Source organism: Actinocatenispora comari, assembly GCF_017312725.1.
Lineage (GTDB): Bacteria > Actinomycetota > Actinomycetes > Mycobacteriales > Micromonosporaceae > Actinocatenispora > Actinocatenispora comari.
Genome location: NZ_BOPO01000128.1, coordinates 1 through 115,343, shown reverse-complemented (window position 1 = coordinate 115,343; position 115,343 = coordinate 1). Strand labels below are relative to the sequence as shown.

102 protein-coding genes, 1 tRNA gene and 3 pseudogenes (1 of these 106 running past the window's edge) are annotated in these 115,343 nt (G+C 71.5%); 56 read left to right on the top strand and 50 right to left on the bottom strand.

What is annotated here, in order from left to right:
• The 8 genes and pseudogenes from NUM_RS31490 to NUM_RS31455 all read right to left on the bottom strand — a co-directional run.
• Positions 1–1,029, bottom strand: the 5' portion of a protein-coding gene (locus tag NUM_RS31490; protein WP_225918980.1) for an NADH-quinone oxidoreductase subunit N. The gene continues 372 nt to the left of window position 1, outside the view; the window shows 1,029 of its 1,401 coding nt (coding positions 1–1,029); its start codon is at positions 1,027–1,029; its stop codon lies off the left edge, out of view.
• A 37-nt stretch (positions 1,030–1,066) separates the two neighbouring features.
• Entirely contained in the window at positions 1,067–2,545 is a 1,479-nt protein-coding gene (locus tag NUM_RS31485; protein ID WP_207128667.1) for a complex I subunit 4 family protein, read from the bottom strand.
• Positions 2,546–3,101: 556 nt separating this feature from the next.
• Positions 3,102–4,547 (bottom strand): annotated as a pseudogene (locus NUM_RS31480) (proton-conducting transporter transmembrane domain-containing protein); the annotation flags it as partial.
• Positions 4,544–4,849, bottom strand: coding sequence for an NADH-quinone oxidoreductase subunit NuoK (gene nuoK, locus NUM_RS31475; RefSeq protein WP_207128554.1), 306 nt, complete (start codon positions 4,847–4,849; stop codon positions 4,544–4,546). The gene nuoK and the pseudogene NUM_RS31480, both read right to left, overlap by 4 nt.
• Positions 4,846–5,406 carry an NADH-quinone oxidoreductase subunit J gene (locus tag NUM_RS31470; protein WP_207128553.1) on the bottom strand — a complete coding sequence of 187 codons (561 nt, stop codon included), beginning with the start codon at positions 5,404–5,406 and terminating at the stop codon, positions 4,846–4,848. The genes nuoK and NUM_RS31470 overlap by 4 nt, the downstream gene beginning before the upstream one ends.
• A 34-nt stretch (positions 5,407–5,440) precedes the next feature.
• Positions 5,441–6,352, bottom strand: a complete 912-nt coding sequence (locus NUM_RS31465; protein ID WP_207128552.1) for a complex I subunit 1 family protein — start codon at positions 6,350–6,352, stop codon at positions 5,441–5,443.
• Complete coding sequence (locus tag NUM_RS31460) at positions 6,352–7,638, bottom strand: hypothetical protein (protein WP_207128551.1); 1,287 nt, start codon at positions 7,636–7,638, stop codon at positions 6,352–6,354. Before NUM_RS31460 ends, NUM_RS31465 begins: the two co-directional genes overlap by 1 nt.
• A complete protein-coding gene (locus tag NUM_RS31455; protein WP_207128550.1) occupies positions 7,629–7,970 on the bottom strand; it encodes an NADH-quinone oxidoreductase subunit A in 342 nt (113 codons plus the stop codon). The genes NUM_RS31460 and NUM_RS31455 overlap by 10 nt, the downstream gene beginning before the upstream one ends.
• A gap of 158 nt (positions 7,971–8,128) precedes the next feature.
• Between NUM_RS31455 and NUM_RS31450 the strand changes: the two genes are divergently transcribed.
• The 4 genes from NUM_RS31450 (at position 8,129) to NUM_RS31435 (ending at position 12,032) form a co-directional block, all read left to right on the top strand.
• Entirely contained in the window at positions 8,129–8,698 is a 570-nt protein-coding gene (locus NUM_RS31450; protein ID WP_207128549.1) for a hypothetical protein, read from the top strand.
• Between the two features lie 71 nt (positions 8,699–8,769).
• A complete protein-coding gene (locus NUM_RS31445; RefSeq protein WP_207128548.1) occupies positions 8,770–9,387 on the top strand; it encodes a DUF305 domain-containing protein in 618 nt (205 codons plus the stop codon).
• Between the two features lie 197 nt (positions 9,388–9,584).
• Positions 9,585–11,015, top strand: a complete 1,431-nt coding sequence (locus tag NUM_RS31440) for an MFS transporter (protein WP_225918979.1) — start codon at positions 9,585–9,587, stop codon at positions 11,013–11,015.
• A gap of 210 nt (positions 11,016–11,225) precedes the next feature.
• Positions 11,226–12,032, top strand: a complete 807-nt coding sequence (locus NUM_RS31435) for an SAM-dependent methyltransferase (RefSeq protein WP_207128547.1) — start codon at positions 11,226–11,228, stop codon at positions 12,030–12,032.
• A gap of 24 nt (positions 12,033–12,056) precedes the next feature.
• Here NUM_RS31435 and NUM_RS31430 read toward each other — a convergent pair whose 3' ends face one another.
• Positions 12,057–12,719 (bottom strand): response regulator, encoded by a 663-nt coding sequence (locus NUM_RS31430; RefSeq protein ID WP_207128546.1) that lies wholly within the window; start codon positions 12,717–12,719, stop codon positions 12,057–12,059.
• Entirely contained in the window at positions 12,716–13,885 is a 1,170-nt protein-coding gene (locus NUM_RS31425) for a sensor histidine kinase (RefSeq protein ID WP_207128545.1), read from the bottom strand. The genes NUM_RS31430 and NUM_RS31425 overlap by 4 nt, the downstream gene beginning before the upstream one ends.
• Positions 13,886–14,047: 162 nt before the next feature.
• On the opposite strand from NUM_RS31425, the gene NUM_RS31420 reads away from it, so the two are divergent.
• Positions 14,048–14,341, top strand: a complete 294-nt coding sequence (locus tag NUM_RS31420) for a hypothetical protein (protein ID WP_207128544.1) — start codon at positions 14,048–14,050, stop codon at positions 14,339–14,341.
• Positions 14,338–15,042, top strand: a complete 705-nt coding sequence (locus NUM_RS31415) for a hypothetical protein (protein ID WP_207128543.1) — start codon at positions 14,338–14,340, stop codon at positions 15,040–15,042. The genes NUM_RS31420 and NUM_RS31415 overlap by 4 nt, the downstream gene beginning before the upstream one ends.
• Positions 15,043–15,065: 23 nt before the next feature.
• On the opposite strand, the gene NUM_RS31410 is transcribed toward NUM_RS31415, so the two are convergent.
• Positions 15,066–15,707 carry a carbonic anhydrase gene (locus NUM_RS31410; protein WP_207128542.1) on the bottom strand — a complete coding sequence of 214 codons (642 nt, stop codon included), beginning with the start codon at positions 15,705–15,707 and terminating at the stop codon, positions 15,066–15,068.
• A 223-nt stretch (positions 15,708–15,930) separates the two neighbouring features.
• On the opposite strand from NUM_RS31410, the gene NUM_RS31405 reads away from it, so the two are divergent.
• Complete coding sequence (locus NUM_RS31405; RefSeq protein WP_207128541.1) at positions 15,931–16,872, top strand: hypothetical protein; 942 nt, start codon at positions 15,931–15,933, stop codon at positions 16,870–16,872.
• A gap of 17 nt (positions 16,873–16,889) precedes the next feature.
• On the opposite strand, the gene NUM_RS31400 is transcribed toward NUM_RS31405, so the two are convergent.
• Both NUM_RS31400 and NUM_RS31395 read right to left on the bottom strand, forming a co-directional pair.
• The gene (locus NUM_RS31400) at positions 16,890–17,942 is read right to left on the bottom strand and encodes an LCP family protein (RefSeq protein ID WP_207128540.1); all 1,053 of its coding nucleotides are present in this window, start codon (positions 17,940–17,942) and stop codon (positions 16,890–16,892) included.
• Positions 17,943–18,160: 218 nt separating this feature from the next.
• Positions 18,161–18,961: a COG4705 family protein gene (locus NUM_RS31395; protein ID WP_225918978.1), complete on the bottom strand. Its 801-nt coding sequence runs from the start codon at positions 18,959–18,961 to the stop codon at positions 18,161–18,163.
• Between the two features lie 296 nt (positions 18,962–19,257).
• Between NUM_RS31395 and NUM_RS31390 the strand changes: the two genes are divergently transcribed.
• Positions 19,258–20,142, top strand: coding sequence for an endonuclease/exonuclease/phosphatase family protein (locus tag NUM_RS31390; RefSeq protein WP_207128664.1), 885 nt, complete (start codon positions 19,258–19,260; stop codon positions 20,140–20,142).
• Positions 20,143–20,204: 62 nt separating this feature from the next.
• Here NUM_RS31390 and NUM_RS31385 read toward each other — a convergent pair whose 3' ends face one another.
• Both NUM_RS31385 and NUM_RS31380 read right to left on the bottom strand, forming a co-directional pair.
• Positions 20,205–21,092, bottom strand: a complete 888-nt coding sequence (locus NUM_RS31385; protein ID WP_207128539.1) for an aminoglycoside phosphotransferase family protein — start codon at positions 21,090–21,092, stop codon at positions 20,205–20,207.
• 120 nt (positions 21,093–21,212) lie between these two features.
• Positions 21,213–21,785: an ArsR/SmtB family transcription factor gene (locus NUM_RS31380; RefSeq protein ID WP_207128538.1), complete on the bottom strand. Its 573-nt coding sequence runs from the start codon at positions 21,783–21,785 to the stop codon at positions 21,213–21,215.
• A 60-nt stretch (positions 21,786–21,845) separates the two neighbouring features.
• On the opposite strand from NUM_RS31380, the gene NUM_RS31375 reads away from it, so the two are divergent.
• Positions 21,846–22,424, top strand: a complete 579-nt coding sequence (locus tag NUM_RS31375; protein ID WP_207128537.1) for a dienelactone hydrolase family protein — start codon at positions 21,846–21,848, stop codon at positions 22,422–22,424.
• Positions 22,425–22,515: 91 nt separating this feature from the next.
• Here the strand turns inward: NUM_RS31375 and NUM_RS31370 are convergent, their stop codons facing one another.
• Positions 22,516–24,381, bottom strand: a complete 1,866-nt coding sequence (locus NUM_RS31370; RefSeq protein ID WP_225918976.1) for a potassium transporter Kup — start codon at positions 24,379–24,381, stop codon at positions 22,516–22,518.
• Between the two features lie 511 nt (positions 24,382–24,892).
• Here NUM_RS31370 and NUM_RS31365 point away from each other — a divergent pair.
• The 3 genes from NUM_RS31365 to NUM_RS31355 all read left to right on the top strand — a co-directional run bounded on the left by NUM_RS31365 (position 24,893) and on the right by NUM_RS31355 (position 27,386).
• A tRNA-Lys gene (locus NUM_RS31365) sits at positions 24,893–24,965 on the top strand.
• A gap of 771 nt (positions 24,966–25,736) precedes the next feature.
• Positions 25,737–25,988, top strand: a complete 252-nt coding sequence (locus tag NUM_RS31360) for a hypothetical protein (RefSeq protein WP_207128535.1) — start codon at positions 25,737–25,739, stop codon at positions 25,986–25,988.
• 207 nt (positions 25,989–26,195) lie between these two features.
• Entirely contained in the window at positions 26,196–27,386 is a 1,191-nt protein-coding gene (locus NUM_RS31355; RefSeq protein ID WP_207128534.1) for a tyrosine-type recombinase/integrase, read from the top strand.
• Between the two features lie 444 nt (positions 27,387–27,830).
• Here NUM_RS31355 and NUM_RS31350 read toward each other — a convergent pair whose 3' ends face one another.
• On the bottom strand, positions 27,831–28,712 hold the full coding sequence (locus NUM_RS31350) for a MerR family transcriptional regulator (RefSeq protein ID WP_207128533.1): 882 nt from the start codon (positions 28,710–28,712) through the stop codon (positions 27,831–27,833).
• A 173-nt stretch (positions 28,713–28,885) separates the two neighbouring features.
• Between NUM_RS31350 and NUM_RS31345 the strand changes: the two genes are divergently transcribed.
• The 7 genes from NUM_RS31345 to NUM_RS31315 are packed head-to-tail and all read left to right on the top strand — an operon-like array spanning position 28,886 to position 34,712.
• Positions 28,886–29,782: a phytoene/squalene synthase family protein gene (locus tag NUM_RS31345; protein WP_207128532.1), complete on the top strand. Its 897-nt coding sequence runs from the start codon at positions 28,886–28,888 to the stop codon at positions 29,780–29,782.
• Positions 29,779–31,110: a cryptochrome/photolyase family protein gene (locus tag NUM_RS31340; RefSeq protein ID WP_225918975.1), complete on the top strand. Its 1,332-nt coding sequence runs from the start codon at positions 29,779–29,781 to the stop codon at positions 31,108–31,110. Before NUM_RS31345 ends, NUM_RS31340 begins: the two co-directional genes overlap by 4 nt.
• A 40-nt stretch (positions 31,111–31,150) precedes the next feature.
• Positions 31,151–31,468, top strand: coding sequence for a lycopene cyclase domain-containing protein (locus NUM_RS31335; protein ID WP_207128531.1), 318 nt, complete (start codon positions 31,151–31,153; stop codon positions 31,466–31,468).
• A complete protein-coding gene (locus tag NUM_RS31330) occupies positions 31,458–31,817 on the top strand; it encodes a lycopene cyclase domain-containing protein (protein WP_207128530.1) in 360 nt (119 codons plus the stop codon). The genes NUM_RS31335 and NUM_RS31330 overlap by 11 nt, the downstream gene beginning before the upstream one ends.
• The gene (locus tag NUM_RS31325) at positions 31,814–32,464 is read left to right on the top strand and encodes a 1-acyl-sn-glycerol-3-phosphate acyltransferase (protein ID WP_207128529.1); all 651 of its coding nucleotides are present in this window, start codon (positions 31,814–31,816) and stop codon (positions 32,462–32,464) included. Before NUM_RS31330 ends, NUM_RS31325 begins: the two co-directional genes overlap by 4 nt.
• Positions 32,458–33,543: a glycosyltransferase gene (locus NUM_RS31320; protein WP_207128528.1), complete on the top strand. Its 1,086-nt coding sequence runs from the start codon at positions 32,458–32,460 to the stop codon at positions 33,541–33,543. Before NUM_RS31325 ends, NUM_RS31320 begins: the two co-directional genes overlap by 7 nt.
• Positions 33,540–34,712, top strand: a complete 1,173-nt coding sequence (locus NUM_RS31315) for a cytochrome P450 (RefSeq protein ID WP_207128527.1) — start codon at positions 33,540–33,542, stop codon at positions 34,710–34,712. Before NUM_RS31320 ends, NUM_RS31315 begins: the two co-directional genes overlap by 4 nt.
• Here NUM_RS31315 and crtI read toward each other — a convergent pair.
• Positions 34,693–36,183, bottom strand: coding sequence for a phytoene desaturase family protein (gene crtI / locus NUM_RS31310; RefSeq protein WP_207128662.1), 1,491 nt, complete (start codon positions 36,181–36,183; stop codon positions 34,693–34,695). The two genes, NUM_RS31315 and crtI, sit on opposite strands and share 20 nt — an antisense overlap.
• A gap of 139 nt (positions 36,184–36,322) precedes the next feature.
• On the opposite strand from crtI, the gene NUM_RS31305 reads away from it, so the two are divergent.
• From NUM_RS31305 to NUM_RS31295, 3 genes are all read left to right on the top strand, one after another.
• Positions 36,323–37,426 (top strand): polyprenyl synthetase family protein, encoded by a 1,104-nt coding sequence (locus NUM_RS31305; RefSeq protein ID WP_207128526.1) that lies wholly within the window; start codon positions 36,323–36,325, stop codon positions 37,424–37,426.
• Between the two features lie 25 nt (positions 37,427–37,451).
• Positions 37,452–38,702, top strand: coding sequence for an NAD(P)/FAD-dependent oxidoreductase (locus tag NUM_RS31300; protein ID WP_207128525.1), 1,251 nt, complete (start codon positions 37,452–37,454; stop codon positions 38,700–38,702).
• Between the two features lie 116 nt (positions 38,703–38,818).
• Positions 38,819–40,276, top strand: coding sequence for an SDR family oxidoreductase (locus NUM_RS31295; RefSeq protein WP_207128524.1), 1,458 nt, complete (start codon positions 38,819–38,821; stop codon positions 40,274–40,276).
• On the opposite strand, the gene NUM_RS31290 is transcribed toward NUM_RS31295, so the two are convergent.
• Complete coding sequence (locus tag NUM_RS31290) at positions 40,248–41,828, bottom strand: FAD-dependent oxidoreductase (protein WP_207128523.1); 1,581 nt, start codon at positions 41,826–41,828, stop codon at positions 40,248–40,250. The genes NUM_RS31295 and NUM_RS31290 overlap by 29 nt on opposite strands.
• 115 nt (positions 41,829–41,943) lie before the next feature.
• On the opposite strand from NUM_RS31290, the gene NUM_RS31285 reads away from it, so the two are divergent.
• Both NUM_RS31285 and NUM_RS31280 read left to right on the top strand, forming a co-directional pair.
• Positions 41,944–42,411, top strand: a complete 468-nt coding sequence (locus NUM_RS31285) for a nitroreductase/quinone reductase family protein (RefSeq protein WP_207128522.1) — start codon at positions 41,944–41,946, stop codon at positions 42,409–42,411.
• Positions 42,408–43,670 carry an FAD-dependent oxidoreductase gene (locus NUM_RS31280; protein ID WP_207128521.1) on the top strand — a complete coding sequence of 421 codons (1,263 nt, stop codon included), beginning with the start codon at positions 42,408–42,410 and terminating at the stop codon, positions 43,668–43,670. Before NUM_RS31285 ends, NUM_RS31280 begins: the two co-directional genes overlap by 4 nt.
• 11 nt (positions 43,671–43,681) lie before the next feature.
• On the opposite strand, the gene NUM_RS31275 is transcribed toward NUM_RS31280, so the two are convergent.
• Complete coding sequence (locus tag NUM_RS31275) at positions 43,682–44,155, bottom strand: MarR family winged helix-turn-helix transcriptional regulator (RefSeq protein WP_225918974.1); 474 nt, start codon at positions 44,153–44,155, stop codon at positions 43,682–43,684.
• 174 nt (positions 44,156–44,329) lie between these two features.
• On the opposite strand from NUM_RS31275, the gene NUM_RS31270 reads away from it, so the two are divergent.
• A complete protein-coding gene (locus NUM_RS31270; protein WP_225918973.1) occupies positions 44,330–46,432 on the top strand; it encodes an MMPL family transporter in 2,103 nt (700 codons plus the stop codon).
• 53 nt (positions 46,433–46,485) lie between these two features.
• Here NUM_RS31270 and NUM_RS31265 read toward each other — a convergent pair whose 3' ends face one another.
• Both NUM_RS31265 and NUM_RS31260 read right to left on the bottom strand, forming a co-directional pair.
• Positions 46,486–47,217 (bottom strand): anti-sigma factor, encoded by a 732-nt coding sequence (locus tag NUM_RS31265; protein ID WP_207128519.1) that lies wholly within the window; start codon positions 47,215–47,217, stop codon positions 46,486–46,488.
• Positions 47,171–47,773: an RNA polymerase sigma factor gene (locus NUM_RS31260; RefSeq protein ID WP_207128518.1), complete on the bottom strand. Its 603-nt coding sequence runs from the start codon at positions 47,771–47,773 to the stop codon at positions 47,171–47,173. Before NUM_RS31260 ends, NUM_RS31265 begins: the two co-directional genes overlap by 47 nt.
• A gap of 167 nt (positions 47,774–47,940) precedes the next feature.
• Here NUM_RS31260 and NUM_RS31255 point away from each other — a divergent pair, with 167 nt between their 5' ends.
• From NUM_RS31255 to NUM_RS31245, 3 genes are all read left to right on the top strand, one after another.
• Complete coding sequence (locus NUM_RS31255; RefSeq protein WP_207128517.1) at positions 47,941–48,780, top strand: DUF4397 domain-containing protein; 840 nt, start codon at positions 47,941–47,943, stop codon at positions 48,778–48,780.
• 7 nt (positions 48,781–48,787) lie between these two features.
• On the top strand, positions 48,788–49,489 hold the full coding sequence (locus NUM_RS31250) for a class F sortase (protein WP_225918972.1): 702 nt from the start codon (positions 48,788–48,790) through the stop codon (positions 49,487–49,489).
• A gap of 592 nt (positions 49,490–50,081) precedes the next feature.
• Positions 50,082–51,407: a TIGR01777 family oxidoreductase gene (locus NUM_RS31245; RefSeq protein WP_207128516.1), complete on the top strand. Its 1,326-nt coding sequence runs from the start codon at positions 50,082–50,084 to the stop codon at positions 51,405–51,407.
• 556 nt (positions 51,408–51,963) lie between these two features.
• Here the strand turns inward: NUM_RS31245 and NUM_RS31240 are convergent.
• From NUM_RS31240 to NUM_RS31220, 5 genes are all read right to left on the bottom strand, one after another.
• Positions 51,964–52,122 (bottom strand): hypothetical protein, encoded by a 159-nt coding sequence (locus tag NUM_RS31240; RefSeq protein ID WP_207128515.1) that lies wholly within the window; start codon positions 52,120–52,122, stop codon positions 51,964–51,966.
• An 80-nt stretch (positions 52,123–52,202) separates the two neighbouring features.
• Positions 52,203–52,706, bottom strand: a complete 504-nt coding sequence (locus NUM_RS31235) for a hypothetical protein (protein ID WP_207128514.1) — start codon at positions 52,704–52,706, stop codon at positions 52,203–52,205.
• Positions 52,703–53,470 (bottom strand): cation transporter, encoded by a 768-nt coding sequence (locus NUM_RS31230; RefSeq protein ID WP_207128513.1) that lies wholly within the window; start codon positions 53,468–53,470, stop codon positions 52,703–52,705. Before NUM_RS31230 ends, NUM_RS31235 begins: the two co-directional genes overlap by 4 nt.
• Positions 53,470–53,814, bottom strand: coding sequence for an ArsR/SmtB family transcription factor (locus NUM_RS31225; protein WP_207128512.1), 345 nt, complete (start codon positions 53,812–53,814; stop codon positions 53,470–53,472). Before NUM_RS31225 ends, NUM_RS31230 begins: the two co-directional genes overlap by 1 nt.
• 57 nt (positions 53,815–53,871) lie before the next feature.
• Positions 53,872–55,047: a cation diffusion facilitator family transporter gene (locus NUM_RS31220; RefSeq protein WP_225918971.1), complete on the bottom strand. Its 1,176-nt coding sequence runs from the start codon at positions 55,045–55,047 to the stop codon at positions 53,872–53,874.
• Positions 55,048–55,099: 52 nt separating this feature from the next.
• Here NUM_RS31220 and NUM_RS31215 point away from each other — a divergent pair, with 52 nt between their 5' ends.
• Together NUM_RS31215 and NUM_RS31210 are read left to right on the top strand one after the other, a co-directional pair.
• Positions 55,100–55,459 carry an ArsR/SmtB family transcription factor gene (locus NUM_RS31215; protein WP_207128510.1) on the top strand — a complete coding sequence of 120 codons (360 nt, stop codon included), beginning with the start codon at positions 55,100–55,102 and terminating at the stop codon, positions 55,457–55,459.
• A gap of 154 nt (positions 55,460–55,613) precedes the next feature.
• Positions 55,614–56,156, top strand: coding sequence for a DinB family protein (locus NUM_RS31210; protein ID WP_207128509.1), 543 nt, complete (start codon positions 55,614–55,616; stop codon positions 56,154–56,156).
• A 186-nt stretch (positions 56,157–56,342) separates the two neighbouring features.
• Here the strand turns inward: NUM_RS31210 and NUM_RS31205 are convergent, their stop codons facing one another.
• From NUM_RS31205 to NUM_RS31180, 6 genes are all read right to left on the bottom strand, one after another.
• Entirely contained in the window at positions 56,343–57,419 is a 1,077-nt protein-coding gene (locus tag NUM_RS31205; RefSeq protein WP_207128508.1) for an MFS transporter, read from the bottom strand.
• Positions 57,308–57,577, bottom strand: a complete 270-nt coding sequence (locus tag NUM_RS31200) for a hypothetical protein (protein ID WP_207128676.1) — start codon at positions 57,575–57,577, stop codon at positions 57,308–57,310. Before NUM_RS31200 ends, NUM_RS31205 begins: the two co-directional genes overlap by 112 nt.
• Positions 57,578–57,661: 84 nt before the next feature.
• Positions 57,662–58,999, bottom strand: coding sequence for an NAD(P)-binding domain-containing protein (locus tag NUM_RS31195; RefSeq protein WP_207128507.1), 1,338 nt, complete (start codon positions 58,997–58,999; stop codon positions 57,662–57,664).
• Positions 59,000–59,073: 74 nt separating this feature from the next.
• A complete protein-coding gene (locus NUM_RS31190; protein WP_207128506.1) occupies positions 59,074–59,580 on the bottom strand; it encodes a GNAT family N-acetyltransferase in 507 nt (168 codons plus the stop codon).
• Positions 59,574–59,924, bottom strand: coding sequence for an ArsR/SmtB family transcription factor (locus NUM_RS31185; RefSeq protein ID WP_207128505.1), 351 nt, complete (start codon positions 59,922–59,924; stop codon positions 59,574–59,576). The genes NUM_RS31190 and NUM_RS31185 overlap by 7 nt, the downstream gene beginning before the upstream one ends.
• Positions 59,925–59,968: 44 nt before the next feature.
• A complete protein-coding gene (locus tag NUM_RS31180) occupies positions 59,969–61,171 on the bottom strand; it encodes a M28 family metallopeptidase (RefSeq protein ID WP_207128504.1) in 1,203 nt (400 codons plus the stop codon).
• A gap of 553 nt (positions 61,172–61,724) precedes the next feature.
• Between NUM_RS31180 and NUM_RS31175 the strand changes: the two genes are divergently transcribed.
• Positions 61,725–62,096 (top strand): ArsR/SmtB family transcription factor, encoded by a 372-nt coding sequence (locus tag NUM_RS31175; protein ID WP_207128503.1) that lies wholly within the window; start codon positions 61,725–61,727, stop codon positions 62,094–62,096.
• Positions 62,097–62,790: 694 nt separating this feature from the next.
• Here the strand turns inward: NUM_RS31175 and NUM_RS38030 are convergent.
• A pseudogene (locus NUM_RS38030) lies at positions 62,791–63,204 on the bottom strand (NAD(P)-binding domain-containing protein); the annotation flags it as partial.
• Positions 63,205–63,296: 92 nt separating this feature from the next.
• On the opposite strand from NUM_RS38030, the gene NUM_RS31165 reads away from it, so the two are divergent.
• Entirely contained in the window at positions 63,297–63,623 is a 327-nt protein-coding gene (locus tag NUM_RS31165; RefSeq protein WP_207128501.1) for an ArsR/SmtB family transcription factor, read from the top strand.
• Between the two features lie 12 nt (positions 63,624–63,635).
• Here the strand turns inward: NUM_RS31165 and NUM_RS37505 are convergent, their stop codons facing one another.
• Together NUM_RS37505 and NUM_RS38025 are read right to left on the bottom strand one after the other, a co-directional pair.
• Positions 63,636–64,187: a hypothetical protein gene (locus NUM_RS37505; RefSeq protein ID WP_225918992.1), complete on the bottom strand. Its 552-nt coding sequence runs from the start codon at positions 64,185–64,187 to the stop codon at positions 63,636–63,638.
• Between the two features lie 82 nt (positions 64,188–64,269).
• A pseudogene (locus NUM_RS38025) lies at positions 64,270–64,494 on the bottom strand (pyridine nucleotide-disulfide oxidoreductase); the annotation flags it as partial.
• Between NUM_RS38025 and NUM_RS37860 the strand changes: the two are divergent.
• From NUM_RS37860 to NUM_RS31135, 4 genes are all read left to right on the top strand, one after another.
• Positions 64,453–65,163, top strand: a complete 711-nt coding sequence (locus NUM_RS37860) for an arsenate reductase ArsC (protein ID WP_308440603.1) — start codon at positions 64,453–64,455, stop codon at positions 65,161–65,163. The pseudogene NUM_RS38025 and the gene NUM_RS37860 overlap by 42 nt on opposite strands.
• Positions 65,164–65,813: 650 nt before the next feature.
• Positions 65,814–67,271 (top strand): tyrosine-type recombinase/integrase, encoded by a 1,458-nt coding sequence (locus tag NUM_RS31145; protein ID WP_207128498.1) that lies wholly within the window; start codon positions 65,814–65,816, stop codon positions 67,269–67,271.
• Positions 67,272–68,039: 768 nt separating this feature from the next.
• Positions 68,040–69,677 carry a DUF4041 domain-containing protein gene (locus NUM_RS31140; RefSeq protein WP_207128497.1) on the top strand — a complete coding sequence of 546 codons (1,638 nt, stop codon included), beginning with the start codon at positions 68,040–68,042 and terminating at the stop codon, positions 69,675–69,677.
• 792 nt (positions 69,678–70,469) lie between these two features.
• Positions 70,470–71,084: a hypothetical protein gene (locus NUM_RS31135; protein WP_207128496.1), complete on the top strand. Its 615-nt coding sequence runs from the start codon at positions 70,470–70,472 to the stop codon at positions 71,082–71,084.
• A gap of 754 nt (positions 71,085–71,838) precedes the next feature.
• Here the strand turns inward: NUM_RS31135 and NUM_RS31130 are convergent.
• Positions 71,839–72,537 carry a hypothetical protein gene (locus NUM_RS31130; protein WP_207128495.1) on the bottom strand — a complete coding sequence of 233 codons (699 nt, stop codon included), beginning with the start codon at positions 72,535–72,537 and terminating at the stop codon, positions 71,839–71,841.
• A 695-nt stretch (positions 72,538–73,232) separates the two neighbouring features.
• Between NUM_RS31130 and NUM_RS31125 the strand changes: the two genes are divergently transcribed.
• On the top strand, positions 73,233–78,698 hold the full coding sequence (locus NUM_RS31125; RefSeq protein ID WP_207128494.1) for an ATP-binding protein: 5,466 nt from the start codon (positions 73,233–73,235) through the stop codon (positions 78,696–78,698).
• 177 nt (positions 78,699–78,875) lie between these two features.
• On the opposite strand, the gene NUM_RS31120 is transcribed toward NUM_RS31125, so the two are convergent.
• Together NUM_RS31120 and NUM_RS31115 are read right to left on the bottom strand one after the other, a co-directional pair.
• A complete protein-coding gene (locus NUM_RS31120; protein WP_207128493.1) occupies positions 78,876–79,538 on the bottom strand; it encodes a DUF5994 family protein in 663 nt (220 codons plus the stop codon).
• Positions 79,539–79,751: 213 nt separating this feature from the next.
• Positions 79,752–80,762: a fatty acid desaturase family protein gene (locus NUM_RS31115; protein WP_225918969.1), complete on the bottom strand. Its 1,011-nt coding sequence runs from the start codon at positions 80,760–80,762 to the stop codon at positions 79,752–79,754.
• Between the two features lie 442 nt (positions 80,763–81,204).
• Between NUM_RS31115 and NUM_RS31110 the strand changes: the two genes are divergently transcribed.
• The 4 genes from NUM_RS31110 (at position 81,205) to NUM_RS31095 (ending at position 84,409) form a co-directional block, all read left to right on the top strand.
• Positions 81,205–81,849 (top strand): GAF and ANTAR domain-containing protein, encoded by a 645-nt coding sequence (locus NUM_RS31110; protein WP_207128491.1) that lies wholly within the window; start codon positions 81,205–81,207, stop codon positions 81,847–81,849.
• A gap of 65 nt (positions 81,850–81,914) precedes the next feature.
• Complete coding sequence (locus NUM_RS31105; protein ID WP_225918968.1) at positions 81,915–82,625, top strand: GAF and ANTAR domain-containing protein; 711 nt, start codon at positions 81,915–81,917, stop codon at positions 82,623–82,625.
• Positions 82,626–82,649: 24 nt separating this feature from the next.
• The gene (locus tag NUM_RS31100; protein ID WP_207128489.1) at positions 82,650–83,408 is read left to right on the top strand and encodes a GAF and ANTAR domain-containing protein; all 759 of its coding nucleotides are present in this window, start codon (positions 82,650–82,652) and stop codon (positions 83,406–83,408) included.
• A 629-nt stretch (positions 83,409–84,037) separates the two neighbouring features.
• Positions 84,038–84,409, top strand: coding sequence for a PRC-barrel domain-containing protein (locus tag NUM_RS31095; protein WP_207128488.1), 372 nt, complete (start codon positions 84,038–84,040; stop codon positions 84,407–84,409).
• Positions 84,410–84,433: 24 nt separating this feature from the next.
• Here the strand turns inward: NUM_RS31095 and NUM_RS31090 are convergent, their stop codons facing one another.
• From NUM_RS31090 to coaA, 4 genes are all read right to left on the bottom strand, one after another.
• A complete protein-coding gene (locus tag NUM_RS31090) occupies positions 84,434–86,239 on the bottom strand; it encodes a glycoside hydrolase family 15 protein (protein ID WP_207128487.1) in 1,806 nt (601 codons plus the stop codon).
• Between the two features lie 150 nt (positions 86,240–86,389).
• Complete coding sequence (locus NUM_RS31085; protein WP_207128486.1) at positions 86,390–87,346, bottom strand: D-2-hydroxyacid dehydrogenase family protein; 957 nt, start codon at positions 87,344–87,346, stop codon at positions 86,390–86,392.
• A 162-nt stretch (positions 87,347–87,508) separates the two neighbouring features.
• On the bottom strand, positions 87,509–87,718 hold the full coding sequence (locus tag NUM_RS31080; RefSeq protein WP_207128485.1) for a hypothetical protein: 210 nt from the start codon (positions 87,716–87,718) through the stop codon (positions 87,509–87,511).
• A gap of 50 nt (positions 87,719–87,768) precedes the next feature.
• Positions 87,769–88,686, bottom strand: coding sequence for a type I pantothenate kinase (gene coaA / locus NUM_RS31075; protein ID WP_207128484.1), 918 nt, complete (start codon positions 88,684–88,686; stop codon positions 87,769–87,771).
• Positions 88,687–88,841: 155 nt separating this feature from the next.
• Between coaA and murJ the strand changes: the two genes are divergently transcribed.
• From murJ to NUM_RS31055, 4 genes are all read left to right on the top strand, one after another.
• Positions 88,842–90,479 (top strand): murein biosynthesis integral membrane protein MurJ, encoded by a 1,638-nt coding sequence (gene murJ / locus NUM_RS31070; protein ID WP_207128483.1) that lies wholly within the window; start codon positions 88,842–88,844, stop codon positions 90,477–90,479.
• Positions 90,480–90,613: 134 nt separating this feature from the next.
• Positions 90,614–91,549 carry a DUF5715 family protein gene (locus NUM_RS31065; RefSeq protein ID WP_207128482.1) on the top strand — a complete coding sequence of 312 codons (936 nt, stop codon included), beginning with the start codon at positions 90,614–90,616 and terminating at the stop codon, positions 91,547–91,549.
• A gap of 1 nt (position 91,550) precedes the next feature.
• Complete coding sequence (locus NUM_RS31060; RefSeq protein WP_207128481.1) at positions 91,551–93,122, top strand: asparagine synthetase B family protein; 1,572 nt, start codon at positions 91,551–91,553, stop codon at positions 93,120–93,122.
• Between the two features lie 121 nt (positions 93,123–93,243).
• Positions 93,244–95,646 (top strand): glycoside hydrolase family 3 C-terminal domain-containing protein, encoded by a 2,403-nt coding sequence (locus NUM_RS31055; protein WP_207128480.1) that lies wholly within the window; start codon positions 93,244–93,246, stop codon positions 95,644–95,646.
• A 34-nt stretch (positions 95,647–95,680) separates the two neighbouring features.
• Here the strand turns inward: NUM_RS31055 and NUM_RS31050 are convergent, their stop codons facing one another.
• On the bottom strand, positions 95,681–96,826 hold the full coding sequence (locus NUM_RS31050) for a serine hydrolase domain-containing protein (RefSeq protein WP_207128479.1): 1,146 nt from the start codon (positions 96,824–96,826) through the stop codon (positions 95,681–95,683).
• 93 nt (positions 96,827–96,919) lie between these two features.
• Positions 96,920–98,068: an FAD-dependent oxidoreductase gene (locus NUM_RS31045; RefSeq protein WP_207128478.1), complete on the bottom strand. Its 1,149-nt coding sequence runs from the start codon at positions 98,066–98,068 to the stop codon at positions 96,920–96,922.
• Positions 98,069–98,124: 56 nt separating this feature from the next.
• Between NUM_RS31045 and NUM_RS31040 the strand changes: the two genes are divergently transcribed.
• On the top strand, positions 98,125–98,715 hold the full coding sequence (locus tag NUM_RS31040) for a TetR/AcrR family transcriptional regulator (RefSeq protein WP_207128477.1): 591 nt from the start codon (positions 98,125–98,127) through the stop codon (positions 98,713–98,715).
• Between the two features lie 207 nt (positions 98,716–98,922).
• On the opposite strand, the gene NUM_RS31035 is transcribed toward NUM_RS31040, so the two are convergent.
• Positions 98,923–100,188, bottom strand: coding sequence for an MFS transporter (locus tag NUM_RS31035; protein ID WP_207128476.1), 1,266 nt, complete (start codon positions 100,186–100,188; stop codon positions 98,923–98,925).
• A gap of 630 nt (positions 100,189–100,818) precedes the next feature.
• Here NUM_RS31035 and NUM_RS31030 point away from each other — a divergent pair.
• From NUM_RS31030 to NUM_RS31015, 4 genes are read left to right on the top strand one after another with little or no spacing between them, the layout of a single operon-like run.
• Complete coding sequence (locus tag NUM_RS31030; RefSeq protein ID WP_207128475.1) at positions 100,819–103,680, top strand: sensor histidine kinase; 2,862 nt, start codon at positions 100,819–100,821, stop codon at positions 103,678–103,680.
• Complete coding sequence (locus NUM_RS31025; protein WP_207128474.1) at positions 103,673–104,095, top strand: roadblock/LC7 domain-containing protein; 423 nt, start codon at positions 103,673–103,675, stop codon at positions 104,093–104,095. The genes NUM_RS31030 and NUM_RS31025 overlap by 8 nt, the downstream gene beginning before the upstream one ends.
• Before the next feature lie 16 nt (positions 104,096–104,111).
• Positions 104,112–104,480 carry a DUF742 domain-containing protein gene (locus NUM_RS31020; RefSeq protein ID WP_225918991.1) on the top strand — a complete coding sequence of 123 codons (369 nt, stop codon included), beginning with the start codon at positions 104,112–104,114 and terminating at the stop codon, positions 104,478–104,480.
• An 11-nt stretch (positions 104,481–104,491) separates the two neighbouring features.
• Complete coding sequence (locus NUM_RS31015; RefSeq protein ID WP_207128472.1) at positions 104,492–105,061, top strand: GTP-binding protein; 570 nt, start codon at positions 104,492–104,494, stop codon at positions 105,059–105,061.
• Positions 105,062–105,145: 84 nt separating this feature from the next.
• On the opposite strand, the gene NUM_RS31010 is transcribed toward NUM_RS31015, so the two are convergent.
• A complete protein-coding gene (locus NUM_RS31010; RefSeq protein WP_207128471.1) occupies positions 105,146–106,447 on the bottom strand; it encodes a helix-turn-helix domain-containing protein in 1,302 nt (433 codons plus the stop codon).
• 203 nt (positions 106,448–106,650) lie between these two features.
• Between NUM_RS31010 and NUM_RS31005 the strand changes: the two genes are divergently transcribed.
• The 3 genes from NUM_RS31005 to NUM_RS30995 are packed head-to-tail and all read left to right on the top strand — an operon-like array spanning position 106,651 to position 110,601.
• The gene (locus NUM_RS31005) at positions 106,651–107,508 is read left to right on the top strand and encodes an SGNH/GDSL hydrolase family protein (protein ID WP_225918967.1); all 858 of its coding nucleotides are present in this window, start codon (positions 106,651–106,653) and stop codon (positions 107,506–107,508) included.
• Positions 107,501–109,525, top strand: coding sequence for a hypothetical protein (locus NUM_RS31000; protein WP_207128469.1), 2,025 nt, complete (start codon positions 107,501–107,503; stop codon positions 109,523–109,525). Before NUM_RS31005 ends, NUM_RS31000 begins: the two co-directional genes overlap by 8 nt.
• A gap of 17 nt (positions 109,526–109,542) precedes the next feature.
• Complete coding sequence (locus NUM_RS30995; RefSeq protein ID WP_207128468.1) at positions 109,543–110,601, top strand: tyrosine-protein phosphatase; 1,059 nt, start codon at positions 109,543–109,545, stop codon at positions 110,599–110,601.
• 145 nt (positions 110,602–110,746) lie between these two features.
• Here the strand turns inward: NUM_RS30995 and NUM_RS30990 are convergent, their stop codons facing one another.
• Genes NUM_RS30990 through ligD (NUM_RS30980) form a run of 3 tightly spaced genes read right to left on the bottom strand, consistent with a single transcriptional unit; the run spans position 110,747 to position 112,749 of the window.
• Positions 110,747–110,890, bottom strand: coding sequence for a GPGG-motif small membrane protein (locus NUM_RS30990; RefSeq protein WP_225918990.1), 144 nt, complete (start codon positions 110,888–110,890; stop codon positions 110,747–110,749).
• 42 nt (positions 110,891–110,932) lie between these two features.
• Positions 110,933–111,838 carry a non-homologous end-joining DNA ligase gene (ligD, locus tag NUM_RS30985; RefSeq protein WP_207128467.1) on the bottom strand — a complete coding sequence of 302 codons (906 nt, stop codon included), beginning with the start codon at positions 111,836–111,838 and terminating at the stop codon, positions 110,933–110,935.
• Positions 111,820–112,749 (bottom strand): non-homologous end-joining DNA ligase, encoded by a 930-nt coding sequence (ligD, locus tag NUM_RS30980; protein ID WP_225918966.1) that lies wholly within the window; start codon positions 112,747–112,749, stop codon positions 111,820–111,822. The genes ligD (NUM_RS30985) and ligD (NUM_RS30980) overlap by 19 nt, the downstream gene beginning before the upstream one ends.
• A gap of 169 nt (positions 112,750–112,918) precedes the next feature.
• Between ligD (NUM_RS30980) and ku the strand changes: the two genes are divergently transcribed.
• From ku to NUM_RS30965, 3 genes are all read left to right on the top strand, one after another.
• On the top strand, positions 112,919–113,821 hold the full coding sequence (gene ku, locus NUM_RS30975) for a non-homologous end joining protein Ku (protein WP_207128466.1): 903 nt from the start codon (positions 112,919–112,921) through the stop codon (positions 113,819–113,821).
• A 132-nt stretch (positions 113,822–113,953) separates the two neighbouring features.
• The gene (locus NUM_RS30970; RefSeq protein ID WP_207128465.1) at positions 113,954–114,769 is read left to right on the top strand and encodes a mechanosensitive ion channel family protein; all 816 of its coding nucleotides are present in this window, start codon (positions 113,954–113,956) and stop codon (positions 114,767–114,769) included.
• Between the two features lie 165 nt (positions 114,770–114,934).
• Positions 114,935–115,258: an STAS domain-containing protein gene (locus NUM_RS30965; RefSeq protein ID WP_203965210.1), complete on the top strand. Its 324-nt coding sequence runs from the start codon at positions 114,935–114,937 to the stop codon at positions 115,256–115,258.
• Positions 115,259–115,343: the final 85 nt, after the last annotated feature.

The window sequence follows — 115,343 nt, the reverse complement described above, 5'->3', positions numbered from 1 at the left end:
CGGCAGCGCGGCGAGGACGGCGAAGGCGCCGATGTTGGTGATCGCGTACCCGGCGAGGTAGTAGCCGAGGCCGGGCAGCGCGAGCGCGGCGTGCCCGGCCGCGGCGACCGCGAGCAGCAGGTACCCGACCTGGCTGATGGTGGAGTACCCGAGCAGCCGCCGCGGGTTGGTCTGCGCGAACGCGGCCAGGTTGCCCAGCGTCATCGTGCCGGCGGCGACGACCGCGACCAGCAGCCGGGCACCGGCGACCCCGGGCAGCGCCACGTCGAGCAGCCGGTACGCGGCGATCAGCGCACCGATCTTCGGGATCGTGGTGACGAACGCGGCGACCGGCGTGCTCGCGCCTTCGGTGACGTCCGGTACCCAGAACTGGGCCGGGGCGCCGCCGGCCTTGAACAGCAGCCCGCCGAGCACACCGACGAACCCGGCGGCGACCAGGACCGGCGGCGCGTCCGGCAGGGTGCGGGCCAGCGTCGGGTAGTCGGTGCCGCCGCCGGCGGCCAGCAGCGCCGCGACACCGAGCATCAGCACCACCCCGAACAGCGCCCCGATCAGGTAGTACTTGAGGGCCGCCTCGGTGCCGGCCGGGTCGGCGTCGAACGCGGTCAGCGCGTACAGCGGCACGCTGGCGAGCAGGTAACCCGCGATCAGCAGCAGCAGGTCGGTGGCGCCGGCCAGCACGACCGCGCCGAGCGCGGCCAGCACCAGCAGCACGACGAACTCGGTCTCCCGTCGGTGCCCGGACACCGCGGTGCCGGCCAGCGCGATCACCAGCAGGGTGGCGGCGAGGACGACGATCCGGCCGGCGGCCAGCCCGGTGTCGATCGCGTAGCTGCCGCCGAACACGGTACGGGCGGGTCCGGCGGCCGCGACGGCGGCGGCGACGATGCCGACGGCGCAGGCGATCGTCGCGAGCAACCGGACGATCCACTGCCGCCGCCGGGGCAGCCACGAACCCGCGAGCAGGCCGACGACGGCCGCCACGGCCAGGGCGATCTCCGGCAGCAGCGCCGCCGGATCCTCGTTCATCCCGGTCATCGCGCGACCGGCCGCTCGTTCGGGGCGGTCATCGCGCGACCAGCTCCGCCGCGGTACGGGCGGCCGGTTCGATCAGGTCCAGCAGGAACCGGGGCAGTACCCCGATCAGCAGCGCCAGCAGCATCAGCGGCGCGATCGCCACCGCCTCCACGACGGTCAGGTCGCTGACGGTGGCACCGCCCGGCGCCCGGTAGCCGCCGAGGAAGATCCGGCGCAGCGCGGCGAGGAACAGCGCGGCGGTCAGCAGGATGCCCAGCACGGCGATCGCGGTGGCGACCGGTACCGGCCCGAGGCTGCCGGCGAACACCTGGAACTCGGCGACGAAGCCGGAGAAGCCGGGCAGGCCGAGCGAGGCGAACGCGGCGGCCGCGGTCAGCAGCGCGAACCGGGGCGTACGGCTGGCGAGGCCACCGTAGGCGTCCATGGTGTAGGTGCCGCCACGCTCGTACAGCACACCGGAGAGCAGGAACAGCGCGCCGGTGATCAGCCCGTGGCTGACCATCTGGGTGACCGCGCCGGTGACGGCGAGCGAGCGCGCCGCGGCACCGGAGCCGAGCAGCCCGGCGGCGCCGATCGCGAGCAGCACGTAGCCCATGTGGTTGACCGAGGTGTAGGCGATCATCCGCTTGAAGTCGCGCTGCGCCAGCGCGACCAGCGCCCCGTAGACGACCGACACCACGCCGACCACCACCGCGACGAGGGCGTACCGGCGCCAGGTGTCCGGCAGCATCGGCATCGCGATGCGGACGAACCCGTACGTGCCCATCTTCAGCAGCACACCGGCCAGGATCGCCGAGCCGGCCGCCGGGGCGTCGGTGTGCGCGGGTGGCAGCCAGGTGTGGAACGGCACCGTCGGTGTCTTGATCGCCAGCCCGAGCCCGATCGCCAGCAGCGCCAACGTACCGCCGAGTCCGGTCAGCGGGTGGGCATGGGTCAGCGCGACCATGTCGAACGTGTGCGGGGTACCGGACAGGTACAGCCCGATGAAGCCCAGCAGCAGCGCCAGCGAGCCGAGGAAGGTGTACAGGAAGAACTTCAGCGCCGAGCGCTGCCGGTCGCCGTGACCCCAGCCGGCGATCACGAAGTACATGCCGACGATCGACAGGTCGAAGAACACGAAGAACAGGATCAGGTCCAGCGAGACGAACAGGCCCAGGCTGACCGTCTCCAGGAACAGGAACAGCGCGGCGAACCCGCGTACCCGGGTGCGCTGGCGCAGCGAGTAGATCGCGCAGGCGAGGAACAGTACGGCGGTCATCGCCAGCAGCGGCAGCGACAGCCCGTCGACGCCGACGTGGTAACCGACGCCGACCGACGGGATCCACCGCAGGTTCGTCTCGTACCCGATGCCCCGGCCCGGGTAGCCGATCCAGATCCCCACCACGAGCGCGAGATCCACCGCGCTGGCCGCGACCCACAGCCAGCGGACCGCGCGGTCCGGCAGTCGCGGCACCGCCAACACCCCGAGACCGACCAGCAACGGCCAGAACACCACCAGGCTCAGCAGCACGAGCTCACCTCGACCCGAAGACGATCAGCAGCACGATCAGCACCGCCAGCCCGACCAGCGCCTGCGCGTAGTACTGGTGCAGCTGCCCGGTCTGTGGCAGCCGCGCCCACGCGCCGAGCCGCCGCACTCCGGCCGCGAGCGAGCGCACCGCGGTGTCGACCCGCAACTCCACCACCGCACCGGCCACTGTGGACAGTACGGCGGCCGACCGGGCGGCGGCCCGGACGCCCCCGTCGACGAGCCGGTCGTCCACGGTGGCCAGCGCCCGGGCGAGCCGCAGCACGGGCCGGGCGACGAGCAGCACGGCCGCTCGCTCCAGCCACAGCCAGTCGACCAGCATCCGGTTCGCTGCGGCCACCGAACCGCCCGGTCGCGCGCCCGACGTCACCGCGCCGCGCGGCTGTCCGCGTCCTCCCGCCGCGGCCGGCGCAGGGCGGGTTGGTGGTCCGCCCGGGAACGAGCGCGCTCGGCGGGTTGGTGGTCCGGCGGGGGACGAGCGCGCACGGCGCGACGAAACCCCTTGCAGGGCGACGACCCCGGCGAACGCGGCCGCCGCGATCGCGCCGGAGAGGACCAGTTCGGCCGCCGTCGGGCCGGCCTCCCCCGGTACGCCGAGCAGCCGGCGCCAGGCGGCGGCCACCGGCGGCAGCGACAGCGTGGCGAGGCCGGCCGCACCGGCCGCGAGCGGTACCAGCGCCGCCCGCATCGACCGGGTGACCGGCGCGGCCGGCTGCTCCCGGTACGCGCGGTCGCCCGGCCCGCGCCGCCACACCGCGGCGACCGCCTTCCCCGCGTACGCCGCACCGAGCAGCGTGGCCGCCAACCCGACCGCGTACAACGGTGTCGACGCGCCGGTGACGATCTCGTCCTTGGCCGCCCAGATCGACAGCGGCGGCACCCCGGCCAGGCTCACCGCGCCGACCGTGAACACCACCCCGACCAGCGGGTACCGCCGAGCGGCGCCGGCCAGCCCGGGCAGCTGCTTGGTGCCGAGGCCGGTCAGCCAGGCGCCCGCGCACAGGAACAGCAGGCTCTTGGTCGCGGCGTGCGCGACGAACTGCTGCGCGCCACCGGCCACCGTGGACACGCCGGCCGCGAGCACCAGGTACCCGAGCTGCGCGCAGGTGGAGGCGGCCAGCAACTGCTTGAGGTCGCGCTGCGCCACCGCGACCGCGCCCAGTACCAGGGCGGTCGCGGCACCGAGCCAGGCGACCAGCGGCGCGGCCCAGGACGTCGCCGCGAGCAGCGGGTGCAGTCGCAGCAGCAGGTACCCGCCGGCGGCGACCATGGAGGCCGAGTGCAGCAACGCGGACACCGGGCTGGGGCTCGCCATCGCTCGGGACAACCAGAAGCTGAACGGCAGCTGCGCCGACTTGCCCAGTGCCGCGAGCACCACGCCGGCGGCGACCAGGTCGCGCCAGCCACCGGGAGCCGCCGCCAGCCCGGCCAGCCGCAACCCCGGTACGCCCGCCGCGACCGCGCCGCCGGCCGCCAGGTACAGGCCGACGTCCGCGGTGCGGGTGGTCAGGAACGCCACCTCGCCGCCGCGTACCCGGTCGAGGTCGGCGTGCCAGAAGCCGATCAGCGCGTAGGAGGTGGCGCCCATGACCTCCCACGCCGCCAGCAGCGCCGGCAGCGTCGTCGCGGTGACGGTCACCAGCATCGCGCCGGCGAACACCAGCAGCAGGCCGAAGAACCGCCACCGGCCCGGATCCGCGGACAGTTCACCGGCCGCGTAGACCAGTACCGCCAGGGTCACCGCCGCCACGGTGAGCGCCAGCACGGCGGACAGCCCGTCGATCCGCAGCCCGGCCGGGGAGCCGGCGAACAGCGGCACGGAGACCGCCGGCCGGGTCGCCGCGCCGATCGCCGCCAGCACGACCGACCCCACCGCGGCGGCTACCGCCACCGGTGCGGCGATCCGGTTCACCGCCCGGCCGGCGCCGAGCAACCCCACCCCGGCGGCGAGCGGCAGCACGACCAGCAGCAGGGCGATCATCGGCGCAGGTCCGCGGCCGCGTCGGTGGTGTCGACGTCGCGGGCCCGGAAGATCGCCGTGGTGACCGCGAACCCCATCGCCATCTCGACCGCCATCACGGTGATCGCCACGACCACGAGTACCTGGCCGTCCGGCCGGTGCGGAGCCAGGAACCACCACGCCGCCGCGCCGGCCACGATGACCGCGTTGACCATCAGCTCCAGACCCATCATGATCATCACGATCGACTGCTGGGACAGCGCGCCGTACAGCCCGATCGCCAGCAGCGCCGCGGCGAGCAACAGGAACAGCTGCAGCATCATCGGCCCACCCCGCCGCGGATCGGGTCGTCCGGGACCCGGCGCTCCAGCTCGTCCCCGTACCGGTCGTAGCGGCCCCGGTGCTGTGCCAGCACCACGGTGGCGACCATGGTCGCGAACAGCGCCAGCCCGAGCACCATCATCACCAGCATCTTCGAGCCCATCAGCGCCTCGCCCAGCTGCCGGGTGGGCTCCGCCGGCGGTGCGCCGCGCCGGGCCGGCCACCGGACCAGCAGGATGCCCGCCGCCAGCAGCACGAAGGTACCGGCCGAGATCGCCAGCGCGCCTCTCCTGTTGTGCATCATGCTCATCGGCATCAACCCGGCCGGGTTCATCATGTACATGATCATGAAGACGGCCATCACCACCATCTCCATGATCATCATCAGGATGACCAGCACCCCCAGGTACGCCAGGTGCAGGAGCAGCACGTCGACCGCGACGAACACGAACGAGGCGAGCAACGCGAACGTCGCCCGGGCCATCGAGTCGACCCGGAACACCGCCGCGCCGGCCGCGACCGCACCGACCGCGCAGACCACGAAGACCACCAGCTGCATCCCGTTCACCTCACCAACGTCGACCGCATCCCGTTCACCGCAGCAACACCACGATCGCCACCAGCAGTGCCTGCACCAGCGTCGCCGGCAGTAGCACCAGCCAGGACAGCTCGGTGTACCGCTCCATCCGTACCGTCGGCAACCGATCCCGCAGCCACACCAGGAACCCGAGCACCGCAACGGTCTTCAGCAACGACCACAGCCACGCCGGCAGCAGCGGGCCGGCGCCGCCGCCGAGGAACGCCGGTACCGCGAACGCCGCCGCGGCGGTCAGCATCAGGTACCGGCCGGCACGCAGCAGCAGAGCGTCCACACCGGACAGTTCGGCGCCGAGCCCGCCGGCCAGGTCCGCCTGCGCGGGCGCGTCGAACGGCCCCCAGAACGCCATCGCCAGCGCCGCGACCAGGTAGGCGACGAACGCCACCGGCATCCACACCACGAACCACAGTCCGGACTGCGCGGCGACCACGTCGCCGACCCGCAGCGAACCGGCGCCCAGCGCCACCGTGGTCAACGCGAACATGTGCGGCAGCTCGTACGCCAGCCCCTGCGCCAGGAACCGGTAGCCGGCGACCACTCCCCACACCGAGTTCGCGCCCCAGCCGACCAGCCACAGCCCGGCCCACACCACGACCTCCATCGCGTTGAACCACACGACGCCGACCGGCGAGTCCCACGCCGTCCACCGCCCCAGCGGTACGACGAGGGCGGCGAGCGCCGCGGCCACGCACACCGCGGCCGGCCCCGACCGCCACAACAGCCGGTCCGCGGCGAGCGTCGACCGGCGCTGCTGCGCCAGCAACCGGGCCACCTCGGCCACCGGGGTACCGGCACCGGCGGCGCGACGGGCGACCGCCACCCCGCGACCGACCGCCGCGATCGTCGCCAGCGCGAGCAGCACCGCACCGGCCAGCAGCGCCGTCCACAGTGGAGCTTGCCGGACCATCAGGCACGCTCCGGTACAGGCTCGTGGACCGGAGCCGCGCCGAGGCTGGCGACGACCAACCGGGCGGCCGCGAGATCACCGCCGGCCAGCGCCGCCGGCAGCAGCCCGGGATCCGGCTCGACGAGCTCGATCGCGCGCCCGGCGAACACCGCGTCCAGCCCGTCGAGCCACGCCGACAGCCGCCCGTACACGTCGTTGGCCGGCCCGGCTCCGGTTGGCGGCACCGCACCGGCCCGTGCCCGGGCTCCGGCGCTCGATCCCGCGCCCGTCGGTGTCCCGGGCCCGCCGCCCGGGAGCGGCCCCAGCCCGGACAACGACCAGCGCAGCATCCGCGAGCGTCGCACCCGCGTCGCCCAGCGCCGGTACCCGGTGGGCGCCGCCCCGGCCCGCACCGCGTCGCGGAGCCGGCGGGCGTCCCGCGCCGCACCCGGCCAGCCGGCCAGTACCAGCAGGCAATGCGCCTGGTCGAGCAGCCGCACGGCCGGCACGACCGAGTGCCGCGGCCCGGCCGGCAGCAGCTCGGCCGCTGCCTCCTGGACGACGTCGCCCTGCAGCACCAGCCGGACCGTCAGACCGGCCGGCCACGGGTACAGCGCCGGACCGAGCGTGACGTGCAGCCGATCCAGCATCAGCCCGTCCCGGTCGGCGCCGCGATCGGCCATCGCCACCCCACCCGGCAGCACCATCCCCCCGTGCCCGTGCCCGTGCCCGTGCCCGCCGTCCTCGTGCCCGCTGTGCTCGTGCCCGCCCTCGTGTGCGCTGTGCTCGTGTGCGCGATCGTCGTGCCCACCGTGCTCGTGACCGTGCACGTCGTATCCACTCGGCTCGCCGTGCTCCCGGTGCCCACCCGGCTCGCCGGGACCGTCGTGCCCACCGGGTCCTCCCTGCGCGGGGAGGTCGGGCGCCGGCTGATCGGGCTCGGGGTACCGGGGCCCGCCGGTGCCGTGGCCGTCGGGCTCGGCGGCGTCGTCCGGCCGGTACGAGGGGGAGCGCAGGGCGGCGAGCGCGTGCCGCAGGGCCGCGTCGGCGTCGTCGGCGGCGCGTACCGTGACTCGCCGGCGGGGCAGCGGCAGCTGGTGCCAGACCTCGGCGACCACGGCGTCGAGCGCGGCGGACCCGGGGCCGCAGACCACCAGCGCGTTGGCCTGCGCCGGGGCATACGCGGGCGACCAGGCGTGCCGGTCGCACCAGCGTTCCACCGCCATCCGGGCCGGCTCGCCGCCCGGTGCGGTGACGATGAGCGGCCGCAGCGGGGTCCGGCGGCGCAGCGCCGTGGTCAGACCCATCGCAGCGCGCCCTCCCGCCAGGCGTAGAGCACCCCGGCGAAGAGCACGGCCAGGAACGCGAACATCTCGATCACGGCGCTGGCACCGACGGTGGCGACGACCAGTGTCCACGGGTACATGAAGACCATTTCCATGTCGAACGCCAGGAACAGCATCGTCACCGTGTACCAGCGCACGTGGTAGCGGGAGAGGGCGTGCTCGACCGGCGGGTTCCCGGACAGGAACGGGGCGCGCGGGGCGCCCTGCGCGGCGACCCGCACGAGCCGGCCCACCCCGTACAGGGCGAGGACGGCGAGCGACGCCACGCCGGCCACCAGCAGTACCGCCGTCATCCTGCCGCCCTCGCCGTCACCATCGGCGTACGATACCCCGAGCGGGTATGGAGGGCAGCCGGTTTCCCGCAAACGGCCCGCCGCGGTCGGTGGCGTCCCGCCCGGTACCCTGGCGAACCGGAACACACCCCCGGGGGGTACGGGAGGAGGTGGCGGTGATGCCGGCACGGGTGACGCGGTGGTCGCTGCTCGCCGTGCTGCTGGTCTGCGGCATCGCGCTGATGCACACCCTCGGCCATCCCGCGATCGGCGCCGGCGACGCGGGGATGCACAGTCGTGCGGCCCCGGCCGGCCAGCACGGCTCGGCACTGCGGCACCAGCCATCGCCGCAGCGCGACCTGCTTCAGCACGCCGCCCCCGTTCCGCACGGCGCCCCGGCTTCGCACGTCGCCCTGGCTTCGCACGGTGTTCCGGCTTCGCACGGTGCTCCGGTTCCGCGGCGTGACCCGTTGTTCGCCGCGTCGTACCCGGTTGCGATCTCGATCGTGGCGCTGGCCCCGGTGCTGCACCTGCCGACGCCCGGCCCGCACGGCATGGACCCGAGCCTGATGTGCCTGGCGGTGCTCACCGCCCTGCTGTCGGCCGGTGCCGTGATCGCCCTGCTCCGGTACCGCGATCGAACCGCCCGCCCGGGCCCGGCTCCGGCACCGTCCGGGCGGGCGGTCCGTGGCCCGCCACCACCCCGGTCCGGCCCCGCTCTCGTCCGGTTGTCGGTGTTGCGCATCTAGATGCCCGCCGCGGTGCCCTCGCGGCGCCGCACGCGCATCTCGTTCACCGACAACGAAAGCGAGCACAGATCATGTTCCGACACACGTACCTTCGGCGTGCCCTGCTGGGCGTCGCGGCCGGTGCGGCGGTGCTCGCCGTCGCCGCCGGTTGCGGCGGTGGCGGTACCGGCGCCGACCACTCGACGATGAACCGGCGGGACGGTTCGGCCAGCCCCGGCGCGGCCGGCCACAACGACGCGGACGTGATGTTCGCGCAGATGATGATCCCGCACCACCGGCAGGCGATCGCGATGACCGATCTCGTCCTGTCCCGCGCGTCGAGCGAGCGGGTCAGGAGCATCGCCACGCAGATCGCCGGTGCACAGAACCCGGAGATCCGCACGATGTCCGGGTGGCTGCGGTCCTGGGGTGAGAAGGTTCCGGCGGCGGGCGCCAAGGCGGGCGGGATGGACATGGCCGACGGCATGATGTCCGACGCGGACCTGGCCAAGCTGAAGGCCGCTCGGGGTGAGCGGTTCGACGCCCTGTTCGCCCGGATGATGATCGCGCATCACGACGGTGCCATCGCGATGGCCCGCGACGAGCAGTCCGACGGGAGGGACCCGGACGCGAAGCGGCTGGCCGGGCAGATCGTCAGGTCGCAGACCGCCGAGGTCAGGACGCTGCGCGGCATCGCCGGCGGCAGGTAGTTCGATGCCCGGGTGTGCCGTCGGCGCACCCGGGTTCTCGCCTGCCCGCTGCCGGCCCTCGAAGACCGAGGTCCGCGGCTCGGGCCGAGCTCGCTTCGATATACCCCCAGGGGGTACTTGCGTCGGATCGCGGAGCGCGTTACCGTGACGATCCTCGATACCCCCTAGGGGTACATGGGAGCGTTCGGGAGGACGTCATGTCGGACCTGGCAACGGGCTCGCGCCGGTGGTGGGCGCTGGGATTCATCGCGCTGGCGCAGTTCATGGTGATCATGGACACCTCGATCATCGGGGTGGCACTACCGAGAATGCGCGTCGACCTCGGGTTCTCACCGGGCGGCCTGTCGTGGGTGTTCAACGCGTACGTGATCGCGCTGGCGGGGCTGCTGCTGCTCGGCGGCCGGCTGTCCGACCTGCTGGGCGCGCGACGCGTGTTCGCCGCCGGTTGGGTGATCCTCGCGGTCGGCTCGGTGGTCGCCGCGCTCGCCGGTACGGCCGGCGTGGAACTCGTCGGTCGGGTGGTGCAGGGGGCCGGCTCGGCGCTCATCGCGCCGTCGGCGTTGACGCTGCTGATGACGGTGTTCGGGCCACGGCCCGGCGAGCTGGGCAAGGCGCTGGCGATCTACGGTGCCGCGGCGCCGGCCGGCGGCACCGCCGGGGTGTTCCTCGGTGGCGTCATCACCCAGTGGCTGTCCTGGCCGTGGGTCTTCTGGCTGTACGTGCCGATCGCCGCGGTGGCGATCGTCGCCACGCCGCTGCTGATGCCGGTGGCCGGCCGAAGCCGGGGCTCGGTGGACGTCACCGGCGCCGCCGCGGTCACCGGCGGCCTCGCCCTGGCCGTACTCGCCATCGTTCGCGCACCGCAGGTCGGCTGGGCCGCGCCGTCGACGCTGGCGATCCTGGCCGGCGCGGTCGTGCTGCTCGCCGGATTCGTCGCCCTGCAACGCATCCGGCGCGAGCCGCTGGTGCGCCTGGGCATCTTCCGCACGCCGTTGCTGGGTGCGGCGAACCTCGCGCAGGCGTTGCTCGGCGCGGCGTGGATCCCGATGTGGTACTTCCTGAACCTGTACCTGCAGCAGGTGCTCGGCTACGGTGCCTTCGCCAGCGGCGCCGCGCTGCTGCCGATGACCCTGCTGATCGTGCTCCTGATGGTCGCCGTCGCGCCCCGGCTGATCGCCCGGCTCGGCGCCAAACCGCTGATCGTGGGCGGGCTCGTGGCGCTGGCCGCCGGGCTGGTCTGGCTGTCGTTCGCCCGCCCGACCGGCAACTTCCTGGTCGACGTGCTGCCCGCGTCGCTGCTCGCCGCGCTGGGCCAGGCGCTCGCGTTCATCCCGTCGTTGGGCACCGCGATCGGCAGCGCCCGGCCCGAGGAGGGCGGGTTGGCCGCGGGGCTGGTCAACACCTCGTACCAGGTCGGCTCGGCGCTGGGGTTGGCCGCGATGACGGCGGTCGGTGTCTCCTTCGGCGCCGGTCGGATCGGCCACCCGGCCGAGCTGACCGCCGGCTTCTCCGCCGCGTTCCTCGGCGCCGCCGGTATCGCCGTTCTCGGCGCGATCCTGGTCCTGCTGGTGTTCCGTACCCGCCGGCTGGCGAACGCGCCGGACCGCGAACCGGCCCGGGTCGGCTGACCGGCCACCGCTCGTGGGCGTCGACGGCGGTCGACGCCCACGAGCGCGTTCGCCGCCGTCAGCCGGCGCGGGTGCCGCCGAGGAACGGGGCGCGGACGATCTGCTGGATCGACCCGGGCGACGGGGGGTACGGACGGCCGGTGGCAGACTCGCGTCCCGACGGGGGACACTGCGGGGTGAATCCGATCGACGACGAGGCGGTGCGGTGAGATGGAGCGACCCGAAACCGGTCCGGAGCTGGACAGCGCCGACCTCGACCGGCCGAGTCCGGCCCGCATCTACGACTACCTGCTCGGCGGCGCCCACAACTTCGCCTCCGACCGCGCCGCCGGCGAGCGCGCCGCGGCGACCATGCCGACGCTGACCGCCGCGATCCGGGCCAACCGCGGCTTCCTCCGCCGGGTCGTGGTCCGGCTGGCGGGCACCCTCGGCATCACCCAGTTCCTGGACCTCGGGTCGGGCATCCCGACCGTGGGCAACGTGCACGAGATCGCGCAACACCAGAGCCCGGGCAGCCGGGTGCTCTACGTCGACATCGACCCGGTGGCGGTGGCGCACGCCCGGCACATCCTGTCCGGCAACCCGCTGGCCGAGACCATCCAGTGCGATTTCCGGGACCCCGCGGCGGTTCTGGACCACCCGGCCCTGACCGACCTGCTCGACCTGAATCGGCCGGTCGCGGTCCTGATGAACGCCGTCCTGCACTTCGTCCCGGACGAGCAGGATCCGGGCGGGATCATCGACGGCTACGTCGAGCACCTCGTACCGGGCAGCTACCTGGCCGTCTCGCACGCGGCGCCCGACCCGGACCACCCGCGCGAGCAGGAAGCCATGGTCGAGGACTACCGGCGCACCACGGGGGCCGAGTTCATCAACCGGTCCGCCGACACCATCGCCGGGTGGCTGCACGGGCTCGACATCGAGCCGCCCGGCATCGTCCCGGTCAACGAGTGGTACCCGGACACCGCGGCCGAACCCATCCTGCGCACCTACGGCGTCCTCGCCCGCAAACCCTGATCCGCGGGAACCCGCCCGTCCAGGTCAGGAACCCTGCTGCGCCCGGAACACCAGCAGCGCCAGCTGGACCCGGTTGTCCAGGCCCAGCTTGGTCAGGGCCCGCGAGACGTGCGTCTTGACCGTGCCCTCGCTCATGAACAGCGCCGTGGCGATCGTGGCGTTGGACGCACCCTCGGCGACGGCGTCGGCCACCGCGCGTTCCCGCTCGGTGAGGACGGCCAGGGCCCGTACGGCTTCCGTACCGCCGTCACCGTTGGCGGACCGGGCCTGCCGAGCCACCAGCTGCCGGGTGATCGTCGCGGAGAACGCCGACTCGCCGGAGGCGGCAAGGTGGATCGCATGGCAGAGTTCCTGCGGCGCAACGTCTTTCAGCAGGTAGCCGCTCGCACCGGCCTGCAGCGCCTCGAGCACGTGGGTGTCCAGGTGGAACGTGGTGAGCATCAGCACCGCGCACGACGGCACCGCGTCGTGGATCCGCCGGGTCGCCTCCACGCCGTTCATCTCGGGCATCTGCAGGTCCATCAGGACGACGTCGGGCCGGTGCCGGGTCGCCGCGACGACGGCGTCGGCGCCGCTCGGTGCCTCGGCGACGATCGTGATCGTGGGGTCGGCCGACAGGACCATGGACAGCCCGGCGCGGACCATCGCGTCGTCGTCGACGACGAGGACCGAAGTGGTGGTGTTCATCGGTAGGGCACTCTGCCATGCATCCGGAACTCGGCGGCGCCGCCGTCGCCGTGTCCGATGATCTCGTGCTCCACCGCGCCGCCGAGAGCGGTGAGACGCTCGGCGAGTCCGACCAGCCCGGCGCCGCTGCCGGGCAGCGCCGGTGCGCTCCGGTCGACCGGGTTGGTGACGGTCACCAGGAGGTTCGGACCGTCCCGCCGGACCCGGACGGTCACCAGCGAACCGGCCGCGTGCTTGCGTGCGTTGGTCAGCCCTTCCTGGACGAGCCGGTACGCCTCCTCGGTGGCCGGGTTCGCCGCGCGCAGGGCCTCGTCGTCCAGGTGCGCGACGACGAGCTGACCCGCCTGTCGGGCCTCGTCGACGAGCCCCTGCACGGTCCGCTCGTGCCGGGTCTGCTGCGGTACGGCCAGCGTGCCGTCCCGGAGCACGCCGATCACGGTACGCAACTCGTCGAGCGCCTTGGTCGCGGTGGTGCGGATCGTCGTGGCGGTGGGGCCCACGTCCTTCCCGTCCGCACCGGCGACCTCGAGCCCGCCGGCGTACAGCGCGATCAGCGACATGTAGTGCGCGACGGAGTCGTGCATGTCCCGGGCGATCCGGGCGCGTTCGGCCAGCTGGATCTGCTCGGCGCGCAGCTCGCGCTCGCGCTCGATGCGGGCCGCCCGGTCCCGGTAGACGGCCACCAGATCCTGCTGCTTCTGTTGCAGCGCACCCCAGGCCACGACCGCGAGCGCGATCGCCGTGTTGACCACGACGGTCAGGCTGAGTTCGGAGTTGGCCGGGTAGATCAGCCAGAACCCGAGCGCACCGACCACATCGGCGAACGCCACCGCGAAGGCGAGCTCGATCCGCCGGGTGCGGGCGACGGCGAACAGCGCCACGTAGTTGGCGATGCCGGCGGTCGCGCAGAACGCCGCCAGGACGGCGAGTGTCAGGCCGACGGCGACCGGGGCCCGGCGGCGCAGCAGCAGGGCGAGGCTCGCCAGCGCGCCCACCGTGATGTCGAGGGCACGCCAGCCACCGCCCGGCCGCTGTTCGAGAACGAGGAACAGCAGCCCGAGGCCGCCGGCGAACGAGGCGAGGACCAGCAGCGCCGACCGCCCACGCGATTCCCAGCGCTTCCGGCTGCTGGGCGATTCGGTCGTCACGGTCGGAGAGGGCGGCACCGGGCCAGCCTAGGAGGTACCGGCAAGCGCCGGCCAGCGCGGCCACGCACCGGCGGCGGTGCCGGGGTCAACGAAAGTGGCAGCCGGTGCTGGCCGTTGGCTGACCCGTTCGTCCCGAACGGCAGACGACGCGGGCAGGCGCCGACCGGCATCGTTGACGGCATGAACACGACACGGCACCGCCTGGCCATGTTGCTCGGGACGAATCCCGCCGAGCAGCGCTCCACCTCCCGGATGCGCTTCACCGTCACCGCCGTTGCCGCCTTCGGCACCGCGATCCAGGTCATCGTCTGGCTGCTGATGGCCATCTTCGGTACCCACCTGGACGGCCCGTGGTGGCTCTGGACGCCGGCCAGCGCGCTGGCGATCAACGCTGCGCTGCTGGGCCTCGACCACGTCCGCCGGCACTGGGCGAGCACCTCCGTCCGGACCGAAACCGCTCAGGAGTCACTGTGACGACCTCGTCGATCGCCCCCGGCTCGTCCGCCGCCCGTACCGCGGCCGGCGGCTCCGACGCCCGGCTCGCCGGCCGGGCCGGCCTCACCGTCGGCGCGCTCTCCGTGCTGCTGGTCGCCCTGTACTTCGTCTACTCCGGTCCGCCACCCGCGTGGAACGTGCTGAGCCGCAGCCTGCTGACGCTGGTCATCGTCGCCGCGCTGACGGTGTTCGGCGTGGGGCTGGCCCGGCTGCTGCCCGTCGACGGCAGGGGCCGGCGCACCGTCGCGGGGCAGCTGTCGATCGTGTCGCTGTTCACGTACGGCGCGGTCATCCTCTTCGCGACCTCGCTGGAGGCGGGCACCCCGCTCGCCTACCCGGACAAGGCGATGGACCCGACCACCGACGGACCGCTGGCTGCCGCGATGGCGCTGGCACACGGCCCGATCGCGCACCTGTGGATCGCGATGTTCTTTCTCGGGCTCGTGGTCGCGGTGAGCCGATCGGCCGCCGCGCGCATCGTGCCCGGCTGGACCCTGCGGGGCAGCGTCGTCGTCGCGGTGATCAACCTGCTCGCGGTGCCGTCGCTCTACTTCGGCATGGACGCCAGCAACTTCTACGCCGTCAACGGGTGGGGCGCGGACGCTCTCGTCGGGCTGATCACCCTGGTGTGGGTGGGTTTCGTCGGGCTCGGCATCGGGCGGGCCCGCCGGAGGTCCTGACCGGTCACCGGCCGGGAACGTGGTCAGGAAGCCGTGGTACTCGGCACGTCGAGGCCACGGGCGGCGACCACGTCCACCCGGCCGTCGGCCAGCCGGTAGCACAGCCCGACGACGCCGGCCCGGCCGGCCGCCACCCGCTCGGCGAGCAGCCGGGACCGGTCGAGGAGCAGATCGACGGTGCGGCTGACGTGCTCGGCGAGGATCTCGTCGGCCCCGGTGCGCCCGGCGGCCCGGGCCGCCAGCACGCTGGGAGTCACCTGCTCGACGACGTCGCGGATGTACCCCGGGGCCACCCCGCCGTCCTCGAGCGTGGCGCGGGCGGCGCCGACCGCGCCGCACGCGTCGTGGCCCAGCACCACGACCAGCGGGCAGTCGAGCAGCTCCACCCCGTACTCGATGCTGCCCAGCACCTCGGGGCTGATGACCTGGCCCGCCGTGCGGACCACGAACAGGTCGCCCAGGCCGCGGTCGAAGATGATCTCGGCGGCCAGCCGGGAGTCCGAACAGCCGAACACCACGGCGCACGGGTGCTGACCCTGGGCGGTCTGGGCACGGCGGGCGGCATCCTGATTGGGATGTTCCGGCGTACCCACCACGAACCGTTGGTTACCGGCCAGCAACAACTCGAACGCTTCGGCAGGGGTCAGGGCCCGGGTCTCGGTCATGACCGCAGGTTACGTCGTCCGGCCGGCCGCCAGCCGGCCGAGGGTGGCCGTCCCGGACGCGACGGGCTCCGCGTCGCCCGGACGTGACGGGATCCCGGGCCGGGGCCGCGGCGGGGCCGCATCGACCGTTCGGACGGGTACCGGCGGGGCCGCGGAGCACGATGATGGGTGGGGGCCACGGTGCCCGCCGCGGCCCGGTGGCGTGCGGCGAGGCGGTGGCACGATGCCGTGGCACTCAGGTACCGGAAGAATCGGACGATGGGCGCGGGTCGGCGCCGCGGCGGTGCTGGGCGGTGTCGCGGTGCTGACGGTGGCGGCGCCGGCGGCGGCCGGTGACGCGCCGGCCGGCTTCTGGTACGGCACCGACAGCAGCACGATGTCGCCCACCGGCACCGGCCCGTACCACGAACCGGTGATCGGCGGCTCGTACGGCGGCTACCTCGGCATGACGGCGAACTGGGCCAACCTCACCGGCTGCCACAAGGTCGTGGTCTGGTCGGCGACCAACGCCGCGCAGGCCAGCCGCAACCACACCACCTACCACCTCGGCATCGGCACCGGTGCGTACTACTTCATGGGTGGGCCGGGCGTCGACCCGCACTACACCGGCGGCACCGGCGAGGCGTACGCGTGGGGCGAGCGGCAGGCCGCCGACGCGCTGAGTCACCTGGCGCACCAGACGATCGACTACCCGGTGGTGTTCGCCGACATCGAGCTGCCCGGGCACTCGCCGAGCTACACCCCGGCCGACGACAACGGCTGGAACAGCGTCTACACCTCGCCGTGCAGCGGCGTGGTCAGGAAGTCGTCCGTACCGATCTCGGTGGACCGGGCCGACCTGAACGGCTTCGCCGCGTACCTGACCACGCACTCCCCGGACAAGCTCGGCGTGTACTCGGCGCCGGACATCTGGTCGTCGATCTTCGGCACCGGCACCGACGCGTCGATCCCGAACACCTACGAATGGACCTACGAGTCGTTCACCTCCAGCCTGTCGCACCACCCGTACGGCTGGTGCCTGTCCGGCACGTCGACCTGCGCGCGCTTCTTCGGTGGGCAGTCCAGCAGTTCGAGGTACGCGCTGATGTGGCAGTGGTCCGGCGGTGGCGGAAGCCGCAACGGCTACGGCGACTTCGACCAGATCGACGCCGCCCGCACCCCCTGACCCGACCGGTACGGATCTCAGTCGCCGGTGCCCGGGCCGTGCGAGACCAGGCTGGGGTGCCGCGCGAGGTACTGGCCGGCGGTGTCGTCGCGCATCGCGGCGAACAGCTCGTCGTCGACCGGCTGGACGAGGCCCTCGTTGCCGTCCGGCAGGGTACGGTGCGCAATCTGCAGGCCGACCAGCCTGGCCGGCGTGAGCCGGCGCAGCGCCAGCGCGAGGTCGGACAGCCGGTAACCGTTGAGGTCCATGGTCAGGGCGCGGTTGGTGGCGTCGAGCAGCCGGTTGAGCTTCACCGGGTTGGTCAGCACGCCGGTACTGGTGGCGCGGGTCAGGATCTGCTTGAGGTACTGCTGCTGCATGCGTTGCCGGCCGTAGTCGGAGTCGGCGTAGACGTAGCGTTGCCGGACCAGTTCCAGCGCCCGGGTCGCGTCGTAGTGGTGGCAGCCGGCGGTGAACTTCTCGCCGCGCAGGCCGGGTTGCCGGGACACGAACGTCTTGTCCACGCAGAGGCGGACGCCGCCCAGTTCGCTGGTGATCGCCGTGAACCCGTCCCAGTCCGCCAGCGCGGCCAGCTCGAAGCGCGCGCCGGTGAGCTGCTGCACGGTCGTGTTCAACAGCTGCATCCCGCCGGCGGTGTCGGCGATGTCGCGCATCCCGTACGGGAACGCCGCGTTGATCTTCGTCGTGCTGTCGCCCTGGCCGGTACGGGCGTCGGCCGGGATGTGCACCTCCAGGTCGCGCGGGATCGACAGCAGGTACGCACGGTCCAGCGACGCGGTGACGTGCAGCCACATGATGGTGTCGGCGCGCGGCAGCTCGCCGGTCGCCTTCCAGCTGCTGCGCAGGTCCGAGCCGGCCAGCAGGATGTCCAGCGGCCCGGTCACGGTACGGGAGTGGCGCGAGCTGCCGTCGCCGAGGAGGTCCTGTTGCCGGACGGCGTGATCGAACCGGTCGGCGACGAGCACGGTGCCGGCATAGGCGCTGCCGCTGCCGAGAGTGAGGACGATCCCGATGATCAGGCACAGCCTGGTCCAGAGCGGACTCCGGCGCTTCCGGCTCCGATTTCGCATGGCCACCGCGACCTTCCGCGCCGCCCGGCCACCGCCGGTCCGGCGCACCCCCGTGCCCGACACGGTCCACCCGGGGCGCGGGGTTGCGGGTTCTGCAGGGCCGTACCGGTGCCATCGTCCCACCGCGGCGACGCCCCGGCCGGCGGATGGCCCGAAACGGTGCGCCGATCGGGGACGGGCCGCGCGGTTCCGGGACCGGCCGTCGGGCGCCGGCCGGCTCAGACCGGGTCGGTACGGCCCGGCGGCTGGGCATCGGTGCGCGTGACCGCCAGGTAGCCGACCAGCACGAGGATCAGCACGCCCAGCACCAGCGCGACCGGGCCGTCGCCGAAGCCGAGGCCGCCGGCACCGGCCGGTTTGCCCAGGCCGTCGGCGATCGAGGCGCCGAGCGGCCGGGTGAGCACGTAGGCGAACCAGAAGGACAGGATCGGGCTCCAGCGCAGCCACCGGTAGCCGATCGCCGGAAGCACGATGAGTGCCGCGAACACGGCCGCGGAGGCGAAGTACCCCAGCCGCAGCGTGGCGGCCGTGAAGTCGCCCAGCGCGGTACCCATCGCGAACGTCGCCACCACGGCGGCCCAGTAGAACGCCTCCCGCCGGGGGGTGTCGATGCTGTGGATCGACAGCGTCTTCTCGGTCGCGCGCCAGGTGCCGAACACGGCGGCCAGCGCGACCGCGTACAGCACGCTGGAGTACAGGTACGGCACGCCCAGCCCCACGTGCAGGACGTCCGCCGCCATGGTCCCGAAGGTCCCGACCATCACGACCGCCAGCCAGTACGCCCAGGCCACGTAGCGCGCCAGCGCGAACTGGACGATCAGGGCCACCGTGAAGCCGGCGAAGCCCAGCAGGACCGCGAGTACCGGTGGCAGCACGTGCACCAGGTAGTCCGAGGCGGACTCGCCCATCGCGGTCGACAGCCCCTTGATGATCCAGAACACGACCGTGATCTGCGGTACCCGCCGGGCGCCCCGGACCGTCAGCCAGGAACGGGAACGCCGTTCCGCCAAGGTATGCACCGCCGGATGATATGTGGCTTCCCGACCGGTGTACGCCGTCGAGATCCCCTCGCGCCAACGTTTTGCCGAGCCGTTGCGCTGCCCTCGCACAGCCGCGCGACCGGCTCCGGGCGACCGGCTCCGGGCGTTCCGGCCGGGACCTATCGTCGGCGTATCGACAATCGCGTACGTCGTGGCAACATCGCGCCGGCTGCACTGGGCACATGTCCACGACCGTGCCCCGCCTGACACCGTCCGCGCCGCCCCGGCAGTACCCGCGTACCGGTACCCGGCGGCGCGGCCTGGTGCTCGCCGCGATGGCGCTGCTGCTCGGCCTGCTGCTGTGCGGGCACGGCTGGATCCCGAACGCGGGCGGGCATCTCGGCAGCCTGGTCGAGACGTTCCTGCCCTGGTACGGCCTGGCCGTCCCGGTGCTGCTCGTCGGGGCCCTGTGCCGTCGGTCCGTCGTGGCGACGGTGGCCTTGCTGGTGCCGGTGGTGGCGTGGCTGAGCCTGTTCGGCGGGCTGCTTCCCGACAAGTCCGGACCGGGCGCGCAGCTCACCGTGGTCAGCCACAACGTCGGCGCCGCGAATCCGGACCCGGCCGGCACGGCGCGCGACCTGGCCGGCTCCGGCGCCGACCTGGTGGCGCTGGAGGAACTGACCCCGCAGGCCACCGGCACGTACCAGGCCGGCCTGGCGCGGGCGTACCCGTACCACGTGGTGCGGGGCACCGTCGGGCTGTGGAGCCGGCTGCCGCTGTCGGACGGCGGGCCGGCCGGGGCGATGGATCCGTCCCGGGCGCTGCGCGCGACCGTGCGCACCGACCGCGGCCCGCTCGCGGTGTACGTGGTCCACCTGTGGTCGGTCCGCGTCGGCCCGAGCGAGGGCTTCTCGGCCGGCGTACGGGACTCCGGCGCGGCCACGCTGGCCGAGGCGGTCGCCGCCGACCGGGCCGAGCGCGTGGTGGTGCTCGGCGACCTGAACGGCACCCCGGACGACCGTGCGTTCGCCGGCCTCACCGCTCGGCTGCGTTCGGCCCAGGCCGTTGCCGGGCACGGCTTCGGCTTCAGCTGGCCGGCCACGTTCCCGGTGGCCCGGATCGACCAGATCCTGGTACGCGGCGTGCAGCCGACCCGCGCGTGGGTGCTCCCCGGTACCGGCAGCGATCACCTCCCGGTGGCGGCCGGCCTGCGCTGGTGACCCGTCCGGCGAGGATCCGGGTACGGAGCGGCGGAAGCTCGGGCCGCCACGGGCTCCGGTGGCTACGCGGTGCGGCGGTCCGCCTCGGCCAGCAGCAGCTCACCGAAGGGCTGAAAGCCGATGCTGCACGCGTAGACGCCGCTGAACACCCGGTGGACGGTTCCCCACTCCCAGATCGCGGTGGCATCCACGCCGGTACGGGAAGCCAGCTTCGCGGTCCGCGCCCGCAGGTCGTCGCCGAGGCCCGGATCGCACCGCACGATGGTGCCGAGATCGCACGCCGGTTCGGCCCGCAACCCGGCGGGGTCGACGAGCTTGTAGCTGCCGTCGTTGGCCTGCAGGGCGTTCAGCTGGTGGATGTCACCGTGAACCAGCACCGCCGACCGATCGTCGTGCGCGATGCGCCGACGGTTCATGCAGGTCAGCGCGTCGGCCACGGTGGCCGGCGAGCACGGTCGCCCCGCCTGCTCCCACAGTTCCGGCAGCCGATCCGCGTACTGCTCGGCGAGCGTCGCGCCGGTGGGGAGGTCGATGTCGGGCCCGACCGGACGCCACAGCCGAACCGCCGCCTCGCACAGCAGCTCGTGCCGGCGTACCGGGTCGGCGACGACGTCGTGCATCGCCGGCCCGAGGCGCTCCAGCAGGAGCGCGTGCCGGCCCAGGTCCTCGTGCAGCAGCGTGGCGCAGCCCGCTCCGTTCGCCAGGCGCAGCACCGTGGCCTCCGGCCCGGGGTCCCGGCCGGGCACCCCGATCTTGAGGACCGCCGGCGTGCCGTCGAGACGCGTCGCCTCGACGACCAGGGCGGCCTGCCCGCCCGCGAGACTCGCCCCGATCGTCAGCGACCACGTCCGAGCCAGCGAGTCGAGCACACCGGGCAGCTCGTCCAGCCAGGGTTCGTTCCCGTCGGCCACGACCGTCCGGCGGAGCTGGTCGGGAATGTCGAGCGGCACGTCGTCAGGCTAGCCCCGCCCCTCCCCGGACCGCACGGTGTCGTGGCGGCCGACGACGCCGCCGCCCGGGCGCCACCGCCGCCGGTTGGCCCCCGGTACCGGAAGCAGGTGGCGGCGTGGTCACGGCGTCGCCGGCGGCAGGGTGGGGTGTTCGGCCGGGTAGAGGCTGACCACGAACGAGTACGAGGTGTCTCCGTCCCGGGGCAGCTGGTCGAACTCGTTGAGCAGCGCGACGACGCGCTCCCAGAAGGCGCCGGCCTGGGCGGAGGAGATGTGGGCGTGGTGACGCAGCGCCCGCATCCGGTCGGCGTGGTAGGCGGGCATGGACTCCTCGGCGGCGTCGGCGAGCTCGTTGGGCCAGGGCGGTGGCGTCACGTCCTGCGGCCGCACCTTGCCCACGGAGATGTTGCGGGCCGTCCGGCCGTAGAAGCTCTCCTCGATCGCCCGCACCCGCCGGGTACGCACCACCCGGACGAGCCCCGCGTCCAGCAGCACCTTCACGTGGTGCGCGACGGTGCTCTTCGGGCGGCCCACCGCCTCGGCGAGTTCGGTGACCGTCGCGGCTCGTTCCAGCAGCAGGTCGAGCAGGGTGCCGCGGAACGGGTCGGCGATCGCGCGCAGCTCGTGCGGCGCGGTGACGACCCTGGATTCGTCGAGGTCGTAGTCGGGGAAGCTGCTATTGATCGAAGGCACCCGAATATACTAACTTCATGGATCATTGGCGGTGACCCGCCGTTCGATCAGGGAGGAAGCATGGCCGAGGTCGTCCTGTTCCACCACGCGCTCGGGCTCACGCCCGGTGTCGTCGGCTTCGCCGACCAACTGCGCCGCGCGGGCCACGCCGTCCACACCCCCGACCTGTTCGAGGGGCGAACGTTCGGCAGCATCGCCGAGGGCATGGACCACGTCGAGCAGATCGGCTTCGGCGAGGTGATCGATCGAGGCACCCGGGCTGTGGACAGCCTGCCCACCGCGTTGGTCTATGCGGGTTTCTCCCTGGGAGTGCTGCCGGCGCAGAAACTCGCTCAGACCCGGGCGGGAGCCCGAGGCGCCCTGCTGTACTACGCCTGCGTGCCGATCGCGGAGTTCGGTGGCAGCTGGCCGCAGGACGTGCCGGTGCAGGTGCACGGCATGGACGCCGATCCGATCTTCGCCGGGGAAGGCGACCTCGACGCGGCGCGGGCACTGGAGAAGGAGAGCCAGCAGGCCGAGCTGTTCACCTACCCCGGCGACCAGCACTACTTCGCGGACCCCACGCTGCCCTCCTACCGGCCGGCGGCGGCGGCCCTGCTGACCTCGCGCACGCTGGCGTTCCTGTCCGCCCGCTCGTGACACGGATCTCGGCGTCGAGGCCGCGTCCCTCGACCGGCCCACCGCGCGGACACGCTGGAGGTCGCCGGCGGGTAGCCGGTCCGTCGCCGGGTCAGATCTCGACGTCGGTACCCATCGTGACGGTGCGGCGCCGGGGGAGTTGGAAGCGGGCGGCCGGGCTGGCCGCGTTGGTGGCGAGGACGACGAACAGCCGCTTGCGCCAGCGGGCCATGGTGTGCGACCGGGTGGTCTGGATCGCACCGCGAGACAGGAAGTACGACGCCCGGCCCATCCTGGCCGCCTCGATGCCCAGGACGTCGCTGGCGCAGGCGCGCCGCAACGCCCGGGGGATGTTCGGGGTGTCGGAGAAGCCGATCTGGATGTTGAGGTACTCGATCCCGTCGTCGGAGTAGCCGAGGTCGTCGTGGGTGAACGCCTCGTCCCAGGGCACGTGCGGCACGTTGGTCGTCTCCACCGACACGATGACGACGTGTTCGTGGATGATGTGGTTGTGCTCGACGTTGGCGCGTAACGCCAGCGGGGTGGTGCCCTTGTTGGGGTGCGGGAACACGGCGATCCCGGCGGCGCGGGGCAGCTTCTTGTCCCGGACGTGCTGGACGAACTCCGCCAGGGAGCCCTCCTTGTCCCGCCGGCGATCGGACACCAACTGGCGACCGCGGCGCCAGGTCGTCATGACCGTGATCACCGCCAGCGCCAGCAGCAGCGGTACCCACCCACCATGCGCGACCTTGGACAGGTTGGCGGCCAGGAACGTCACCTCCAGGCTGCCGAACACCACCGCCGCCAGGGCCAGCTTCCAGGCCGGCCAGTTCCACAGCGGTCGTGCCACCAACAGCAGCAGCAACGTGTCCACGACCAGGGCGCCGGTGACCGAGACTCCGTAGGCGGTGGCCAGCCGGGCCGAGGAACCGAACAACAGGGTGACCGCCAGCACGCCGAGGAACAGCAGGACGTTGACCGCGGGCAGGTAGACCTGCCCGCCCTCCTCCTCCGAGGTCTGCCGGACCGTCAACGGCGGCAGCAACCCCAACCTGACCGCCTGCCGCGACAGGGAGAACGCGCCGGAGATGACCGCCTGGCTCGCGATCACGGTGGCCGCGGTGGCCAGCACCACGACGGGGAACCGGGCCCAGCCGGGAAACAGCAGGAAGAACGGGTTGGCGCGAGCCGACGGATCCTGCAGTACCAGCGCCGCCTGGCCCAGGTAGTTGAGCATCAGCGCCGGGAACACCACGAAGAACCACGAGCGGCGGATCGGCGCTCGGCCGAAGTGCCCCATGTCCGCGTACAGCGCCTCGGCCCCGGTGATCACCAGCACGACCGCGCCCATGGCCACGAACGTCAACAGCGGGTGCGCCACCACGAAGGCCACCGCGTAGGTGGGTGACAGCCCCAGCAGCACCGACGGGCGCCGGGCCAGCCCGGTGAGCCCGGCGACGGCGAGCACCGCGAACCACAGCAACATCACCGGACCGAACAGCCGGCCCACCTTGCCGGTACCGAACCGCTGCACCGCGAACAGCCCCGTCAGGATCACCGCCGCGATCGGTACCGCGAGATGCCCGATGCCCGGCACCGCGACGTTCAAACCTTCCACCGCGGACAGCACACTCATCGCCGGGGTGATCACCGAGTCGCCGTAGAACAGCGAGACACCCACGATCCCGATGATCAACAACGAGGCGGTACGGCCGGCGCGGCTGGCGTAGAGCCGCTGCGCGAGCGCGGCAAGAGCCATCACCCCGCCCTCGCCGTTGTTGTCGGCCCGCATCAGGATCGTGACGTACTTGATCGACACCACGATCGTCGGGCTCCAGAACATCAGCGAGATCACGCCGTAGACGTCGGCCTGGGTCGGCCGCACGATCCCACCGTCGATGCTGAACACCGTCTGCAGCGCGTACAGCGGGCTGGTGCCGATGTCGCCGAACACCACGCCCAACGCGGCGACGGCCAACCCGACAAGACCTGCGCTCCGACCCGCAGAGCCTCGACCGGTACCCGCCGCGCCGGCGGCCCCGGTGGCTCCGGATCGCCCCGTCACTCGACCGGCCCGTACGCGTCGCTGTCGCTCAACACGCGTTCATCTTGCCTCCACGCCGCCAAGGGCGCAGCGGTAGGTGTTCGGGGTCGCCGCGGCAGGGGCCACCGGGCCGAGGTGCCCGCTCCTGCCCGGTGAACCGGCCGACGGTGCTTTCCCGCCGTGGATGCCCCATCGCACGCTGGGTCCGTGCTCCGTTTTCGGTCCAACAGAGTGGGTTCGGCGGGGCGCGCGACACCAGGGCCGCCGAGACCGGCCCAGCGACCGAGCACGCACCTCTGCGACCGTGATCCCCCACCTCCGCGACCGCCGGTCAGGCCAGCCTGGTGACCCCCGCGTACGGCTGTGACCTGCACCGATACCTGGACTTGGCGGGGTCGACCAGGCACGCGGACGCCACCGTGCTTGCGGTACCGTGTCCCGTGCAGGGTCGCTAGCTCAATTGGCAGAGCTGCGGACTTTTAATCCGTAGGTTGTGGGTTCGAGTCCCACGCGACCCACCCTCTGACCTGCGAAAACACCCTCATGGGCTAGTTTCTGTGGTGCTCGGGGCTTGCCTGGGCTACCCAGTTATGCCGGCTTTCGACCGCTTTTACTCTCGGTCACATCAAGGCCTTGACCTGCGAGAACGCCATTTGCACCTGCGGATTAGGCGTCCGATGTTACACGCCGGCCTTTCGCCCTGACATCTCCCCGGCTGAGTGAAACTCACGATCTCAGCTGCTGATGCAGTAGAGGCTGCCTCCGGCAGAACCTCCTGCTGGCATTGCCGCGACCCTCCTTCGCCGCGGGTCCACAAGCGCGCGATTCACAAGACCCATTCACGATTGCACAACGTAATCATCGTGAGGCTCCGTACGTCTGAAGGGACAGCGCTGAGGCCCGGTCGGGTACCTACGCTCCCGGCGTTCTCCTCCTGCTGAGTGGCAGGTCTGTCAGCTCGCCCTGGAACCGGTGCGCGGCGGCCTGCCAGTTCGAGGTAATGCCGTCGGGGCGGGCGAGAAATCGCCGAGCAGTTTGACCGGTATACGGGGTTCTGGTCCACACCTTCGGGCGACATGCTGTCCGATTCAAGGGGGGTCGCTGGCAGTAGGTAGTAGGCGCGCAAATCGCGCCGGCCCAAGCCCCCAGCCGAAGCCCGCTCCGGTCAGCGCCCCGGGAACACCCGGGGACAGCCCGAGCGGACGCCGCCGGCGGGCCTGCTTGGTGATGCAAAACCAGAAGGGACCAGACCAATGAATGCAACGCGACCTGCGCGCCAAGTGTGGCACTTGGACGACATCCGTCAGCTGGGCGTGACGACCAGCCTGACTACCGCCGCGCAGATCCTGGGAATCTGCTACCCCACTGCCCGCCGCCTCGCGGCATCCGGGATGTTCCCTGTCCCGGTCATCCGCCTCAGCCGACGCTGGAAAGTGCCCACGGAGCCATTGATCGCGCTGCTGACTACGGGCCGCGTTCGGGACCGCACCACGGTCGCCCAGGAGCAGCATGGCCCGCTCGACACGACCAAGCGTGGTTGAACGAGGGCAACCGACGGCGCCTGATGCACCACCGACATGTCCGCCGGGCAGGCCGACCAACACACCCCGTGTACCGCAGGGTCCGGCCGCACATCCGGTCCAGCGCTAGTCCCAGACGAACGGAGCGCGCCATGCCAGTCCTGGCGGCGAGCCCAACGCCAGCACACCAAGACAACTCCGCAACCATCACAGACAAGGGAACCGCACATGAATGACCGGATCGATCAACGGCGCGGGTGTCAGGCCACCACTCGCCGGACGCCGCCTACTGACATCCAGTTTCGTGCGCAGCCGCCCGCCGATATCGACAAGATCCCGACGGTCGCCGAGTGGCTGTCGGAATGGATGACACGACGAGAGCGGCAGCTGCGGCACAACACCGCCGCCTCCTACCGGGGCCACATTCGTAACCATCTGATCCCGCACCTGGGACGTCTGCGGCTCGACGAACTCCGCCGCCAGCACGTGATGGACATGTTCGACGCAATCGAAGACGGCAACCACCTCATCAGCCAGCTCGCCGGCAGCAGCGATCCTCTCGACCGCGCCCAGGTCCGCGGCCAACGTGTGACGAACGCTGCCACCATGCACCGGATCCGTGCCACCCTGCGTGCCGCGCTCAACGCCGCGATCGTCGAAGGATGGCTGACCAGCAACCCCGCCACCCTTCTCGACATGCCCGATTCCGGGCGGCCGACGCCAATGCTGTGGACCGAGCCCCGGGTCCGTGAATGGCAGTCCACCGGACGCGTACCCAGTCCTGTGATGGTCTGGACCGGCGCGCAGCTGGGCGCGTTCCTCGACTCCATCGCCGAGGAACGGCTCTACGCGCTGTTCCATGTCATGGCCTACCTCGGGCTACGCCGCGGCGAGGCGTGCGGTTTGCTCGACGCCGACATCGATCTCGACGAGAACAGCATCCACGTGCGATCCCAACTCGTCGAGCACGGCGGGATCCCCACCCTGACCGGGCCCATCAGCCGCGCGTCGGATACCAAGGTCCCGATCGCCGATCGAACCGCTGCTGCCATCGACCGATATCGCGCCCTACGTGCAGCCGAACGTGCCGCTGCGGGGGATGCCTGGACCGATACCGGGCTGCTGTTCGTCAACCCGGACGGGACCGCGCTGCACCCATCTCGCATCACCGCCGCGTTCGCCACCTACCTGCGCCGTGCCGAACTACCACCGATCCAGCTCCGCGACCTGCGGCGCGGCACCGCAACCCTCGCGCTGGCCGCCGGCATCGACCTTCGAACCGTCACCGCCATCCTGCGACACTCCTCGATCGCGGTGACCGGCCTCTACTCCAGCGTGACCGCCGAGCTTGCCCACAAGGACGCCCAACGCATCAAGGATGCGGTCCCCCGCCGTGCTGCCATTAGAGGCGATCGCTAAGCATCCTGGCGGGCCGGATACCACGGTGTGCTGTGCGGGGAGTTCGGCCCAAGCCACCCGGTCGCACCCGCCTGAGACGCGCCGGCCGAGCCGCTGATCGATGAGCCGGATCCACCTATGGCCCGGTGGCAGTGGTGACGCCCGCGGCGCACGGCGACCGTGCGGGCGCCACGCTCTGTCGCTGTGGACGCCGGGGACCAAGAGGGCGGCCGCGACGCCGAGCAGGATCCGTACGGCGGAGACCAGGACGACGGTGTCCGGGCCGGTCGCGTCCGATCAGGTTGTGGCGGTATCCAACAGCGGCCAGCAGCAGCCACACCACGAGGGCCAGCGCACACATCATCTCCACGATGGCGCCTACACTCGTCCCAGCCGTACTGGGGTCTAGTCGGGCTCGGCCCTTCCGCCAGTCACCTCACCCTGCTGGCGTAGGCGTCGGTCCCGTCAGTGCAAGGCCGGTTGCCGGAGTAGGTCGAGCAGTTCGACCAGGTCGGTGGGTGCTGCCACTCCGGCCGGGGTGGGCCGCGCCAGCCAGCCCGGGCCGCAGGCGGCAACGATCGGGGGGCGTGGCCTGGCGGCCGTCGCGGCCTCCAGCTGCCGTCGGTCTTCGCGGTGCAGGCGATGTGACCAGAGCACGACGGCGCGGGCGCCGGACTTGGTGATGGCCGCCGACAGTGCCGAGACGGGGACGCGGGCGCCGAGCATGCGGCTACCCACACCCACTTCGCTCAGGGCGGCGGCCGTCGCCTCCAACGCGAGGGTGTGTTGCTCGTCGGGACCGCAGGCGAGCAACACGGTCGGGCGAGTGTTGGCGCGGGGTATGCCAGCAAGGGCGCGGGAGACGGCGTTGGACAGTAGGTGTTCGACCTCGACGTAGCGGCCGGTACGGGCGTGTCGGCGGCCGATGTCGATCAACGCGGGAGCCATCAGCGTCGTCCAGGCCGAGACGACCCCGTGCCGCAGCGCCCGCGTCAACAGCCGGTCGAGCTGCCCGACGTCCAGAGCCAACGCGGCGCGGCGCAGCCCGCGCACCTCCACCCCCGCGGTCGCGGTGGCTGGCCGGGCGTCGGTGTCACTTGCTGTCGATCCTGGTGGGGATTGCCGGGCAATGCGGGCCGCCTCGGCCGGTGCGACGCCGTCAACGGTGAGTTGCCGCATCAGCTGCAGGCGGGCAAGGTCCGCGCTGTCGTACCGGCGGTGCTTGCCGGTCTCGCGCCGGGCCGGGCCCAGGCCGTACCTGCGGTCCCAGGTCCTGATCGTGGTGACGGCGACGCCCAATTTGCGCGCGACCTCGCCCGCGCTGAGGCTGCGTTCGTCGTCGCTCACTGTGTCTCCGGGCGCGATAGTGCAGCGAGGGTACCGGCCCGGCGGCGGGCCCGTGTCACAAGCGCCATGCCGCCCCCTCCCCGAATGGCCAGCCAGATGACAACACCGTAACCTAGCCTGGTAGCTGCGTCGTTTTACGCGTCGATATATCATCGTCTCGGGGTGGTTTTGTCGTGTCCTTGTTGGCCTCGTACGAATACTGCCGGGCGCTGCACCGGCAGCATGGCCGCAGCTATTACCTGGCAACGCGACTGCTGCCGGCCTGGAAACGTCGACACGTGCACGCGCTGTACGGCTTCACCCGGTACACCGACGACATCGTGGACCGGATCGACACGGGGTGCGATGGCGATGCGCAGTATCGCGCCAGGCGCCTCGACGCCTGGTCAGCGCGGTTTCGGGCCGGTCTCGCCGGGGAGGGGACCGGGACGGATCCGATTCTGCCGGCCGTGCTGCACACCATCGCCGTGTTCGGTCTCCCGCTGGCCGACTTCGACGCGTTTCTGACCAGCATGCGGATGGATCTGACGAAGCGACGGTACTCGGACTACCCGGCTCTGCTGGAGTACATGGAGGGCTCGGCGGCGGTGATCGGGACGATGATGCTGCCCATCCTGCTGGCCGAAGATCGCCGACGCGGACCGGCGGCGGAGCGGCTGGCGGCGGCGCGGGAGCCTGCGCGGCAGTTGGGGCTGGGTTTCCAGCTGACCAATTTCATCCGGGACGTCGCCGAGGATCTGCAGCGCGACCGGGTGTATCTGCCGCAGCGGGATCTGGACCGGTTCGGGGTGTCGCGCACCGACCTGGCCGCCGGATCGGCCAACGCCGCGGTGCGCGAGCTGGTCGCCTTCGAGATCGGCCGGGCCCGGGACCACTATCGGGCGGCCGAGCCGGGCATCGAGCTGTTGCCGCCGGTGTCGCGGCGCTGCATCCGGCTGGCGGCGACGGTCTACGGCGGAATCCTGGTCGAGATCGAACGTCATGGTTACGACGTGTTGTCTCGGCGTGCGGTGGTGCCGCGGCGGCGTCGGTTGGCGGCGGTGGTGCAGCAGCTGGGTCATCCGGCATGAGCGAGGAACCGACCGCGATCGTGTTGTTCACCCGGGATCTGCGGGTGCACGACAACCCGGCGCTGGAGTTGGCGTGCCGGTTGGCGCGCCGGGTCGTGCCGCTGTTCGTGGTGCACGAGGGTCTGGGCTTCGCGACTGCCAACCGCGGGCGCTTCCTGCGCGAGAGTTTGGCCGATCTGCGGGAGAGTCTGCGCGGGGTGGGCGGTGAGCTGATCGTGCGCTACGGCGATCCGGTGACCGAGCTGATGCGCTTGGCCGGCGAGGTGCGCGCCGAAGCGATCGTGCTGGCCCGAGACGTCAGCCGGTACGCGCAGCGGCGGGCCGCCCGCATCGTCCGGGCCGCCGAGCGGCAGCGCGTTCGGGTGGAGTTCGTCGATGCCGTCACGGTTGCCCGCCCGGCTGCGTTGACGCCGTCCGGCGGGGGCGACCACTTCCGGGTCTTCACCCCGTACTGGCGTGTCTGGTCGGCGTACGAGCGGCGCAGCGTGGCATCGCCGCCGCTTCGTATCGAGGTGCCCTCCGGGCTGCGTTGTGGTCGGCTTCCACCGGCCCGCTCGACTCGTGCCGAGCTACCTGACGGGGGCGAAGCCGCGGCACGCCGTCGGATGCGAGCCTGGCTTGCCGGCGGGTTGGTCGACTACGCCGATCGGCACGACGACCTACCCGGTGACGCCACCTCGCGGCTGTCCGCAGACCTGCACTTCGGGTGCCTGTCGCCGCTGGAGTTGGCCGTGGCCGCCGAACGCGTCGGTGGCGACGGCGCCGACGCCTACGTCCGGCAGCTGTGCTGGCGGGACTTCCACGCCCAGGTCACCTACGCTTTTCCGGACATCACGCGGGCCGACTACCGGCCGCGGCCGCGCGACTGGCGGGACGACCCGGACGCGTTGGACGCTTGGCGGTGCGGACGGACCGGGCTGCCGATCGTTGATGCCGGGATGCGTCAGCTCGCGGCCGAGGGGTTCCTGCACAACCGGGCCCGGTTGCTGGTCGCCTCGTTTCTCACCAAGCAACTCGGCCTGCACTGGAGTGGTGGCGCCCGGCACTTCTTCGATCACCTGGTGGATGGCGACATCGCCAACAATGCCGGCAACTGGCAGTGGGTTGCCGGCACCGGCAACGACACCCGCCCCAATCGTCGGTTCAGCCTGCTGCGCCAAGCGCAGCGCTTCGACCCGCAGGGTGACTACGTGCGCCGCTACATCCCCGAGCTGGCCGGTGTCGCCGGCGCTGCTGTTCATACCCCGTGGCGGTTGGGTCGGCTTCCTGCTGGGTATCCGCCGCCGCTGCTCGATCCCGGCGGCGGGCAAGGCGGTCGGCACCGATGAGCGCTTTCCACACCCGACGGCGATCTCGGTGGGGGACGTGATGGATGGCTGGCAGTACCTGGTGGTACTAGGAGTGTGTGTGGTGGTGACCGTGCCGTTGGAGTTCGTGCTCGGGGCGCGGGTGTACCGGCGACCGCGATTGCTTGTTGCCACGCTGGCGCCGGTCGTCGTCGCCTTCGGCGCCTGGGATCTGTTCGGCTACCACCGCGGTGACTGGTGGTACAGCATCCGGCAGACTCTCGGGGCGCGGCTGCTGGGCCTACCGGTGGAGGAGTGGCTGTTCTTCCTTGTCGTACCGGTGTGCGCGCTGCTGACGTTCGAGGCGCTCGGGAGCAGAGGTGGCGGCCGTGATCGGTGAGTACACCCTCGGCGCGATCGTCGCGCCGCTGGTTGCCGTAGCGTTGGCCCTGGTGCTGCGTACCGGGTTGCTGCGTCGAGGCCGCTTCTGGCTGACGGTGGCGATCACGATGGCCTTCCAGATCCCGGTCGACGGCGTGTTGACCAGGCTGTCGGACCCGATCGTGTCGTACCGGCCGGGAGCCACGTGCGGGATCCGGTTCCCGTGGGACATCCCGATCGAGGACTTCGGGTTCGGGTTCGCGCTGGTCGTGTGCACCCTGTCGATCTGGGTCCGGCTACGGCAAGGCTCCGCGACCGAGGCGACGGGCAGCCGCCGTGAGGTGACCACCGCGGGGTCGCACCGATGATCGACGCTGCGCTGCGTGCCGCCATGGACCGGGTCCTGCGCCGCGGGCTTGGCGCGGTGTGGGTGCGCGGCGTGCTGCCGAAGGGCCCGGTGGTGTGGGCCGCCAACCACCACAGCTGGTGGGACCCGTTCGTCGCGGCGGGGCTGCTGCACCGCGCGGGACGGCGGATGGCGGTGCTGATGGACCAGGCCAGCATCACCCGCTACGGGTTCGCCCGGCACATTGGTGGATTCGGCACCGACGAGTTGCCCCACGGCATGGCTGCGTTGCGGGCCGGGCAGGTTCTGGTCATCTACCCGGAGGGCAGGCTGGTCGCACCCGGCCCGCCCGCCCTGCTGGCCGGTGGGGCCGGTTGGTACGCGCTGCACGCGCCTGCCCGGTTGATGGTGGCCGCGACCAGGGTCGCCCTGCGCGGCGAACAGTGGCCCTCGGCGTATGTCAGCCTGACCGAACTCGCCGTTGACGGCGACGTCCACGCGGTCACCGCGACGCTGTCGAGGGCGCTGCGTTCGCAGTTGTCCGGGCTGGACGCCGCGCTCGCCGAGCAGGACCCGCGTGCCGCGCTGCCCGGGTTCCGGCGTGCCGTCACCGGCCGGCGCAGCTGGGATCAACGCGTGGACAAGCTGCGCCGGAGGCTCTCATGGTGAGCCCGACCGCCACCGGGGTGCTGGTGTTCCACGCGATCAAGCTCGTTGGCCTGACGATCAACGCGGTGGCCTTTCCGGTGCTGCCCAGTCGGCCCCGCACCGGGAAGGCCGAGGGCGTGGATGTCTCACTGCTGGTGCCCGCGCGGGACGAGGCGACGCGGCTGCCGGAGACGTTGCCCGGTTTCCTGGCCCAGTGGGTCGACGAGATCCTGGTGCTCGACGACGGATCCAGCGACGAGACCGCCGCCATCGTGTCCGCCGCCGCAGCCCGCGATCCGCGGCTGCGGCTGATCACCGGCCAGCCTGCGCCGTCGGGCTGGGTCGGCAAGAACTGGGCGTGCCAGCAGCTCGCGCGGGCCGCGCGCGGTGATCGGCTGGTGTTCTGCGACGCGGACGTCCACCTGGCACCCGGCGCGGTGGGCGCCGTCGCGGCCGAGATGGATCGACAGTGCGCTGCGGTGCTGTCGGTGTTTCCGCGCCAACTCACCGGAAGCCTCGGCGAACGGCTCACGGTGCCGCTGATCGACGAGGTACTGCTAGCGTTTCTGCCCTACCCGCTGCTGCGGCTGCCGATCCGGGCGGCGGCCTGCGCGAACGGTCAGCTGATGGCTTTCGACCGGGCCGGCTACGAGCGGATCGGCGGGCACGCGTCGGTGGCCGGCGAACTGGTCGAGGATCTCGCGTTGGCGCGTCGGGTCCGCCGGTTCGGTCTCCGGCTCGGGCTGGCGTTGGGCGGCGATGTGGTGCAGGCGCGGCTGTATCGCGGCTACGGCGAGGCGGTGCGCGGCTTCGCCAAGAGCCTGCGCGGCGCGCACTTCGGCAGCCGCGCGCTGCTGCTGGCGAACCTGGCCGCTCATGTGGTGGTCTACACCGTTCCGTGGCTGCGATGGAACTCGGGCACGGCATGGCGTATCGCCGCGGTCGCCGGGCTGGTCGAGCGGGCGCTGGTCAACGCCAAGACCGGGCGTGGCCAGTACGGGGAGCTCGCACTGGTGCCGGTCGTCGCACCCGCGGTGGTACCCGCCGTGGCCGCAGCCATGAGGCGACGCGTGTGGTGGAAGGGACGCGAATACCCGTGAGTGTCGCCATGCCACCTGCGATCCCGCTGCTTGGTCATCTGTGGGACTGGACGGCACATCCGTTGCGGCTGCTGTCGGCAGGGGCCGCCGCCGGCCCGGTCTTCCAGCTGAGGCTGTGGCGTCGGGTGCTGGTCGGGTACCGGCCGGAGTGGAATCGGGCCATCCTCGCAGATCTGGACACCTTCCGCAGCGTCGGAAGTCTCAGCGGGCTGACCCCATACCTGGCCGCTGGAATCGTCCACACCGACGCGCCGGAGCACCAGCCTCGTCGTCGCCAACTCAACCGCCATTTCAGTGCGCGCGCCCTCGGGACGCTTTCTGACCGGCTGGCGGAGTTGGCGGTCCGGCACCGTCCGCAGGCCACCGTCGATGCTTCCGCATGGGCGGGAGCGCTGGTTCGGCACATGCTCAACGCGGCGCTGTTCGGCTCGGCGGTGCCCGATCCGCTGTTGGCGCGGTTTTTGGCGCCGTTGGATCGACGATTGCCGGCGCCCATGCTGCCGCGGCCGCGCATCTTCGGCCGCATCGACGCGGCTATCGCAGCCGTGCTCGCCGCGCCGCCGCCGGGGTGCGTCGCCGAACATCTCGCTGGCGCACCCGATGCGATCGAGCAGCTTCGCACGGCGTTGGCGGCCGGCTACGACACGACGGCACACACGTTGGCGTGGGCGGTATGGCACCTGGCCGGCGAGGCCGGCCAGCGAGTTCCCGATGATCTGGATCCTCTGATCGACGAGGTGCTGCGGCTGTATCCGGCGGGCTGGATCGGCAGCCGCATCGCCGCACGCGACACGAGCTGCGCAGGGATCAGTGTTCCGGCGGGCACCATGGTGCTGTACTCCCCGTACCTGACCCACCGTGATCCGTTGTTGTGGCCGGACCCGACCGCGTTTCGCCCGCAGCGATTCGCCCACGGTCGTCCGAGCTGGTCGTATCTGCCGTTCGCGGCGGGGCCACGCACCTGTCTGGGCGCGCACCTGGCACGGTTGATGCTGCGCAGTGCGTTGGGCCCGCTGTGTTCCCCGGCGTTGCGGCAGTGTGGTGGCGATCCGACGCCACGGCCTGGGCTGACCCTGCGACCGGGCGGCCGTCTGCCGATCGAGGTCGATCACGCCAGGGTGCGGCGCAGCCCTCGCGCGGTCGGCCCGGTCAACGTCGGTCGCCCGTGACGCGTTCGGCCGCCAGCCGGGCGCTGACCAACACCATCGGCACGCCGACGCCGGGCTGGGTACCGGATCCCACGAACACGACATTGTCCAGTCCGGGGGCAAGGTTGCCCGGCCGCAGCGGGCCGGTCTGGCTAAACAGGTGCGCCGCGGCGAACGGCGTGCCCTGGGCCATTCCGGCCCGCGCCCAGTCTGCCGGGGTGACCAGGTGCCGCACCACTGTGGCCGCGCTCAGGCCGAGGTAGCCACGCTGCTCCAGAGTCCGGAGCAGTTCGTCGGCGTACTTCTCGCCGATGGCTGGCCAGTCGATGCCGGCGCTCAGGTTCGGCACCGGGGCAAGCACGTAGTAGGTCTGAGCGCCCCTCGGGGCAAGGCCAGGGTCAGTCGCGGTCGGGTTGCACACCAGGACCGACGGGTCGCTCATCAGCTGGCCGGCATCGATGACCTGCCGAAACGTGCGCCGCCAGGCGGCGCCGAAATGGATGTTGTGGTGCGCAATCTTGCCGTAGCTGGCGCTTGCACCCAAATGCAGCACCACGCAGGACGGGGAGAAGCGCAACGGCCGACGCAGCGGCCGGTGCAGCAGATCGCGGGAGGCGACGGGAAGATCGGGGTTGAGCACCACGACGTCGGCGGCGACGCGGTCACCGTCGTCGGTGCGCACCGCCTGTGCCCGCGAACCGGAGATCTCCACCTCGGTGACCGTGCGGCCGTACCGGATGTCCACACCGTGCTTGACCGCCACCCCGGCCAGCGCGGTGGGCAGGGCGTGGATCCCGCCGCGCGGGAACCAGACGCCGGCCACGGTGTCCAGGTAGCTGATCACGCTGTACAGGGCCAGGGCGCGGTCTGGTGCGACCCCGGCGTACAGCGACTGGAACGAGAAGATCCGGCGGGTCCGGGGGTCACGGAAGAAGCTGCCGATCTTGGGGCCGAGCCGGCGGAAGCCGCCAGCGGCCGCCAGTCGAGCGAGGTCGCGGCCCAGCAGATCGGTCGGCGAGTCGAAATTGCGGTCGATGAAGGAGTTCCACTCGATCTCATACATTCGGCGCGCGTAGTCGGCGAACCGGAGGAAGCTGTCTGCTTCTCGCGGGCCGCACACGCGGGCGATCTCGGCCGCGGTGCCGGCCGTGGTCGCCCGGATGTCGAGGGTCGAGCCGTCCGGAAAGTGTGCCCGGTAGCTGGGATCCAACCGCACCAGGTCCAGCCAGTCGCTGCGGTTCTCCCCGACCGCGGCGAGCGTGTCGTCGACCAGATCCGGCATCGTCAAGACCGTGGGACCGGTGTCGAAGGTGAACTCGCCATCGGTCAGCCGACCCGCGCGGCCGCCGGGAAGCTCCTCACGCTCCAGCACGATGACCTGCCGGCCGGTCGCCGCCAGCCGGATGGCGCAGGCCAACCCGCCCAGACCGGCGCCGACGATCACGACCCGATCGGTTGCTCCGATCACCGTACGCACGGTGCACACCTCCATGAGGATCCTGCGTCGGCGATCACCGTAGCGTACAATCATCGTGTGCGTCGATTTGTGCACCGATATTTCCCCGTCGTTGCCCGAGGAGGGCCAGCGGTGACGAGCAGTCCGTGCATCCCGAACACCACGGTGCGCCGCCATGTCGGCTAGAGCAAAGAGCGCGCCACCCGAACCCGCCGGGTCGGCACCCCCGGCGGGCGACCTCTCGTCGGAAGCCGACCAGACCTTCGTCGCGCACCACGTGATGCCCACCGTCGCGGAGCTGCTGTCCGAGGAACACCTACGCTGGAAGGAAAACGACGCGCCCTGGTCGGACCCCGTCGATGCGTTGCAGGAATTCGTGGGCGGCGGCAAGGGCCTACGACCCCGCTTCTGCTACTGGGGTCACGCGGCCGTGTCAGGTCGTGGCGCCAACGATCTGGTCGTACGAGCGGGTGCGGCGTTGGAGTTGCTGCACGCCTTCGCCCTGATCCACGACGACCTGATGGATGCCTCGTCGATGCGCCGCGGGCGGCCGGCGCTGTCGCGCGTGGTGACCGACACGCACCGGCAGCACGGGTGGGCCGGTGATCCGAGGCGTTATGGCCAGGCCACCGCGATGCTCACCGGTGATCTCGCTTTCGGGCTGGCCTGCCGGCTCGCCGCCGAACTACCGGCCGCCACCCGGGAGGTGTGGAATGCGCTGATCACCACGCTGACCGCGGGCCAGTTTCTTGATCTCAACGGTGCCGCGCGCAGCGATCGATCCATCGACACCGCACGTACCGTCGCCGGCCTCAAATCCGGCCACTACACCGTCACCGGGCCAATGGCCCTGGGAGCCGCCATCGCTGGCCGCGACCTGCCGCAGCGGCTTGCCCGCTTTGGCGATCTGGTCGGTGAGGCGTTCCAACTCCGCGATGATCTGCTGGGTGTGTTCGGCGACGACGCGCAGACTGGTAAGCCGGTCGGGGACGATCTGCGGGAGGGCAAGCCGACGCTGCTGCTCGCCCACGCCCGGTCCGCGGCGACTCCCGATCAGTTGCGGATGCTTGATCTGATCGGCCGCCCCGATCTCGCCCCCGCCGACATCGACCTACTGACGCGAATCCTGAACGTGTGCGGTGCCCGCGCGCGGGTCGAGCAGCAGATCGACACCAACCTTCGGCGCGCCGCCGAACTGCTAGACGAGCTGAATCTCTCGCCCGAGGTTCGCGCCGGCCTGCACCGGCTCGCCATCAACGCCGGTCGGCGCAGCGTCTAGACCTCGGGCAACGATCGGAGCGGCTGTGGATGATCAGCACGATGTCATCATCATCGGCGCCGGTGCCACCGGCCTCGCGGCGGCGAGGCATCTGTGCGACGCCGGCGCGGACACTGTCGTGCTGGAGTCCTCCGACCGGGTCGGTGGCCGCATCGCCACCGAGCTGATCGACGGGTACCGGATCGACCGTGGCTTTCAGGTCGTCAACACCGCCTATCCGGCTCTGCGCAGACTGGTCGATCTGGCTGAGCTGGACCTTCGGCTGTTCGACCACGCCGTCGTGCTCGCGGACGGCACCCACCGGTACCAGATTGCCGATCCGCGCCGCCACCCGAGCAGGCTCACCGACAGCCTGTGTACTCCGGTGGCGGTGTCGGAACTGTTGCGGCTGGCCCGATTCAGCGTGCGTGTCGGCTACGGTTCAGCGCGGGCGTTGCTCGCCGAGCCCGAGACCGATGCCGGCAGCTATCTCGCCGCAGTGCTGGACGAGCAGACCATCCGACGGCTGGTCGTGCCGTTCCTGACCGGTGTGTTCGGTGCGGAGCCGCTGCGCACCTCCAGCCGGGTCCTGACGATGATCTGGCGTTCCTTCGTGCGCGGCCGCATCGGTGTACCAGCGGCGGGGATGGCGCGGCTGGCGGAGCTGCTGGCCGCCCCGCTGCCTTCGGGTTGCGTTCGACTGAATACCCGGGTGACCGGGATCTCTGGGCACCGGGTGCGCACGGAGGTGGGAGGTTTCCGCGCTGCCGCGATCGTTGTCGCCACCGACCCGAGCAACGCCGCTGCCCTGTTATCGCGCCTGACGGCGCCACCTCAACGGGCCCTGACGACGGTGTATCACAGTACGGACACCGCACCCAGCGCGCGCCCGGTTCTCTTGCTGGATGCCTCGGGTCGAACCGGCATCGCCAACAGCGTCGTGCTGACCAACGCGGCACCGCAGTACGCTCCCGTCGGGCGGCATCTGGTCGCCACCACCCTGGCACACGGCCAACCGGTCGACGAGCGCGCGCTGCGTCGCGCCCTGGGCCATCTCTACGGCGTAGACACCAGCAGCTGGCAGCAGGTGACCACCGTGCACCCAACACCTGGGCTGTCGGCAGCCCTGCCACCACGGCGACACCTGCGCGACCCGGTGATGGTCGGCGACGACGCCTTCCTGGCCGGCGACTACCGCGACTCGCCGTCGATCCAGGGTGCCCTGGCAAGCGGTCACCGCGCCGCCCGCGCAGTCTGCGCCGACCTCGACCTCAGCCCGGGCTTCACCCACTCATGAGCGAGGGCGTGCGCACCAGCCGTGCCGGGCGGTCGAGGCGCGGGGCGGTAGGCGCTGTGTCGTTGAAGGCCACGCAATCGGCTGCGGCAGACCGGCACACACGACACCATGGGAGGATGCGTTGTGTCGTGTTCGGCGCCAGCGGGTATATCGGCGGCCGGCTGGTGCCGGACCTGCTCGAAGCCGGACACCAGGTACGTGTCGTCGCACGCAACCCGGCGAAGCTGGGCGATCGGCCGTGGCACGACGACGTCGAGATCGTCCGGGGTGACGTGCTGGATGCTGACAGCACCGAGCAGGCGGTGGACGGCCAGCAGGTCGCCTACTATCTGGTGCACTCGTTGCACAGCAACGACTTCGCCGCCCGGGACCGGCAGGCCGCCGGAAACCTGTCCAGCGCAGCGGAAAGTGCTGGTCTGAGGCGCATCGTCTACCTCGGTGGCCTGCACCCCGACACCGACGAGCTGTCGCCGCACCTTGCCTCCCGCAAGGAGGTCGGTGACATCTTCCTCGACGGCCCCACCGATGCGGTGGTGCTCCAGGCCGCGGTGATCCTCGGATCCGGATCTGCGAGCTTCGAGATGCTGCGACACCTGACTGAACGACTACCCGCCATGGTGACGCCGCAGTGGGTACACAACCGGATCCAACCCATCGCCATCCGCGACGTGCTGCGGTATCTGGTTGCCGCAGCGAGTTTCCCGGCCGGGCAAAACCGCACCTTCGACATTGGCGGACCGGACGTACTGACCTACGTGGAGATGATGCGCCGCTACGCGGTGGTCGCCGGCCTGCCGCGGCGCATCGTGCTGCCGGTGCCGGTGCTGACGCCGTGGTTGTCGGCGCAGTGGGTCAATCTGGTCACCCCGGTTCCCGGCTCGATCGCGGTGCCGCTGATCGCATCGTTGGTCCACGAGGTGATCTGCCAGGAGGACGACATCTGCGAGTTGGTGCCCGATCCGCCGCAAGGACGGCTGCACTTCGAGCAGGCCGTGGAACTTGCGCTCACGCGGATCGGCCAGTACCGGGTGACCACCCGCTGGTCGGACGCCGGGTGGCCGCACGATCCGTCGCAGCCGTCGGCCGCCGACCCGGACTGGGCGGGCGGCACGGTGTACGAAGACCTCCGGGAGCGGCACAGCACCGCATCGCCCGAGCAGGTGTGGCAGGTGGTCGAAGGCATCGGCGGTGAGCACGGCTGGTACTCGTTCCCGCTGGCCTGGGTCGTTCGCGGCTGGGCCGATCGGGTGTCCGGCGGGGTTGGCCTGCGGCGCGGGCGACGCGACCCGTACCGGTTGCACACCGGCGAGGCGCTGGACTGGTGGCGGGTCGAAGACATCGAACGGGGCAGCCGATTGCTGCTGCGGGCCGAGATGAGGCTTCCCGGCCGGGCATGGCTGGAGCTGTCGGTCTCGCCCGGCGTCCACGGCGGTACCTGTTACCGGCAACGTGCGGTGTTTCGCCCACACGGCTTCGCGGGGCACGCCTACTGGAAGCTGATCGCGCCGTTCCACGACGTGGTGTTCGGTGGCATGGCGGCGAACATCACCGGCGCGGCCGAGCGTGCGAGCTGAGCAGCCCGTGGGTGGGTACCGACCAGATCGGCTCCACCGGGTGGCCGTAGGAGGTCAGGATCTGGTTGGCGGCGCGGATCCCGGTCAGCGCGGCGCGTTCCATCAACGCGGCCGGCACCGGCGAGCCGACCCAGTCGCCGGCCAGTTCCAGGCCGGGAAGCGCCGTCTTGGTGCCCGGGCGTTGCTCCCAGCGCCCGACGGGGAAGCCGGCGGCATCGCGGCCGATCCGGCAACGACGATCCAGCACCGACGAAGCAGCGATCTCGGGCCACAGCTCTGCCAGTTCGGACAGCATCGTGTCAGCGATCTGGTCGGCGTTGGCGTGCGCGTTGCAGGCGTAAGCGTGCAGTTCCACCACCGTCCCGCCGGTGCGCTCGTGCCAGTCCCGAGCGTGTGGCTCGAACCGGTGGTACAGCGTCACCGAGTCCAATTCCCGCGCGTCGCCGATGCTGGTGAACTGAGCGCGGTGGTCGTCGATCTTGCCGGACAGCCAGTACCTGGCCACCGCGTACGGCGGTCCGACAAACGGATCGGTGGCTGCAGCTCGCAGCTGCGGGTCGCGCTCGGTGACCTCCGGGGATGCCGCGAGGATCGCGCCGGCCGACCGGGCATCGGTCGCCAGCACAACGCGGTCCACCTCGATGCTGTGCGTGTCGGCATGCACGCGCCACGTGGAGCCACCGATCGGTGCGAGACGGGTAACCGGCCGTCCGAGCTCGAACTCGACCCGGTGGCGTTGCGCATACTGCTGCAGTGGAGTCCAGATCGCCGTCTGGTAGTCGGCGTGCGGAGCGTCCATGCCCAACCCCTCCGGGTTGGCCAGGAAGTAGAAGTGGAACATCGCCACCAGTTCCGCTGCGGACATGTTGTCGGCGTCGTTGGAAAAGGAATGGGCGAACACGTTGAACAGCATGGCGCGGGCCCGATCCGGTAGCCCGAGCTCGGTGAGGAAGGCTTGTGCGCTCAGCTGGTCCAGCCGCCGCGGGGTGCCCGAAGCGCTGTAGGCCAGAAGCTCACGCGCGAGGTTCTGGTTGGCGTGCCGAAGCTCGCCCAGACGCAGGCTCGGCGATCGGGCGACCAGCGCGGCAATGCTGACCGGCGGTGTCGGCGGCAGCGCGTCGAACTGCTCGTCGGGAAAACGGGACGACACGACCGGATAGCTGCCGAGCGGCTGCAGCAGGCCGCCGTCCTGGTCTATGCGCGACAGGACGGCACGCCAGTTGTAGTACTGCCGGAAAAAGCCGTGGAACCCGTGATCCACCAGCTGTGTCGTTCCGTCCGGCAACGTGTGCGGCACCGCACAGAGCCGGCCACCGAGCTGCGCCCCGCTCTCCCAGACCGTGACCGCAAATCCGCGTTCGGCCAGCACCACCGCAGCCGACATTCCCGCGATGCCAGCACCGATCACCAACACCGACCCGCCCCGGCCGACCGGGCCGCCCAGCTCGCGGGACCCGGATGGGTGAATCTGCAGCCGACGCTGCACGCCGAGCACGCGGCCAAACGCCCGCGAGAAGCCAGCGAGTGCTGCAGAACTGGTCGACTGCGTCACGTGGCTCTCCCGATCGATGTGCGACCACTAGCTCGGAAGCATACGCTGAGGTTGCGTCGATTTGCGCATCGGTTCTATCTAGCTAGAATATCTAGGTGTGAACAGGAGGGCGTAGATGAATCCGTTGCGCGACCAGGTCGTCACGACCAACCAGAGGATGATCGAGCGAATACTGGCTGAACCGCCGGGCCAGGTTCGCAACGATGTCTGCGTTCTTCGCGTGCTGGAGACCGTCGGCCGCACCAGCGGGCGCCGGCATCGCACACCAGTCGGTCTGCTCGGGCACGGACAAGACCGCTACCTCGTGTGCCCCGACCGGGACCGGGACTGGCCCGCCAACCTCCGCGGTCATCCTCGGTGCCTGCTGCTGGCCGGGTCAGAACGCGTCGAATACCTCGCAGCGCCGATGGCTGGTGACGAGGCGGCACACGCGGTCGCGGCGTACTTGGCTGCCACGGCCATGCCGTGGGTGGCCGCAGCCTTCCCTGTGGCCGAGGGCGCCGACCTTGCGCAGGTCGCCGAGGCGCTGCCACAGATGGCGGTGTTCCGGTTGTCTCGACCGGCCGCGGAGACGAGCCCATGACGGCTGCGCGGCGCTGCTGCGTGATCGTCGGTGCCGGGCCCGGCGGGTTACTGCTGGGCTACCTGCTGGCGCGCGCCGGCGTAGCCGTCACCGTGCTGGAAACCCATCACGACTTCGATCGCGACTTTCGCGGTGACTCCCTGCACCCCTACACGCTGGAGCTGTTCAACCAGCTCGGCCTAGCCGACAAGCTGCTGCGGTTGCCCCACCACAAGGCGCGACACTTCCGATTCCACACCCCGACCGGTTCGGTGACCACGGCCGACTACGGCCAGCTCGGCACAGCCTTCAACTATGTCGCGTTGATGCCGCAAGCCCGGTTCCTGGAGTTCCTCGCCGCCGAAGCAGCCCGCTGGCCGAACTTCGAACTACGGATGGGATGTCGAGCGCGTGGGCTGGTCGAGCATGAAGCCCACATCCGTGGCGTCGAACTCGACACGGGTGCACCGGTGCACGCTGAGCTCGTCGTGGCCGCCGACGGCCGGTACTCTCGCATGCGGCGCGCGGCCGGCGTGAGACCGATCCGGCTCGGCGCCACCACCGACCTGTTGTGGTTCCGGTTGCCGCACCACGAACTGGATCCGCCCGATGCCGATGTGGACCTGTTTTTCGGCCGACACCAGTACGTCGGCCTGCTGGGTAGTCCTGCCGGCTGGCAGGTGGGCGTCAGCCTGCCCAAGGGCGGATACGCGGCGCTACGCGATGCCGGTATCGAGGTCGTCCGCGACGTGGTCGCACGTCAGGTGCCATGGCTTGCCGACCGCGTCTCGCTGCTGACCGACTTCGACCAGACCACCCTGCTGTCGGTCGACATCAGTCGCCTGCGGCAGTGGTGGCGGCCCGGGCTGCTGTTCATCGGCGACGCCGCCCATGTGATCTCTCCGGTCGGCGGCAACGGAATCCTGATGGCCGTCCAAGACGCCGTCGCTACCGCCAACCTGTTGTCCTCGCCGCTGGCTCACCATGCCATCACCGACGACGACCTCGAACGGGTACAACGCCAACGTGAGCCGGCGCTGCGCCGCGTGCAGGCGGCGCAGGTCCGGGTCGAACGGCGCTCGGCCCGCGCCCGTCGCGCCGGCCGGCCGCTGGTGCCGGCAGGGCTACTGCGCATGCTCACCGCACTTCCCGGCGCCCAGGCCCGCGCCGCCAAAGCCAACGCCTACGGACCGCAGCCGCCGACACTCGCCCGCCGGATCCGCACAGCACCCGAACCAGCCAACGAACACTCCGAACCGGACCTGGACTCGTGGCGGTGACCGTCGACCGCTCAGCCGTCGCCGCCGTCCCCTCGCTCGGTGGTCTGCCCGTATCCCCACATCGCGTCGGTGACGCCCTGCAGGAACCGCAGCACCGCACGACGCTGCGAGGGGCTCAACTGCTCGACAACGTCGGTGACCTCGCGCGCCAGGGGCAGCAACGCCGCACCGACCTCCTCCCGGGCATGGTCGGTGACCGACAAGGTGACCCGGCGCCCGTCCTGAGGATCGCGATCGCGGGACAGATGGTCCACGGCAACCAACCGATCGACCAGGACCGTGGCCGAGGCCGACCTGATGCCCAGCCGCGTGCCCAACTCCACGGGCCCCAGCGGCTCATCAGCCAACAGCACATGATCGACAGCCTGCACATCGGTCACCCGTACGCCCAGCTGCCGTGCGAGGGCGGCCTGCATCTGCCGACCGGCCTGCAGCAGTCGACGCACCGCGGTCGACAGCTCCAGCGAGTCCGGGGAGTCGGTCACTCCCGTATCGTATCCAGCCCGAGACGCAGCCTTGTACTCTGAGCTCATGACTAGAAATTCTAGCTATGCTGCTCGGTATGCGGCATCTGTCACACGACCGCCCCGTGGGCGCCGGGGGGCATCGTGACCGAGCCGCAGCGACGGAGGCCAGCGCGGCGTTGGCTGCGGTGGGCGGTGCCCGCGGCGCTGGTGCTGGTGTGGCTGGTCGGTGGCGGCCCGCTGGGGTCGGCGATCGGCAAGCTGTCGCAGGTGCAGACCAACGACAACGCGGCGTTCCTGCCGTCGAGTTCCGAGTCGACCACCGTCCAGCGCGAGGCCGCCCGGTTCGTCGACAGCAGCACGGTGCCGGCGATCGTGGTCTACCACCGGTCGCCGAAGCTGACCGACCGCGATCTGGCGAACATCCGGTCCGACCGCAAGCGGCTCAACGACTGGCATGCGGTCAAGGGCCAGATCAGTCCGCCGATGGTCAGCAAGGACGGTCAAGCGGTCGAGATGGTGGTCCCGCTGGGAAACGGCTCGTCGCTGAGCGGGCAGGTGGACACGTTGCGTTCGCGACTGACCGCCCCCGACGGCGGCTCGGCACATGTCGCCGGCCCGGCCGGGCTGACCGCCGATCTGGGTAACGCCTTCGCCGGTATCGACGGGACACTGCTGCTGGTCACCGGGGCACTGGTGTTCCTCATCCTGATCGTCGTGTACCGCTCCCCGCTTCTTCCTCTGGTGGTGCTGGCTACCGCCGTGCTGGCCCTTGCCGTCGCCGGCGCGATCATCTACCAGCTTGCCGGGCACAACGTGATCGACCTGAACGGCCAGAGTCAGGGCATCCTGTTCATTCTGGTCATCGGCGCCTGTACCGACTATGCCCTGCTGCTGGTCGCCCGGTATCGCGAAGAGCTGCGCCGCCACCCCGACCGGTTCGGTGCACTGCGCACCGCGTACCGGGCCGCCGTGGAGCCCATCGCGGCGTCCGGCGGGACGGTGATCCTCGGGGTGTTGTGTCTGCTGGTCACCAACCTCAAGTCCACCCAAGGGCTTGGTCCCGTGGCCGCTATCGGCATCGGCGCCTCGCTGCTGGCGGCACTGACCTTCCTGCCCGCAGCCCTCGCGCTGCTGGGGCGGGCCGCGTTCTGGCCGGCGCTGCCGCATTACGCTCCCGACCATCCCGACACGGTGACCGGGCACACCGTGTGGGCGCGGATCGGGCGCTGGATCGGCGGCCGGCCACGCACCGTCTGGATCACCGTCGCGCTGATCCTGATCGCCCTCGGCGCGGCGTTCCTTCCGCAGCTGAAGGCGTCCGGCACCACCCAGACCGCCCTGTTCCTGCGGCCGCAGGACTCCGTGGCCGGGCAGCAGATCATCACCGCGCACTTCCCCGCCGGCGCCGGGAACCCGACGCAGATCCTGGCCGCGGCAACGCGCACCGACGAGGTCAGCAAAGTCGTCCGCGGCACGAAGGGGGTCGTGCCCGACAGCGTCGTTCCCGTCGGCAAACGCGGAGTACCAGGCGGGCCGGCCAAGGTTGTCGACGGACGCGTCCTGATCGACGCCACGCTCACCAACCCACCCGACTCGCAGGCGGCCATCGACACCATCCAGCGGTTACGCGATCGGCTCGACGAGCAACAACCTTCCGCCCACGCCGTGGTCGGCGGATACACCGCCACCCAGGCCGACACGCTCGCCACCTCACGACGCGACCGCACCGTGGTCATCCCGATGGTGCTCGCCGTCATCCTGCTCGTACTGATCCTGTTACTGCGCGCGCTGGTGGCGCCGCTGATGCTGGTGGCAAGCGTGGTCGCCTCGTTCGCCGCCACCCTCGGCGTCTCCGCCCTGGTGTTCAACCACCTGCTGCACTTCCCCGGCGCAGACCCCTCGGTACCGCTGTTCGCCTTCGTGTTCCTGGTCGCCCTCGGCGTCGACTACAACATCTTCCTGATGAGCCGAGTCCGCGAGGAGTCCAAACGCGGCACCACCCGCACGGGGACTCTGACCGCGCTGACCGCCACCGGCGGCGTGATCACCTCGGCCGGGATCGTCCTGGCTGCGACCTTCGCTGCCCTCGCTGTGATCCCGCTGTTGTTCCTGGCGCAGATCGCGTTCCTCGTCGCCTTCGGCGTGCTACTCGACACCCTGCTGGTGCGTACCCTGCTCGTGCCGGCGTTGGTCATCGATGTCGGGCGCACGGTGTGGTGGCCCAGCCGGCTGAGCCGATCTTCCGTCGCCACCACCGACCAGGACACCGCCAGACCCGCCAGGCCCTCGGGCTGATGCCGGTGCCAGAAGGCCGCTCGTCCGGCGAAGGCCAGACGGGCAGCCGTTCGTCAGTCTTGCAACCGCCCGCGCAGCATGCTCTGCCCGTGCTCTGCCTGACCCACTCGTTGCAGTGACACGTCCACGACCGAGAACCGGCTCAGCGAGATGGAGGACGGGACCGGGAGCTCGACGGCACCGCCACCATTGGTGAGCACACCGACCGGAATCATCGTGGTTTTCCCGTCGAACAGCCAGACCTCGTACAGGCCCGACGTCTCTGGCATTCCCTTGAGCGACAACTTCAGCGTCGTGCTCCCCGATCGGGACACGATGCTGACATCGCCGCGAGCCTGCGCCGGCGCTGCGGTGGTGGGTGCCAACGACGCAGTCGCAACAACCGAGGTATCCGGTCCGCGCAGCGCAGGAATCTGCTGCACACCCACTGCCACACCGGCGCCCAACACAAGCCCGGCGGCAACGGCGGCTGCGGTCAAGGCCCAGCGGCGACGAGGCCGGGAGGGCGATGGCTGCGACGTGATCGTGTGCGACGACCGGGGCTGCGGTGCGAGGGCAAGTTGGGGTGCGACGCCGGCCTGGTCGGCGATGCGCTCCCAGACCCCGGCGGGAGGTTCAGGAAGGTCCTGATCGTCACGGCTTGCGCGGGCGATCCGAGCGACCTCACGCAGGCTGGCAAGCTCACCGGCGCAGCTGGCGCAGTCACGCACGTGTCGGGCCACAGAACCGTCATCGGGCTCACCCAAGGCGATGAGCGTCAGCTTGTCGCTGCTGGGATGGGACACGGTTCACCTCCCAACGATCCTTCAACCTCAACATTGCTCGCCGCAGCCGACTTTTGACAGTGCCCAGCGGCAGACCTGTCTGCGCCGCGATCTGCTGATGACTCAGATCGTCGAAAAACGCCAGGCGCAACAGCCGTTGCTGCTCGGGTGAGAGCTGCCTCATCTCCTCTGCCATGACCAAACGATCGATGATGCCATCCGCCGCGTCGGCTCGATCCGCGCCAGGCGGCATCAGCGACGCCGCGACCGTGACCGCCCGCTCATGGCGTTGGCGGGCGCGGAGCTGATCGACGGCCTTGCGCCGCGCGATCGCCAACAGCCACGTCAGTAGGCTTCCCCGCACAGGGTCGTATGAATCGCGTGCCTGCCAGGCAGACACGAACGTTGCCTGGACCACATCCTCGGCGTCGGTCGCGGTGGGCAGCACCGACCGCGCCAACCGCCACACAGGCGGCCCGTACCGGTCGAAGACAGCACGCAGCGCCCCGTCAGCTCCACGGCGGAACTGGCTTGGCAGCTCGTCAGGGGTGTCCCCAGCGTCATCGGCAGAGATCATCGTTCCCCGCCACGACTGGCCTTGCCGCGTGGTACATCACGACCACTTTAGCCTGGCCGGTCGTCGGTGAATCCAAACGGCTCGCTGCGTACGTATCCCTACTGACAACACCGCGGGGCGCTCGCGTGGGCGCCAACGGAACAGACGATCTTGGGGGACTGACGACCATGACCATCCCGCACCTACGGCGCATCGGCATGGCTGGCGCCATGCTGGTCGTTGGAGCCGTGGCCGGCCTTGCAGTAGGCGCACCGGCCTCGGCGGCCGATGACTCCAGCGTGTCGGTCGTGCACGGCATTCCGGGCCAGCCCGTCGATGTCTATGTCAACGGCAAGAAGACACTGAGCAACTTCCAACCCACGAAGGTTGCCGGCCCGCTGTCGCTTTCGGCCGGCAGCTACGACGTGGCGTTGACCAAACCCGGCGGATCGGTGGACTCGCCAATCATTGAGAACAAGTCACTCGCCGTGCCGGGCGGCAAGAACCTGAGCCTGGTCGCGCATCTGACCGCTGACGGCAAGCCGGCTCTGACCCCGTTTGTCAACGACACCAGCATGATCAAGCCCGGGATGGCGCGGCTGGTGGTCCGGCACACCGCTGCGGCGCCCGCAGTGGATGTTCGGGCGAACGGCAAGGTGGCCTTCTCCAACCTCACCAACCCCAAGCAGGCGTCAGCTGATCTCCCGGCCGGCAGCGTCAAGGCCGACGTCGTACTGGCGGGTACCAGCACCGTCGCGATCGGACCGCAGACGGTGAACCTGCAGGCGGGAACCGAGACGATCGTGTACGCGATCGGTTCCGCCAGGGACAAGTCGCTTGCCTTGGTCGCCCAGAACATCTCCGGGCTGGGCCAGGCGCCTGGTGGTATGCCAGCCGGGACAGGCGGTCAGGCGGCATCCGGTGGACACACCTGGTGGTTTGCCGGTGCTGGCGCGGGAATCGTGCTGCTGATCGCTGGGGTGGCGCTCGGGATCTCCCGACGCCCGCACGCGGTGTCTCGGCAGTGACCGCCGTATGACGAAAACAGCGTCGTCAGGCGGGCACCGGGCGCACAAGCACGGTGCCCGCCGGCGCCGTCGATTTGGCGCGACACTGGTTGCCGTCGCCGTACTGATCCTTGCAGCGACCGGCATCGTGTGGTGGCAGGCTCAGCCTCCGGGCGACACCGGCAGCTCGACAGTCCGTGCGCTGGAGACCGCCTCTCCTCGGACCACCGCGACTGTCGACCGGCCACCCGTACGGGCTGGCGATCTGCCGGATGCGAGTCATCAGGTGCCACCGACCCGACTCGACATCAGCGCGATCCACGTCAAGGCACATGTTGTGCCCACCGGAGTTGACTCCCGCGGCGACTTCTCCGTACCGCCCAGCGTCGACACGGTGGGCTGGTACAAGTACGGGCCCGGCCTGACTGCTTCATCGGGCTCCATCGTCATCGGCGGACATGTCGACAGCGCCACTGAAGGCGTTGGCGCCTTCTTCCACCTCACCGACCTTCGCCCAGGCAACCGCATCAGCCTGTCGAGCCGGGGCACGACCCGCTGGTTTCGTGTCGTGGCCCGAGAGCAAATACCCAAGGCGAACATAGACCTCGGCCGCTACTTCAGCGCCGGTGGCGCGTTGCGCCTGACACTGTTCACCTGCGGCGGAAGCTTCGATCGCGCTCATCGTTCGTACACCGACAACATCGTCGTGACTGCCGTGCCGGCGAGGTGAAATCGACCTGTTGCGATCGCGCACAGCGGTACGGCTCGACACGGCTGGCGTGGAAATGATCCACAGGCCCCGCGTAGACCTGCTGCGCAACCTCACCACACCAGTCTCGGCGAATCGGTGCCGTGGCCCGTGAGGCCGTTGGGCGGCCCGGAGCAAGGCCGGACGGGGCAGCCGCCAACCCGAATCTGGCAGCTTGATCCGCTCAGTTCTGGCGGCACCACGGAAGTGTCACCGCGGACCAATGACTCCGCAATCTGGTGCAGTGTCGTTCCGCCGGGCACGAAGTGCTTCGGGATGTCGGGATGCAACGCATCGCGGGCTCCCTGCAGGAGACGCATACACCGCATCCCTGGATGCGTCGACCCATCGGCCGCGCAGTCCTCGCCTCCGACGCGCAGCGCGCCGGAGGCGGCGCTGACTGTGAGTTCGTGCCTCCGACATTGTTGACCGACCAGACCGTGCCAAGATCCGAACCGGAGCACGCCACCGCAGGTTGTCACATGTTTCGACGCAAAAAACGACTCAACTGGGTTCATCGGCCGTTAGGCTATTGATGCCAGAATCTGCGATCGTCGACCAATGCGGGGCCCCTGTGCGCGCAGAATTCACCCAGACCCTCGATGCGCCGCTTGACGAGGTCTTTGGCTGGCACGAGCGTCCCGGCGCACTGCACCGACTCAGCCCACCGTGGCAGCCGGTCACCGTCAGGCAAGAGGCCAGCTCGCTTCGCGATGGCTGCGCCGTCCTTGCGCTACCGGGTGGGATCCGGTGGGTCGCCCGACACCTGCCCGCTGGGTATCAGCCGCCACATCAGTTCGTTGATCGGCTTGACTCCGCGCCGCTGCGGGCGGTGCTGCGCTGGCGACACACCCATCTGTTCGAGGCAGAGGGCACCGGGACTCGGCTCATCGACCGGGTCGACACCTCCGCACCGCTCGCCCTGCTGCGGCCGATGTTCGACTATCGGCACGCCCAGCTCGCGGCAGATCTCGCTGCACACCGGTGGGCACGCGCGCTGCACCCAGCGCCGTTGACCATAGCGGTCACCGGCTCGTCGGGACTGATCGGATCGGCACTGGTCGCCTTCTTGTCGACCGGTGGGCACCGGGTCATCCGTCTCGTCCGCCGAACGCCGCGAACAGCCGACGAGCGCCGCTGGGATCCCGACGATCCCGATCCCGCGCTACTGACCGGCGTCGACGCCGTCGTGCATCTGGCGGGCGCCTCGATCGCCGGACGTTTCACCCCCGGCCACATACGCGCCATCCGCTCCAGTCGCATCGACCCGACACGACGGCTGGCGGCGCTGGCCGGCGCGTCGAGCACCGGCGTGTTCGTGTCGGCCTCGGCGATCGGCTACTACGGCCCCGAGCGCGGGGACACCATGCTCGCCGAAGACAGCGACCCCGGCCGCGGTTTTCTCGCCGAGGTCGTCGCCGACTGGGAACACGCCACCCGCCCGGCCGTCGACGCCGGCATCCGCGTCGTGCACGTGCGCACCGGACTGGTGCAGGCGCCCGCGGGTGGAATGCTGCGCCTGCTGCGGCCCGTATTCACGGCCGGCCTCGGTGGCCCGATCGCACAGGGGCGTCACTGGCAGTCCTGGATCGGACTCGATGACCTACTTGACATCTACTTACGCGCCCTGATCGATGATCGGATCACCGGACCCGTCAACGCGGTCAGCCCCCATCCGGTTCGCAACCTCGACTACAGCCGAACCCTCGCCCATGTCCTGCGCCGCCCCGCCCTCCTGCCCACACCGTCGATCGGCCCACGGCTGCTTCTCGGGTCCGAAGGCGCCCACGAACTGGCGCTGGCCGACCAACGCGTCCTGCCACAGCGGCTGACCGACAGTGGCCACCAGTTCCGCCATCCAGACCTGGACCACGCGTTGCGGCACGCGCTCGGCCGCTAAGGACCGGCCACGCCAGCCGCCCGACGCTGCGCTCGGCAGGATTCCGCGGCGGCGGCCGGAAAGCTGCACGCCGCGAAGGCCCACTCCGATCTGGTTGGCAGGCGATCGTCTGGCCTGCCAACCAGATCGAGCAGCGTGGAACAGATCGCCCATGTCGCCGGTGACCCGGGTGCCGGCCGGTCCGGACGGCTCCGGCCTGCACGGTGCCCACGCCAGCGGCTTGACATCCACCACGTGGTGGGGGAGCGATTGCTGCGGGCTCGCTCGGCCCCATGAACGGCTGATGCCGCGCCGGCACCCGCTCCGTGGCCGGATCGGCTCGCTTCTGCATCGGTGAGGCGTCGCCGTCGTACTCCTCGGAGATGACCGCACAGTCGTAGAAGCTGGACACCGTGGCCAGGACCCGGTCCACGGTCGCGGGCGACAGCAGACGCCCAGTCGTTCCTCACCGCCGACCACCACCGTCAGACCGAGTCGCTGCGCCGGAAGGTTGCTTGGCCGGCCATGCCCGTACAAAATGACAACGTTCAGTAACCAACACCGTGCGCGGGAAGGCTCAGCCGATGCGGTAGGCGGTCCGGTCGCACAGCGGTGCCCACTCTTCGGCAGGCCGCCACTCCCAAGAGATCTCCTGGGTACGCCCGTCTTCGCTGAAGGTGTAGGTCGTACGCTCGTGCTCGCCGGTCAGCGTCCAGGTGCGGCCGTCGACGGTCATCGTGTAGTCCCGTGCGAAGCCGTGGTTTTCGATGGTCCGAGCGAAATAGCGTCCGGCCTCCGCGTCCCAACCGAGCAACCTCAGGGTGTCGAAGGGCCCGTTTGCTCGCTCGTCCTAGACGATGAGCCCGGCCGCATGGCGGGCCCGCCCGAGGGCTGATCGCCGTACATGTCGGAATGTGCGAGGTAGGTGGTCTGCCAGTGCTCGCGCTGCGCGTCGGCCAGCCGCCGCTCGCAGGTCCCGCGCGTTTCGACGGCCCGTGCCACGGCCGCGGACAGTTCATCGACGTCGGGGGTCCCGGCCAGACCGGACGCGGTGCGATACAGCCGGCAGGACAGGCCCGGCACCCGGTCGGGGTCGGCGAACGGATCCCGGCCGTCGATCAGGATGATCGGCGATCCGGCGAACCCGATGCGCTGTGCCTCAGCAAGGCTTGTCACGGTGCGGGTGTCGATTCCGGTGTCGCGCGGGCCGGCCGCATCCAGCGCCTGTCGCAGCCGGGCGACGGCCACCGGCCGGTTCGGGCAGTCGGGCACCACCAGCAGTTCGACGCGCATGCCGTCAGCCTCCGCCCTGTCGCTCACCGACCATCCTCCCGCTCGGCACAACATGCGCAGCCGGGTGGGCACCCGTCCGTTCGACCATCTGCTGTCGTGACGCCGCTTGCCTGGGAGGTTCCCGGGGTGCAGCAGGCGTCGCCGCGCCACGCTTGGATGCCTTCCTTGACCGCCACCGCGGCGATGGCCAAGGCGGCGAGCGGGTCGGCCCACCACCAGCCGAACAGCACGTTGACCGCGAGGCCGACCAGCAGCACGCCGGACAGGTAGGTGCACAGCAGGGTCTGTTTGGAGTCGGCGACCGCGGTGGCCGAGCCGAGTTGGCGACCGGCGCGACGCTGCGCGTAGGACAGGCCGGGCATGACCGCCAGGCTCAGCGCGGCGAGGACCATGCCGACGGTGGAGTGTCGGGCCTCGGCGGCGCCGGCCAGCGCGCGGACCGACTCGACCACGACGTAGGCGGCGAGGGCGAAGAACGAGACGGCGATCGCGCGCAGCGCCACCTTCTCCCGTGCTTCGCGTGTGTTGTGGTCATGGGCGGCGAACTGCCAGGCCACGGCGGCGGCCGAGGACACCTCGATCACCGAGTCCAGCCCGAAACTGACCAGCGCGGTGGAGGAGGCCACGGTGCCGGCCGAGATCGCCACGGCCGCCTCGATCACGTTGTAGGAGATGGTGGCGGCCACCAGCCACCGCACCCGGCGGGCCAGCACGCTGCGCCGCTCGGCGGTGTCGGCCACCGGGAGACGGCGGGTGGCGATCCGGTCGCGCAGACTGGCGCGGCCGGCCATCAGCAGCACCTCGTCTGCTCCGAGTCGGGGCAGGTGGCCGGGTCGACCGCCAGGACCACGCCCAGCAGATCGCCCAGGGCATGTCCGAGTTTCGGATCCGCCAGCTCGTAACGGGACCGTCGGCCCTCCGGAACGGCAACCACCAGGCCGCAGCCGCGCAGGCAGGCCAGGTGGTTGGACAGGTTCTGCCGGCTGGTCCCGAGCCGTTCGGCCAGCTCCGCCGGGTAGCCCGGCGCGTCCCGCAGCGCCAGCAGCAGCCTGGCGCGAATCGGGTCGGACAGGCCGTGGCCGAACCGGGCCAGCACCTGCCCGTGGGTGACCGGCTCGACCGTCGACGTCTCCATGACCCTCGACAGTACACGAAACGCTGTATTCAGCCTCTGGTGTACTGCCGTGAGTGGTCAGCTGGTGCGGTGGTCAGCGCCTCGGGATGGCCGCAACGACCGGTGGTGGGCGAGGGCGGCGTGCGGGTCGTGGCCGGCGGTGGCGGCCGGGTCGGCGTGCACGGTGACCGAGGTCAACCGTGGTACCGCGTGCAGCAGTCGGTGTTCGGCCTCGGCCGCGATGGTGTGTGCGTCGATCAGCGACAGTCTGGGGTCGACGATGAGGTTGGTTTCGGCGTGCAGGTCGTGGCCGATCCAGCGCAGCCGCAGCGCACCGACCGATCGGACCCCGATGGTGGTGATCAGCACCTGTTCGGCCTGGTCGACCAGGGCGGGGTCGACTGCGTCCATGAGGCGTCGGTAGATCTCGCGGGCGGCGTCCTTGAGGACGAACGCGATGGCCACGGTGATGGCCAGCCCGACGACCGGATCGGCCCAGTCCCAGCCGATGGCGACCCCGCCTGCACCGAGCAACACGGCGAGGGAGGTGAAGCCGTCGGTGCGGGCGTGCAGCCCGTCGGCGACCAGCGCGGCCGAGCCGATGCGACGGCCGACCCGGATGCGGTAGCGGGCGACCAGTTCGTTGCCGACGAACCCGATCAGTGCGGCGATGGCCACCGCCCACAGGTTGTGCACGCCGGCGGGATGCAGCAGCCGGCGGATCGCCTCGTACCCGGCGAGGATGGCCGAGGCGGCGATGAACGCCACGATGACGATGCCGGCCAGGTCCTCGGCGCGGCCGTAGCCGTAGGTGTAGCGACGGGTCGCCGCGCGCCGGCCGACCAGAAACGCCAGCCCGAGCGGTACCGCGGTCAGCGCGTCGGCCACGTTGTGCAGGGTGTCACCCAACAGCGCCACCGATCCGGTGAACACCACCACGACGGCCTGCAGGATCGCGGTGGCGCCCAGACCCGCCAGCGAGATCCACAGCGCCCGCATCCCCTGCCGGCTGGCCTGCATCGCGCCGTCGACCTTGTCCGCCGAGTCGTGCGAGTGCGGGACGAGCAGATGCCGTAGCCCGTGCCACATCCGGCCCCGCCCTGAGCCGTGTTCATGGCCATGATCGGCATGACCGTGCCCGGATCGGTCGCGATCACCATGGTCGTGGTCACCGTGGTCGTGCCGCGCGTCCGCGCCGTGGCTGTGCGACTCGGCGCCGACGCCGTGCTGGTGGTCGTGGGTGTGCTCGCTCACCGGGTGCTCCTGGGCTGGACAGCGGACGCGAATCCGACCATCATAGGTTCTCATGTACGCACGCGACTACAGTGCAGATGCCAGTGGCCAGCAGCAGCTACCGCCTGGCGAACACGTCGAGGCGGCGGCAACGGCACTGCGGATGCTGGCCGACCCGACCCGGCTGCGCCTCGTGTGGCTGCTGCGTGACGCCGAACTGGATGTCACCGCGCTCACCGCAGCTCTCGGCGGCGTGGCCCGTCCCGCGGTGTCGCAGCATCTGGCCAAGCTGCGACTGGCCGGGCTGGTCGCGATGCGCCGAGACGGACGCCGCGCCCTCTACCGGGCCCGCGGCGGCCATGTGCGGCGCCTGGTCGAGGAGGTGTTCCACGCCGCTGACCACCACCTCACCGGCCAGGCCGACCACGAATAGGTGCCCACTCGAGCCGGCGGCGAAGCCGCGAGGCCCGTCCAGGAGACGATAGGCACGAGCCGACCCGGCGCCATGCAGGACCGCTGGCAGCCCGGACGGTCGCGCCGCATCGCGTCATGATGGATGAGCGAACACGATCGAGAGCTGGCGCGCCATGGCACCTGTGGCCCCGATGGACCGGCAAGCCGTCCATGACGGGTACGAGCGCGCCCGACAGGAGTTCCATCGCCTGCTCGATGCGGCATCCGAACAGGACCTGGCCCGACCCACCTGTGGTACCCGGTGGGACAACCGGGAGCTGTTGTGGCACATGCTCTTCGGCTATCTGGTCGTTCGGTCGCTTCTTGGCCTGGTGCGTGTGTCGGGACGGCTTCCGCGCGGCGTCAGCAGAGTCTTCGCGCGGTTGCTGGAGGGTGTCACCGTGCCGTTCGACCTGGTCAACTACGCCGGGCCGCGGGGCGCGGTGAAGGTCTTCAGCCTCCACCGAATGGGCGTCACGTTCGACCGCGTCACCGATTCCCTGCACCGCCGGCTCGCCGCGGAACCAGAATCCGACCTCGGTCGCGGCATGCACTTCCCCGTGCGGTGGGATCCCTTCTTCGCCGACTTCATGACCCTGGCGGACGTCTACCGCTACCCCACGCAGCACTTCGAGTTTCATCGCCGTCAGCTCACCCTGAGCGGACCCCGCCAGTAGCCGGGGCGCACGTCCGAAGACCGGTGATGTTGGGGTTGGAAAGGACCAGCGTCGCTCTGCACCGCGTGACTTTCCGGGTAAGCACCGCGAGAACCCTCTGCCGAGCATGACGGCCGAGCATGACGGCCGGACCGGGGCCGTCTGCATGGCGTCGTTGTCGGCCGCGGGGACCCGTGACGCGGTCCTCTATCGGGCGGTGGGTGTGGTGGTGGCTGCGACGATCGCGGCGAGAGCGGTGACGGCGCCGAGTGCGACGAACACGGCGGGGTAGCCGCCGAGCAGGGTGGCCAGTGCGGCGCCGGCGGCGGGTGCGGTGGCGGCGGCGAGGGTGGTGGGCGCGGACAGCAGGCCGTTGAGGCGGCCGTAGTGGCGGGTGCCCCAGCGGTCGGAGATGGCGGTGGCTTGCAGGAGGGTGAACACGCCGCGGGCGGTGCCGGCGAGCACAGCGCCGGCGATCAGGAGTGCGGTGGGGCCGGGGATAAGGCCGAGCAGCAGGGTGGTGGCTGCGGCGGCGGCGAGGATGGCGATGGTACGGGTGCGCACGCTGCTGTGGGCGACCAGGCGCTGGTAGCCGAGGCGTCCCGCGACCTGCCCGAGGCCGCCGAGTCCCAGTGCCCAGGCGGCGAGGGTGGGGGTGACGCCGCGGGCGGTCAGCAGCGGGACCTGGTTGACCACGACGGCGTAGACGGTGAACGCGGCGAGGGTCAGCACAGCGGTCAGGACCAGGAACGCTCGGCTGCGGGCGATACGGGCCGGTGCGGCGTCGCCCGTGTCGGGCTGGTCTGGGTGGTCGGGTTCGTGGCTGGGTGGGGCGGGCCAGGTCAGGCGTAGCCCGAACAGGTGGGCGGGGATGGTGATGGCGGCCAGGGCGGCGGCGAGTACGAGGTAGACGCCGCGCCAGGTGAGGTGATCGGTAAGGGTGGCGGTCAGGGGTGCGAACACGGTGGAGGCGAGTCCGCCGATCAGGGTCAGGGCGGTGAGGGCCTTGACGCGGTCGGGTCCGTACCAGCGGGTCAGCGCGGCGAAGGCGGGTGGGTAGAGGGTGCCGGCCATTGCGGCGCCGACGGCGACCCAGGCGGTGAGGAACCAGCCGAGGGTCGGGGCGTAGGCGACGGCGATCAGGGCGGGCGCGGCGATCACCGAGGCGGCGGTCATGATCGCGCGGGGCCCGTGTCGATCGAGTAGGCGGCCCAGCGGGATGCCCAGGGCGGCGGCGACCAGTTGGCTGATCGACAGGCCGCGGTCAGCGCGGGCAGCGGCCAACCGGTGGCGGTGTGGATGTGTGGGGCCAGGACGGGGAAGGCGTAGTAGAGCACACCCCAGCTGGTGATCTCGGTGGTACACAGCACGATCAGTACCCGCCGGAGCCGCCTCGCGGTGAGCGTCACGGCGGCGGTGGTGGTGGGTTCGGGCTGTGTCACGAGTCCTGCCTTCGATGGGGATCCTCGGCGCCGCAGCCGGTCCCGGCCTGTCGAGGGGCCAGGACCGGGACCGGTGGCGTGGGGTCAGGGGCGCAGGGTGGGTAGGGCGATCAGTTCGGGTTCGGGTGCCGCGCAGCAGCCGCCGCCGGTGGCGGCGGGGTCGTCGAACACGCCGGAGCCGCCGCAGACCCCGGTCTCGGGCAGGGTCAACTCGACGCGGTGGGCGGATTCGGTGTCGCCGGCGAGGGCGGCGACGATGCTGCGAACCTGTTCGTAGCCGGTGAGGGCGAGGAAGGTCGGGGCGCGGCCGTAGGACTTCATCCCGGCGAGGTAGAAGTCGGGTTCGGGGTGGGTCAGTTCGGCGACGCCGTGCGGGTAGACGGTGCCGCAGGAGTGCACGTTGGGGTCGATCAGCGGTGCCAGCGCGGTCGGTGCCTGCAGTGTCGGGTCGATCCCGAGCCGGATCTCGGACAGGAACCCGTGGTCGGGGCGGAAGCCGGTGACCACGACGATCTGGTCGACCGCCTCGATGCGGCGGCCGTCGTCGGCGACCAGCGTCCACTTCCCGTCAGCGGGTTCGAGACGGTCGGTGCGGAAGCCGGTGACGGTGGTGATGTGCCCGGCCTGCACGGCGGCCTGCGCGCGTTGCCCGAGTACGCCGCGCGCCGCCAGCTCGTCGGCGGCGCCGCCCCCGAACACCGCGCCCGTCTGGCCACGGCGCAGCAGCCAGCTGATCCGGGTACCGGGCGTGGCCGCGGCGAGCTCCGCGAGCGCGACCAGTGCGGTGAGTGCGGAGTGGCCGCTGCCGGCGACCACGACGTGCCGGCCCGCGTAACGCTCCCGTACGGCGGGGTCGGTCAGGTCGGGGACGCGGTAGCTGATCGCTCCCGCGGCGTCGGTTTCGCCGAGGGCGGGCAGGCCGTCGGCGCCGAGCGGGTTCGGGCCGCCCCAGGTGCCGGAGGCGTCGATGACCGCCCGCGCGATGATCCGGTCCTCCCGGCCGTCGGTCCCGCGGGTGTGTACCACGAACGGGGTGGTGTCGCGGCCGGCGTCGACGATCCGGTCCCGGCCCCGCCGGGACACCCCGACCACCCGGGTACCGAACCTCACGGTGTCGCCGAGCGCGTCGGCCAACGGCTGCAGGTAGTCGGTGGCCCAGTCGGCGGCGGTCGGGTAGGCGTCGTCGGGCGGGTCCTGCCAACCGGTCGGTGCCATCAGGCGGGCCGCGGCCGGGTCGACCAGCTGGCTCCACGGCGAGAACAGCCGCACGTGCGCCCAGGTCCGTACCGCGGCGCCGGCGCCCGCACCGGCCTCGAGCACGAGGGCCGGCAGGCCGGCCTCGGTCAGGTGCGCGGCGGCAGCCAGCCCGACCGGGCCGGCCCCGATGACCACCACGGGCCGCTTCTCGGATGGATCGGTCATGATTGTCCTCCCACTGATTCGACGTTCATCAATACAACAGCGTGTGGTTGTCCTTGGGACACAAGGGAAACCGGTCAGGCGATGGTTGGGCTGCGGCGTTCCAGCAGTACCGTGTCGCGCCAGCGGCCGTGATGGCGGGCGATCCGTTCCCGCACGCCGAGGGTGCGGAAGCCGCAGGCGGCGTGCAGGGCGAGGCTCGCGGTGTTCTCCGGGAAGATCGAAGTCTGGACCGTCCAGATCCCGGCTGCCTGCGTCGAGTCGATCAGAGCTGCCAGCAGCCGCCGGCCCACACCGCGGCCCCGTGCCGTCGGGGCGACGTAAACGCTGTGCTCGACCACGCCGGCATACACAGGCCGGGTCGACGCCGGGCTGGCCGCTACCCAGCCGACCACCTCGCCGGCGGTCACCGCGACGTGTCGGTGGTCGGGCAGGCGGGTGGCGTCGAACCGGTCCCAGGTCGGGGCGGTGGTTTCGAAACTGGCCTGCCCGGTGTCCAGGCCGGCCTGGTAGATCGACAGGACCTGTTCGGCGTCGGCGGTGAGCATCGGCCGCAGTGTCACCGCTGCCGCATCGGTCAGCATCGCGGTTCCTGCGTACTGGGTGCGGGCCTGCCCATGACCACGTCCGCGGCGGTGGGGAAGCAGTCGATGCACGCCTCGTTGACCCGGTACCGGCGGGAGGTCCCGACCGGATCGACCAGCACGAACCGGACCCGCGCAAGCACCGCAAGGTGTTGCGAGACGGTCGATTGCGCCACACCGGCCTCGGCCACGATCTGCCCGACACTCATCGGTTCCCGGCGCCGGGCCAGCAGCTCCAGGATCTGGATGCGGGTCGGGTCGGCCAGTGCCTTGAACCAGTTCGCGTACTCCTCGGCGGTTGCCCGGTCCAGCAACCCGCCCGCGCTGTCGCTCTCACTATTCATCGTCAATCGACGATAGACGATGAACGGTGGGGTGGCCAGGCCGGTCATCGGCGTGTCCGGTCGATGAGCGCCCGTACGGTGGCGGTGACCAGGCGGGTCGCGGCCGACAGGGTGTCCGGTTCGACCCGGTCGGGGGTTTCGGCGGGGGTCTGGTATCCGGGCATTCCCATGCCGATCCCGACCGCGGGCAGCCCGGCGGCGGCGTAGCGGCGGTTATCGGAGGCCATTGGCCCGGCCCGCAGCGCCACCCCGACCGCACGGCCCGCCGTGTCAAGCGCGTCGAGCAACTCGTCGGCCGGGCCGCCGGCCTCGATGGCGGCGGCCCCGTCCAGGTGGGCGGCGCCATCGACGTTGAGCACCGTCGTGCCCACGGCGAACTCGCCGGCGAGGTGGGCGACGTGGTGGGCCGAGCCCAGCGCGCCGGCCTCCTCGGCGTCGAGCAGTGCCACCGCAAGACCGGTACCGGCGGGCAGGGTGCCGGCGAGCCGCCGGGCGGCTTCCAGGACGACGGCGACACCGGAGGCGTTGTCTGCGGCGGCCGGGAATCGCTGCTGGGGGTCGTCGCCGACCCCGTCGTAGTGCGCGGTCAGCAGCACCGACCGGCCGCCGGGCGCCGGGCGGCAGAACACGCCGTGCAGATTGGCGCCGGTCGTGGACACCACCTGCACCGGGATCCGGCCGGTCAGCTGGGCGACGTCGTCGCCAGCGGCGGCCAGCTCCGCGTGCAGGTCGGCGCGCAGGCTGACCACCGGCAGCGGCAGCGGCAGCGGGGCCGGGCCGGTGATCATCTTCGGCATCCAGCCCGCCTCGTCGACTCCCCGCGGTACCAGCACCCCGGCCGCCCGGCGGTCCGCTGCGCGGGCGGTCAGCGCGGCATCCAGCCCGGGCACCAGCACGAAGCGTCCTCGCCAGTCGCCGGCGTCGGTCGTGATCACCGAACCGGTGACCTCGACCGGCAGTCCGGCGCCGGTCACGTGTTCGGCCCAGTCACGCCGGTGTGTCAGGGGCCGGCCCTGGTAGGCGAGTGTGGGGGTGCCGGTCAACTCTCGTACGCCGGTGACCGGGAAGGTCTCGACCCGCGTGGCCGCTCCCGCCGCGCGCAGCTGCCCGGCCAGCCACTGGCGCGCGGCCCGGCCACCGGCGGTTCCGACCCGGCGGCCGGTGAACCGATCGGCAGCAAGCTGCCCCACCGTGTCCACCAGCCGCCGCGTCGCGTCGTGCCCCCGCGTCGCGGCGGGTGTGCTCATCCGCAGCACCCGGCCCCGGAGTCGATCGCGTCCTGTCGGGCGGCAGGTGTGCAGCACCCGCCGGAGGTCTCGGCCGGCGCCGTCCCGCAGCAGCCACCCGACGCTTCCGGTGCTGCCGACGTCGCTGCCGGGGCGGGGCCCCCGCAACAGCCACCCGCCGCCGGCGGCGCATACGCCTGCGCCGGATCGCCCACGAACCCACCCTGGGTCGCCGTGTCACTCATGATCGTCTCCTCTCCTTGCTGCCGGTTGTGGCTGACGTTGTGCCCCCATCTGAGGCCAGCCAGGCAGATACCGGGCGAGCCGGACTCCTGGCCGGGCGGCGGTCGGCCGCCGACTATGGCCGACCCCACCGCAGGCCGAGCGCCTGATCCCGCATCCGGTCGAGCCGGGCCGAGGCCCGGCACTGCCCCGAGCAGACCTGGGCGCAGCTCTCGCAGTAACTCACCGATCGGCGCCGACCGAACAGTCGCATCATCACGACTCCTTGAATAGACGCTTGTCGAACCAGACGAAGCTTGCCTCGTTCTTCGATGCCTGTCAAGATAGAAGAATGTCAAAACAGCTTCCGGTGCTGACCGACGACGGCGCGGGCTGCTGCGCCCCGATCGCGCAGATGCCGCTGCCCGCCGAGCACGCCGCTCGCCTGGCCCGGGCGTACAAGGCGCTGGGGGATCCGGTGCGCCTCCAGCTGCTGTCGCTGATCGCCTCCCACCCCGACGGCGAAGCCTGTGTCTGCGACATCACCGCCCCGTTCGAGCTGACCGGGCCGACGATCTCGCACCACCTGAAGGTGCTGCGCGAAGCCGGCCTGATCGCCGGCGAGCGGCGCGGCACCTGGGTGTACTACCGGCCGGTGCGCGAGACGATCACCGAGCTGTCCACGTTGCTCGTCCTGCCCCAGGCTGCCGCCACCGTCTCCTGACCGAACCGGGCGCTGCGAGCGCGGGCACGCCATGGGCACCCGCCGAGCGATACGTCGGTCATCGACTTGTCTGGCGGTCGAGCTGGCGTACGACATGGGCGGCGTCGCGGCCGACACCGCGCAGGGTGGCGGAGGAGAAGCTGCGCTGCCATTCCAGCCCGACGTAGCCCAGCCCTGGATGCGTGCTCGAGAGGCCACCACGGTGTCGAAGGTAGGCCGTGCGCATCGAGACCCCAGCTCGGCGAGGTAGCCCACGGCGGGCCGGTACCCGGTGGCCAGCAGCACCGTGTCGACGTGCTCGCGCCGGCCGTCGGCGAAGGTCAGGGCCTGCCCCGCGGAGCGGGTGAACATCGACCGCCGATCCGGGTTGCCCGCGGCGATCTCGGCCGCGTAGCTGCCGGTGTCGAACACCGGCGTACCGGTCCCGCCGGTCAGCGCTCGCCGCGCCCAACGCGCGGTGTCCAGCCGGGTCGCCGTCAGCCAGAAGTGCATGTCGCGGCCGGCGACGCGCTGCGGCAGGAACCGGATCGGGTGCCGCGAGGCGATCGTGACCCGCGAGCAGGCTGCAAGCTCGATGGCGATCTGGATCGCCGAGTTGCCGGCACCGACCACCACCACCCGCTGCCCGGCGAACGGTTGCGGGCCGCGGTAGTCGGCGGCGTGCAGAACCCTGCCCGCCGAACCCCTCCAATGCCGGAATGTGTGGCCGGTACGGGGTGCCGAACCCGCCGCTGGCCGCGATCACCCGCCGCGCCGCGATCTCCTGCCCGTCCACGGTGCGCACCGCGAACCCGCCCGGGCGCGCGACCACCTGCTCGACCCGCTGCCCGTACCGGATGTCGACGTCGAGGCGCTTCGCGTAGCCGCGCAGGTAGTCGACGACCTCGTCGCGGTGCGGGTACCGGTCCGGATCGCCGTCGAATCCCGCCCCGGGCAGTGCGCTGTAGCGGGCCGGCGAGAACAGGGTGAGGCTGTCGTAGAAGTGCGGCCAGGAACCGACCGCGTCGCTCCCGGCCTCCATCAGGACCGGCTCGGCGCCGGCGGCGCGCACCGCCCCCGCCGCGGCCAACCCGGCCTGACCGGCGCCCACGATCACCACGGGCTGCATCTGGTTGCTGTGCATGGCAACGATCATATCGTCATTTCGTGAAATGACAAATTGTCGATATGAGGTTAGCGTGGTCGGCGAGGAGGTGCGCGATGGCTGACGAGGCGACGCAGGAGTGCTGCGAGGGTGCGGGTCCGCAGCTGGCGACGCTGACCCATGACTTCCTAAAGGCGCTGGCCAGCGACACCCGGCAGCAGATCATGTTGCTGTTCTCCCGGGGTGCCGAGCTGTCGGTCGGCGAGGTCGCCGAGCAGGCCGGTATCGGTCAGTCGACCGCCTCCCAGCAACTCGCGCTGCTGCGCCGCGGCGGGATCGTCACCTCCCGCCGGGACGGCAAGATCGTGCTCTACCGCGCCGACAAGGCCCGCACCTCCGAAGCTCTGGCCGACCTGCAGACCTACCTGAAGCACTGCTGCTGAGCCGGTCGCGGCTCAGTCGGCGAGGTGGTCCACGAGCTCGGCCACGCTCGCCTTCGCGGTCCGGGCGGCGCCGATGATGGTCGCCGAGGCGGTGCCGGTCCAGTCGCCGTACCCGAGCAGGTGCAGCCGCGGTTCGTCCACCGACCGGGTCCCCACCGTCATCGGCACACCATCCACAGTGGACAGTCCGAGCGGGGTGAGGTGACCCAGGTCGGGCCGAAAACCGGTGCACCAGATGATCGAGTCGAAGGTCCCGACGGTGCTGTCCGGCCACTCGACGCCGTCGGCGACCAGCCTGGTGAACATCGGCCGCGCCACCAGCACCCCGCGATCGCGGGCGGCCCGCACGCTGGGCACCATCACGATGTCTCCCAACGCGGCGACACCGCCGTTATCGCTCCGGCCGGCGGCAAGCGCAGCCTGCCGGCGGCTCGCCACATCGAACAGCACCCGGCCGTCGACCTCGTCGGGCAACAGCCGGGGCGCTCGCAGCGTGGCCCAGGTGGTTTCGGCGACGGTGGAGACCTCGGCGAGGATCTGCGCCGCCGAGTTCCCGCCGCCCACGACCAGCACCCGTTGCCCGGCGAAACGGCGCCGGGCGCCGGTACGACACCGTGTGCAGCTGCCGGCCGCCGAACCGGCCCGGGTAGCGCGGCCAGTACGGCCGCCGCCAGGTCCCGGTCGCCGAGATCACCGCCGCGGCCCGCCACCTCGCCCGGCGGGACCGTACCTCCAGGCTCCCGCCGTCCCGGCCGACCGCGGTGACCTCGACCGGCCGCACGATCGGCAGCGCGTACCGCCGCTCGTAGTCAGCCAGACACCTGCGGACGTGCGCGGCAGCGGGGAACGGCTCGCCCGGCTGCGGAGGCATCCACCACCCTCCCACCACTGCACCGACGCCGAAGACTGCCGACTGCTCAACACCGACGCCACCCTCGCCCGCGCCGCCGAGCAGCTCGCCGAGCGGTTCGCCGGCATCTTCGGCCCCGAAACCATCCACCACTACCTGCACCAGTCCCACGCGATGCTTGAGGCCACCGCCCGCATCCACCGCCACACCCCGGTCCTGGCCGTCCACTTCGCCACCGACCGGCTCACCGCACTCGCGAAGACCCGAGGAGCCGTCGTGTCCACCACGCCGGAAGTACTGTTCGTCTGCGTCCACAACGCCGGCCGCTCACAGATGGCCGCCACCCTGCTGCACCACCACGCCGCCGGGCGCGTCACCGTACGCTCCGCCGGCTCCGCCCCGGCCGACACCATCAACCCCGCCGTCATCGAAGCCATGACCGAGATCGGCCTCGACCTCACCCACGAATTCCCGAAACCCCTGACCACCGAAGCAGTCCACGCCGCCGACGTCGTCATCACCATGGGCTGCGGCGACGCCTGCCCCGTCTTCCCCGGCAAGCGCTACCTCGACTGGAACCTCCCCGACCCCAACGGGAAACCCCTCGATCAGGTCCGCCCCATCCGCGACGACATCGACCACCGCGTCCAAGCCCTGCTGGCCGAACTGACCACCACCGGCAGACACTAACTCCGCTCGGACACTTCGCCTGCGCCGCACCGTGATCAGCATCGCTCAGCGCTCCGCATCTCACGCTGCGAGACCGACGCTGGCGGCCGAGCGGTGCCCGAGAACCCGCAACACACCTTGGCCAGGCGACATGGGGCGGCTTCGGGACTTGGGCGCCCGCTGTCGTTTTGCCAGCGCTCGGCCACTGTTGTTGTGGCCCAGGGAATCTCCGCATCAGACACGGCACAAGGTCGCGGTCTGCGCGAGCCAAGCTCCCGCCGGTCCCCGATCTGCTGAGTCATGAAGCTCGAGTCGCCATTCTTCGGGCATTGCGCTGGCCTCGACGCTGCGCACCGTTGGATGCTGACAGCCGCTGGGTGTGCGAGAACAAGATTGCCTGCAGTGGCCGAAGGCCCTCGTTCCAAATTAGGCGCCAAGGCGTGATCACCCAATGTCGACGTGTCGCCTTGAAGCATGACAACGGACCCGTTGTACGTCACTGATCGTGATCCTGGTCGTCGGCTTGCGGAGCCCCCGCTTTCGACCGAGCGCCATTGCATCTGAGGCGCGACGGTGTCGCGCCGGTGCAGGTGAGCACCGGCGGCAGCCTCGAGAGGAGTCATGTGATGGCCGGTCATCGTCGCGCTGGAGTCTTCAAACGGTGTGGCTGTGTGGATCAGGAAACCGGGCGATCTTTGGGGAAGGGCTGCCCCCAGTTGCTGGATCCCGACCATGGGAGCTGGTACTTCAAGTGCACACTCACCGAGGTGTTCGGGACCTCGCGTGTGGTTCGTCGAGGCGGTTTCGCTACTCCGGAAGCAGCTGCGAAGGAGCGGAGCAAAGTACTCGCGGAAAGCCGGCGGCGTCGCGCTACGGGCTGCAGCGTCGCGGAGTGTCTGAGGCAGTGGCTGAGCGTCAGCGAGCAGCGGGTGCGGCCCAACACGCTACGCGCCTACGCCACCCACATCGACCGGTACCTGATCCCGCACCTGGGGCACCTGCCACTGACCAAGCTGGCGCCGGGTCACGTGTCGACCATGCTGACCGAGCTGGCACACACCACCAGCAAGCACGACCAGCCGTTGTCGGCGACCACGGTACGGCGGATCTGGGCGACACTACGGGCGGCCCTGAGCTGGGCCGTACGGGCAGGTCTGATCGAACGCAACGCGGCGAAGCTGGTGCAGATGCCGCGGGAACCAGCCCGCCCGCCGCAGGTCTGGACCGAGGAACTGGTCGCCGAGTGGAACGCCACCGGGCGGCGTCCGCTGGTGGCGGTATGGACCCTGGTACAGCTGCGACGGTTCCTCGACCTGGTCCGCGACGACCGGTTGTTCGCCCTGTGGTGGCTGTTCGCGCTGCGTGGGCTGCGCCGTGGCGAGGCGGCGGGGCTTCGGTGGGTGGATGTGTCCCTGGAGGAGCGGGCGTTGAGGATCGTTCAGCAGCGCATCACTGTCGGCGCCACCGTGCAGATTGGTGAGCCGAAGACCCGTTCGGGCCGTCGGAGCATCGCGCTGGATCGACGCACAGTGGAGGTGCTGCGTTTACATCGTGAGCGGCAGCTGGCCGAAGCTGCGGCGGCGGGTGGCCGCTGGCGCCACAGCGGATATGTGTTCACCAAGCTGGACGGGGATCCGTTGCACCCCAACTTCATGACGCACCGCTTCGCCGATCTGCTGATCGGATCCGGGCTGCCACCGATCCGGCTGCACGACCTGCGGCACGGCGCAGCAACCCTGGCCCACCATGCCGGTGTGGATTTGAAGACGGTGCAGGATCTGCTCGGACACGCCAGCTATCAGCTGACCGCCGACACCTACACCAACGTGCTCCCCGAAACCCAGCAGCACGCAGCCGACGCGGTCGCCGACCTCATCCTCGACCGTCACGACCGCGACCAGCAGCGTGACACCAAGGGCGTCTCCGCCGACTCGCCGACCGGCTGCGGCGTTGGCGGCGGCGACCCACCCGCCTGCAGTCACCGCAGCCTCGCCAACCGCGCCTGGAGTGGCCATCTGGGCCGCATGTGGCGCCTCGGCCGCCGACTTCGACCGCGACGCCGGCAGCACCACTCCGACAGGAGAACCACGACGCGCCCCACCACCAGCGCCCGATCGATCGGCCCCTGACCGCCAGCCAACGCACGGTCGCGGACTACATCTCCCACAACCCCGACGCCACGGCAGCCCACACCGCTGCTGAGATCGGGTTGGGCAGATCCACAGTGACCCACGCACTCAAGACACTCGAACAGAGTCGACACCTACGGCGCACCGCCGCAGACCGCGCTCGCGGCAAGCAAATCCCCTACAGGTGGAGCCTCGCCAGCCCGCTCACCACCTTGACCGGCGCCCCACAACTCCGCCGCGGACAGCTTCGGCGACTTGTCCTTGACCACCTCGCGGCCCACCCCGGCCAGAGCTTCACCGGATACCAAGTGGCCAAAGCGATCGGCCGTTCAGCAGGAGCCATCGCGCCCGCGTTGGGCATGTTGTGTGATGAGCGATTGGTCGATCAGGTGAGTCAACAGCCCCTGAGATACCGGCACCACCGCACCGCCTGGCCATCGCGCGCCAACGGACGAGGCTAGTGCAGCCACGAGCTGGGAGAAACTCGACGTGCCGGCCAACTCCGTCCACGACCACGGTCATCACCGTCATCGATGGCAAGGTCGCTGTCGTCTCCGACGGTCCCTGGAAGCTGTTCGACTGACCACTCCTGCGTATCTACACCCTCCATTGGGGTGAGCCGCTAAACCAGCGGTGGGAAGACAACGTTCAACAGACTCTGCGGTCTCCGGTTCCCAGGCCAAAGGTCCAGACGAGTGAGTCCGATCAGCCGAGATCTTGGGAACGAGGCCGGAGCTAGCGTGTTGGTGAGAAGCGCGGGAGGCCGTCGTGGACTATCGGTACAACTCGCCGCCTGGATGGCCGACACCACCGCCTGGCTGGCGACCACCGCCCGGCTGGCATTCTGATCCTCGCTGGCCCGCACCGCCTCCGGGGTGGCAGTTCTGGATCCCGGTAGGTCCAGACACAGCCGAGGCCGCAGCGCCCGAAAGCATTGCAGCGGTCCAGGAGACTCCCGCACCGATCGGCAGCGACCGGCAGGATGAACCTCCGCGCCGACTCGGCACCAGAAAGCGGCTGCGCGTTGCCGAAGAACGAAACAGCGACCTCATTGGTCAGGTAGCAAGTCTGACCGACGAGATCGGCACACTCCGGGCACGAGTCGACCAACTGCGCGGCATGGACGCAGTAGCGCTGGAGGCCGAGACCGAGCGAGCCCGCGCAGAACTTGCGACGGTTCGCCGGCAGATTGACGAAGAACGTCGGCAGGCCGACGAACGGATACAACAACTACACCGCAAGGCCGAAGCCGACCGCGCCGCGGCGCAGGAATCGCTGTACGACCTTCAGCGACAAAACCAGCTCGCGGCAGCGCAGCTTGCCCAGCTCCAAGCGCAGGTCGTACAGACACAGGATGTGGCAATGCTGCAGGAGGCGGGGCTCTACGAGTTCCGGCATCGTCTGGCGGATGCCGTCGCATACAAGTCTCGGCTGGAAGATCTCCGGGACCAGATCAAGACCGCTGTACGGGCTGGCGAGGCGGTCGAGTCGGCGACGGACTGGATGGTCAATGGGTCGGCCAGCCAGGGGCGCAAGATGCTGCGAGAGACCACGAAGCTGATGTTGCGCGCCTACAACGCGGAGGCCGATGCCTGCCTCCGCACCATGCGCCCGCATCGCCTGGCCTCGTGCACAGACCGCCTCAGCAAGGCACGCGACACGATCGCCCGTCTCGGCTCGACGATGAACATCCACATCACCGAGCACTACCACCGGCTCCGCATCACCGAGCTCGAGCTGACCTCCGACTATCTCGCACAGGTGGAAGAAGAAAAGGAACGAGTCCGCGCTGAACGTGAGGCCGCCCGCGACGAGGCAGTGCTACGCCGCGAGATCGAACGCGAGAAAGCGAAGCTTGCCAAGGAAGACGCGCACTGGGCGAACGTTCAGGAACGAATGCATGCTGCGGGCGACACGATCGGGTTGTCCGAGGCCGAGGCTCGACGAGCGGAGATCGCGGAAGCGCTGGAGGATGTCGAGGCGCGAGCAGCGAATGTCCGTACCGGCTGGGTGTATGTCATCTCCAACATCGGCGCCTTCGGCCAGCGTATGGTCAAGATCGGCATGACACGCAGGCTGGACCCGACCGAGCGGGTCCGCGAGCTTGGAGACGCCTCCGTACCGTTCAAGTTCGACATCCACGCACTGATCTTCAGCTCGGATGCCGTCACCCTGGAGACCCGCCTGCACCAGGAACTCGCTCACCGCCGGGTCAATCAGGTCAACCTGCGACGAGAATTCTTCTACGCCACCCCAGCCGAGGTGCGTGACCTGTTGCAGCGCATCGACGGGCAACATCTCCTGGACTTCACCGAAGACTGCGAAGCATCAGAATGGCGCGCAAGCCAACAAGCCGCGGCCGGGACGGAGTCTGCTCAGGGCTATCCGTCGGTGGCCGTGGGGTAGCACGCTCGCTGAAGTGGGTGGGCCGAGTAACCGGCTGGGCCAGGCCGCCAGCCCGGATCGCCTAGGCCACAGTCACAAGGTGGATCGCTTCGCCGAGTGTGCGGCGTAAGTGGGCGCGAGGCTGAGGTGGCCCCCGGCGGGGTCGGTAAGCGCTGCTGAGCCGAGTGGATCTTGGCTTCATTCGGAGGGATCTGTATTCGGGTCCGGATGGGCCTTAGGTTCGATGAGTGGCGAAACGTGCGTTGGTGTGCGAGCACTGCGGTCGGCCGATGCCGTTGTTGAAGCGTTCGACCGCATTGTGGTGCTCTGATCGATGTCGAGCGAAGGCATGGCGGTTACAGGCTGCCCGCAAGGCGCACACATCCAGAGACACGGCCTCGTGTCCAGAGTGCGGCGAGTCGTGGCTACGGTCGGCGCACCGTTCAGACAAGCGGTTCTGCAGTCGCTCTTGTGCGAAGAAGGCTGCCAGGAAAGAAGCCAGCCAGTCGAGGGAACGTTAGCGCGTACGTTTTCTCGTAGATTGACCTGCATGAATGCCCGGCGAGGTTGTTAGCGGGGAAGCAGGGCGCCGGAAACCGCGTATCGTCCCGCTATCCTTGAAGGGCATGAGTCAGCCCCAAACGCGGATGGTCCGCGTTGGTGCGGACGGTCAGCGGTTGGGGCTGGAAGAACTGGCAGGTTCTGCGCCAACCATAGCCGGCACGACCTGGGATTTCAAGAGCATCGGATCTTGGGCCTTGTGGTGTCGGTCGCGTGATCGTATGCCCGGCTGCCTCGGCAGGAAGGTTGTTGATGGCAAAGGGCAAGGTGTCCACGCGCACGTTCGTCGCCTATCTGACCACCGCCGGCCCGAAGCGGCTGAGCGTGGTGAGCAAGCAGGTCGCGTACAAGGACAAGCCGTTCCCTGGGGATCCGTACGCGCGCCTGTATTCGGCGATGGCGAGTTCGGTCCGGCTCAACGATCCGGCGCCGGTGTGGGCGGCGGTGACCAACGAGTCGACTCGGATGCGGGCAAGCTACGGCGAGTGCGCCGAGGGCTGGGAACAGATCGTTCCCGCGTTCCACGGCGCGGTCGTCGAGAGGCGGCATACCGGTGTGTGGTCGGCGCGGCGCATCACCGTCAATGTCACTCCGCACTTGCGGTTGAGCTACCCAGACGGGCGACGGGAGCTGGTGTGGGTACACGCGCGGGCCGAGAAGCCTGACCCGTTGGAGATCGACGCGGTGTTGTGGCTGTTGGAGCAGGCGGCCGACGATCTGCTGCAGAACGCGGAGCCGGTCTTTGTCGATGTGCGCCGCGCTCGTCTGATCCGCCGGCGACCGTCGCAGGTGACCACCCCGTGGATGGAAGCTGAGGCAGCCGGATTCGCCGAACTGCTCGACCAGTTCGCGACGTCGGCCGCATAGCCAGATGCTGGGGGTAGGCGCCGACCACGCCTACCCCCTTCGGCGACCTCGACGCGGGGCCCTGCGGGGCACGAAGAGCTCGTACTCACCGATCTCCTCGACGATCTCGGCGGAACCGATCACAGTTTCCTGGGCCGAGGCTCGGCCGTTCGTTCGCCGACACGGCGTCTGACAGCCGCGCGGAGTCGACTTGGCTGGGGTGGACGATCGACGGGTGCTCGGCTTGGTAGAGGCGATGAACGACGGCGTCTCCCGAAGTAATTACTCAGAGTGAGATCCTCGGGGCCGTTGCTCAGCGATGTGGCATGACATCGTCAACGCTTCACCGTCGGGGCCGGATCGCACATTTTATGGTAGTTCGCCGGCCGAGTTGGGCGCAGTTTCGTCCCGCTCCCCGGCCGGTTGCCGCAGTCGACTCTCCGCCGCTGGGTGCTCCAAGGGTGCTCCATCGGGCTGAACTTACTTTTCGTTAGATTGCGCTAGCTTTCAGTTCCGTCACCGTGCGCAGCCGGCGATCGGGCAGGTTCACTGTGCAACGAGGCGCTACTGTGGTAATCTAAGGTAAATCAAGTTCATAGCCGTCGATCTAAAGATCAACAAGGATATGGGCTTTTAATCCGTAGGTTGTGGGTTCGAGTCCCACGCGACCCACTTCGGTCGTGATGGTGAGCGGTCTTCGGACGCGCCGATCTCTTCTGCTGCCTCTTGTCGAAGCGTCGTGTCCATATCGGACGGTCGAGACGTGATCCACGAGTCAGGCCGGGTTCGCGCCGTGGGCATCGCTTCGGGTGGCGGTAGGTAGCCAGGGTTGCAGGCCGTGCTGGGCGGCCTCCAGAACCTCGGCCGGCGACAGTCGGTCGGCCTGGTCGACCACGACGAGCTGCCACCGGGAGCGGCGGACCGTCGCCAGCGTCGCCGCGCGTTCGCGGCGCAGGTAGGTGACCGCCGACGCGGCGTCGGTCACCGCGGGCTCGACCCGGTAGCGGGCGAGCTTCGCGACGTACCAGTCCAGCCAGTGCGGCCCCTCCCGGCGCGCGGCGCGCGGCAGCGCCGTCGCGGCGTCCCCGTCGAGGAAGATCATGACCGGGCCGACCGGTGCCAGTACCGGGGTGAGGTCGGCGAGGAACGCGTCGATGGCGGGCTCGTCGTGTCCCATCGCCAGCAGTGTCGGTACGAACGGCATCAGCGCGTCGGCGATCACCACGTCGTCGTCGCTTCGCAGTACCGACTCGACGAAGCGCGCGGTCGCCGCGAGCAGCGTCGCCGGCTCGACCCGGCCGGTCGCGGTGAACTCCTCGGCCACCGCGGCGAACTGCGGCCGGGTCATGATGTCCTCCTCGCGGAAGTGGTCGACCCGCAGCCCCGCGTCGGTCAGCCGGCGCGCCAGCCCGGTGCACAGCGTCGACTTGCCCATCCCGGGCGAGGCGCCCCAGACCGTGATCAGGATCGTCATGGCCACGAGCCTAGGGGCGCACCGGCACGCTCGGCCGCACCGTCGCTTCGGGCCGCGCGCAGCTCTCGACGATGGACGCGGACGGCCGGCCTGGTGCGGGTCGAGCGGCACGGGCTGGTGGACGCGCGGACGGTCCCGTCGGAGAAGACGCCACCGGGCAAGGCGGACTCGCTCGACGCCCAGGGCCGTGCCCATCGCGACGAGTTCTGGATGGCCTGGGGCTTCTGATCCAGGGGCGCGAACGGTTCCGAGCACGCCGCCGGTACGTGCGGCGGTCGGTGACGACCACGCGGCTGGCGGGAACGGCTCGCCCAAGGCCCCTCGGACGGGCTCGGCGGAATGAGCCCGTCCGGACCGGGCTGGACTGCGGCCGCTTCGGTGCGGCCGGACTGCGGTGCGGCGAGGCCGCGCCGTCGGACCGGACGGAACGGTCTTCGGGGGCGATCTCGCCCGGGCCACTGTTGCGGGGGCAACGCTGGGTGAACCACCAGGGTGGGCCGTCGCGGGGTGGCCATAGCATCGGCTCGTTGGTCGAATTGGTGGAGCCGGCCGAGAGCTTTTGGTGGGTTCCTACAACGATGCGTCCTGAACGTGCGTTAGTTGCTCCATGGCGGGACGGATCGGCAGGCGGAAAGGTGGACCGGGGCGGCCGCGGCGCGGCGCGCACTTCGTCGTCTACGGAAAGGCTGGGTCGGGTGTTCAGTCGTGTCGCCATCGTCAATCGTGGGGAGTCCGCGCGGCGGCTCATCCACGCCGCCCGGGAGCTTTCCGCGCAGACCGGGCACCGGATCGAGACCGTGGCCCTGTACACCGACGTCGACCGGGCCTCGACGTTCGTCCGGGAGGCCGACCACGCCTACGACCTCGGCCCGGCGTCGGCCCGGCCGTACCTGGACCTGAAGGTGCTGGAGCGCGCGCTGCGCGAGACCCACGTGGACGCGGCGTGGGTGGGCTGGGGTTTCGTGGCCGAGGACCCGGCGTTCGCGGAGCTGTGCGAGCAGGTCGGCATCACGTTCGTCGGCCCGAGCGCCGAGGCGATGCGTACCCTCGGCGACAAGATCGGCGCGAAGCTGCTGGCCGAGGAGGTCGGCGTACCGGTCGCGCCGTGGAGCCGTGGCGCGGTCGAGACGCTGGAGGCCGCGTTGACCGCGGCGGCCGAGATCGGCTACCCGTTGATGCTGAAGGCGACCGCGGGCGGCGGCGGCCGGGGCATCCGGGTCGTGACCAGCGAGGCCGAGCTGACCGACGCGTACGAGCGGACCAGCCAGGAGGCGGCCCGCGCGTTCGGCAGCGGCGTGGTGTTCCTGGAGCGGCTGGTCACCGGCGCCCGGCACGTCGAGGTGCAGGTCATCGCGGACGGCGAGGGGACGGCGTGGGCGCTCGGCGTCCGGGACTGTTCGATCCAGCGCCGCAACCAGAAGATCATCGAGGAGTCGGCCTCGCCGGTGTTGCCGGCCGACAAGGTCCTGGAACTGAAGGCGTCGGCGGAGCGGCTGGCGGTGGCGGTGGGCTACCGGGGCGCGGCGACGGTCGAGTTCCTGTATCACCCCGGTACCGAGGTGCTGGCGTTTCTCGAGGTGAACACGCGGCTGCAGGTGGAGCACCCGATCACCGAGTCGACCACCGGCTTCGATCTGGTGAAGGCGCAGCTGCACGTGGCGTCCGGCGGCCGGTTGGTCGGCAACCCGCCGGCGGAGCGCGGGCACGCGATCGAGGCGCGGCTGAACGCCGAGGACCCGGACCGGGACTTCGCGCCGGCGCCGGGCCGGATCGCCCGGCTGGACCTGCCGTCCGGCCCGGGAATCCGGGTGGACACCGGCGTCAGCGAGGGCGACGTGATCCCCGCCGACTTCGACTCCATGATCGCCAAGATCATCGCGTACGGGCGGGACCGGGACGAGGCGCTCGGCCGGCTGCGCCGGGCGATGCGGCAGACCACCGTGGTCATCGAGGGCGGTGCCACGAACAAGAGCTTCGTCCTCGACCTGCTCGACGCGCCCGAGGTGATCGACGGCAGCGCGGACACCGGCTGGATCGACCGGGTCCGTGGCGAGGGCCGGCTGGTGTCGCACCGGCACTCGGCGGTCGCGCTCGCCGCCGCCGGCATCGAGGTGTACGAGGACGAGGAACGCGTCGAGCGGCAGCGGCTGCTGTCCACCGCGTTCGGTGGCCGCCCGCAGGTGCAGCACGACAGCGGCCGGCCGGTGGATCTCAAGCTGCGCAACGTCGGCTACCGGGTGCGGGTCGCTCGGGTGGGCGCGCACCGGTTCCGGGTCTCCATCGAAGCCGGCGGCGAGCTGCGTACCGCGGACGTCGAGCTGGACCGGTACGACCGGTACTCCGGGCAGATCGTCGTCAACGGCGCCCGGTACCAGCTGCTGACCGACACGCACGGGCCGGTGCACCTGGTCGAGGTGGACGGGGTGACGCACCGGGTCAGCCGGGACGAGGGCGGCGTGGTCCGCTCGCCGGTGCCGGCGCTGGTCGTGGCGACGCCGCTGGCGGTCGGCGACGAGGTCGAGGCCGGCGCCCCGGTGCTGGTGCTGGAATCGATGAAGATGGAGACGGTGCTGCAGGCGCCGTTCCGGGCCCGGCTGAAGGAATGCACCGTGTCGGTGGGCAGCCAGGTGGAGACCGGCGCACCGTTGCTGCGGTTGGAACCGTTGGCCGACTCCGACGACGACGAGGCCGCTGCCGAGCAGCCGGCCGATTCCGTCGAGCTCGACCTGCCGGCCGCACCGGCGACGGTGCCGGCCGCCGACCGGGTCCGCCGCGGTCAGGAGGATCTGCGCAGCCTGCTGCTCGGCTTCGACGTCGACCCGCACGACGAGCGCCGGGTGCTCGACGACTACCTCGCCGCGCGCCGGGAACTCGCCGCGACCGGGCACCGGCCGCTGTCCGGCGAGCTGGCGCTGGTGGAGGTGTTCGCCGACCTCGCCGAGCTGAGCCGCAACCGGCCGACCGACGAGGACGGCACCGACACCCACGTGCACAGTCCCCGCGAGTACCTGCACGCCTACCTGCAGAGCCTGGACGTCGAGCGGGCCGGGCTGCCCGAGTCGTTCCAGGCCAAGCTGCAACGGGCGCTGGCCCACTACGGGGTGACCGAGCTGACCCGCAGCCCGGAGCTGGAAGCCGCGGTGTTCCGGATCTTCCTGGCCCAGCAGCGGTCGGCCACCGACGCGGCGGTCGTCACCGCGCTGCTGCGCGCCTGGCTGCAGGAGCCGCCGCCGGACGGGACGCTGCGCGAGCCGACCGGGCTCGCGCTGGAGCGGCTGGTGTCGGCCACCCAGCTGCGTTTCCCGGTCGTCTCCGACCTGGCCCGGGGCGTGGTGTTCGGCTGGTTCGGCCAGCCGCTGCTGCGCCGCAACCGCGCCGAGGTGTACGCGAAGGTGCGGGCGCACCTGCGCTACCTGGACGCGCACCCGGACGCGCCGGACCGGGCCGACCGGATCGCCGAGATGGTCCGTACCACCGAGCCGCTGGTGCGGTTGCTGGGGCAGCGGCTGCCGCGGCCCGACCTGGACAACACCGTGATGCTGGAGGTGCTGACCCGGCGGTACTACGGGAACAAGGGGCTGACCAACGTCCGCGCCAGCCGGATCCCGCTCGGTACCTTCGTGGTCGCCGAGCGCGCCGGGTCCTCCCTGGTGTCGGCCGCGGTGCGGTTCGAACGGCTGGGTGACGCGCTGCGCGGGCTGGAGCAGCTGGCGACCGGCGACACCACCATCGACGCCGACGTGTACCTGTTGTGGGACAACCAACCCACCGACGCGGACGAGATGGCGGCGGCGCTGACCGAGGTGGTCCGCGCGCACCCGTTGCCGTACCAGGTGCGCCGGCTCACCGTGACCCTCGCGGGCAGCCGCGCCGGGGTGATGCACCACCACTTCACGTTCCGCGCCGCGCCGACCGGGATGGCCGAGGACCGGCTGATCCGCGGCCTGCACCCGCACATCGCGCAGCGGATGCAGCTGGAGCGGCTGAACCGGTTCGACCTGACCCGGCTGCCGTCCTCGGACGAGGAGGTGTACCTCTTCCAGTGCGTCGCGGCGGACAACCCGTCCGACGACCGGCTCGTCGCGTTCGCGCAGGTACGGGATCTGAGCCCGCTGCGGGAGCAGGACGGGCGGCTGGTCGCGTTGCCGACCGCCGAGAACGTCGTGGCCACCTGCGTCGACTCGATCCGGCGGGCCCAGTCCCGGCGGTCGCCGCGGAACCGCTTCAACACCAACCGGATCGTGCTGTACGTGTGGCCGCCGAGCGAGCTGACCGACGCCGAGCTGGACATCATCGCGAAGCGGGTGCTGCCGGCCACCACCGGCGCCGGCCTGGAGGAGATCTGCTTCATCGGTCGGCGGCGTGATCCGCAGACCGGTGCGTTGAACAAGATCGCGATGCGGATCTGCTTCGACGCCAACGGCGGCGTGCAGGTGGTCTTCGGTGAGCCGTCGGACGAACCGCTGGAACCGCTGGACGACTACCGGCTGAAGGCGTTGCGGGCGCGCAGCCGCAACTCGGTCTACCCGTACGAGGTGACCGAGCTGCTCGGCGAGTTCGTCGAGCACGATCTGGACGACGCGCACGCGCTGGTGCCGGTGGACCGGCCGAAGGGCCGCAACACCGCGGGCATCGTCGCCGGCGTCGCGACCACCGTCACGCGGCGGCATCCCGAGGGCGTCACCCGGGTGGTACTGCTGGGCGACCCGACCAAGTCGCTCGGCGCGCTGTCCGAGCCGGAGTGCCGCCGGGTGATCGCCGCGCTCGACCTGGCCGAGCGGATGCGGGTACCGCTGGAGTGGTACACGCTGTCGTCCGGCGCCCGGATCGCGATGCGCTCCGGTACCGAGAACATGGACTGGGTGGCGGCGGCGCTCAAGCGCATCGTCGAGTTCACCCAGGCCGGCGGCGAGATCAACGTCGTGGTCGCGGGCATCAACGTCGGCGCCCAGCCGTACTGGAACGCCGAGGCGACGATGCTCATGCACACCAAGGGCGTCCTGGTGATGACGCCGGATTCGGCGATGGTGCTGACCGGCAAGCAGGCGCTGGACTTCTCCGGTGGCGTGTCGGCCGACGACAACTTCGGCATCGGCGGCTACGACCGGGTGATGGGCCCGAACGGCCAGGCGCAGTACTGGGCGCCGAACCTCGCCGCCGCCAACGACGTGCTGCTGGCGCACTACGACCACACGTACGTGGTGCCCGGCGAGGCGGCGCCACGGCGGGCGGAGACGACCGACCCGGTCGACCGGGACGTCAGCGGGTTCCCGCATTCCGTTGCGGGCAGCGACTTCGCCACGGTCGGCGAGATCTTCTCGGCGGCGAACCCGGACCGCAAGAAGCCGTTCGACATCCGTACGGTGATGCGGGCGCTGTCCGACCAGGACCACCCGACGCTGGAGCGGTGGGCCAGCATGGCGGACGCGGAGACCGTGGTGGTGCAGGACGTGCACCTCGGCGGGTACCCGGTCTGCCTGCTCGGCATCGAGTCGCGATCGGTGCCGCGGCGCGGTTTCCCGCCCACCGACGGGCCGGACGCCTACACCGCCGGTACGCTGTTCCCGCGCTCGTCGAAGAAGGCGGCCCGGGCGATCAACGCGGCCAGCGGCAACCGGCCGTTGGTGGTGCTGGCGAACCTGTCCGGCTTCGACGGCTCGCCGGAGTCGATGCGCAAGCTGCAGCTGGAGTACGGCGCGGAGATCGGCCGGGCGATCGTCAACTTCGACGGCCCGATCGTGTTCTGCGTGATCTCCCGCTACCACGGCGGCGCGTTCGTGGTGTTCTCCAAGGCGCTCAACCCGAACATGACGGTGCTCGCGCTGGAAGGCTCGTACGCCTCGGTGCTCGGTGGTGCGCCGGCCGCGGCCGTGGTGTTCGCCGGTGATGTCAAGGCGCGCGTCGCCGCCGACGAGCGGGTACGGGAGCTGGAGGCGCGGGTGACCGCGGCGTCCGGCGCCGACCGGGCGGTGCTGACGGCGGAGCTGGACGAGCTGCGCACCACGGTACGGGCGGAGAAGATCGGCGAGGTGGCCGCGGAGTTCGACCGGATCCACAGCATCCAGCGGGCGGTCGAGGTCGGTTCGGTCGACGCGGTGATCCGGACGGCGGAGCTGCGCCCCCGCATCATTGCGACCATCGAGGCAGGTCTGAACCGGTAGGCCCGGCGAAGGCGGCTCGGCTCGCCAACGGGGCGCCGAGCCGCTTGGCGGTACGGGGGTGCGCGGGCCGCCGATGCCCCGTGGTAAAGCACGAGACACCGGCGGGCATGGGGGGGCTTGCCACGCCGGTCGGCCTACCGCGCCGGCACGCGGGCGTGGGGGCCGGGATGACGCCCGCTAGTCGACGTGCTCGCTGCGGGGGAGCGGATTCATCGAGGCGATACCCGATGGGTCACGGAGCCATGCGGGTTCACCGGTGATGCTGCCACCGTCGGTCTCCCACTCGGGGTGCAGCCCGAACCCGGGATCGTGCCAGGAGTCCACCGGCAACGACACCGGATCCTGACCGATCGGGCGGAGGATCTCGCTGCCACCCAACGCGTTGCCGGGATCCGCGGCCGTGGCCATGGCGGCAGACGCCGCGTCGTTGAGTGCGTCTGGCGGTATGACGAGCAGGTCGTAGATGGCGCCATTGGGGCAGGACACGCTGACGGTGTGCACGTCGATGCTCCTGAACCAGGCGACTCGCACCCGCCTGCCGCCGACCTCGGTGCGCTCGGGTATCTCACCCCACTCGTCGCGGGCCACCGCCACCCGGCTGACGTGCTCGCTGTGGCCGGGGCTGCGGCCCGTCAACCATGCGTCGACTCCGGCGACCAACGCGGGCAGCTCGGCGACGAGATCGTTGGTGTAGGGCCACCAAGCGCCGTCGAGGGCGCCGTGTTGGCCCCTGGTCGGATCCATCCGTAGCCGAACACCGCCGGTTCCCGCAGGGGCGATCCTCGGGTCCAGCGGCGCTGCGGTGGGAAACGTGTCGGCGTTCGTGGACTGGACGGCCATGACGGCGCCCCCTCGACCGAACCCACTGCGGGCCGGCCCTGCAATCCTTCGCCTAGGGCGACGCCAACATTGGCACCATCTGCATGGCGGTCGACGCTTCGACAAGTCCTCGGTATCTCCAGCCTAGCCCGCAGACCGCCCAGCGACGAACATCTTTCCGTCGCTGGCTCCGCACGGAAGGGACCGCTACCGGTCGACGATGCTGGTAGCGGCCTACCGAGGTGCCCGCAGCTGCTGCGCCAAGGGACAGGAGAACGGGTCGCGTCCGGCCAACCCCACGTCGTTGAGATAGCGCAGCACGACCGCGTACGCGGCTCCCAGATTCCGTTCGGTGTACGCGATGTCGTTGTCCGTGCAGGCCCGGCGGACGAGCGGCTGAACGAGTCGGAGGTTCGGCCTCGGCATGCTCGGGAACAAGTGGTGTTCGATCTGGTAGTTCAGCCCGCCCAGCAGGAAGTGGATGGCCCGGCCGCCGGTGACGTTGCGCGACATCAGTACCTGTCGCTGCAGGAAGTCGATACTCAGGTTCGCCGGAACGATCGGCATACCGGTGTGGTTGGGTGCGAACGCGGCTCCCAGGTACAGCCCGTAGAGGCCGAGCTGAACGCCCACGAACGCGGCCGCCACCCCCGGCGACATCAGCAACAGCAGGACGGCGAGGTACCCGGCCAGCCGCACTGTCAGGAACGCGATCTCCCAGCCGCGGCGCTTCATCGGCGCACGGCTCACGACCCGTTGGACGCTGCCGACGTGCAGGTTGATCCCCTCCAACAGCAACAGTGGGAAGAAGAACCAGCCCTGCCGGTCGGCGAGGTACCTGCCGAGGCCGCCGCGCTGTGCCCGCGCATCGGCGGTGAAGGCGATGATGCCGGCGGCGATGTCCGGATCCGCCCCCTGTTTGTTCGGATTGGCGTGGTGTCGGGTGTGCTTGTTCTGCCACCAGCCGGCGCTCAGCCCGCCGAGCAGCGTGCCCTGCACGAGCCCGGCCCACTCGTTGGCCCGGCCGGAACGAAAGATCTGCCGATGTGCGGCATCGTGGCCGAGGAACGCCAGCTGGGCGAGCACGACGGCAAGCACCCCGGCCAGTACGAGCTGGAACCACGAGTCGCCGACCAGCACCATCGCCACCCCGGTACCGGCCAGTGCGAGCACGGTCAGCGACATTTTCGTCCAGTAGTAGCCGTACCGGCGCCGCAGCAGCCCGGACTGTTTCACCTGCCGCACCAGCTGCGTGTACTGCTGCGTGTAGCGGTCCTGTCGTCGACCGCGTCTGGCGTCTGTCGGATTACGCGCTTCCGGAATTCCGGCAACGGATGCGGCACTCATGCCTGATCCCCTCGGCTCGGCAACTTCGATGCGCACCGGGGTCTGGGGCACGACGATTTCGGGTCGACAACGCCTGCCAGGCGTCGCCCCCCACGACCGTCCCATCAGCAGTCGTACGACCAGTGTCTCCCTGTCGGTACCCCCATCATGTCACTCGAAACGGTGAGGACCCGTCCGGCGCGCCCGACGGTGCGCACCGCTGCCGGAACGGACTAGGCTTGCCGGGTCGTGACAGGGCGGAGGCCTCATGGCGGACAGGCGGCAGCGGCTGCGGGCTCTGTTGTCCGCCGACCGGGCATCCCAGCCCGGCCCGCCAGTGGGTCTGGTCTGCGCTCGATGCGTGGTGGAACTGTCGGTGACGGGCGCCGGTGCGACCGTGCTGGCGAACCTGAACCGAGGCGACGGGGACGGCAGGAGCGACGGTCATCCCAGCCGTGGCCTGGTCTACGCGACCAACGCGACCAGCACGGCATTGGAAGACCTGCAGCTCACCGTCGGAGAAGGCCCCTGCCTGGACGCATTCGAGTCCGGTGGGCCGGTCTTGGTCGCCGACCTGGCTGCGGAGCAGGCACGGTGGCCCGCCTTCGCCACCGGGGCCACCGCGCTGGGGGCGGCGGCGGTCTTCTCGTTTCCGCTGCAGATCGGGGTGGTGCGGTTGGGCTCGCTGGACCTCTACCGCGACGCAGCCGGGCCGCTGACCCGGACGGAAGTGACCGACGCCCTGATCCTGACCGATCTCGCCACCGAACAGATCATCGAGCAGATCGACGGGCATGCGGTCGCCGATCTGAGCTGGCTGGCGGATGCACACATCGAGGTGCATCAGGCAGCGGGCATGGTGCAGGTGCAGTTGGGCGTGACCACTGAGCACGCGTTGATGCGGCTCCGCGGGTACGCGTTCACCCACGACCTGACGATGGCCGAGGTGGCGCGGCAGGTTGTGGAGCGCTCGCTGCGCTTCGAGCCGGAGCCGGAGCCGAAATGACCCATGGTGAAGGAAGGTCGTCTGCCATGAGCAACACCCGTGACCAGCAGCTGGCTGCCACGTTCGTGTCGCTGGCCGACACCCTGGTCGCCGACTTCGACGTGCTGGACTTCCTCGGGATGCTGACCGAGCGGGCCGTCGAACTGCTGAGGGTCGACGCCGCCGGCGTGATCCTGGCCGATCAGCGCGGCGGCTGGCGTCCCGCGGCCGCATCGTCGGAAACCTCTGGGCTGGTCGAGGTGTTCGCCGCGCAGACCCGGCAGGGGCCATGCCTGGACTGTGTGCGCACCGGCCGACTCGTGGTCAGCGAGGATCTGGCCGCCGACACCGAACGATGGCCGCAGTTCGCCGCGTTCGCCGTGGGCGCCGGGTTCGGCGCGGCGTGCGCGATTCCGATGCGGCTCCGCGACGAGGTCATCGGCGCGCTGACCCTGCTCAAGACGGCATCGGGACCGGTCGAGCCGGACAGCATCTCGCTCGGGCAGGCCCTGGCCGACGTCGCGACCATCGGGATCCTGCAGCAACGTGCGGTGACCCGGCACGAGATCGTCTCCGAACAGCTGCAGGCCACCCTGCATCGACGCACCGTCATCGAACAAGCCAAGGGCGTGCTCGCCGAGCGCGGCGGCGTGGACATGCACGAGGCGTACACGCTGTTGCGCGGCTATGCGCGGGTGAACCGGCGACGACTGTCCGACGTGGCCGGGGAACTGGCCAACGGCGAGCTCGATGCCACGCAGGTGCTGGCTCCCCACGCCGATACCCGCGGCGCCTGACCGCCCGAGCGAAAGGAGCGCCGGATGCCGCCCACACCGGAGCAGGCCACCGACAGTCGAGAACACCGCGTGTCCCGCGCGTTCGTCGCCCTGGCCGACACGCTCGTCGCCGACTTCGACATCGTCGACTTCCTGAGCATGCTCGTCGAGCGCTCCACCGGCCTGCTCTCCGTGGATGCGGCGGCCGTCATCCTGCGCGGCCCCGACGACGACCTCCAGGTCGTGGCGAGTTCCGGCCACGGTGCGCAGCTTCTGGAACGCTTCGCCGTACGGACCGGCGACGGCCCGTGCATCGACTGCGTCCGCAGCGCACAACCGGTCGTCTGCACCGACCTCGGCGCCGAGACCAGCCGCTGGCCGGGCTTCAGCGCCGCGGCGAGCGAGTGCGGATTCCGCGCCGTGCACGCTCTTCCGATGCGGTATCACGAGCGGATCGTCGGTGTACTCACCCTGCTCGACGCCGCCGCTGGCGCGGTCGGTACCGACGCCGCTCGGCTTGGGCAGTCGTTCGCCGATGTCGCCACGATCGGGATCCTCCAGCAACGCACGATCGACCAGGGCGAACGCGTTTCGCAACAGCTGCGAGCAGCGCTGACCAGCCGCATCGCGATCGAGCAGGCGAAGGGCGTCATCTCCGAGCGCGGCGGCGTGTCGATGGACGAAGCATTCGACCAGCTCCGTGGCTACGCCCGGGCGCACCAGCTGGGGCTCACCGCCCTCGCCCGCAGCGTCGCCGCCGGCAACGCCGACCTTCGCGCGATCCTCACGCACCGTCGCCGGTAGCCGACGGCACCCGCGCCGGACTTCCTTCGACGGCATGCGGTCGGCGCCGATCGGCGGTGCGCCGCGAGGCACTCTGTGCCGTTCACGAGTTGCGCTGTGCACTCGGCTGGAGGACAGTAACCATGACCCCGCCGTGGCCCGGACCCCGCTGCTGGCCGGTTTGCGGTGGAGGGATGCGCCCGGTGCGCGCTGGGGGGAGCGCCCGGAATCCTGGGGGATTCACCGTTCGGCCGGCCTCGGACTGGCCACGGCGGGTTCCCCACATTGATGCAACACACGTTCGGTCGATCGTGCGATGGACGGAGTAGAGTCGAAGACGTTCCCCCGTCCGGTGTCGTGGCTGGAGGCCAGGCAGGACGGAGGGCGGCGGCACGGCATCGTCCCGTGCGTCGGCGCAGGCTGGCACGCGATCCGACGGCCGCCGGTGATGGAGCCCCGTGCTTGGTGCACGGCCATCACCAGCCCGACTCGTTCGGCTCAGACCCGGCTCGAGCCACCCGTCTGCTGTGCGCGGGTGAGCCCAGCGAGCCACACCCGCACCGGTTCGGTGTCGATGCCCGATGCCGGCGCATCAGCTCGGGCGCCGTTTCGCGGCACCGAGGCCCATGCCTCCATGGACGGAGAAGACAATGACCAACTCGACATCCCGGCGCTCGATCGACCCGAGTGAGTGGCGCGGTCTGGACGTGCTGCTCAGCGGCGGCGACAAGCTCGGCAAGCTGGTCGACGTGTACTACGACGCCGACAGCGACGATCCGGTGTTCCTGTGTGTCAAGCCACGCAGGTTCTCCAGCAAGCAGGTGCTCGTACCGGCAAGCAAGGTGCACAGCGCGCCGGCCGGCCTGACCGCCGACTGGTCGGACGAGGACGTGCGGGGCGCGCCGACCACCAAGCCCGGCGAGGGGCTGTCCGGTGCCGACGAGCAACGCGCGTTCCGCCACTACGGAATGGACTACGCGGAGCCCACCACCGACAATGGGCGGCGTCTGGTCCGCCACTGACCCGCGCGCCAACCGCCCACCGTCTCATGTGGACGATGACGGGACCGGGCGCCGTTCGAACGGGTCCGGGTGTTCGGTGCTGAGCACCCGGGCGGCGTTGATCAGCGCCAGGTGGGTGAACGCCTGCGGGAAGTTGCCGACCTGCCGCCCGTGCGGCACGTCGTACTCCTCGGCGAACAGCCCGACGTCGTTGGCCAGTCCCAGCAGCCGCTCGAACAGCTCCCGTGCCTCGTCCCGCCTTCCGTTCAGTGCCAACGCATCCACCAGCCAGAACGAGCAGGCCAGGAACTGACCCTCGGTACCGGCCAGGCCGTCGTCGGTGTCGTCGGTGGAGTAGCGCGACAGCAGCCCGTCGTGCCCCAGCTCGGCCCGCACCACGTCGATCGTCGAGGTCACCCGCGGGTCGTCGGCGGGCAGCAGCCCGACCAGCGGGATCATCAGCACGCCGGCGTCCAGCGCGGTCGACCCGTAGTACTGGGTGAACGTCTCGCGGTGCGGATCCCAGGCACGGTCCAGGATCTCGGCCCGGATCGCGTCCCGGGTCGCCGCCCACTTCGGCACCGGGCCGTCCAGCCCGAACCGGTTCGCCATCGTGACGGCCCGGTCGAACGCGACCCACGCCATCAGCTTCGACTGGGTGTAGTGCCGGCGCGGGCCGCGCGACTCCCACATCCCGTCGTCCGGCTGCTGCCACACGCCGTCCAGGTAGTCCAGCAGCTTGCGCTGCTGCCGCCACTGTCGGTCCGGGTAGCGGCCCGCCTGGCCGGCGACCGCGGCGGCGACCCCGAGCACCTCGCCGTACACGTCCAGCTGGAACTGGCCGGCGGCGGCGTTGCCGACCCGCACCGGCCGGGAGCCCTCGTAGCCGGGCAGGTGGTCCAGCTCGTACTCGGCGAGCCGCCGCTCGCCGGCGATCCCGTACATGATCTGCATCTGCTCCGGATGGCCCGCGGTGGCGCGGAACACGCAGTCGGCGAACGCCCGCGCCTCGTCGGTGTAGCCGCCGGCGAGCAGCGCGTTGAGCGCCAGTACCGAGTCGCGCAGCCAGGTGTAGCGGTAGTCCCAGTTGCGTTCGCCGCCGAGCTCCTCCGGCAGCGACGTCGTCGGCGCGGCCAGTACCGCGCCGGTCTGCCGGTCCGTCAACGCCTTCAGCACGATCAACGACCGCAACACCTCGTCGCCGTACGCGCCGGTGTAGCCGCACCGGCCGGACCAGTCCCGCCACCACCGTTCGGTCCGGGCCAGCGCCGAGTAGGCGTCCTCCACCAGGCCGGGCGGCTCGTACGGCGGGAACCAGGTCAGCATGAACCGCTCCGCGCCGCCCGCCGCGAGCTCGAACTCGCCGACCGTGGTCAGCTCGTGCCCGTGCAGCGGTACCGAGGTGGCGAGGTGCAGCGCATCCGGTCCGGCCTGCGCGACGACCCCGTCCGGCACCCGCTGCACCCAGGGCACGACCGACCCGTACTCGAACCGCACCACCAGCTCGACCTGCACCCGCACCCGGCCGCGCAGCCCCTGCACGATCCGGGTCAGCTGCGGCCGGGCGCCGGGCTCGCGCGGCGGCATGAAGTCGATCAGCCGGACCGCGCCGTCCGCCGTCTCCAGGTCTGTCTCCAGGATCAGCGTGCCGTCCCGGTACCGCCGGGAGGTGCGGGTCACCGGGGCGGCCGGGGCGATCAGCCAGCGGCCGTGCGTCGGCTCGCCGAGCAGTGCGGCGAAGCAGGCCGCCGAGTCGAACCGCGGCAGGCACAGCCAGTCGACCGATCCGTTGCGCCCCACCAGCGCGGCCGTCTGCAGGTCGCCGATCAGCGCGTAGTCCTCGATCCGCATGCCGCACCCCCGTACCACGCTAGTTGGCGCCGGGGTGCACCGCGCCGCAAACGCCGGTACCGGCGCCGGCCGCCCGCTCCCGGCGCCGGCCGCGCGGTACCGGGGCTGGCCGCCCGGTGCCGGCGGTCCGGGGCGCGCGGTACGGACGGGTCAGCCGAGGACGCGGACCGGCTCGCCGTCCAGCCAGCCGAGCACGTCGGCGACCGCGTCGCCGTAGAACGTCGCGTAGGTCTCCCGGGTCACGTACCCGACGTGCGGGGTGGCGAGGACGTTCGGCAGCCGGCGCAGCTCGTCGTCGGCGGGGAGCGGTTCGACGTCGTACACGTCGAGACCGGCGCCGGCGAGCCAACCCGCGCGCAGCGCCCGCAGCAGCGCGGCCCGGTCCACGATCGGCCCCCGGGAGGTGTTCACCAGGTACCCGGTGGGCCGCATCGCGCGCAGCAGCCGCTCGTCGACCAGGCCGCGGGTCGCATCGGACAGCACCAGGTGGACCGACACCACGTCGCTGTCGGCGAACAGCGCGGTGGCGTCGGCGGCGAGCCGGGCGCCGCCGGCCGCGGCCCGCTCCGGCGTGAGGTGCGGGCTCCAGGCGAGCACGTCCATGCCGAACGCCTGCCCGACCGCGGCGACCGCGCCGCCCAGCCGGCCGAGCCCGAGCAGCCCGAGGGTACGGCCGCGCAGCTCCAGGCCGATGCCGCGCTGCCAGTCGCCGGCCCGCATCCCGTTCGCCTCGTCGACCAGGTTGCGGGCCAGGCCGAGGATCAGCGCCCAGGTCAGTTCCGCGGTCGCGGTGCTGCTGCCCCGGGTGCCGCAGACCGTGACCCCGTGCGCGGCCGCGGCGGTCAGGTCGATCGACGCGTTGCGCATCCCGGTGGTGACCAGCATCCGCAGCTCGGGCAGCGCGTCGAACACGGCCGCCGGGAACGGCGTGCGTTCCCGCATCGCCACCACGATCTGGTGCCCGCGCAGCGCGTCGACCAGCTCGTCCGGGGCCAGCGGCCGGTCGAACCGGTCGAGCTCGACCCGGCCGTCCAGCGGCGACCAGTCGGTCGAGGTCAGGGCGACGTGCTGGTAGTCGTCCAGGATCGCGCAGCGCGGCAGTGCCATCCCGCCAGCATGCCAGCGTGCGCGGGCGCCCCGCCCGGGCGGTAGCCGGGAGCCGCCAGCGCTGCCGGATCCGGGCCCAGCGGCCCGCCAGCGCCGCGGGATCCGCCGCCCGGGGTTCCCGCCAGCGCTGCGGGGCCGCCCGAAGCCACCGGCTCCGGCGGCTCAGGTCAGCGGGCGCCAGCCGGTGCCGCGGGCGAGGAACCGGGCCGCCTCGGCGTCGGCCTGGCGCGGGTCGGCGCAGGACACGTACTCGTACGACTCGCGCGGGCCGAGGTGGTCGACTCGCCAGCGGCCGGACCGTTCGTGGATCACCACCTGCTGCCGTCGCACGGGATCGTCCTGCCCGTTCCACCAGCCCCGTACCACCGTCATGACCAGGCACTCTATCGAACACCTGTTCGATGTCGCGACGCCCGGTGGGGCTACAGCTTGCGCAGGCGGACCCGTTCGACCGAGTGATCCGGGCCCTTCTGCAGCACCAGGGTGGCGCGCGGCCGGGTGGGGCGGATGTTGTCGACCAGGTTCGGCTCGTTGATCGCCGACCAGATGCCGGTCGCGGTCTGCACGGCCTGCTCGTCGGACAGCGCCGCGAACCGGTGGAAGTACGACGCGGGGTCGGCGAACGCGGTCTGCCGCAGCTTGAGGAACCGCTCCACGTACCAGCGCCGGATGTCGTCGGCGTGCGCGTCGACGTACAGGGAGAAGTCGAACAGGTCGGCGACGGCGAGCCGTTGCGCCGGCTGCAGCACGTTGAGCCCCTCGACCAGCAGGATGTCCGGTTGCCGGATCACGTTCCGCTCGCCCGGCACGATGTCGTACGTCAGGTGCGAGTACACCGGGGCGGCGACCTCGGCCTGGCCGGACTTGACGTCGGTGACGAACCGGACCAGCGCCCGCCGGTCGTAGCTCTCCGGGAACCCCTTGCGCTCCATCAGTCCGCGCCGCTTCAGCTCCGCGTTGGGCAGCAGGAAGCCGTCGGTGGTGATCAGGTCGACGCGCGGGTGGTCCGGCCACTGGGCGAGCAGGGTGCGCAGCAGGCGGGCGATGGTCGACTTGCCGACCGCGACGCTGCCGGCGATGCCGATCACGAACGGCACCGGCGCCGGCGTCTCGCCGAGGAACACCCGGGTCGCCTCGTTGAGCCGCTGTCGCGCGGCGACCTGCAGGTTCAGCAGCCGGGACAGCGGCAGGTACACGTCGGCGACCTCGTCCAGCGAGACCACGTCGCCGAGGCCCTGCAGGCGGGACAGTTCGTCGGCGGTCAGCCGGAGCGGGGTGGACCTGCGCAGCGTGCGCCATTGCGCGCGGCTCAGCTCCACGTAGGGGGTCAGGTGAGACACGCGAAACAGTGAACATCGTCGTACCGGCGGCACCGCGCCGGGGTTGCCCGCTGTGCGGTTTCCCGGCCGAACGTCACATTTCGTACCTGCGGGGTCACCGTCGAGCGTCCGCCTTCGCCCGACAAAGAGTAATTGTCGAACTACGATCGGTGCCCGTGGCCGTCGTGACGCGGGCCGGCGCCGCCGGACTCGGCCGGGCGACCGGGGTGATGGCGCTCGGCAGCGCGGTCTCCCGGGCGACCGGCTTCCTGCGTACCGCCGCGCTGGCCGCGGCGATCGGCTTCGGCCTGGTCGGCGACGCGTACAACACCGCCAACCTGCTGCCCACGCTGATCTACGAGCTGCTGCTCGGCGGGCTGCTCAGCAGCGTGGTGGTGCCGCTGCTGGTGCACGCGCGGCGCCGGGACGGCGACGGCGGGGACGCGTACACCCAGCGGTTGCTCACCCTGATCGTGGTCGCGGTGACCGCGGTGACGCTGCTCGCGGTGCTCGCCGCGCCGGCGCTGACCTGGCTGTACGGCATCCGCGACGATCCGGCGCAGGTCGCCCTGACCACCCTGCTCACCCGGATCATGCTGGTCGAGATCGTGTTCTACGCGATCTACGGCGCACTCGGCGCGGTGCTCAACAGCCGCGGCGTGTTCGGTCCACCGGCCTGGTCGCCGGTGCTCAACAACCTCGTCGTGATCGGTACCTGCGTGGCGTTCGTGCTGCTGCGCGGCGCCGGCGAGCTGACCCCGGCGGGCATGCCCGCCGGCGGCGCGTGGCTGCTCGGCATCGGTACCACGGTGGGCATCGCGGCGCAGGCGGCGGTGCTGCTGCCGGCGCTGCGGCGGGTGGGGCTGCGCTGGCGGTGGCGGTTCGACTGGCGCGCCGCGGGGCTGGCCGAGGCCGGCCGGCTGGGCGCCTGGGTGCTGGTCGACGCGGCGATCAGCCAGGCCGGCTACCTGGTGATCACGTCGGCGGCGAACACCGCGGGCCGGGCGTCCGGCGTCGGCTCCGCCGTGTACGCCAACGCGCACCTGCTGCTGCAGATGCCGTACGGGATCATCGGCGTCGCGTTGCTGACCGCGCTGCTGCCCCGGATGAGCCGGGCCGCGGCGGCCGGCGACACGGCCGGGTTGCTCGCCGACCTGTCACTGGGCAGCCGGCTCACCGCGGTGGCGCTGGTACCGGTGACGGCCGCGCTGATCGTGCTGGGGCCGGCGCTGTCCACGGTGGTGTTCGCCCGCGGTGAGGTGTCGCCGGCGTCCGCCCGCACCGTCGGTACGGTCCTCGCGGTGTCGGCGTTCGGGCTGGTCCCGATGGCGATCGGGACGCTGCAGCGGCAGGTCTGCTACGCGCTCAAGGACGCCCGCACACCGGCGTGGATCAACGCGGCGATGGCCGCGGTGCTGGTCCCGGCCTGCCTGCTGGTACCGCGGCTGCTGGCGCCGGGACACGTAGTGGCCGGCCTCGCGGTGGCGTACGGCGGGGTGCAGCTGGTCGGGCTGGTGCTGGGGCGGCTGTGGCTGCGGCACCGGTTCGGTCCGCTCGGTTCCGGCCGGGTCGGTCGGACCGTCGCCCGGCTGGCCCTGCTGTCGGCGTTCGGCGCGGCGGCGGGTGCGGCGGCGGTGGCCGCGGTGACGGCGGTGGCCGGCCGCGGGGTGCCGGGCTCGCTGCTCGCCGTGCTCGCCGGTACCGCCGCCGGGCTGGCCGCGGGCTGGCTCGCCGCCCGGTTCGTGCATATCCCGGAGGTACGGGCGATGTCCGACCTGGTGCGCGCCCGACTCACCGGCCGACACGCCAGTTGACTACAAATTGAGATAATTCGGATACGCATTGTTACTTTCGTAAGCGTGCTCGTCTCGACCACGGAGGCACCGTCCACCGGGACCCGGCCCACCGCCGGGTCCTCCACAGCGGGATCGTCCACGGGGAGCAAGGCATGGGATCACCGAAGCAGGACCTGCGACCGGCACCTGGGCTGCGGCCGGTCCGCCGACGACGCCGCGCCGCGCCACCGGTACCCAGACCGGACGTACCGGCCTACCGGGCCGCGGTCACCGAGCTGCTCGACGAACTGGCCGGATACGCCGGTCCGGACCGCACCGGCGCGGCGACGGCGATCCTGACCCGGCGGCTGGCCGAACCGGTGTACGCGGGCCTGCTCGCGGCCACGCCGCGCGGCCGCCACGCGGTACTCGGTGACCTGCTGCACGCGGTGCTGCGGCGACCCGGTGAGCTGGTACCGCTGGTGCGGGTGCAGCTGCTGGCCCAGATCGACGCGCTGTGGTGGGGCCGGTCGCCCGCGTACCCGTCCGGCGCCGAGCTCACCGCCGCGCCCGACCTGGTCGACCTCGACCCGCTGCGCCGCGCCGGCCGGCTGGGCTTCCGGTACCGGCGGCAGCCGACGAACCTGGTCGGCCGGGCGATCCGGTCGGCGCACCGGCGCGCGGTGGGGCGCGGCCTGTGGCCGGAGCGGGCGCCGAGCACGGCCGGCCTCCGGTACCCGCGGACCCGGCCGGAGGCGGTGGCGCTGCTCAACCAGGTCGCCCGCCGGTTCGCCGAGCTGGCTCCGGCCGGTACCCCGCCGCTGTGGGTGACCAGCCTGGCCCGCAGCACCCGGCACCAGGACCGGCTGACCCGGCTCGGGTACCCGACCATGCCGGCGTCGGCGCACTGCTCCGGCTACGCGGTCGACGTCGAACTCGCCTGGTACGGCCGGTACGGGGCGCGGCACGTGCTCGCCGCCGAGCTGCTGGCCCGGCAGGACGCCGGCCAGATCAACGTGATCGACGAGGGGCAGGTCTGGCACGTGTGCCTCAGCCCGGCGGCGCTGCCCGCGCTGCGCCGGGACTTCGACGCGGCGCTGGGCGGCTGACGTGTGCGGCATCGTGGTGACCGTCGGCGCCGGCGCCGACGAGACGACGTTCCGGCGGATGATCGGCGCGATCGTGCCGCGCGGCGAGACCACCGAACTGCTCCGGCACGGCGACGTGCTGGCCGGTACCCAGCGGTTGCACATCGTCGACCGGGAACGCGCCGTGCAGCCGTGGCTGTCGGCCGACGGGCGGTACCTGCTCTGCTACAACGGCGAGGTCTTCAACCACCGTGAGCTGCACGCCGAGCTGGTCCGGCTGGGCCGGCCGCTGCGGACCGAGTCGGACACCGAGGTGGTGCTGGAGGCGTTCCTCGCCTGGGGCGAGACGGCGGTGCACCGGCTGCGCGGCGAGTACGCGTTCGCGATCGTCGAACTGCCCACCCGGCGCACCTACCTGGCCCGCGACCCGCTCGGCGTCAAGCCGCTGTACTGGTCAGCCGAGGGCGGCCGGCTGCACGTCGGCTCCGAGGTGAAGGCGCTGGTACCGGCGGGTGGCCGGATCACCGAGGTGGGCCCCGGCGAGCACGGCTGGGCGGCCCCGGGCGAGCCGCCGAAGCTCGCACCGTACGTCGACCTGCTCGCGCTGGGCGCCGACGAGTCGCCGATCACCGACGTGGACCAGGCCGCCGCCGCGGTGCGCGAGACGCTGCGCGACAGCATCCGGGTACGGCTGGACACCGACCTGACCGTCGGCGTGGTGCTCTCCGGCGGGCTGGACAGCACGCTCACGTTGCTGCACGTCCAGCGGTGGCATCCGGACTGCGTCGCGTTCACCATCGGCGCGCCCGGCAGCGAGGACCTGGACTACGCCCGCCGGGTCACCGCCGACCTCGGCGTACCGCACGAGGTGATCGAGCTCGACCCGCGGCAGGTACGGCTCGCCGAGATCCGCGAGGCGGTCCGGATCGGCGAGCTGACCGAGTACGGCGACATCATCAACGCGGTCGTGTCGGTACCGCTGTTCCGCCGGATCCGGGACGCCGGCGTCAAGGTGGTCCTCACCGGCGACGGCTCGGACGAGCTGTTCGGCGGCTACGACATGTACCACCGGGTCGGCCCGGCGGCGGCGCGCCGGCTGTTCCTGCACAAGATCCGCAACCTGTGCCGCACCGAACTGCAGCGGGTGGACCGGGCCAGCATGGGACAGGGCGTCGAGACCCGCATCCCGTTCCTGGACCTGGCGCTGGTACGGCTGGCGATGCGGTTGCCGGTCGAGCTGAAGCGGCGGGACGGCCGGGAGAAGTGGATCGTCCGGCAGGCGTTCGCCGACGTGCTGCCCGACTACGTGCTGCGGCGGCCGAAGAACCCGCTGTCCTACTCGTCCGGGCTGCACGAGCGGGCAAGGCTGTACAAGCCGCTGTTCCCGCGGCTGCACCGGTCGTTCGGCTACGAGGCGTACGAGCCGGTGCGCCGGGACTTCGACACCCTGCTCCAGCGGTACGACCACGACCTGGACGCCGCGGTCGCCGCCGGCGCCGCCCGGCACGACTACACGCTGCTGGAACGTGCCCGTGACCTGGCCGGCGCGGCCCGCCGGAACCTGGCACCCCCGCGCCGCGCCACCGTGCCCTGACCCGCGCCGACCGCGGGCCGGGGTGCAGGCTGCGCGGCGGGATCGTTGCGGGTGGGCTGCGGGCCGGTCATGCTGCGGGTACCGCTGCGGCTCGCGGCGGTACCCACGGAAGGGGCGGTCGATGGTGCGCGAACTCAGCCTGGCCGAACAGGCGTCGCTGACCTCCGGCGCGGGGATGTGGGAGACCGTCGCGGTGCCCGGCGCGGTACCGGCGTTGACCGTCTCGGACGGGCCGCACGGCATCCGCCGCCCCGACCCGGACTCCGCCGACGAGCTCGGGATCAGCGAGAGCATCCCCGCCACCTGCTTTCCGCCGGCCGTGACGCTCGGCTGCTCCTGGGATCCGGAGCTGGCCCGCCGGGTCGGCGCCGCGCTCGCGGTCGAGGCGCGCGCCCTCGGTGTCGGTGTGATCCTCGGGCCCGGTGTGAACATCAAGCGGTCGCCGCTGTGCGGCCGCAACTTCGAGTACTTCGCCGAGGACCCGTACCACGCGGGCGTGCTCGGCGCCGCGCTGGTCACCGGCATCCAGTCCGGCGGGGTGGGCGCCTGCGTCAAGCACTTCGCGGCGAACAACCAGGAGACCGACCGGCTGCGGGTCGACGCCGACGTGGACGAGCAGACGCTGCGCGAGATCTACCTGCCGGCGTTCGAACGGATCGTGCGGGAGGCCCGGCCGGCCGCCGTGATGTGCTCCTACAACAAGCTCAACGGCACGTACGCGAGCCAGCTCCGGTGGCTGCTGACCGCGCTGCTGCGCGACGAGTGGGGCTTCGACGGCGTGGTGGTGTCCGACTGGGGTGCGGTGAACGACCGGGTCGCGGCGCTGGCCGCCGGGCTCGACCTGGAGATGCCGCCGACCGGTACCGACGAGCAGATCGTCGACGCCGTCCACGATGGACGGTTGAGTGCCGGGGCGGTGGCCACCGCGGCCGGCCGGGTCGCCGCCCTCGCCCACCGGTACGCGACGACGCCCCACGCCGCGGGTGCCGGGACGAAGCCCGACGCCGAGGACGCCGCAGGTGTCGGGACGAAGCCCGATGCCGAGCACGCCGCGGGCGCCGGGACGAAGCCCGACGCCGAGCACGCCGCGGGTGTCGGGACGAAGCCCGACGCCGAGCACGCCGCGCCGGCGGACGCAGCCCGTGCCGGTACGCCGGGGTGGGACGTCGACGCGCATCATGCGCTGGCCGCCGAGGTGGCCCGCTCCAGCGCGGTGCTGCTGAAGAACGACGGCGCGCTGCTGCCGCTGGACCCCGCTGCGGCGCAACGGATCGCGGTGCTCGGCGAGCTCGCCCGCACACCCCGCTACCAGGGCGGCGGCAGCTCGCACGTGACGCCGACGAGGCTGGACGCCGCCTGGCCGGAGCTGCGACGGCTCGCCGGCGAGCGCACCGAGCTGACGTTCGCCGCCGGCTACCACCTCGACGGTACGGCCGATGCCGAGCTGGCCGCCGCCGCGGTCGGCGCCGCGGCCGGCGCCGACGTCGCCGTGCTGTTCCTCGGCCTGCCGGACGCCGCCGAGTCCGAGGGTGTCGACCGGACGAGTATCGACCTGCCCGCCGACCAGCTCGACCTGCTGCGCCGCGTCACCGGCACCGGCACCCGGGTCGTGCTGGTACTGGCCGGCGGCGGCGTGCTGGCGCCGGACGGCTGGTGGGACACGACGGCGATCCTGGCCGGTTTCCTGCCCGGCCAGGCCGGCGGTACCGCGCTCGCCCAGTTGCTGTTCGGGGTGCACGCGCCGGCCGGCCGGCTCACCGAGACCATCCCGCTGCGGCTCGCCGACACCCCGTCGTACCTGCACTTCCCGGGGCGGGACGGGCACGTCCGGTACGGCGAGGGCCGCTACGTCGGTTACCGCTACTTCGACACCGTCGAGCGCGAGGTGGCGTACCCGTTCGGGCACGGCCTGAGCTACACCACGTTCGAGTACCACGACCTGGACGTGCGGGCCGCCGGCGAGAACCGGTGGCGGGTCGAGGCGACGGTGACCAACACCGGCGACCGGTTCGGCCACGAGGTCGCCCAGCTGTACGTGGCGTTCCCCGCCATGACCGGCGACGCGTTCCCCGGCGACCGGCCGCGGCACGAGCTGCGCGGCTTCGCCAAGGTGGCGCTCGCGCCGGGCGAGTCGGCCCCGGTCCGGTTCGAGCTCGCCCCGCGGGACCTGGCCGAATGGTCGGTACCGCGGGGCGACTGGCAGATCGTCGCGGGCGGGTTCACCGTCGAACTCGGCGCCTCGTCCCGGGACATCCGGCTGCGCGCCGAGTTGACCACCCCGGGCGACGGGTACGTGCCGCCGGTCGGTCCGATGTCCACGGTCACCGAGTGGCTGGCGCATCCGGTCGGCGGCCCGCTGTTCACCGCCGCGCTCGCCCCGGCGCTCGACGGGCAGCCGCTCGACCCGGCCCTGGTCGCGCTGGCCCGCTCGCTGCCGCTGGCCAAGCTCAGCATGTTCCCGGTCGGCCTCACCCCGGCGCGGATCGCCGACCTCGTCGCCCAGGTCGCACAGCACCCCAGCTGAACCGGGCCGGCGACCGGTGCTGATCGCCGGCGCGTCAGCAGGCGGCGGCGACGGCCGACCAGAAGGTGTCGAAGCCGTCCTGCGGGCCGGCCATGCCCCGCTGGGTGAGCAGCACGCCGACCAGCTCGCGGCTCGGGTCGACCCGTACCGTCGTGCCCGTACCGCCGTCCCAGCCCCAGGCGCCGGCCGCCTGCCACGGCTCCACCGCGGCGATCTCCACCCCGGTACCCAGGCCCCAGGACTGGGCGGCGCTCAGGATCGGTACGCCCTGGGCCCGCTGCTGCGCGGTGATCGCGTCGGTGGTCATCGCCGCGACGGACGCCGCGGGCAGGATCGGCACGCCGCCGTCGGCCAGCGCGGTGAAGCAGCGCAGCAGGTCCGGCGCGGTCGACACCAACCCGGAGCTCAGCTCCCGGAACGCCGGCTCCGCGGCGAACACGCCGTCCGGCGGGTCGAGCACGGTGGGCCCGTCCGGCCCCGGCAGGTACGCGGTCGCCAGTCGCGTCGGGTCGGCCGCCCAGAAACCGGTCGAGGTCAGCCCGAGCGGCCCGGCGATCCGGTCCGCGACCAGCCGTACCAGCGACGCGCCGGTGGCCCGCTCCAGCGCCACGCCGAGCAGATCCATGCTGGTGTCGTACAGCCAGCCGGCGCCCGGTTGACAGGCGGCGGGCAGCGAGCCGATCCGGGCCACGAACTCGTCGCCGGTCACCGGCGGCGTCAGCGGCCCCGGTGACACCTGCCGCCGGGCCATCTCGCGCTGCAACGGGGTGGGCTCGAAGATCACGCCCCAGCCGCTGCGCATGGTGAGCAGGTCCCGCACGGTGATCGCCCGTACCGCCGGGACGGTGCTGGACAGCGGCGCGTCCGGTGCGGTCAGCACCCGGTGGTCGGCGAGCTCGGGCAGCCACCCGGTCACCGGGTCGTCCAGCCCGAACACGCCGTCGTCGATCAGCGCGAGGGTGAGGGCGGCGCCGATCGGCTTGGTCACCGAGGCGATCCGGAACTGGGTGTCCGCCGTCATCGGCGCGCTGCCCGGCTCGATCGCGGTACGGCCGCCCGCGCGCACCGCGACCTCACCCCGGATCCGTACCGCCGCCACGTAGCCGGGCAGCCGTCCGGTCGCCACCTGCCCGTCCAACACCTGCCAGATCGCCGGGAAGTCCGGCCCGCTCGTCCGCATGCCGGTACAGACGACCCCGCCGCGTGGTACTCATCGCTGCGCCGGTGCGGCCGGTGTCGCGGGTGGCGCCTCGCGCGCCGTGCCGCGGTCGGATCAGGGCCGTTCGTTCGCCAGCACGCTGCTGAAACGGTGGAGCAGCCGCAGGTAGGCGTACCCGCCGGCGCGCGGCGGGGTGAGCCGGGCGAGCAGCGCCAGCGGCGGCGACACCGGCAGGTTGGTGCGCTCCGACGCCGCCATCCGGGACACCAGCCGCACGTGCGGCACCCGCGCCCGCTCGTACCGGCGGAGCGCGGTCGCGGCATCCCCGGACGCACCCTGCAGCGCCCGGCGCAGCAGCCAGGCGTCCTCCAGCGCCTGGTTCGCGCCCTGCGCCTGGGACGGCGGGAACACGTGCGCCGCGTCCCCCAGCAGCGTCACCGGCCCCTCGCCCCAGCGGTCCGGGACCCGGTGCAGCACGTGCGGGTAGCGCCCGACGTCGGCGTCGGCGATGCCGGCGAGCAGCTCCGGCACCGGCTCGGCGTACCGGGCGAAGCGGCGCCGCAGCCAGTCGACCGTGCCGACGTCGGCCGGTTCCGGCCCGGCACCCCGGCGGACGTCGAACCACCACTGGGTGCGCCCCTGCCCGGCCGGCATCATCCCGACCAGCCCGGCGGTACCGACGGCGAGTAGTCCGGTGCGACCGGCGGCGATCGACGGCAGTACCTCGGTGAGCCCCTGCCAGGTGTCCCAGCCGACCTCGTCGGCCGGCGCCGGCCCGAGCACGCTGCGCCGCACCGCGGACCGGTGCCCGTCGGCGCCGACCACCACGTCGTACCGCTCGGTGCCGGCCGCGGACCCCACCTCGGCGCCGTCCGCGCCGGCCCGCACCGACTCGACGGCCGCGTCGTACCGGACGGTGCCGGCGGGCAGGCCGGCGGTGAGGCGGTCGATCAGCTCGGCCCGCGGCATCGTTCGCACCTGGTGGCCGGTACGCCGCCACAGCACGGTGAGGTCGGCCCGCATGATGCGCCGGCCGTACGCGTCGACCGAGGTCAGCGTCTCGATCGGCGCCCCGGGCGCCGCGCCGTCGGTAACGCCGAGGCCGGCGAGGGCGGCGGCGCCGTTGCTGAAGATCGTCACCGCGGCGCCGCCGCGGGTGGGGCCGGCCGCGCGTTCCAGCACCCGAACCCGGTGGCCGTCGGCGAGCAACCCGTGTGCCAGGGCGAGTCCGCCGATGCCGGCGCCCACCACGCAGATGTCCATGATCGATTTCCATTCACTACGATCGTTGTACATCGATGGTGCCATACGCTGGGCGGGTGCCACCACCCAACGCCGCCCGCCGCCGCGCGCTGGCGACCGCGGCGACCGAACTGGTCGTCGCGCAGGGGCTGCACGGGCTCACCCACCGCTCGGTCGACCGGCAGGCCGGGGTGCCGGCCGGTACCACCTCCAACTACTTCCCCAGCCGGGACGCGCTGCTCGTCGCGGTCGCCGAACAGCTCGTCGAGCGCCACCACGAGGACATGCACAGCCAGACCGAGCAGGCCCGCGGCGGCCGGCGGCGGCGCGGCACGCTCGCCGAGGCGGTCGACCTGATCGCCGGCTCGCTGCTGCACGCGGCCACCGCCGAACGCGACCGCTACCTGGCGATCTTCGAACTCCAGGGCGAGCTGCGCCGCCGCCCCGAACTCGCCGACACGCTCGGCGCGCTGGTCGCCCGGGCCGCCCAGGACACCGCCGCGTACCACCGGGAGTACGAGCTGCCGATCCCGCCGGCCGCGGTGCCCACGCTGCAGGCGCTGTACGGGGGTGCGCTGCTCGCGCTGCTCTCCCTGCCGCCGGAGCGGGTCACCCGGGACGCGGCCCGCGGGTACGCGGCCGCGATGATCCACGGCGTCCGCGGCTGACCGGTGACCGCTGATCCGTGATCGCCGCGAGCGGGCACCGCCTCCCCGCGGGCCGGCCCGGGCGGAGTGGATGCGCGGGCCGCTCCGGGCGCAGTCCGGGTGCAGGGCGGGCCGGTCTGGGCACAGCCAGGGTGCAGGGCGGACCGGTCCGGGCGCAGCCCGGGTGCAGGGGGCGGACGGGCCCGGGTGCAGGCGAGCCGAGCGCGCTCAGTCGCGGGCCGGGTGCGGGCCGCCGGGATCGGCGGGCGCCGGCGCAACGGCCTGGTTCGCCGCGTGCCGGGCCATGGTGCCGGGATGTGCCCACGGCGAGTAGCGGGGCACCCAGTGGATCAGCGCCACCGCGGCGGCCAGCCCGACCGCGCCCATCGTCACGATGCCGGCGGCGAGGCTGCCCAGCGCGGCGACCGCGGACACCACCAGCGGCCCGCCCGCGTTGCCGGAATCCGCGCACAACCGCCAGATCCCGAGGAACTGGGAGCGCGCCGCCGGCGGCGCCACGTCGGCACCGAGCGTCATCAGGATGCCGCTGCCGATCCCGTTGCCGAACCCCATCGCCATCGCCACCAACGTCAGCGACAGCACGCCGTGCGTCAGCGGCAACGCGGCCTCGCTCAACCCGAGGATCAGCATCGACGGCACCGCGACGGGCAGCCGGCCGAACCGGTCCATCACCCGGCCGGACGGGTAGAACAGCAGCATGTCGACCGCGCCGGCGATGCCGAAGACCAGGCTGGTGGTCGACGCGTCGAGGCCGATGTGGTCGGCCCACAGCGGCAGCACCGTCTGCCGGGTCGCCCGTACCGCGCTGACCATCAGCACCGCCAGCCCGAGCGTGACGAACACCTGACGGTGCGAGGCCAGTACCGCCCGGGTCGTGGTCGGCGCGGCCCTCCGTTCGGGTGTCGCGCCGGACACATCGCGCACCAGCAGCACCACCAGCCCGGCGGCCACCGTCGCCACCAGCCCGACCCAGTACGCGTCCCGTGCCGGCGCGCCGCCCTGCAGCACCGCCGCGCCGACGAACGGCCCGAAGAACGCGCCGATCCGGGCCGTACCGCCGAGGGTGGACAGTGCCCGGGCGCGCAGCCGGGTCGGGATCGCCTCGGTCAGGTACGACTGCCTGGCCAGGTTGAACACCGAGTTGGTCATGCCGGTGGCGGCGACGCAGGGGATCAGTACGAGCACGTCGCGGGCGAGCAGGCAGCCGGTCAGGGTGACGACCGCGACGCCCGACGCGACCAGCATCGCCTTCCGGTCGCCGAGCCGGGCCGCGAGGATCCCGGCCGGGACGTCGCCGGCGATCTGGCCGAGCCCGAGCAGCGCCAGTACCAGGGCGGCGACGCCGAACGAGCCACCGAGCTCGCGGGCGTTGAGCGCCACGATGGGGGTGATCGCGCCCTGCCCGGTCTCGAACAGCAGTGTGGGCAGGAACACCGCGGGCGCGATGCGCCACAGCGTCACGGGTCTGGTCATGTCGTGGTCACCCTGCTCCGGGCGTACGCCGGGGGCCAGGGATGGTGGCGCGGCTGTGCGCTACGCCACGGGTCGCTCGGGGCGCACGTTGATCCTGAGCCGTTCGGCCCGTAATCTTCCCGTTCGTCGGGAGGGGGCTGCGGGGGCGGCCACGGGGACCAGCCGGACACGGATGCCCTGGTACTGCCGCGTGCGACGGTGCCGCAAGATCAACTTAGTGTACGATACTGGCGATATCCGAGAGAGGGGTCGGAATCGGGCGCGTGCGAGTCTCGGCAGGCGGGTGCGGCCCGAAGCGGGAACGCCTCCCGCGTTCGTTTCCGGATCCTCGGCCGTGTCCGGCGAGTGGGCGCGTCGCACAGGCGGTCCGATCCTGGCCGCCGAAGGGCTGACAGGGTGTGGCGCGAGCAACCTGTCCGTGAGTAGGGTGCGGGCTTCGTCCGAATTGAACGACGGCGTACGCACCTCATCGCGGAACCAGCATGACGTCCGTTACCGGCCGTGTTGTGGAGCATCGTGAAGAAGCAATCTCAAGATACGGGAACGACGCCGCGTATCAAGGATTCGAAGCAGCCCGTATCCATCAAGTCTCGCTTCACCCGGGTCGGACTCATCCCCAGCATCGCGTTGGTGCTCACGTGGGCGATCGTGGCCGGCTACTTCGTCTTCACCGGTGTGTACACCCGGCAGGTCGCCAAGAGCGTGCAGCAGGTCTCGATCCCCGCCCTGGCCGGCCTGTCCTCGCTGCAGAAGGAACGCTCGCTGAGCATGGCGCAGCTGGCCGAGCCGGGCAGCACCCAGCCGTTGCGCTCCCAGCGGCAGCAGACCGACACCAACGTCGAGCAGATGCAGAAGACCGCGGCCGAGGTGATGGGTCTCGCCCCGGCCAGCATCAAGTCGAAGTTGTCCGCGCTCAACAGCGACCTGGACAAGCTGCCGGAGATCCGCCGCCGGATCGACGACCGGACGGCGACCGCGAACGAGACGTTCGCCGCGTACAACACGATGCTCGATGCGGCCAACGCGCTGTTCAACGCGCAGGCCCGGATCGTCACCGAGACCGACACGATCCAGGGCGCCATCGCCGCGACCGAACTGTTCCATGTCGCCGACCTGCAGTCGCGCGCCGCTTCGATCGTCACCGGCGCGTTCGCGGCGCACCGGCTCACCGCCGACGACCTGCAGCAGTTCCACACCCTGGTCGGCGCCTACCACGACGAGTTGCAGAACGCCACGCCGCTGCGCCCGGCGGTACGGCGGCAGTTCGACGAGCTGGTGCACGGGTCGGACTGGGCGCAGGTCACCGCGGCCGAGCAGCAGCTGGTGCGGCACGGCACGTGGTCCGGCGCCGTACCGGGCGGGCTCGGCATCGACGCCCGGCAGTGGCAGCAGTCCTCGACCAAGATCTCCGACGCCCTGCTGTCGATGACCACCACGCAGGCCACCGAGGTGTCGGCCGAGTACCTGACCGTCGGCAACAACCAGCTGCTGCTCGCCGTCGTCGGCAGCCTGCTCGCCCTGCTGGTCGTCATCGCGGTGTGGCTGGCGATCCGCCGGTCCCGGCGGCTGGTCGACGGCGCGGTGAAGGCCGGCCTGGACGCGATCGCCGCGGAGTCGAAGACGATCGCGAGCACGCTGCCCGAGGCGTTGAACCGGATCGGCCGCGGCGAACAGGTCGACCTGACCTCGCTGGTGCCCGCGGACGACGGGGAGAGCGCGGGCGGCCACGCGGTCGGCGCGGTCGAGCTGGGCGCCATCCAGGAGGCGGTACGCCAGACCAGCCGCACCGCGATCGAGGCGGCCACCGGTGAGGCCGTCGCCCGCAAGAACAGCCGGCAGAACCTGGTCCTCGCGGCCCGCCGGTCGCAACGCTGGCTGGCCACCCTCGCGGTCGGGCTGCGCGACCTGGAGAACGCCGAGCAGGACGACCCGGACAAGCTGGAGAAGGTCTACGCACTGCAGCACAAGATCACCACGCTGCGGGGCGACAACGACAACCTGATCATCCTCGGCGGCGGCGACCTCGGGCGCTCCCGGCGTACCTCGGAGTGGATCGACGACGTGCTCGGCGCGGCCAAGGCGCAGTGCGAGCAGTTCCAGCGGGTGCGCATCGAGGCGGGCCCGAAGGTGAAGGTCAGCGCCAGCGCGGTACTGCCGATCAGCCACCTGCTCGCCCAGCTGCTGAACAACGCGGTCTCCTTCTCGCATCCGCCGACGCAGGTGCTGATGACCTCCTCGCCGGTGGCGTCCGGGCTGGTGGTGGAGATCGAGGACCGCGGCATCGGGATGTCCACCGAGGAGCGCGAGCGGGCGAACGCGCTGATCCGGGAGGCGCCGGAGCTGGTCTCCTCGGAGAACGTGCAGAAGCTCGGCTTCCTGGTGGTCGCCGCCGTCGCGCAGCGGTTCAACATCCGGGTCGAGCTGAAGGACTCCGCGTACGGCGGCATCAAGGCGATCGTGCTGATCCGCAACGAACTGCTGGACCGGGCCGGCTCGGAGCACACCGGCGAGCTCGGCGCGGGCCACCGCCGGCCACCCGAACCGCTGTCGCCGCGGCCCGAGCCGGCGCCGACGGCCTGGGGCGACCCCGCGGCCCGGCCCGAGCCGACGTGGGGTGCGCCCCCGACCCGGCCGGAGCCGTCCTGGGGTGGGTCACCGACCCGGTCGGAGCCGGCGCCCTGGGGTGAGACCGGCCCGCGCACCGAACCGTCCTGGCCGGAGCCGGTGGCCCGACCGGCGGCACCGTCCCCCCGTCCCGAGCCCATGCCACACCGGGAGCCCGGCACGCGCCGGGAACCGCCGTCGCCGCTGGCGCCGGCGGTACGGGCGGAGCCGGTGTCGCCCGGCGATCCGGCGGGGCTGTCCGACCTGCCGCTGCGGCACGAACCGGTGGCGCGGCCGGAGCGCACCGAACTGTCCGACAACACGATCCAGTTCCCGGCGATCGACCCGCTCGCCGCCGACGGTCCGGACCGGACGTCCGGCCCGACGCCCACGCCGCGACGGCCGCAGCCGGCGGCCGAGCCCGAACGTCCAGACATGGGTGGTCCTGGCATGGATGATGCCGAGGTGAGCCTGCCGCGACGGGTGTCGACCGGGCCGGGCCGGGCCGGCGCCGAGCACGGTGCGCACCGGGCGAGCGGCGCCGAGGAGAGCGCGCCGCCGCGGCCCCGCCCGTACCCGACCGCACCGCCGCGGGAACGGTACGACGAGCCGGAGGTACCGGTGCTCGGCGAGCCCGCGCCGGCACCCGCACCGAGCGGCCAGTCCACCACGGCTGGCCTGCCCGTCCGGGTCCGGCAGGCGAGCCTGGCGCCGGGGCTGCGCCGGGCCCGGGCCGAGTCGCACGAGCCGGCGCAGGCCGTACCGACCCACACCGCAGATCAGGCCCGGCTCCGGTTCGCCGCGTTCCAGCAGGGCATGAGGGCGGGACGCGAGGCCAACCAGAACTCCGCAGACACGGTCTCAGAGAACAGGAACAGCGATGGCTGACGTCATGAATCCGCACCTGGTGCATCTGCTGGATCGGCTGGTCGAGGACGTCGAGGGGATCAGCGCCGCGGTGGTGTCGACCGACGGCCTGATCATCCAGCGCTCCAGCGGCCTGTCCAAGAACGCCGCCGACCAGCTCGCCGCGCAGTGCTCCGGCCTGGCCAGCCTGTCCCGCGCGATCACCCAGTCCGAGTACGTCAACGGCGGGCCGGTGCAGCAGACGATGATCGAGATGCAGGACCGGATGCTGTTCATCATCTCGGCCGGGCAGAACGCCTGCCTGGTGCTGCTCACCCCGGCCGAGGACGTCAACCTCGGCAACGTGGCGTTCTCGATGACCCGGATCGTGGCGCAGGTCGGTCGGCACCTCAGCGCGGAGCAGCGGGTCGTGACCGGCTACGCACCGAGCTCGTGACCGAGGGCGGGTCGTGATGGAGAATCCCGACGAGCAATGGGTGGACGAGTCCGCCACGCCGCTGTTCGACAACTACTCGCGGATCGGTGGCCGGGCCCGGGCCCGGCACACGCTGAGCCTCGACACCCAGGTACGCGCGGTCGGCTCGGTCGACCGCGCCGCCGTCACGGTCGAGCACGCGCAGATCCTCGAACTGCTGGCGAACCGCTGGCTGTCGGTCGCCGAGATCGCCGCACACCTGCACACCACGATGAACGTGATCCGGGTGCACCTGAGCGACCTGCTGGAGGAGCGGCTGGTGGCGATCGGCGCGCCGAGCGGCCGGCACGGCCGGCCGAGCCGGGAGGACCTGCAGAAGGTCATCAATCACCTGCGAGCGATGTGAAGGGACAGGGAGTGGGTCCGCAGTCGGTCAAGGTGATCGTCGCCGGCGGTTTCGGTACCGGGAAGACGACGTTGGTCGGCGCGGTGTCCGAGATCCCGCCGCTGACCACCGAGGAGGTACTGACCCAGGTCAGCGAGGGGGTCGACGACACCGGCGGGATCGAGTCGAAGACCACGACCACGGTCGCGCTGGACTTCGGTCGCCGCACCATCGCCAGCGATCTCGTGCTCTACCTGTTCGGTACCCCCGGGCAGGACCGGTTCTGGTTCATGTGGGACGAGCTGTCCCGCGGTGCCACCGGCGCGATGATCCTGGTCGACCCGCGGCGGCTGGCCACCAGCTTCCCGGCCATCGACTACTTCGAGGCGCGCGGCATCCCGTTCGTGGTGGCGGTCAACCTGTTCCACGGGCAGCGCCGGAACACCCTGGCCGAGGTGCGGGAGGCCCTGCAACTGGAGGACTCCTCGGTACCGCTGATCGAGTGCGACGCGCGCGACGCGCCGTCGTGCCGTGCGGCGCTGATCGCGCTGGTCGAGCACGCGATGGCCCGGATGCCCGCGCTCCCCGAAGCCGTCGGCTGACCGGCGCGGGCCGGCGGTCCCCGGTCGGGGCGGCGCGGCTCTGATCTCGCCGGCTCTGATCTCGCCGGCTCGGATCTCGTCGGCTCAGCACTCGTCGGGTAGCGGACGCGACAGGTGCTCGCCGGCCGGCGCGGCGCTCTCCGGCGGTACCTCCCGGCCACCGCCGCGCGCCACCAGCGCCGCGTTGAGCTGCGGCAGGTCGGTCGGTCGGGTCGGCGAGAGCCCGGTCAGCTGGGTGATCCGCCGCAGCCGGTAGTCGACGGTGTTCGGGTGGACGTGCAGCGCGGCCGCGGTGGCCCGGCGGTTCAGCTCGTGCCGCAGGAACGTGTCCAGCGTGTGCAGCAGGTCCGGCTTGTGGTCCAGCGGCGCGAGCAGCTCGGCCAACCCCGGCAGCGCGTCGGACGGCCGGCTCAGCTGGTAGTCCAGCAGCACGTCGGCGAGCCGGTACAGGCCGGGGCGGCGGCCGGTGCGGTGCACCAGCGCGACGATCTCCGCGGTCTGCGCGACCGCCGCCGGTACCTGTGCCGGCGCCACCACGGCGGCCGCGGCGGTGATCGCGCAGCCGGCGGCGTCGGCGGCCCGGCCGACGAGGTCGGTCAGGGTGGGCCAGGGCGGCGGCTCGCCGGCCGGTACCAGGGCGGTACCGCCGGAGGAGTCCAGCGCGGTCAGCGCCGGCTCACCGGCGAACCGGTCCAGCACCGCGCGTACCCGGCGGACCTTGCGGCGGGCGGCGACACCGGCGACGGCACCGCCGCCGAGCTCGTCCGGGTGCGGCGCGAGCGTCAGGTGCAGCACCACGTACCGGGGGGCCGGGCGCGGCCCGTTGTGGTGCGCGAACTTCTCCAGCGGCTCGCCGGCCACCAGCGCGGTGAGCAGCGCGTGCCGGCCGCCGTGCTCCTCGCTGTCCAGGATCTGCCGTACCTCCAGGTAGGCGGCGCTGACCGCGGACAGCACCCGCCGCTCGAACGCGAGTACCTGACCGGCGGTGGCGAGCACGTCCGGCAGGTCGGCCGGCGCGGCGCCGGCGGTGAGTTCGGACCACGCCATCGCCACGCCGATCTGGTAGGCGGACAGGATCGCGTCCAGCGGCACGCCCTCCTCCGCCCGCTGCGCCGCCGAGTCGCGCTGCGCGGCGAGCTGCTCGTCGGTGACCGGCTGCCGGCGCTGCAACACGTCGGCGAAGATGCGCAGGTTGTGCCCGACGATGTCGGCGATGTCGCCGCCGACCTCCTCGGTCGGCAACTGCGCGTACACCGGGAGCTCGGTGACCAGGCGGGCCACCACCTGCCGGGTCAGCGCCGGGATCCGCTCGCGCAGCTGGGTGGCGACGCACCGGCCACCGATCCTCAGCGGGGGCGGCGCCGCGCCGAGGTTGTGATCCGTCACAGCATCCCCCATCGAAATCTGCGCTTCGATCCACTTACCTGGGCGACGTCGGCTCTGCATTATGTCGTTTGACCCCAGTTCGCCGCCGCCCCGCAGCATCCCCGGCACTCCCGTCCCACCCGCGGGTCCGGCGCCGTCGCCGATCGACAGCGAGGTGTACCCCCATGCATCTGGTGCCAGCTAGGGCAAGGATCGTCGCCGCCGTGGCGGGGTGCGTTGCCGCCGCCGCCGCGGTACTGGTCGGTGCCGCGCCGGCCGCCGCCGCGCCCGCACCGCACTACGTGGCGCTGGGCGACTCGATGGCCTCCGGGCCGCTGATCCCCGACATCACCGGCCCGCTCGCCTGTGGCCGGTCCACCCGGAACTACGCGCACCTGCTCGCCAGCCGGTTGGGCGCCGCGTCGTTCACCGACGTCACCTGCTCCGGCGCGGACACCGGCGACCTCACCTCGCCGCAGAAGCTGTCGCTGGCCGGGATCGACATGGGTACCGCGCCGGCGCAGTTCGACGCGCTGCGCTCGGACACCACCCTGGTCACGCTCACCATCGGCGGCAACGACACCGGACTCGTCGGCGTGGCGCAGAACTGCATGCAGCTCGACCCGACCGCCGATCCGTGCAAGGACTCGTACACCGCCGGTGGGGTGGACCAGATCGCGCAGCGGATCGCCGCGTTCGCGCCGAAGCTCGCCACCGCGCTGGACACCATCCACCAGCGCTCGCCACAGGCGCACGTCGTCGTCACCGGGTACGGGCTGTACATCGAGCACGGTGGCTGCTGGCCGGTGCAGCCGATCCTGAACGTCGACGCCGACTGGCTGCAGGGCGAGGTGCACCTGCTGAACCAGACGATCGCCGCGCAGGCGGCCGCGCACAACGCGGAGTACGTGGACGTGGAGACGCCGGGCGTCGGCCACGACGCGTGCCAGTCGCCGTCCGACCGCTGGCTGGAGGGGTACGTGCCGACCAACCTGGCGGCGCCGCTGCACCCCAACGCCCGCGGTGAGGCGGCCTACGCGTCCATCATCTCGGGCCAGCTCGGTGCGGCCGCCGATGCGTGACGCGCCGGCACGCCGGAACCCCTTGGTACGAAAGGGTTCCGCGCCGCGACGGCTGCTGGCCGGGGCGGTCGCGGTGATCGCCGCGGTCGGGGTGCTGAGTGCCCCGGGCGCGGCACATCCGGCCCCCGCCCGGCCCGGCGGCTGCGACCCGCTGGTCGGCAGCGAGTGCCTGCTGCCGTTCCCGAACGACTGGTACACCCGCGCCGACCGGCACAGCGCGACCGGTCGGCGGGTGGCGTTCACCTCGGCGGTACTGCCGGCGAACGCGCTCGGTGTGCCGGTCGACCCGACCGCGTGGAACCGCAGCGACGGGTTCTCCCCGGGCCAGGCGCTGTTGGTGCAGGTACCGAAGGTGAGCCTGGTGCGGTCCGGCGCCGCGCCGATCACCGACCTCGGTGCGTCGTTGGCGCCGGACGCGCCGATCGTGCTGCTGGACACCGACACCGGCCGCCGCTGGCCGTACTGGGCGGAGCTGGACGCGAACGCCACCAGCGCGGACCGGCAGGCACTGCTGATCCACCCGGCGACGGACTTCACCGAAGGGCAGCACTACGCGGTCGCGCTGCGCGGGCTGCGCGACTCGTCCGGGGCCACGCTGGCGGCACCGGAGGCGTACGCGCGGGTCGCCGGGCACCGGCTGTCCCGGCACGATCCGTTGTGGGCCAGGCAGCGTGAGCTCGCGCCGTCGCTGGCCGCGCTGCGCCGGGCCGGCGTCGACACCGCGCGGGCGTACCTGGCGTGGGACTTCACCGTCGCCAGTGGTCGGAACCTGACCGGCGAGCTGGACCGGATCTCCGGCGACGCGTTCGGCCGGCTGCACGGCCGGGCGCCGGGCTACCACATCGATGCGGTCACGAACTTCACCGCCGAGCAGGACGCCCGGATCGCCCGCGAGGTGACCGGCACCGTGTCCGTGCCCAGCTACCTGTCGCTGCCCGGCGGCCCGGCCGGCTCCCGGTTCGCCCGCGACGGGCGGGGCCGCCCGGTGCACCTGCCGGGGAACACCCAACTCGCGCAGTTCCGGTGCGAGATACCGAGATCCGCGTTCGCGCACCCGTCCCGCCCCGCGCTGTACGGGCACGGGCTGCTCGGCAGCCGCAACGAGGTCGGTGCCGGCAACGTCAGGGCGATGGCCGCCGAGCACGACGTCACGTTCTGCGCCACCGACTGGATCGGGATGGCGTCCGACGACGTGCTCAACGTGATCGCGTCGCTGACGAACATCAGCCAGTTCCCGTCCATCCCGGACCGGCTGCAGCAGAGCATCCTCGACATGCTGTTCCTGGGTCGGGATCTCGTGCACGACAAGGGTTTCCGGGCCGACAAGGCGTTCCGCACCGGGGACGGCCGGCCGCTGCTCGACGCGCGCAAGTCGCTGGTGTACGACGGGAACAGCCAGGGTGGCATCGTCGGTGGCGCGGTCGTCGCCAGCTCGCCGGACATCCGGCGCGGGGTGCTCGGCGTGACCGGGATGAACTACAGCCTGCTGCTGAACCGCAGCGCCGACTTCGCCCAGTTCCAGCCGATCCTGAACGCGTCCTACCCGGACAAGCTGCGCCAGCAGGTCGTCCTCGGGCTGCTCCAGATGGTCTGGGACCGGGGCGAAACGCAGGGGTACGCGCAGACGCTCGCGCGTTCCGGCCGCGCGGTGCTGATGCACGTCGCGTACGGCGACCACCAGGTGGCGAACGTCGCCGCCGACGTGGAGGCACGCACCCTCGGCGCCCGCGTCGCCGCGCCCACGCTGACCCCGGGTCGCAGCCCGGACCGGGTGCCGTACTGGGGGATCCGGCCGGTCTCGTTGCCCTGGCACGGATCCACCATGGTGGTGTGGGACTCCGGCACGCCCTCGCCGCCGACCACCAACACCGCGCCGACCGGCTCCGGGTACGGGCACGACCCGCACGAGGATCCGCGCAACTCGGCGGCGGCGCGTACCCAGAAGGCGACGTTCTTCGACACCGGCACCGTGGTCGACGTCTGCGGCGGCCGGCCCTGTACCGCCGATCCGGCCTGACCCGCGGAGGAGGAACGATGAGAGCACATCGATGGCGTACCGGCCTGGTGGCGGTCGCGGCCGGCCTGGCGATGTTGGTGGCGCCGCTGGTGCGGTCGGTGCCGGCGACGGCGAGCACGGCCGGATTCGGCCAGGCGAGCGCTATCCGCGGCGCGGACGGATCGTACGCGCTGTCCTGGGCGTCGACCGCGACCGCGGTGACGGTGACGGCCGGTACCAGCCCGGCGGGCGGCGGCGACGGTGTCGCGGTCGGTTCCGGCGCCGGCACCGGCACGCTGACGGTGCCGGCGGGCACGCTGCCGGCCACTACCCGGTGGTACTTCACGTTGACACCGAACTCCGGCAGCCCGCTGGTGGTCGCCGACCGGTCGCTCGGGCTGCCGGACGCGACCAACTTCCGGGACGTCGGCGGGTACCGCACCAGCGACGGGCACTGGGTGCGGATGGGCGTCGCGTACCGGTCGAACAAGCTGTCCGGGCTGTCCGTCGCCGAGCAGCAGGTGCTGGTGGACCAGCACGTCACGCTGGACGTGGATCTCCGCAACGGCAAGGAACGCAGCGACGACCCGGACCGGATCCCGGCCGCCACGACCTACCGGGTCGCCGACGTGGAGGACCTCAGCCACGGCATCGACTTCCACGACGGCGCGGTGCTGACGCTGCTCACCGCGCTCGCGTTGGGGCTGCTGGAAGGTACCGGGAACATGGGGCAGCGGATCGCGTACCCGTTCATGGTGGACTTCGGTGGCGCGGACCGTGCGTACCGGACGCTACTGACCGGCATCGCGGCGAACCCGCAGGCGACGGTGTTCCACTGCAGTTCCGGCAAGGACCGCACCGGCTGGGGTGCCGCGGTCCTGCTCACCCTGCTCGGCGTGCCGCGGGCCACCGTGGAGGCCGACTACCTCGCCAGCAACGACTACCTGGGCCGCGCGGACGCGGTCGAGCTGTCCTGGCTGCGGGCCGCGTTCGACGAGGTCGACGCGCTCTACGGCAACTTCGACGGCTACCTGCACGACGGGCTCGGCCTGTCCGACGCGACGGTCGACGCGCTGCGGGCCAGGTTCCTGGCCTGAACCGCCGGGCTGCACCGGGCCGAGAGCGGCGCCTCCCGCAGGTCGGGCTGGCGCCGCTCCGCCGCTCGGCCGGCGCCCAGGCGCCGCTCTGTCGGCTGGTCGGCGCCGTGGCGCCGCTCTGCCGGCCGCGTGGTGCCGTGGCGCATCAGGTGAAGATGCTGACGCCGCCGGGGCCGACGAGCAGCCCGATGATGATGAGCACGATGCCCCAGAGGATTCGCCGCTTCAGCAACGAGACCACCCCGGCGACCACCAGAATCACTGCCAGAATCCACAACAGGAAAGTCAGCATGCATCGATGGTGCCCGATGTGACGGGTGTCGAAACCTGATCACTCCTCCGGTACCCGGGGGCCGGGTTCGGTGAGCCCGGCCAGCAGATCGCCGTCGCTGTCCACCCTGGACAGCGCCGCCGCCGGGCCGCCGGTCACCGGCCTACCGGCCTCGACCTCGGCCCAGTGCAGCGGCAGCGACACCATCGGCGCCGTGCCGGCGCGCAGCGAGTACGGCGCGACGGTGGTCTTGGCCGCGTTGTTCTGGCTCCAGTCGATGAACACCTTGCCCGGCCGCAGCGACCTGGTCATCCGGTCCACCACCCGGTCCGGGTCGCGTTGCGCCAACCGGTGCGCCAGCCGCTTCGCGTACCCGGACACCACCGCCGCCGGCTGGCTCGCCGCGATCGGGCACATCAGCTGCATCCCCTTGCGGCCACTGGTCTTCGGGCAGGCGGAGATGCCGTCGGCGGCGAGCTCCTCGCGCAGCGCCAGGGCCACCGGGAAGCATTCGGCCAACCCGGCCGGCGGCCCCGGATCGAGGTCGAAGACGATCAGGTCCGGCGGCTGTGCCGTGCCGTCGCCGTCGACCCTCCACTGTGGAACGTGCAGTTCCAGCGCGGCCAGGTTGGCCAGCCACACCAGGGTGGCGAGCTCGTCGACGACCACGAAGTCGACGGTCTCCCGGTCCATCGTGGACCCCGGCACCGGCAGCGTCGCGGTACGCACCCAGTCCGGCGTGTGCGACGGCGCGTTCTTCTCGAAGAACGAGCCGGCCGCCGCGCCGTTCGGGTACCGCTTCCGGGTCAGCGGCCGTCCGGCCAGGTGCGGCAGCAGCACCGGCGCGATCCGGGTGTAATAGTCGATCATCTCGCCCTTGGTGAGATCCGGGAACATCGGTTTGTCCAGATTGGACAGCGACAGTTCCCGCTCGCCCACCCGTACCCTCACTCGTTCGGTTGCCACGGAACCTCCCGGTCGGTCCGGATGCGGTTCAGCCGGGGGAAGCGGAGCCGCCCGTCGGTGGTCCGGTTCCCGTACGTCACCTCTACCACGATCGTCGGCGTCACCCAGTGCGCGCCGCGCGCGTCCTCGGCCGGTACCGGATCGGCGAACGGCGACGCGTCCGCCGCCAGCGGCGCGAGCAGGTCCAGCAGCTGTCGCTCCTTCGCCGCGGAGATGCCGCCACCGACCCGGCCGCGGTAGCGCAGCCCGGCCCCGTCGTACTCGCCGACCAGCAGCGCGCCGATCGTCCGCGCCCCCGGCCGGTACCCGCCGACGACCAGGTCGTCGTGGTGTACCCGCTTCACCTTGATCCAGTCGGCGGAGCGGCGGCCCGGCCGGTACTGGCCGTCGAGCCGCTTGGCGACCACGCCCTCCAGGCCGTTCTCCTCGGCGGCGGCCCAGGTGGCCGCACCGTCGTCGAACACCGGTGGTACCAGCCAGTGCGGCCCGTCGGCGACCCGGTCGCGCAGCGCGGCCCGCCGGGTCCGGTACGGCTGCGCCGTCAGGTCGGTGCCGTCGGCCGCCAGCAGATCGAAGATCAGGTACGTGACGGGCAGCCGGGCGGCGAGCGCCGCGGCCCGGTGCGCGTCCCGGACGTGCATCCGCTCGGCCAGCGCCGCGAACGACGGCCCGGCCGGCCCGAGCACCGCCACCTCGCCGTCGATCACGAGTTCCCCGGGCAGCCCGGCGAGCCCGCCCAGTTCCGGGTACGCCACGGTGATGTCCGCGCCGCTGCGGGCGGACAGCCGCAGCCGTCCGCCGGAGATCTCGGCGATCGCGCGAATCCCGTCCCATTTGAACTCGTACGACCAGCCGGGTCCGGTTGGCAGCTCCCCCGCGACCGCGAGCATCGGCCGGTACCCACCCGCCATCGGCTCACCCTAACGACACCGTGGGGCCCGGCAGGCCGTCCCGGAACAACCCGCCCGGCCGTCGCCGCCGCACCCGTTGGAAGGGCCGGCCCGCCTGCTGGGCAGACAACCGCGCGACTGCCAGGCAGGATGGAGGTCAGACGCCGGACCCACCGCGAGGGAGGCGGGCATGCGAGCGATCTGGAAGGGTGCCGTGTCGTTCGGCCTGGTTTCCATCGCCATCAAGCTGTATGCGGCGACCGAGGAGAAGACCATCCGGTTCCACCAGGTCCATGCCGCCGACGGCGGCCGGATCCGGTACAAGCGGGTCTGCTCCATCGACGGCGAGGAGGTCGGCTACGACCAGATCGCCAAGGGGTACGACATCGGCGGTGGCGAGGAGGTCGTGCTCACCGACGACGACTTCGCCGACCTGCCGCTGCCGACCTCGCACGCGATCGACGTGCTGGAGTTCGTCCCGTCCGAGCAGGTCGACCCGATCCTGTACGGCAAGTCGTACTACCTGGAGCCGGACGGCGCCGCGACCAAGCCCTACGTACTGCTGCGCGACGCCCTGGAGGACTCGGAACGGGTGGCGATCGTGAAGATCGCGCTGCGCCAGCGCGAGCAGCTCGCCACCCTGCGGGTACGTGACGGGGTGCTGGTGATGCACACGATGCTGTGGCCGGACGAGGTGCGCAAGGCGGGCTTCGACTTCCTCGACGAGGACGTCTCGGTGCGCCCGCAGGAGCTGTCCATGGCCACCTCGCTGATCGACTCGATGACCGCCGACTTCGAACCGGACGAGTACACCGACGACTACCGCGAGGCGCTGCAGGAGGTCATCGACGCCAAGGTCGCCGGCCGGGAGGTCACCCAGCAGCCGACCGAGGAGGAGGCGCCGTCGAACACGATCGACCTGATGGCGGCGCTGCGCGCGTCCGTCGATCGGGCGAAGACCAAGCGCGGCGAGACGCCGGCGAAGGCGCCGGCGAAGAAGGCCGCGGCCAAGAAGACGGCGAAGAAGGCCGCGCCGCGCAAGCGGGCCGCGAAGAAATCTGCAACTTCCAGTACGAAGCGTAAGACCGCCTGATCGGTGCACCTTCCTGGTATTCCAGATCTTTCGCCTCTCCCGGGGTTAGCTTGACCTCGAAGATGACTGTCTGTGCCGGCCGGCCGTGCAGGGTACGGCGCGGTCCAGGCCCCGGGCCGAATGGGGGAGGCCATGACACCAGTCCTGGCGGTCGATGTCGGTAGCTCCATCACGAGCGCACTGACCACGGTCGCGAACTTCGTACCCAAGCTCGTGCTGTTCATCGTGATCATGGTGGTCGGGTGGATCGTCGCGAAGGTCCTGCGCAGCGTGCTGGGCCGGCTTCTCGCGAGGGTCGGCTTCGACCGGGTCGGTGAACGCGCGGGCATCAACCGTTTCCTCGGCAAGTACACGGCGAGCACGTTCGTCGCGCTGCTCGTCTACGCCGCGATCCTGCTGTTCGCGCTGCAACTGGCGCTTGCCGCGTTCGGGCCGAACCCGGTCAGCAACCTGATCAGCGGCGTGGTCAACTTCCTGCCGAAGGCCTTCGTGGCGATCGTGATCGTCATCGTGGCGACCGCCATCGCCCGCGTGGTCAAGGACATCATCAGCAACGCGCTGAGCTCGATGTCCTGGGGCAACGCGGTGGGGCGCATCGTCCAGGCGATCATCATCGGGATGGGCGCGATCGCCGCGCTGAACCAGATCCACGTGGCGAGCAGCGTGATCACCCCGGTGTTCATCGCGTTCCTGGCGATCATCGTCGGCGTGGCGATCGTCGGCATCGGCGGTGGCCTGATCGCCCCGATGCGCAACCGCTGGGAGCGGATGCTGACCCGGGCCGAGAGCGAGGCCAGCACGATGCAGGTCCGCAGCCGGTCCGCGCAGCACGACGTGCAGCGCGCCGGTACGCCGACCGAGACGTCCGGACCGCAGCACAGCGCCACCATGCCCGGTGGCGGTGCCGCGCCGACCGACCCGAGGTACGGGCAGCCGCCGCAGCAGTGATCCGTCCGGCCCGGCCGGGTCGGGGTGGCTTGTGCCGCCCCGGCCCGGCTGGCTGGTTTACGGCGGTTCGGCGGATACCGCGTGGCCTGCGAGAAAGGTCACGAACTGCTTCCACCGGACGGCCTCATCCGGCAAGCCGGGTGCGGCCGCGTTAGGCTGCGAGGCGTGCGACCGGACCTGGACATCTCGGTGCGCCACGAGCCGGAGGAGACCGTGGTGGCGCTCGCCGGCGAGATCGACATCCACACCGTGTCCCGTCTGGTGACCACCGTCGAGGAAAGCCTGGAACACGGCTCGTCGCGGCTGTTGCTCGACATGGGCAAGGTGACCTTCTGCGACTCGCAGGGCCTCGGCACGCTGGTGGTGCTCAGCCGCACCGCGACCCGGGCTCGCAGTTCGCTGGTGCTCACCAACGTCGGCCCGTTCCTGGACCGGCTGCTGGAGGTCACCGGGCTGCGCCACTCGTTCACCATCCGCGCCGCGCAGTAGCGGCGGTCGCGCCGCCCCGGTGACCCAGTAGCGGCGGTCGCGCCGCCCCGGTGGGGCTGTAGCGGTGGTCGCGCCGCCCCGGTGG

Excerpts from the sequence above, each read along its gene's own strand:
- NUM_RS31280 (WP_207128521.1), top strand. The coding sequence starts at position 42,408 with ATGACGGCTGCGCGGCGCTGCTGCGTGATCGTCGGTGCCGGGCCCGGC.
- NUM_RS31180 (WP_207128504.1), bottom strand. The coding sequence starts at position 61,171 with ATGAGCACACCCGCCGCGACGCGGGGGCACGACGCGACGCGGCGGCTG.
- nuoK (WP_207128554.1), bottom strand. The coding sequence starts at position 4,849 with ATGATGCTGCAGCTGTTCCTGTTGCTCGCCGCGGCGCTGCTGGCGATC.
- ligD (WP_225918966.1), bottom strand. The coding sequence starts at position 112,749 with ATGGCGGGTGGGTACCGGCCGATGCTCGCGGTCGCGGGGGAGCTGCCA.
- NUM_RS30995 (WP_207128468.1), top strand. The coding sequence starts at position 109,543 with ATGAGAGCACATCGATGGCGTACCGGCCTGGTGGCGGTCGCGGCCGGC.
- NUM_RS31305 (WP_207128526.1), top strand. The coding sequence starts at position 36,323 with ATGTCGGCTAGAGCAAAGAGCGCGCCACCCGAACCCGCCGGGTCGGCA.
- NUM_RS31285 (WP_207128522.1), top strand. The coding sequence starts at position 41,944 with ATGAATCCGTTGCGCGACCAGGTCGTCACGACCAACCAGAGGATGATC.
- NUM_RS31465 (WP_207128552.1), bottom strand. The coding sequence starts at position 6,352 with ATGGTCCGGCAAGCTCCACTGTGGACGGCGCTGCTGGCCGGTGCGGTG.
- NUM_RS31225 (WP_207128512.1), bottom strand. The coding sequence starts at position 53,814 with ATGGAGACGTCGACGGTCGAGCCGGTCACCCACGGGCAGGTGCTGGCC.
- NUM_RS31045 (WP_207128478.1), bottom strand. The coding sequence starts at position 98,068 with ATGGACATCTGCGTGGTGGGCGCCGGCATCGGCGGACTCGCCCTGGCA.
- NUM_RS31400 (WP_207128540.1), bottom strand. The coding sequence starts at position 17,942 with ATGCGAAATCGGAGCCGGAAGCGCCGGAGTCCGCTCTGGACCAGGCTG.
- NUM_RS31130 (WP_207128495.1), bottom strand. The coding sequence starts at position 72,537 with ATGACGATCCTGATCACGGTCTGGGGCGCCTCGCCCGGGATGGGCAAG.
- NUM_RS31450 (WP_207128549.1), top strand. The coding sequence starts at position 8,129 with ATGCCGGCACGGGTGACGCGGTGGTCGCTGCTCGCCGTGCTGCTGGTC.
- NUM_RS31260 (WP_207128518.1), bottom strand. The coding sequence starts at position 47,773 with ATGATCTCTGCCGATGACGCTGGGGACACCCCTGACGAGCTGCCAAGC.
- NUM_RS31120 (WP_207128493.1), bottom strand. The coding sequence starts at position 79,538 with ATGGCCGTCCAGTCCACGAACGCCGACACGTTTCCCACCGCAGCGCCG.
- crtI (WP_207128662.1), bottom strand. The coding sequence starts at position 36,183 with ATGGAGGTGTGCACCGTGCGTACGGTGATCGGAGCAACCGATCGGGTC.
- NUM_RS31080 (WP_207128485.1), bottom strand. The coding sequence starts at position 87,718 with ATGACGGTGGTACGGGGCTGGTGGAACGGGCAGGACGATCCCGTGCGA.
- NUM_RS31215 (WP_207128510.1), top strand. The coding sequence starts at position 55,100 with ATGTACGCACGCGACTACAGTGCAGATGCCAGTGGCCAGCAGCAGCTA.
- NUM_RS31175 (WP_207128503.1), top strand. The coding sequence starts at position 61,725 with ATGTCAAAACAGCTTCCGGTGCTGACCGACGACGGCGCGGGCTGCTGC.
- NUM_RS31340 (WP_225918975.1), top strand. The coding sequence starts at position 29,779 with ATGAGCGAGGAACCGACCGCGATCGTGTTGTTCACCCGGGATCTGCGG.
- NUM_RS30970 (WP_207128465.1), top strand. The coding sequence starts at position 113,954 with ATGACACCAGTCCTGGCGGTCGATGTCGGTAGCTCCATCACGAGCGCA.
- NUM_RS31240 (WP_207128515.1), bottom strand. The coding sequence starts at position 52,122 with ATGACCGTCGACGGCCGCACCTGGACGCTGACCGGCGAGCACGAGCGT.
- NUM_RS31020 (WP_225918991.1), top strand. The coding sequence starts at position 104,112 with ATGGAGAATCCCGACGAGCAATGGGTGGACGAGTCCGCCACGCCGCTG.
- NUM_RS31185 (WP_207128505.1), bottom strand. The coding sequence starts at position 59,924 with ATGAATAGTGAGAGCGACAGCGCGGGCGGGTTGCTGGACCGGGCAACC.
- NUM_RS31000 (WP_207128469.1), top strand. The coding sequence starts at position 107,501 with ATGCGTGACGCGCCGGCACGCCGGAACCCCTTGGTACGAAAGGGTTCC.
- NUM_RS31055 (WP_207128480.1), top strand. The coding sequence starts at position 93,244 with ATGGTGCGCGAACTCAGCCTGGCCGAACAGGCGTCGCTGACCTCCGGC.
- NUM_RS31025 (WP_207128474.1), top strand. The coding sequence starts at position 103,673 with ATGGCTGACGTCATGAATCCGCACCTGGTGCATCTGCTGGATCGGCTG.
- NUM_RS31440 (WP_225918979.1), top strand. The coding sequence starts at position 9,585 with ATGTCGGACCTGGCAACGGGCTCGCGCCGGTGGTGGGCGCTGGGATTC.
- NUM_RS31390 (WP_207128664.1), top strand. The coding sequence starts at position 19,258 with ATGGCGCTGCTGCTCGGCCTGCTGCTGTGCGGGCACGGCTGGATCCCG.
- NUM_RS31135 (WP_207128496.1), top strand. The coding sequence starts at position 70,470 with ATGGCAAAGGGCAAGGTGTCCACGCGCACGTTCGTCGCCTATCTGACC.
- NUM_RS31195 (WP_207128507.1), bottom strand. The coding sequence starts at position 58,999 with ATGACCGATCCATCCGAGAAGCGGCCCGTGGTGGTCATCGGGGCCGGC.
- NUM_RS31090 (WP_207128487.1), bottom strand. The coding sequence starts at position 86,239 with ATGCGGATCGAGGACTACGCGCTGATCGGCGACCTGCAGACGGCCGCG.
- NUM_RS31085 (WP_207128486.1), bottom strand. The coding sequence starts at position 87,346 with ATGGCACTGCCGCGCTGCGCGATCCTGGACGACTACCAGCACGTCGCC.
- NUM_RS31335 (WP_207128531.1), top strand. The coding sequence starts at position 31,151 with ATGGATGGCTGGCAGTACCTGGTGGTACTAGGAGTGTGTGTGGTGGTG.
- NUM_RS31100 (WP_207128489.1), top strand. The coding sequence starts at position 82,650 with ATGCCGCCCACACCGGAGCAGGCCACCGACAGTCGAGAACACCGCGTG.
- NUM_RS31190 (WP_207128506.1), bottom strand. The coding sequence starts at position 59,580 with ATGCTGACCGATGCGGCAGCGGTGACACTGCGGCCGATGCTCACCGCC.
- NUM_RS31320 (WP_207128528.1), top strand. The coding sequence starts at position 32,458 with ATGGTGAGCCCGACCGCCACCGGGGTGCTGGTGTTCCACGCGATCAAG.
- NUM_RS31050 (WP_207128479.1), bottom strand. The coding sequence starts at position 96,826 with ATGCGGACGAGCGGGCCGGACTTCCCGGCGATCTGGCAGGTGTTGGAC.
- NUM_RS31435 (WP_207128547.1), top strand. The coding sequence starts at position 11,226 with ATGGAGCGACCCGAAACCGGTCCGGAGCTGGACAGCGCCGACCTCGAC.
- NUM_RS31470 (WP_207128553.1), bottom strand. The coding sequence starts at position 5,406 with ATGCAGCTGGTGGTCTTCGTGGTCTGCGCGGTCGGTGCGGTCGCGGCC.
- NUM_RS31095 (WP_207128488.1), top strand. The coding sequence starts at position 84,038 with ATGACCAACTCGACATCCCGGCGCTCGATCGACCCGAGTGAGTGGCGC.
- NUM_RS31295 (WP_207128524.1), top strand. The coding sequence starts at position 38,819 with ATGCGTTGTGTCGTGTTCGGCGCCAGCGGGTATATCGGCGGCCGGCTG.
- ku (WP_207128466.1), top strand. The coding sequence starts at position 112,919 with ATGCGAGCGATCTGGAAGGGTGCCGTGTCGTTCGGCCTGGTTTCCATC.
- NUM_RS31165 (WP_207128501.1), top strand. The coding sequence starts at position 63,297 with ATGGCTGACGAGGCGACGCAGGAGTGCTGCGAGGGTGCGGGTCCGCAG.
- NUM_RS31410 (WP_207128542.1), bottom strand. The coding sequence starts at position 15,707 with ATGACCGAGACCCGGGCCCTGACCCCTGCCGAAGCGTTCGAGTTGTTG.
- NUM_RS31210 (WP_207128509.1), top strand. The coding sequence starts at position 55,614 with ATGGCACCTGTGGCCCCGATGGACCGGCAAGCCGTCCATGACGGGTAC.
- NUM_RS31065 (WP_207128482.1), top strand. The coding sequence starts at position 90,614 with ATGGGATCACCGAAGCAGGACCTGCGACCGGCACCTGGGCTGCGGCCG.
- NUM_RS31325 (WP_207128529.1), top strand. The coding sequence starts at position 31,814 with ATGATCGACGCTGCGCTGCGTGCCGCCATGGACCGGGTCCTGCGCCGC.
- NUM_RS31230 (WP_207128513.1), bottom strand. The coding sequence starts at position 53,470 with ATGGCCGGCCGCGCCAGTCTGCGCGACCGGATCGCCACCCGCCGTCTC.
- NUM_RS31355 (WP_207128534.1), top strand. The coding sequence starts at position 26,196 with ATGAATGACCGGATCGATCAACGGCGCGGGTGTCAGGCCACCACTCGC.
- NUM_RS31455 (WP_207128550.1), bottom strand. The coding sequence starts at position 7,970 with ATGACGGCGGTACTGCTGGTGGCCGGCGTGGCGTCGCTCGCCGTCCTC.
- NUM_RS31035 (WP_207128476.1), bottom strand. The coding sequence starts at position 100,188 with ATGACCAGACCCGTGACGCTGTGGCGCATCGCGCCCGCGGTGTTCCTG.
- NUM_RS31405 (WP_207128541.1), top strand. The coding sequence starts at position 15,931 with ATGCCGTGGCACTCAGGTACCGGAAGAATCGGACGATGGGCGCGGGTC.
- NUM_RS31445 (WP_207128548.1), top strand. The coding sequence starts at position 8,770 with ATGTTCCGACACACGTACCTTCGGCGTGCCCTGCTGGGCGTCGCGGCC.
- NUM_RS31430 (WP_207128546.1), bottom strand. The coding sequence starts at position 12,719 with ATGAACACCACCACTTCGGTCCTCGTCGTCGACGACGACGCGATGGTC.
- NUM_RS31255 (WP_207128517.1), top strand. The coding sequence starts at position 47,941 with ATGACCATCCCGCACCTACGGCGCATCGGCATGGCTGGCGCCATGCTG.
- NUM_RS31460 (WP_207128551.1), bottom strand. The coding sequence starts at position 7,638 with ATGGGTCTGACCACGGCGCTGCGCCGCCGGACCCCGCTGCGGCCGCTC.
- NUM_RS31250 (WP_225918972.1), top strand. The coding sequence starts at position 48,788 with ATGACGAAAACAGCGTCGTCAGGCGGGCACCGGGCGCACAAGCACGGT.
- NUM_RS31420 (WP_207128544.1), top strand. The coding sequence starts at position 14,048 with ATGAACACGACACGGCACCGCCTGGCCATGTTGCTCGGGACGAATCCC.
- NUM_RS31375 (WP_207128537.1), top strand. The coding sequence starts at position 21,846 with ATGGCCGAGGTCGTCCTGTTCCACCACGCGCTCGGGCTCACGCCCGGT.